Consider the following 113,826-nt stretch of genomic DNA (forward strand, 5'->3'; position numbering starts at 1 on the left):
CAGGCAGGCTTGCCGGTCGCAAAGCGCTGATAACCGGCGGCGATTCCGGAATCGGTCGTGCGGCGGCGATTGCATTCGCGCGCGAGGGTGCGGACGTTGCTTTCGGCTACCTCCCCGAAGAACAGGAAGACGCCGACGAACTGGTGGACCTAATAAAAGCGGCAGGTCAAAAGGCTTGCCGGCGATATCCGCAATTAGGCCTTTTGCAGAAAGCTGGTCGATGAAGCAGCAACGCCCCTCGGCGGTCTCGACATCCTGGTCAGCAACGCTGCTCGCCTCACTCGAGTCAACGGTCCTCAAAAAGGGCCGCCAGGCCCACCGCTCCTTAGGCGTGGTGGGCTTTCAGACTGTCTACAGGAGGAACCAATGGCTGGCGATGAAATAGAAAGAAGGCGACTGCAGATGTTGATCGAACAATATCTGGAGACCCGTAAGCGACGGCACGATTTCGTGTCGATCGCGAATGCCGAACTCGCGATCAAGGCAATCATGCCGCATTGCCCGGTGTCAAGCGCAGCGTTGGCAGAGATGATAGCCGCTGGCGCCGTCACTTACGGCCTTGGCGTCCTATTCGACGCGAGGCAAACCGAGGGCGAACTGCCCGTCGTTTGATAGGCTCATCGCCTGACGAATCGTCGCGCCGTGGCGAAGTTTCGCCCAGCGCTGGAGTACGCCAGACCGGGAGCATGCCAATCGTGCCGGCCGGATCGCAGGCACTTGCCGGCGACGCCGTCTCGGGCCTGGACCCGAATGTCGTCGCATATCTGATGAAAAACCAGTGTCTTTGTGCAGTTACCGGGCTTCTCGTTGGGTTGGCACCGTTCCGCTGTCCTGGTGTCTTGCCAAAGCTGTCGGTTGAACACCGAGCATATTTCGCACGGCCTCGACCAGCGCGGCAGCCCACACGGGTTTTGACAGCATCTTGTGATGACGCAAATCCTGCGGAATGTCGGATGTTGTGTACCCACTGACGAAAACAAACGGAATTCCGCGTTGCGCTAGAAGAGGGACAAGGGCAGCGCTGGTCTCGCCGCCGAGACCAATGTCCAGGACCGCGGCAGATATGACTTCACTCTCGATCAGCTTTTTCGCGCGAGCAACGGACGGCACTGGCCCGGCGATGGCGAAGCCGGCCTCTTCCAGAATTGCGCGGTGCTCCTCCGCGACCAGCCATTCATCTTCGACGATAAGGATACGAGATGCAGTCACGTTTCGCTCTCCCGATGATCAAACGGAAACTCAATCCGCAAGCTCAAACCATCGGAACCGAAAGATGTTTCAAAATTTCCGCCAAGCCGATACTCAATTTCGCCTTTCACCAGCGAAAGACCAAATCCCGTCTTCTCAGGCGGAATGACAGCGGGACCGCCGCTTTCTAACCATTCGAGCTGAAAACCGTGATCCGACGCCGACCAAGTCACGGACACCACGCCGTTTGGCACGGACAAGGCGCCATATTTTCCAGCATTCGTGGCAAGTTCATGGATCACCATGCCAAGCGACAGGCCCTGCTGAGGCTTGAGCCGAATGTCCTCGCCTGTGGTGTTGATGCGTTCCAGCCCGAACGGCTCGACTTCCTGCCGCACGATTTCCTCTACCGAGACCTCTTTCCAGCTTTCACGCGAGAGCACTCCGTAGGCCCGCGCCATGGCGCGCAGGCGACCGATGAGCGCTTCGGCGAAAGCCTCCGAAGAGGGAGCATTTTTCAGGGTCTGACTGGCAATGCTGACCGTAACAGCCAGCATGTTCTTGACCCGATGGTTGAGTTCCGAGATCAATACCCGCTGGTGGGCTTCGGCTTCAGCCATGGTCGTCACATCGACAAAGGTCACCACCACGCCCTGGATTTTCCGCGCGCTGTCGCGGTAGGGGATCAGCCGCACGAGATAGTGGATGCCGTTGCTATCGCGCGGCAGCTGGTGCTCGATCATCTCGCCGGCCCTGAAAACCTGGGCAATATGGTCGCGCAGGTGCGGATAATCGAGCCGGCTGGCAAGATCGGTCAGCGGTCTTCCGATGTCGGTCGGCAGCAGGTTGAAGAACGAAGACGCCGCCGGCGTGAAGCTGCGGATAACCAGCTTGGTATCGAGAAAAACAGTCGCGATCTGTGTGCTCTCGAACAGGTTCTTCAGATCGCTGTTGGCACGATCGAGATCCTCGATCTTGGAAACCAGTTCGGCATTGATGGTGTTCAATTCCTCATTGAGGGACTGCATTTCTTCCTTGGAGGCCTCGAGCTCCTCATTGGAGGACTGGGCTTCTTCGTTGACCGAGACGAGTTCCTCATTGGAAGATTTCAACTCCTCCAACGCGGTCTCATATTCTTCGATCGTCGATTGCAGGCGCTCGCGCGTATCGCGGAGCTCGCGTTCGAAATCAGCAATCCCAGATGCCACCGGCTGTCGAACCTTTAGAGCCTCCAGCCGCGGCTGCGGCTGGCCCACCGGCTCGAACAGGACGAGAAACAGCGGCTCGCCGCTGCCGCGATCAGTCAAGGGCTCGATCGTCAATGTGACGAATTGGACACGATCTTCATCTTCTTCAATGGCTATCGCTTCGCGCACAACCGTGCGCCGGCCCTCGGCGGCTTCCCGCAAAGCGCCGCGCAATTCCAGACGCAGGCCGCTGCGTGCCATTGTGAGCAATTGTCTGCTCGGCACCCCTTGCGGCGGCTCGAGATATTTGCCGGTTCGGACCGAGTAATAGACGACATCTCCATCACCATTGACGACGACGTGAGCCGGAGCGAAGCGTTCGAGAACCTGCGCTTCAACGGTTTGCCTTAGGGAATAAGACAAGCCGCGGCGGGCATGTGTGTCATTGGCGCTGGAAAAGTTGGTTGCAGGCGCAGCATTCAACAAGATCGGCAGCCGCGGCGGCGCCGAATGTTCTCGTGCCTTGAAGATCCGTTGTTTCTTGTCGACCGGTGCAAACAGGTCGGCATGCTGGCTTATGCTTTCGGAGGTGCCAAGGAACAGATAGCCACCGGGCTTCAGCGAATAGTGGAAGGTCGGAATAACCTGCTTTTGCACATCGGGGCCGAAATAGATCAGGAGGTTCCGGCACGACACCATGTCCATGCGCGAGAAGGGTGGATCGCGGATGACGCTGTGCGCCGAGAAGATGCAGAGATCACGTACGCTCTTGCTCAAGATGAAACTTGTGCCGTCATTGCTGAAGAAGCGTTCGCGACGTCCAGGCGAAACGCCCGCAAGCAATGACTCCGGATAGCGCGCCGAACGTGCGATGCCCAGCGCCGCGTCATCGATGTCCGTGGCGAAAATCTGGATGCGCGGCACAGCCGAAAGTGTATCCATATGCTCGCGCATCAGCATTCCGATCGAGAAGACTTCCTCGCCGGTTGCGCAGCCGGGCACCCAGACGCGGATCGTATCGTTGGCGTCCTTGCCTTCGAAAAGTTTGGGGATGACGGTTTCTTCCAGGGTCTTGAAAGCGTCCGTGTCGCGGAAGAAATTTGTCACGTTGATCAGCAGGTCGCGAAACAGCGACCGCACTTCCTCCGCATTTGAACGAAGCAACTCTATATAGGCATCGATCGCGGTGTTCTGTGTTATTTGCATGCGTCGCCTGACGCGACGCAAGAACGTCTTGGCCTTGTAGCCCGAGAAATCATGTCCCGAATGGCTGCGCAGGATCGCGTAGATTTCCTCCTGGCCCTTGCGGAGTTTCAAAGCACTGGCCTTGCCATCGTCAGCTTCAAGCTCGTCGAGCAGTTCAAAGCTGTGGGCAAATTCCATGAGTTTCGCACCCATCTCATCGGCTGGGATGGCGATATCGATCAGACCGGAACTGATCGCGCTGCGCGGCATGTCGGGATTGCTCGGACCCGACTCGTCGGAGAGTTGCGCCAGCGTCAGGCCGCCATGCTCCTTGATTGCCTTGATGCCCAACGTACCGTCGGAATCGCCGCCCGACAGGACGACGCCGACGGCGTATTCGCCCTGATCCTCGGCCAGCGCGCTGAAAAAGATATCGATGGGCTTGCGCTCCCTGGACACCGAATTCGGTTGGCGCAGCTTTAGGCTGGAATTTTCAATGGTGAGGATCGCGTTGTGCGGCATCACGTAGACGGTGTCAGGATGGATATCCATTGCATCTTCAGCGACACGAACCGGAATTCCGGTGTAAAGCGCAATCACTTCGTGCAGCAGACTTTCCCGTTCCGGGCTGAGATGCGTGACGATCACGAACGCCATCCCGCTCGAAGACGGCATCCCGCGAAAAAATCCCTCCATGGCGGCAATGCCGCCCGCAGAGGCGCCGATACCGACTATGGGGAACCTCGGCAGCTTTTGCATCAATTGTCCTGCTTCAGTGAAATGCAACGCGGCAGCGCTGATTTCGATCCCAATGTGTAAACCGTTCCTGGTCGAATTCCCATCCCGCACCGCCGATAGCCACGGAACCGATGGACGCGATCGCCGTTTAAGGCCCGGAGGGCTGCTATGTTATTAGGCATGCGAATTCTGCTCGTCGAGGACGAATTCTTGCTGGCAAGCGAACTTGCCTCCTATTTCAGCGATTGTGGGGCGACCGTTTTGGGGCCGGTGTCGTCAGTCAGCCGGGCTCGACGATATATCGATTCAGCGGATGGGGCGGTGCTGGACATCGACCTCAACGGTGAGACTGTTTTTCCCCTCGCCGATGAGCTGACGGACAGAGGCATCCCGTTCGTATTCTTCTCCGGAAACGATCAGATCACCCTGCCGGAGCGGTTCCGGTACACCCAAAACCTCTCCAAGCCGGCCGGGTTCAGGACGGTTGCCGGGATCCTCGCCGCGCAATCAACAGCGCTTGGCGAAGACAACGTTTTCCGCGCTCTTCCAAAACTGAGGCTGTCCGCGCGGCTGCTGCTGGGCGACCCACAGGCGGCCGATCGCCTCGTCGAACGGACATTGAAGGCGGCGCTGGAGGAGCGGTTGTCGACGCGGCATGACCTTCCCTTGAGCGAATGGCTCAATACGCTCATGGAGGAGGTGCTCCGCAACGACAGGTCTGGAATCATGAATTAAGATTGTCCGATGGTTTGCCGCAGGCCGTCTGTCGACCGCCCCCGCCACGGTACCCCTCCCCCAAGAGCGCTTCGCTTCGTCTTGCAAATACGGCCGCATTCCTGCTAGAAATCGTCGTGGCCAAACCTCCGCAAACCAAACCTGACTCATTCCGCGATCCTGTTGAGGGCGACGCACTCGCAGCGCTGCTCGACGAAATCGCGGAAGAGGAAACACCTGAACGGCTGTTGAAGCTCGCCCTTGAGCTGCAGCAGCAACTGCTGTTGTCAAAGCAGCTGAAAAACCCCAACTGAACGGCCTGCAGCTAGGCATCTTGATTTGCCTCGAGTTCCACGATGGCGTCATCGCCTCGTTCGCCAGACCCCTGGTGCGGTAATCTTTCAGCGCTCGATGTGGGCGAAAGCCCAGTCTCAATAGCTCAGCCGTTCTGCGCCCAGAAAGCCCTGATCCCATCATGGCGCCGATGAGACGACCTGGAAAATCAGGGCCGACTTGGGTCGCAGCCCGAGGTCGATCATTGCTGCCCTGGCATCTCGGTATTTTCTTGCGGGCTCTTTTTGACGCCGGCCGCGGGTGATGTCTCGGCGGGGGCATTGCCGCCTTGGTTCTGTTCCGGGGTGCGCTTTACCGGCGATGTCTGCCACGATCCGCCTGAAAGGGGTATGAACACAAAGAAGGCTAGCAGGGCGACGAAGATAACAGCCGCAATGACGACGCCCCACCCGAGTACATTTCGGGTGCCACGCTGTTCTTCCTTCCGGGACACATGCTCCGTCATCACTGGACTCCTTTGTGTCATTCGATGAGATACAAATTTATCGTGCAGATCGACCGCACGGTCTGCTCTTCCCCGACGCGTTCCGCCGGCACAGCCGAAGAAGCTGAAGCTAATCTTCTCCAGCTTTTCGGCTGCCTGGTTTGGCGGCCCGCTTTGGCGCTTTCGGCACTGTCGGTTGCCGCTCGGGTGCAGGCGGATTGATCGCCTCGTGCGCCAAACGGGCTTTGCGCAATCGCGCCGTTTTCTCTTCCCGCGCTTTGCGCTCGGCTTCCATTACTCCTTGTGCGTAGAGGGTGGCTCGTGCGTCTCTGTCGTTTGCGGATCCACTGGCCGCCATAGTCAGCCCTCCGCCTTGTAATTTCTTGCTTCCTTCTTGGCGCCGGCTTTGCCGTGCTCGGCTGCAAGCTCTTTGGCCTGCCCGGGTGACACGTCGGTGGCTTCGGCCAACTTGATTGCCTCTTGTTCAGAGAGATCTCTGTCCTTTCGCGTGGGGTTCCTTGTCATCGCAGATCTCCTATCAGAGCCCAAACGACCGGACCGGCGGTGTGTTCCCTGGGACCTTCGATAGTCCACCGATTGAGGCGGGCTATCGCGCTTCCGTCAAACGAGCGAAAAGGTTCTGATGCGGACGGACAAGATACACGATCAGCTTCAAGGCCTTTCGAACTGCTAGGCAAGCCGGGTTATGGCCGGGCTATGACCGTGTGGGAACGCGTGACACACGGACGGGTTCAGGCATCGATGCCAGGCGCTAGTTCTCACCCGCGAGCGTGGCGAGAAATGACCGCCGCCATTCTGCTGCGTCATTGCGCGTGATGCGCTTGAGCAGTGCACTATGCCTTGCAATTCTTTCCTCAAGCGGCATCGCGAGCGCTTTTGCGATCGCATCGGCAACCTCGTCGACCGCATACGGGTTCACGATCAAGGATTCGGCAAGTTCTTCGGCCGCACCTGCAAAGCGCGACAACACCAGCACTCCGGGATCGGCTTCGTCCTGCGCGGCTATGTATTCCTTGGCGACGAGGTTCATTCCGTCACGCAGGGGCGTGACCAATCCGACCTGGCTAGCGCGCAACAGGCCAGCAAGCCGAGAGCGTGATACGGCACGGTGGATGTAGCGGATCGGGGTCCAAGCCAAATCCGCGTATCTTCCGTTGATCGCGCCGGCGGTTGCCTCAAGCTGGGCCCGGATGTCGGCATAGGCGCTGACCTCCTCGCGCGTCGGCGACGCAATCTGCAAATAGGTTGCCGCTCGCTCGTGTTCCGGATGCCTTTCCAAAAGACGAGCGAAAGCCTGCATGCGGCCGGGGAGACCCTTGGAGTAGTCCAGCCGATCGACGCCGATGATTTGCTTGAGGCCCAGAATCTGGCGGCGCATGGAATCGATCTGCACATCCTCCGCCGCCTCATTGGCCATGCGTGCGATTGAATCGACGTCGATGCCTATCGGAAAACACCTCGATAACACCGTGCGGCCGTTCATCTCAGCCGAACCATTGATATCAAAAGTAGTGGAGTTGGCCGCCTGCACTGAGCGCCGGAAATTCCCCACGTCCGTTTCGGTCTGGAACCCCACGACGTCATATTGAAGCAGATCATCGATGAGTTCTTCATGGTCGGGCGTGGCTACAAACAGGTCGGGCGGCGGGAACGGTATGTGAAGAAAAAACCCGATCCGATTCCGGACTCCCAGCCGCCGCAACTGGGCGGCCAAGGGGATAAGGTGGTAGTCGTGAACCCACACCAGGTCGTCGTTGCCCGACAGCAGTCCTGCGAGCGCCTTCGCGAACCGCGCATTGATCTGCCGGTAGGCGTGTAGAAACTCTGCCCGGTGGTTCACCAGGTCGAGTCGGTAATGAAAAAGCGGCCACAGCGTGCTGTTGGCATAGCCATTGTAATAGAGCGAATACTCCTCATAGGGCAGGGTAAGCGCAGCCGTCTCGATCTTTCCCACCCGTTCCAAGCGGATCAGCGGTTCGTCGCTCGCGGCGTAGTCCTGATACTCGGCGTTTGCTCCTAGCCACAGGCCTCCACGCTCGGCCAACGCATCCCCGATGCCTACAGCAAGTCCGCCGGCTTGCGACAGATCGCGAATGTTCCCCAGCCTGTTCGAGACGACAACCAGACGACGCGCGATGGCGCGATCGCCAGTTAGCTCCCCACCTCCGGCGTCGCGTTCAAGAGGATCACCAACCGTTTGCGAAGCCTCGTTGAGAATTTCATCCGGTCGCTGCAACAAGAGCAAATCCTGAGCGTGAAGATCGCTTGGGGAACGGTCCGCGCGTGCGATTGTTCCCGACGTAAGTGTCCAGCCGGATTCGCTGGTTCTCGGCCCGCTCGGGCGCCTTTTCAGCGGCTCTCGCAGGATCGTCGTCGGACGCACCGGTGATGAGGCCCTGATCCAGCACGCCGAGCAGCCGTGGCTTTGGCGACGGCCGGACTTACCGCTTTGGTATTCATGCTGCCGGATCCCCTGCCCTGTCATATCAACTCCCCACCTTGGCAAAAGCCCCAACTGACCAAACCGTCAGTCCACCTCGATTACCTTGCGCGTCGGCTTTCGTTGGCGGGGCGGCTGCATTGCGGCTACGGGCGCGGGCGGGGTCTGCGCTATCGATGCCTCCAACAACTGTCGCTGTTCTCTAAGCCGCGCCGTCTTGGCTTCCCTGGCATGCCGCTCCGCTTCCAACAGCAACTTGGCTTCTCGATCCGCCCTCTCGATCTTTTCCCTGTCGATGCGTCGTGTTTTCAAGGTCGCCTCCTTTGGTCAGACGCCGAACAAAGTGCGGACCTGAAAAAATGTTCCCAACAAATTAAGGCCTGATCTGCCTCAAATGATATTGACGAGCAGCCCGCCGGTTGCGCGCATCTGCGGCTCTGTGACGTCCAAAGGAACTGCTTGCCGTCTGCGGCGTTACGCCACCACGCTGGCGGGAAGATTACCATGGACGACAAACCCCGAACGACGATCAGAAAACCGGCCCGGATTGATCGAGGGCATTGCTTTTGCGGAGCCATCACAGCTGAATTCAGTGGCGATCCCTTTTGGATTTGTTTCGACCACGACGATGACTGCCGACGAGCGATCGGCAGCCCACTGACGATCTGGATTGGCTATCGTCCAGATCAGGTCCATTGGCTCGGCCCAAAACCAAAAACATTCTCGAAAACCAGGGGCGTCGTGCGCTCCTTCTGTTCGGAATGTGGCACCTCGATTGGGTACACCGATGAAGGCTTGCCAAACGAGTTCTACATCTCGATCGGATTCATGGACGCGCCCGAGAAGTTCCATCCCCAAGCCCAGGCCTATTGGGAAATGCGACTGCCGTTTATCAGGATGGATGACGGTTTGCCTCGCGTCGAGGGCTACACCCGAGCGCGCGACCCGCCCTGGGCAATCCCAGAGACCGGTGAGGCAGGAGGCTGGATCTCGGGCGTCGTACCTGCAAGCCAGCGCCAGGGCTGGCGGAACGGCGGCCGAACCATTGGAATGAGAGAGATCTCCAAACGGACAAATGCCCGAAACCAATTTCACCGGCGTGGGTTGAAGATGGACTTGTTTTCACAGTCTGACGACAAAGAAGCGGATGTTTGAAGGATTCAAGCTAGAGACTGTGGATCTGCCCGAGTCCTCACTGCGAGTCAGGTATGGAGGTTCAGGCCCGCCGCTTCTTTTGCTGCATGGCCATCCTCGGACGCACGTTACCTGGCACCGGGTAGCCCCACTTCTCGCCGCCGACCACACAGTTGTCTGCCCCGATCTGAGGGGCTTTGGCCAGTCCTCGGTACCGGCGGACGCCGTGGACCATGCTGGATCCTCCAAGCGTGCCAAGGCCAGGGACTGCATTGCTCTCATGGGACATCTCGGCTTTCGCCGGTTTGCCATCGCAGGCCATGACCGCGGCAGCTACACAGCGTTCCGAACAGCCATGGATCACCCGCCGGCGATCAGCCATCTGATCGTCATGGACAGCGTCCCTATCCTGGAAGCCCTCGAACGCTGCGACGCCCGCTTTGCGAAGCTCTGGTGGCATTGGTTCTTTTTCGCGCAGCCGGACAAGCCCGAACGCGCAATCATGGCCGATCCTGACGCATGGTATGGCGGCTCAGCCGAGTCCATGGGGGCTGAGGCCTATGTCGACTACAAGGACGCAATCCACGATCCGAATGTTGTTCACGGCATGCTTGAAGACTATCGGGCAGGTCTGGCCATCGACCAATTGCACGATGCCGACGACAGGAAAGCTGGTCGCCGGGTCGCGTGCCCGACCTTGGCGCTTTGGTCCGCCCGCGATGACCTTGAGGCACTCTACGGCAACGTGCTCGATGTTTGGCGACCCTGGACCACCGAACTGAAGGGCCAACCGATCGAAAGCGGACATCATATGGCCGAAGAAGCAGCCGACGCGGTAGCCGCAGCTGTCATGGCGTTCTTGCGCGAACCGACGTCGTCATGCGGCGAGCTTTGCTGAACCAATCCGTTTGATGGCACTGCTGATCGACCGTTCGCCATCGTCGTAGTCAGCCCAGGCGACGGTCTTTTTCAGGTGGCCCGTGACCGTGCGAACGGTGTATTTTTTCGGATCGAGATCCGCCTTCACCTGACTCCAAGTCAGCGGCATGGATACAGTCGCGCCTTCCCTGGCGCGAGGGGAGAGAGGGGCGACGGCTGTCGCCATGCGATCATTCCTGAGATAGTCGAGAAAAATCCGGGATGTCCGCAGCTTCTTGGCCATGTTGACGAGGTAGAGATCCGGGCTATCTGCCGCCATCTGGATGCAGACGGCCTTTGCGAAGGCCTTGGCCTCGGCCCATGTCGTCTTGCTGCGTTCGGCCGCCAATGGCGTCACGACATGCAAGCCTTTGCCGCCCGTGGTTTTGCAGAAGCTCACCAAGCCCAGATCTTCGAGACGATCGCGCATTTCCTTGGCTGCCGCGACCACCTTCGCAAAAGGGACTTCCGGACCGGGGTCAAGGTCGAAGACAAGTCGGCCAGGTATTTCGGGATGACCCGGCTGGCAGTTCCAGGGGTGAAGCTCAAGGCCGCCTATCTGGGCGATCGCGGCCAGACCCTCGACGCGGTCGATTTGCAGATACGGTTTGTGGTCGCCGAAGACTTTCACCAGTTCCAGCAGATTGGATGTGCCTGGCATTGCGTGGCGCTGGAAAAACTGCTCGCCGGCGTAGCCATCCGGCGCGCGCACGAGTGAACAGGGACGACCTTTGATATGTCTGATCATCCAGGGGCCAACGGTCTCGAAATATTCTGCAAGATCGAGCTTGTCGACGGGCTGACCGTCGCCGGCATTCGGCCAAAGCGGCTTGTCCGGCTTGGAAATGATGACGCCCATGACAACCGGGCTTTTTCCTGTCTTGCCAGTCACCTTGGCAGGGTCGGCAATCGGCGTCTCTTGAGGATCGGCTGGACGCTCGGCCTCGACGTCTTTTGCGGGCTTGTCTTCACGCAGGCCTTTGAAGGCGGCCTGCCTGATATTGCCACCCCCGGTCCAGCCGGCGAACTCGATTTCCGCGACCAATTCCGGCTTCGTCCAGAAGACGGTTGAATTCCTTTTCGGTGCGCCATCGCCGGTAAACGGCGACGTCGCGGCTTTCATCTCCTGCAGCCTCGGCATCAGCTGCTTGACCTTTGCCTCGCTGAATCCGGTCCCCACACGGCCGATATAGGCGAAATGTTCACCGCGATTGATGCCGACGAGCAATGACCGGAATTTGCCGTTGGTCGTCGACCAGCCGCCGATGACCACCTCATGCCCGGCGCGGCATTTCGATTTTGCCCAGGTGCCGGTCCTCCCCGAAACATAGGTTGCATCGGCCTTTTTGGAGACAATCCCCTCAAGCGACAGGCGACAGGCAGAACGCAGCACCGCGTCGCCGCCATTGCTGAAGTGCTCGACATAGCGGATGAGATTTTGCTCGCCGCGATCGACTTCGCCGAGCATCTCGCTCAGACGTTCCTTCCGTTGTGAGAGAGGCATCTTTCGCAGATCGACGCCATTTGCGAAGAGCAGGTCAAAAGCAAAGTAGATCAGGTCCTTCGTCCGGCGCTCCGACAGTGCTGCCTGCAGTGCGGCAAAATCGGGCGCCCCGTTCTCGCCAAGCGCTACGATCTCGCCGTCGATGATGACGTTGGGGAGGCTGGCGGCCTCCTTTGCGATGGCGCCAAATTTCTCCGTCCAGTCAAGACCCTTGCGGGTCTTAAGGGCGATGTCCTTGTCTTCCACGCGCAACTGGACACGATAGCCGTCAAACTTGATTTCGTGAACCCAGTTCGTCCCGGCCGGCGGCCGGGAAAGCGTTGCGCAAAGCTGTGGTGGGATGAAGTCGGGCATCTTCGCCGCTGAGGCACCAGCGGCTCGCTTCGGCCGCGGAGCAGGCTTTGCCGACCTGGCGGCGCGCTTGTCGGCATGGCCGCGCTTGCTGTCCCAAACGGCATCCGCATCGGCCAACGATGAACCTTTCATCATGAACGGCTTCGGACCTGCCCCCTTCCCCGCTGCAATCCTCTCCATGCTCCGACCCGAGGCGACGGATCGATCCTGAGCCAGCACCGCATCGCCATTGCCCTCTGTCGCGTATTTGTCGCGGTGTTTTATCAGCAGCCAGTTGGTCCGCTTCCCGCCATTGCGGTCATGCTTCATGCGCACGAGGACGAAGCTTCCATGCAGGCGCTTGCCCTGCAGCGTGAATTTCAGGTCGCCTTTTTCCAACGACTTTTCGGGAGACATGGCGCCTTCCGGTTCCCAATATCCGCGATCCCACAACTGCACCGTGCCGCCACCATATTGTCCTTTGGGAATCGTGCCTTCGAAGTCGCCGTACTCCAGCGGGTGATCCTCAACCTCCACGGCAAGTCGTTTGTCGTGAGGATCCAGTGATGGACCTTTGGTCACAGCCCATGATTTGAAGACCCCGCCAAGCTCGAGGCGAAGATCATAGTGCAGCCGCGTGGCCGCGTGTTTTTGGATGACGAACCGGAGTCGGTTCGAACCCGCAATCGAGCTTTCGCCGCTGGGCTCTTTCGTCTTCGCGAAATCCCTTTTGGCCCGGTAGGTTGAAAGCTCGCCCGTTTTCATGGAAGTGCCCCGACTAATGACGCAACGCCGGGACTCAACGCAGTGGGTGAGATTTGGTTCGGTTCATAGCCGAGACGACGCCGATGCTGCTTTTCCGCTTCAGAGTGGCATCGGCGTCAAATGAGGCCTTCACGGAGACTACAGGTGTCGTCACCGCTGACGTTAAGGTTCCTTGGTTTGCCCAACTATTTTTGCAAGCTCTGAAAATGGTGGGATGTCCAGTTCGCCTTGCGCGTTGTTTGCGATCTGCAGAAGCCGGATCGGGAAGCAGATCGCGTCACGGTTGGCCGGTGACATGTCTTCGTAGGTCCGCTCGTCACCTGTCATGGACGCCTCTGCCTTTCGCAGGGCGGTATCGATCTCGTCAATTGACAGCAGACCTTTGTGAACGAGCAGGTTGTTGATTGACGCGACCGCCATCATCAACCCTTCAAGCTGAAGATTGGCAACGTTCATGGCTTGACCGTGTTTCCGCCGCCCGGCCTCGCCGGGGCGTTCTGGCCATCGGATTGGTGCGTCTTGTCATCCACCTCATTGACTGGCCGCGTCAGACCGACCCCACTCTTGGGTTTCTTGTTGCCGGCCGCATCCTGAGAGAACGCATCCGAAGGATCAGGACCTGTTCTAGCCGGGTACTTCGTTGCGCCGGTCTCGCGACGGTTTTCATTATCAGGCATTTTTGATCACTCCAATCGGATGACCGATAACCATTACGAGCCCGGCGAGTTCCGGCGCCGCATGGAACATTTCTGGCCGTTCGTGCAGAGACAAGCGGGCGTGTCTCGGCAATCGCGCCTCGCGCACTGGCGGCAGGTCTCGCTTTCGTTGCCGACAGCACTAGGTTGCTCGTTGAGGCAAAAGGAATTCCCCATGCGGGTGGCACGCGAAGCCTGGGTTCTTGGCAAGGAGAGCATCCTCGGATTCATCAACGACAATGCCCTCAGCCACGGTGCGGCGATGGCGTTCTATGCCGTTACGTCCCTGGCCCCGATCTTGTTGATCGTTGTTGCCATTGCTGGACTTGTCTTTGGGCATGAAGCAGCTCAACTCGCTCTGTCGGCCGAAATCGCAGGCGTGATGGGATCGCAAACCGGCGACCTTCTGCGCAGCACCATCGAAAGCGCTTCTCACAGAACCGCCGGCACTGTTGCCACCTTGGTGGGCATCGTCACCCTCTTCGTGACAGCCTCCGGGGTGTTTGGCGAAATGCAGCTTTCGCTCAACACAATCTGGAAGATTGACCCACCACCCATGTCTGTGTCGCGATTGGTGCGGGCGCGGGCGGCCAGCCTGGGTCTGGTTGCAGCGTTGGGATTTCTACTGCTTGTGTCGTTGGCGGCGAGTGCCGCCATTTCCGCGCTTGGCGCTGTCATCAACGCCCATCTGCCGTTCGGCACGATCATTCTCGCGTCGATAAACGGCATTGTATCGTTCGTGCTGATTTCCGCTCTGTTTGCCGCGATCTTCAAGATCCTGCCGGACCGGTCGCTCGCTTGGCGCGATGTCGCAATTGGCGCGGCAGTGACCGCTTTGCTCTTCACCATCGGCAAGTCGCTGATTGGCTGGTATATCGGAACCAGCGCGATTGCATCCTCCTATGGCGCGGCGGGTGCACTGCTGGTCGTGCTGCTTTGGGTTTACTATTCGTCTGAGATATTCCTGCTCGGCGCCGAGTTCACGCGGGCCTATTCCGTCCGTCTCGGCAGTCGGTCCGACCTTCAACCGATAGTGGAGGCAGAGAGCCCGTCGCGACAGACATCGAACCTTGGACCAACCATCCAACGCGAGGTGCAGGCCTGGATTGTGATCACGGGTTTGCTGACCTTCGTGGCGACACGGGTCTGGCCATCGCGGCGATCTTAGCTGCTTCCCACCAATTCTGTTTCTTTGGAACGCAACCCGGACACCGGAATTGCATAGGAACAGGAGGTTGCCCATGCCAAAATTCCGCTTTGAGACGACAGTATCCGGCCAGACTACCGCTCTCGAGGAAGAGCTAGCGAGTGCGGAGATGGCCAGTCCGAGAGCAATAGAGATGGCGCGCGTAGCGGTGGCGGCGGATCCTGGGTCAGGAACCAAGCAATCGGGATCGACTATCAAGGTCTACGATGAAGCCGGATACCTGGTCGCCACAGTCAATTTTTCCGACGTGTTGCCGAGTGATCCGGACGCCGGACAGCATGGGATTGGCGACGCGGTTGTCGAAGAACCGGGTGTGATGCGGTCTGGCTGACCCGTGGTAGATCAGGGTTTCACGTTTCGCTCACGCGATCCCCGGCAGGGCAATTCGCTGAGATCGCGAGGTCCTCGCCCATCGTCAGATGCTAGAGCTGAGATTCGATCGGGAGGTGACGGACGAAGACCGCCAGGATACGGCGAAAAAATCCGGCTTCTGGTTCATGCGTATAGTCCTGAATCTTGCCTTCGCCGCATCCATGCCAATGCAGAACATTGTGCTTCAGTTCGAGCCGATAGCTTGTTTCCGGAGATATTTCCGATTGGAATCGATGCCGCAGCTCGGCGACCAATTTCGGATCCTCAAACAGCACGCCCATTTCCGAGTTCAAGGACACTGACCGTGGATCGAAATTGAAGGAACCGACGAAGCCGATATTGTCGTCGACGGTGAAAGCTTTCGTATGCAGACTGGCGCCCTTGGAGCCAAACACCGAGATTGCGGAGCGCCGGTTGAACGGCTGAAGCTCGAAAATATTGACGCCATTCCTCAGCAGCCGCTTGCGATAGTTTGCGTAAGCGCCATGGACTGCGGCGACGTCCGTGGCGGCCAAGGAATTGGTCAGAACCGAAACGTCAACACCGGCGCCGACAAGGTCCAGCAAGATCGCTGTGCCCCTTTTGCCGGGGATGAAATAGGGCGACACAATTTCCAGACACCCGCGCGTAGATTGGATGATCGGACGCAGCTCTTTCATAAGCCAGCTGCGACGTCTCCAACCACGAACCTTCTCCGGCGGATCGGAAATGACCCGCACGCCATCCACCCAATGAACGTCGTTGCTGGCCGCAATAAACTCTGTGATCGAGCCCCGGTTGCCGATGCCGTTCAGGAATTTGGGATCGGGGCCGGTATCGCTTCCTTCAAGCCATTTGGCATGCTCATGCTCAGCCACTGATCCCAGGGTTTTGATTGGCTTGGCTTCATTGCAAGCCCAGAAGGCATCGAATATCGCCGCGGTTTGCCGTACCGCAGGCCCCAGGAGCAGCAGATCGAGGTCCCGGAAATTGGTTTCTGCCGCATCGAAATAGGCATCGCCAACATTCCGACCGCCGACAATGGCAAATTTGTCGTCGACGATCCAAGCCTTGTTGTGCATCCGTCGCGTCAATGCAAAGAGCCGCAACAGCACTTCCACACCACGCATGATCCGGCCGCGCCTGATACCGCTCGGATTGAACAACTTCAATTCGATGTTTGGATGGTTGTTCAGCGCCAGATATGCCGCATCATTTTTACGCGGATTGACGTCGTCAAGGAGCATGCGCACCCGAACACCGCGCTCAGCAGCTCGAAAAACCTCGCGAAGCAGCAAGCGGCCGGTGTGATCATCATGCCAAAGGTAGTACATCAGGTCGAGGCTGCGCTCAGCGCTCCTTGCCGCCAGCACGCGCACGGCGAAAGCGTCATAATTGTCCGAGACAAGCAGCAAGCCGCTCTTGCCGGCCTTGATGTTGTGGTCTGCGGTTCGCGAAAGCGATACGTCCATGAAAATTGCCACCTTTGGACGGCGCTCGCGCCATCCCGCTTAAATCATAGCTAGAACCATTCTGAGGTATTCTGGTTGCATACGCAGCGTCCAATCACCCAATTCCTGGATGCAAGCGGGGCCCAGCAATCAAGCGGCTGCAGAGCGGTAAGGAGGCTTGAGAGGCGTTGCCCCGACTGCTCTGCTGCCGCCGCGGAACTTGCTTCTCCTGTAGTGCCAGCCCCTCACACCGTGAACTGTTGGCGAGAGCCCGATGGCGTGCGCCCCGCCGCGGCTCTTCGACGAGAATGACGTGGTCGTTGTTCTCACTGAAGCGCACGACCCCTTAAATTTAGATATCTCCATTATGCCGGAACCGGGTTCGGGTTTCCGAGTTAAGAAAATGCTCGCGACGGGCAATTTTCAACAGAGGAGACGGCACAATGCCCACTGCCAAGAAAGCCAATGGCAACAACAAGGACCTGGAGGACCTTTTCCTCGATGGCCTCAAAGACATCTACTATGCCGAGAAGAAAATTCTGAAAGCCTTGCCGAAGATGGCCAAAGGCGCATCCGAAGAGCAAGTTTCGGCAGCATTCGAGAAGCACCTCGCTGAAACCGAGGGGCAGGTCGAACGTCTGGAGGAGGTCTTCGAGATTCTCGGCGCTGCCGCGCGCGGCAAAACCTGCCCGGCGATCGACGGCATCCTGGAGGAAGGATCTGAAATCCTTCAGGAGTACAAGGGTTCGACTTCGCTCGATGCAGGGCTCGTCGGTGCCGCGCAAGCAGTGGAGCACTACGAGATCGCCAGGTATGGAACCCTGATCGCCTGGGCTACGACGCTCGGCAAGGACGACGTGGTTGCGCTCCTCAATGCGACACTTGAAGAGGAGAAGGCCACCGACGAGGCGTTGACTGCCCTCGGTGAAGCCGGCGTCAACGAACGAGCGGCAGAACGGAAAGCGGCTTGATTGATCGCCTACCCAACCGCCTCGGCGACCCATGTGCCGAGGCGGTCCCGGGAGATGAAGGACATGATCACGCATATCTACAAAGGACTGGAATGTTTCCTGCTTGAGTGTTCGGCCGCGCTGGTCAGGCGCCGCGCGCTTGGCGGTTCGCGCAGCGATCCTCGGCAGCTGCGAGAAGAGCGCAGAGATGAGTTCAGGGCCCGCAAAGCCGCCGAATGAGCGCCAAGATGGAGAGTCGGATGGGCTTCTTTGGAAAATATTTCTCAGGACTGTTGAGCAAGAAATCGACTGACGGCAAGGGGAGCGGCGATATGCGGAAAGCTACCGGCGCGGGTCCGGCAATTGCCGCGCATTCCAAAGATGCAAAGACATCCGCTGCTTCCGGTCAAAGGACCAATGCTTCGAGCAAAAATGCAGATGGACGATGACAAAAGGCAAGATTTGGCTACCGACTCTATGTCGCATCGAAGCGGCGCAAAGACGTTAAATCGTCGAGATGACCCGCATCGCAACCTTCAACGTCAATGGCGTCAACGGCCGACTGCCAGTGCTTCTCAAGTGGCTTGGCGAAACCGGCTATGACATCGTCTGCCTTCAAGAACTGAAGACCTCTGACGAAAATTTCCCGTCGATGCGATTAGAAACGCCGGCTATGGCGCAATCTGGCACGGACAGAAGTCCTACAATGGCGTGGCAATCCTCGCTCGCGGGATTGAGCCGCTGGAACGTCGTCGAGGTCTGCCGGGCGATCCCGGCGATTCGCACAGCCGCTACATCGAGGCAGATGTGAATGGGCTTGTTGTCGGCTGCCTGTATTTGCCCAATGGCAATCCAGCGCCGGGGCCGAAGTTCGACTACAAACTTCGCTGGTTCCGACGTTTGATCACCTATGGCCAGGTGCTGCTCGGCGATAGCTCACCGACCATCCTGTGCGGCGACTATAACGTCGTTCCAGGCCCGATCGACGCGGCGGTGCCGGGGCGCTGGGTTGGCGATGCCGTTTACTTCCCCGAGAGCCGGAGCGCGTACGCCGAAATGCTTGCTCAGGGCTGGATCGATGCCGTCCGTCGCATTCATCCAGAAAAGGGAATTTACACCTATTGGAACTTCTCCTACCGCGGCGGGTACGATCGGAGTTCCGGGCTTCGGATGGACCATCTCTTGCTGAGTTCATCCCTATTGGATCGCCTGAAGAATGCCGGAGTAGATGCCGAAACGCGTGCGTGGGACAAGCCGAGCGATCATGCGCCAGCCTGGATAGAACTTGATTGAGCTTCCTCGGCAAGGAGCCTGAAGACCTGGTGGCGCTCCTTCGTGATTACATTTGGCCGCGCATGTCTATCGTCAACAATGAGGACTGCCGGCGCCAAGCGATTCAAAGGACGCAATGATGACAAACACTCAAAAGGAAGCTGAACTGATTGCGCGCCTTGCACGCCAGCATGGCGTCACTGATGGCGCTGTCATGGCTGTCCTTGAGGCGTTGCGGCGTGGTGGTGGAACCATGGCCCAGTTCAGCCACGTCGACTTCGGAGGAATGTCACAATGGTCCTCCGGCATGACGATGGTCGGCGACATGTTCGATGACAGCCTCAAGGCGAAGCTCAACACTATCGCGGCGGAGCTCTCGGCCTACCTGCGCGATCATCCCGCCAAGCCACAACGCGACGACACGAGCTATCGTTCTGCAGCTATGGCCCACGCCGGCTCATGGTGGCCTGAGGAGTTTGGGAGCCCGTCTGCCGCTGGTTCTCAAAACAATATGCGCTACGCAGCGTTTCCTGAGCAAAGCCGCCTGGTCATCGACGATCATGGAAAGATGGAGATTTATGACACAGGCGACCATCGCATATCCGGTGTTTCGCAGAGCCAGAGCACGGACCCCACCCTGACCTTTGTCAGCCAGCACGGCGTGGTCCGCGTATCTGATCTCAAGCGCGTATCTGCGACGTAGGTCAGGGCCGCTTCCATGCAGACAGTCACGCTCATCGGCTATCTCGCGACCGTCTGCTCGATGAGCAGTTTCACCCCGCAAGCCTGGAAAATCATCAGGACACGAGAGACAAGCGGCATCTCCGCACCGATGTATGCCATCACTGTGTTGGGCTTCGCCTTGTGGCTGGCCTTCGGCATCATGAAGGCAGAGTGGCCGATCATAATCACGAATGGCGTCTGTCTCCTGCTGTCAGCCTTCATTCTCACAATGACAGTCCTGCCGCAGGCTGAGAAAGACGCGGTTGCCAAGGCTTTCGACCCCGACGACTAAAGCGCGTCGCGTTTGAACGGACTCAGAAAACGCGCGCTTTGGGTCTTTGTTTTATGCATCTCTTCGTCTCAAAACCGGAGCCACTTTTGAGCGACATGCATTAGCGCTTCCAACTTTTCAGAAGCGGACCTTGGCTACCATATGCAGGATCCTTGCGCGGACGCCCCACCTTGGGGATGGTTGCGAGCGCATCGCTATGCTGATCCTTGCTCCTACATTCGTCATAAGTCCCAAATGGAGGATACGCGCCGACAACCAAAAAATCATCGGATGCCGAGAGGCATTGGTGCCCGGTGCCTGCCGGGAGGACCGCGACGTCGCCAGCCTTCAGCGACAGCGTTCGTCCTTTCTTGCCCCCAAACCGGACTTCAGCATTTCCGCGGGCAATGCCCAGAACCTCGTGTATTTGCGAATGATAGTGAACGTAATCATAGATGCCGTTTCGCCAGCTATCGCCCCATCCGTTTGCATCGAAAAGCACCTCCATGACGGCTGCTGGATCAAGTCCTTCGGGCAATTCGACGGCGCCTCGATAAACGACGAGCGGCCATGCTGGATGATTGGGTACAAGTCCATCATCCTTGAACCAGAACTCATTCGACTTTCGCTGCCTCACAAATCCGGCGACAGCTTGCTTGCGCGGTCTTGCGAAACCGGTGACGTTCTCGATCACTTTCTTGCTGGTTTCCAAAATGCTCATCGACGCTGCCTCTAAAGCAGAGGTTAGTTTAGCCGCTCGCTCAGAGCTCGACCTTTGCGTTGTCGCCCACATTCGGCTTGGCGCCGGTAACGGCCGCAAACACCATCGTTGCGGTAGCCATCATTAGCCCCGGGCTGTCCCACAATTCGCCTTCGTCGGGTTTGACCGTTATCAGACGAATCTCGGGATCATCGGCATTATCCCACCAGGCTGAGTCAGTTTTCTCCCAGAGCTCGGCGATCTTTTCCCTGTCATTTGTCACTGTGGCCGGGCCTGACATCGTGACGTATTTGTAGTGGCTGTTGTCACTCCAGGCCAATGTGACCTTTGGATAGGTCGACAGCTGCTTGCTCTTGGCGCTGTCGTCATTGACGAGGAAGTATATGGCGTTTTCCTCACGGACCACACGCGCAGACAGCGGACGGGCTCGATTGTACTCGCCGTCCCAGGTCACGAACATGCAGACGTCGATGTCCTCGGCGAGTTCCCAGATGCGGTCTGTCGCCTCGGCGGGCGTGAGGTCCGTCTGCTGCTCTCGGCGGTTAGCCATAAGCGTCCTCCTGCGGGTGAATATCCTCGCTTACAACTCACGTCCCGCCACGACGTTCCAACTCACTGGGTCCTTCGGCCTTGCTAAAGCGGTGGAACTTTCGAAATTGCCGGGAGTTTGGATGGCAGACCGCGAGGCCATGATGGCGTACAAGACGCTTCGAACATCAAAACGTACACCCGAGCAAGACGCAAAGGGTCAGTCGGAAAAGGACCACAAGGGCGGCGGAAACGATGGCGTCGCCAGCGCCGATCCGCGGGTGATCTCCGGCAAAAAAGACGGCGACGCGACATTCCCTGTCAAGGGACCGAAGAAATAGCTATGAGCCCATGGCAGGGCATCTGGCGGTGTCATCAATGCCACTGAGAAAATTGACGAACGGCTCAAGTCATTTCGCTAAAAGCGACAGAGTTAAGGCTGGCCTTCCCGACTTGCCGCCCGCCAAGTGCGATTGCGGAAATCCGTCGATCCGCATTGGCGATGTCGTGTCTCCTAGTGCGTCGCGATGACACTTGCTTACCGTCACCGATCACCTTCAACCCTCCGGAGTTCCATGGCCGCATGACGCGCATCCGCCTCAAGGCGCTAATGGCAGCCTCAAGGCGCTAATGGCAGCCTGGAAATCACGCGACCTTTGAAAAGAGAGCGACGTCGCATCTGGCCAAACCATAGCGCCATCGGTGATCGGTTGTGGCAACCCGGCTCTGGTAGAACAGTGAAAGCTGACTGCCATCGATCATCACTGTCGAGTGGCCGTTCTCGCCCGGTTGACCTGGCTCCAACACCGGGCCGATCGAAACGTAAGGCCCGCTGACCTCGTCGGCGATGGCAAAAAACACCCGTTGCCGGTTTCCCCGAAGGCCATTCGGAAGAAAGCAAGTGGCGTTGAGAAGCACCCGGCCGTCCGGCAGCTCGATCAGTTGCGCGCCCTCAATGCCCCATTCGTAGTCGGGATCATCTCTGGTGTTATGGTGGGGAACATCGTTGTGGTCGAGGATTTTGCCGATCCGCTTCCACGGACCGAACCACGAGTCGGACTGGCTACGTGCCAGATAGATGTCGGGCTGAGGCACCCTGGTGAATTTTGGCATAGCCGAATAAACCAGGTAGCGCCCACCGCCAATGACTGCTGGATGCGGATCGTAAATGCCGTCCTCTTCCGTGTCCGGGATGGCCAGAATGGCCGGACTGAGGACTACCCAATGGAACCCGTCGTTGGAAACCGCATGCTCGCAACGGCCACCCGACTTCATGAATTCCGTCTGGATGAACATGTGGAAGACGCCGCACTCGTGGGTCACACCGGGAGCCGCAACACCAGTACCGTTGATTGGAAGTTCGATCGGCTCATGCTCGGCCCACGGCCCATAAAGATCGGGCGCCGTGGCATGCAAGATTCTCCACGTCTCAGTGGTGACCGTGCCGCTTGACCCGAAGACGTGCCAGACACGGCCATCGAAGACAGGACACGGGTCCTTGAGATCATCCACGCTTTGCGGATGAAACAGTGGAAAAACGTTGGTTTCAAAGTTGATGTTCATGTCAGCCCCGGAATTCGCCTCGGCAGTCGGAGACGCGCAGAGATTCAGGCGAATCATTGATGTTAGGCACATTCTATAGCCAACGAGTTCAACGCAAATACGGCAATGCCGCTGTCCACCAGCATTCCTCGTTCAACCACGCTTTCAGTGGCGGCCGGGTTCCGACAGCCGCCCTCGCCTCCGCAACCAGATCCCGCTTCGTGCGTGGACCAAGCGGGCGACCGGGCCTTCTTCATTTCAGTTGGAACAACTCACCTGATCGAAAGTTAGGAGCTGGAACTAAGTAGTTCTCTCCATTCCCGATTAACAAATGTTAATCGTAACATAAATAGTGTCACAGAGGGAGTATGTCAATGGAAGCGGCCTTTGGCGGGGTAACCGGCAGTCAATATGTTCGTCGCGAAAATATACTGGTTTGCTTCTCCCACTTACGATGGAATTTTGTTCACCAGCGTCCGCAGCATCTCCTCACTCTCGCATCCGCTCAGCAGAGAGTGGTCTACTTTGAAGAACCCGTTTTCGAAGAATTGCCGCAGCCGCTGATGCGGACGAGCGTGGCATCGGAAAACATTCTGATTGTCACACCAGTGCTGCCGCTTGGCACGTCGGCCGCGAAAGCAGATGCCGTCCAGCGGAGATTTGTGCAGCAGACCATCGCTTCTATGCCGCATAGCCGGCTGATCGCCTGGTACTACACCCCAATGGCTCTTCGCTTTACGGAATTCCTCGACCCAGACATATGCGTCTATGACTGCATGGACGAACTCTCTGCATTCAAGAATGCGCCCCCCGAGCTGGGCCAGATGGAAAAGGCGCTTCTGCGCCGCGCGGATCTCGTTTTCACCGGTGGTCTAAGCTTGTTCGAGACCAAGCGTCACCTGCATCCTGCCATCTTTCCATTTCCGAGCAGCATCGATGTGAGGCACTTTCACACCGCAAGACGGCCAGGAAGGGACCCAGCCGACCAGGCCGGCATTCCTTCCCCGAGGGTTGGATATTTCGGCGTCATCGACGAGCGGCTTGACGTCGATCTCGTGGCGCTAGCGGCAAAGACAATGCCGGACGTGCATTTCGTCATGCTCGGTCCGGTCGTCAAGATCGACCCTGCAAGCCTGCCGCAAGCCGAAAACCTGCATTGGCTGGGCCCGAAAGCCTACTGCGATCTGCCTGATTATCTGCGCCATTGGGACGCCGGATGGATGCCGTTTGCCCTCAACGAGGCGACGCGTTTCATCAGCCCGACCAAGACGCCGGAATTTCTCGCGGCGGGTCTGCCGGTGATCTCGACGGCAATCGTCGACGTGGTTCGCAGTTACGGTGCTGCCGGGCTGGTGGAAATCGCCGACTGTGACGATCTGGAAATCAAGCTGCGCTCCGTCCTTTCGCGACCGCGTCAGATGCTCCTGCAGCAAGTCGATGCCTATCTTGCGGACATGTCCTGGGAACGGACATGGAATGCCATGGCAGCTCACATTGAGCGCGCCTATCAACGCAAGAAGGTCGTGCCCCTTCGCAGGAGTGCATAGCCATGTTCGATTGGCTGATCGTCGGCGCGGGTTTCGCCGGCAGCGTGCTTGCCGAAAGGATAGCGTCGCAGCGTCAGGAAAGCGTTTTGCTGATCGATCGCCGCAGCCATGTCGGAGGCAACGCCTATGACTGCTACAATGAAGCCGGCATCCTCATCCATCGCTACGGCCCGCACATCTTCCACACCAACAGCCAAGCCATAGTGGATTACCTTTCGCAGTTCACGCAATGGCGGCCGTACGAGCACAGGGTGTTGGCGGCCGTAGACGGGCAACTCGTTCCCATCCCGATCAATCTCGACACCATCAACCGGCTTTACGGGCTGGACCTGACCTCGGCACAGCTGGAGGATTTCTTCGCGTCGCGACGCGAAACGGTGGAGGACGTCCGAACGGCTGAGGACGTCGTCGTCAGCACCGTGGGGCGCGAGCTCTATGAAAAATTCTTCCGCGGCTACACTAGAAAGCAATGGGGCGTCGATCCCAGTCAGCTGAGCAAATCCGTCACGGCACGAGTGCCGACCAGGACCAACCGTGACGACCGCTATTTCAGCGACAGCTTCCAGAAAATGCCGGCCGGCGGGTACACGCGGATGTTCGAACGCATGCTCGATCATCCAAACATCAAGATCATGCTGCAGACCGACTTCCGTGAAATTCGTGAGAAGATACCGTTCAGGCGCATGGTTTATACCGGCCCGATCGATGAATATTTCGGCTGGCAGCTCGGGCACCTTCCGTACCGTTCGCTTCGTTTCGAGCACGTTACACTGGATTGCGAGCAACTTCAGCCGGTTGCCGTGGTCAATTATCCCCAGACGGAAGATTACACGCGCATTACCGAGTACAAACATCTGACCGGCCAGCAGAGTTCGCGGACCAGCCTGACCTACGAATACCCCACGGACATCGGGGACCCGTACTATCCCGTGCCCCGGCCCGAAAACGAAGTGCTCTATAAGCGCTATGAAGCGCTCGCGGCAAGCTGCCCAGACGTGTGGTTTGTCGGTCGGCTTGCAACTTACCGCTATTACAACATGGACCAGGTAGTCGGACAGGCTCTGGCCACTTTCGCGCGCATCCAAAAAAGCCTCCCGGTCTGGGCACGCACGGAGGAGCCGTTGTTGGCCGAGCCGAGAAGATAGTTTCTTCCAAGACGGAAGATCGGGCGGGTATCAGAAGGAGAAACTCGATGGATACAAACTTCAACTCGGAAAGCCGTGAGATATTTATCGTCGGCTTGCGCAACGCGCACGCCATGGAAAATCAAGCGCTGTCGATCATGAAGCCTCAGGTCGAGCGTATAGAGAACTATCCGGAGGTGGCCGATCGCTTGCGCCGGCACATTCAGGAAACCGAAGGCCAGATCACGAGACTCGAGTCCGTCCTGGAGGGCCTTGGTGAGGAGCACTCCACCCTCAAGGACACTGCCTTGTCGATGGTTGGCAGCGTGGCCGCCATTGGACATTCGATGGCCGGCGACGAGATCATCAAGAACAGCCTGGCGAATTTCGCATTCGAGAACTACGAGATCGCTGCCTACAATTCGCTGCTGGTACTGGCCGACGCCGGGGGCTTCCAGGATGCTGAAAGGGCCCTCAAGCAGAACCTGAACGAAGAGGAAGCCATGGCCAACTGGCTCAAGGAAAATCTGAGCGACGTTACCATGCGATATGCCAGGCTGCGCGAGGCTGGGGCGACTGCAAAAAGCTGATGCACCGCACCGGCGCGGGCGGCGTTTCGAAACAGACGCTCGCCCGCCCCTCCCTCGTTTTTAGGCCTCTTCAAGGTGTCGTGTCCGCCACGAGAAGACCTTGCTGACGGGCCAGTTCATCTGCTGTGGGTTTGCGCAGGTGTCGCCTGCCGTCAGCCTGGATGACGGAAAACAAACCGACCTCGGCATGTCGCGAATTGTCCCAGCCCGGGTAGGCCGTTATCGGGTACAGGCAAATACCCTCGATCGGCGCTCCGAGACTGATTGCGGAACGCACCTCGTCGCAGACATAGTGGAGCCAAGCCGGCCCGCCGGATCCCTCGGAACCGGTCTCCGCAATGAACATCGGCTTACCGTAGCGATGAGCAACTTCTAGCAACATTTCCGACAGGGCGCGGTACTCGTGGTGTCCCATCGGAATCGTCGGCCCGTTTACGTACCATTGATTGTGCGGGTAAAAATTCAAGCCCACGACATCGACAACATCTTCGCTCCCACCCAACTCAGGTTCGACGCGGCCCAGCAACATGTCGTAAGCTTCGAACTGCCCCTGTCGGGCGTTTTCGGCCCGGCGCCGTTCGCTGCGGGTCCGGTCACGAGGGGCGATATGGATAAGCGGCTCGGCCCAGACAAATCTGCAGGCGGGATCGATCTCCCGCATTGCACGAACACCCGCGATGGCGGCCTTCACGAGGTGCCGCTTGAACCATCCACGTTTGTTCGGCCCCACACGCGGGAAATAGCCGACCTCAACAGCCCATGCGAAAAAGGAGATTTCGTTGATGGGACACAACAGAGGCGATGTTCCGGTGATCGAACGGTGTACCTTGACGGCTTCTGCCGCGAACGAGGCATAGGCGTCGATGAAATGCGGCGAGCCCTGATCGACATGGTCCGGAGATCCGTAGTGAAAGATGTCCCAGATTACCTGAACACCTGCCGATCGGGCTGCCTCGACCATTGGCGCCCAACTTGACCAGTCATAGGTTCCGGGAGCGGTTTCGATCAAATGCCAACGCAGGCCGTCGCGGATGGTGCGAAGGCCGAGTTCGGCGCAGCCGCGGTAGTCGCCCAGGGCATGCAAATTATGCGAGGTCGCACGAATAAGATCGAGGCGAACGCCGTCCTTGCGCCGGTGCGAGGAGCATTCAAAGCCTGCCATGAAAAAACTGGCGAAGCGCGAAGCTTCCGGAACCGAGGCCTCCGTCTGGCGTCCCACTTCGCTCATTTTTCGAAGTCTCCTTTGGGCAATCGGCTTCGAACTCGGCCGCCTTGTCCGGACCGGGAACCGCGTTGGCGAAATACCGAATTCAGTCGGGCGCGCCCCATGTTCGTTGCTCAGTCCAGCTCGTCCTTGCGTGGCCGGGTAGTGCCGAACCCATTGGTAGAGCCTTTGTTCCGGTGGTGAACTGTCCGGGAGCCGCGTGGCAAATGAGGAACAAGGAGGCCCGTCCCAAGTTCGGGGCGATGTACCGCCGCCATCATCCACTCGAGCGGCTGCTCGGCAACAACAGAGGCATGGGATCACATGACCGTTCAGATTCGACTTTCCGAGATCGACCACGCCAGGCGCGAGGATCGTGGCGACGGCGCTTGGAGCATCGCACCGGACCTGGGTTACTTGCGGCTAGCAATCGTGAATGTCGTGTTCTTCGGCGCACCGGGCAGCGGAGATCGGAACTGGGTGTTGATCGATACCGGGTTGCCGACGTCTCGCAGCAGCATTCTAGCGGTCGCGGAAAAGCGGTTCGGCGTCAACGCACGGCCGGCTGCAATCATCCTGACCCATGGCCATTTCGACCATGTGGGAACGGTTCTAGAACTCGCAAATGGCTGGGACGTGCCTGTCTTCGCCCATCCACTCGAGCACCCCTATTTGGACGGAACCACATCCTATCCGCCACCGGATCCCTGGGTTGGGGGTGGACTGATGGCGCTGCTTTCACCGCTTTTTCCACGCGGGCCAATCGATCTTGGCAGCCGTTTGGAATCCTTGCCCGCCGATGGATCGATCCCCGGAATGCCCGGATGGCAATGGCTGCACACACCCGGACATGCCCCTGGGCATATCTCGCTCTGGCGCGAGCAAGACCGCTCGCTCATCGTAGGAGACGCTTTCATCACCACCGGTCAGGAGTCGGTCTATGAAGTCGCCATTCAGGATCTCGAGATGCACGGTCCGCCGCGCTATTTCACGCCAGACTGGGATGCAGCGGAAAGGTCCGTGAAGCATCTGGCTGCCTTGGGCCCCCAGATGGTCATCAGTGGGCACGGCGCGGCTGCTGCGGGAGTGGGCATGCGTCAGGCTCTCGACAACCTGGCTGAGCGGTTCAGGGTATTCGCCGTCCCGCCGAAATTGAAATTCGTGCGCGAGCCAGCGTCGCCGATAGCTAGGCCAATCGAGCCGCCATCGTTCTGAAATTATGGTCGGATTGGCCAACGCGGGACCATCGGACAGAGTAACTCGGTCCAGCGGAACAAACCCGGCCGGCGACAGTTGGGGCACTCGCTCAGGGGGCGACACCCTGCGAAGTGCCGCGAGGTTCCGCGCCATGGGGAGGCTCAGATGGAAACCCGATGAACGCATGCTTCTAACGCGCGTTCCCGCAAAGAGAGATTGCAGAACCGGTGTTGTTGCCATCCAGCCCTAAGTTGACACGCCAACTGCTCTGGATCCTCGGAGGCGCATTCTTGCCCGGTTGCGCGGGGGGAGTGCTCGATCCCCAAGGACCAATTGGCGTCGGCAATCGCACGATCCTTTTGAACTCGCTGGCGGTGATGCTGGTGATCGTTGTTCCCACGCTTGTTGCACTTCTGGCATTCGCCTGGAAGTTCCGCGCCTCGAACAGCAACGCCCGCTATAACCCGGAGTTCACCTATTCGGGACGCGTGGAGTTGATCGTCTGGTCGATCCCGACGCTCACCATCCTGTTCATTGGCGGGCTGATCTACTACGGATCGTATCAGCTCGATCCACGCAAACCGATCCCTTCTAGCCAGCCGCCGCTCGACATTCAGGTGGTGGCGCTCGACTGGAAATGGCTGTTCCTCTATCCCGAGCAGGGCGTGGGCGCTGTCAATCAACTGGTTATCCCCGCCGGTGTTCCAGTGCGTTTCAAGTTGACCTCGGCCAGCGTGATGAACACGTTCTTCGTGCCCCAGCTTGGCAGCATGGTCTACGTCATGAACGGCATGCAGACCGAATTGCATCTGCAGGCCGACCGCGAGGGCAGCTTTTTCGGCCAGTCGGCGCACTTCAGCGGCGACGGCTTCTCGGATATGAATTTCAGTGTGAGCGCGGTTTCAGCCGATGCCTTCACCCGCTGGGCGTCATCGCTGCGTGGCGGGGGCGGCGTGCTGAATGCCAACGCCTATCGCGAACTCGCCCGGCAAAGCACAAATGTGGCGCCGGCTTCCTTCGGTCATGTCCAGCCTGGGCTGTTCGAAGCGGTCGTTCAGCAGACGCTCGCACCGGGTCCGGGGCCTGCTGAGAGCGCAGCCAGCGGCGAGCCACAGGTGAGCCCAAGGGCATTACCCGCGGCGGCGGCAACGATGACCCATCATCCACAAGGCGCAGAATGACGATGCTGGGCAAGCTCGACTGGTCGGCCGTTCCTTTCGATCAACCCATCCCCCTCGGCGCAGCCCTTGGCGTCTTTCTGGCAGCAGCCGCCGTGCTTGGCTGGATAACGGTGAAGGGCTACTGGCCATATCTGTGGAGCGAGTGGATAAGCTCGGTCGACCACAAGCGCATCGGCGTGATGTACATTGTGCTGGCGATGCTCATGCTTCTTCGTGGTTTTATCGATGCTATCATGATGCGCACACAACAGGTGCTGGCGATTCACGGGCCGGGCTACCTCCCGCCGGAGCATTACGACCAGATCTTTTCCGCGCACGGCACGATCATGATCTTCTTCGCCGCGATGCCGTTCATGATCGGCCTGATGAATTTCGTCGTGCCGCTGCAGCTTGGCGTACGCGATGTCGCTTTTCCGACGCTCAATTCCGTCAGCTTCTGGCTGACGGCTTCCGGAGCCCTGCTGGTCAACATCTCGCTTGTGGTCGGCGAGTTCGCGCGCACCGGCTGGCTGCCCTATGCCCCTTTGTCGGAAACCGCCTACTCGCCGGGCGTCGGTGTCGATTATTATCTGTGGGCGATCCAGATCTCCGGCGTCGGCACGCTGCTCACCGGTGTCAACCTGGTGACGACCATCCTCAAGATGCGAGCGCCGGGAATGGGCTATCTGCGAATGCCGATGTTCTGCTGGACCTCGCTCGCGTCCAACCTGCTCATTGTCGCAGCCTTCCCGATCCTTACCGCCACGCTCGCAATGCTGACGCTGGACCGGTATCTCGGCTTCCACTTCTTCACCAACGAAGCTGGTGGAAATCAGATGATGTTCGTCAACCTGATCTGGGCGTGGGGCCATCCCGAAGTATACATCCTGGTGCTTCCCGCCTTCGGAATCTTTTCCGAGATTTTCTCGACTTTTTCATCGAAGCCGCTGTTCGGATACCGTTCGATGGTCGCGGCCACGATGTTCATCTGCATCGTCTCGTTCATGGTCTGGCTGCATCACTTCTTCACCATGGGTGCCGGAGCGGACGTTAATGCCGCCTTCGGCATCGCCACGTCGGTCATTGCCGTGGGAACCGGTGTGAAAATCTACAACTGGCTCTTCACCATGTATGGCGGGCGCGTTCGTTTCGACACGCCGATGCTTTGGGCACTGGCTTTCGTGACCACCTTCACCGTCGGCGGCATGACTGGCGTCCTGCTTGCCGTCCCGCCGGCCGACTTCGTGCTACACAATTCCCTTTTCCTCGTCGCGCATTTCCATAACGTCATCATCTCGGGCGTGTTGTTTGGAGCATTCGCCGGCTTCACCTACTGGTTCCCCAAGGCGTTCGGTTTCCGTTTGCACGAAGGCTGGGGAAAAGCGGCATTTTGGGTCACCTTGGCCGGCTACATGCTGGTCTTCGTACCGCTCTATATCGTCGGTCTGCTCGGCATGACGCGGCGCCTGCAACATATCGATATGGACCTTTGGGCACCGTGGCTGGTGGTGGCCGCTTTCGGCGTGGTGGTGATGATCGCCGGCGCGGCGCTGCAGATCACACAGCTTTTCGTTTCGATCCGGCATCGCGACAAGTTTCGCGACGAAACCGGCGACCCGTGGGACGGGCGTTCGCTGGAGTGGTCGACATCTTCCCCTCCTCCTGTCTTCAATTATGCACGGCTGCCTCACGTGGAAGACGAAGAGCCCTACTGGAGCATCAAGCAACGAGGGATCGAACAGAGCTCGGACGAGGAAAAGGCATATGAGCCGATCGAGATGCCTCGCAACAGCCCGACTGGCTTCGTCACCGCCTTCTTCAGCACACTGATCGGCTTCGCGCTGATCTGGCATATATGGTGGCTGGCGATCGTCGGCTTCATCGGCGCCTACGCAACCTTCGTCGTATTCGCCTGGCGCGATCATGGAGACTACGAGATCCCTGTCGACGAGGTCGCCCGCATCGACCATGACCACAAGGCAGCCCAGTTTGCCCGGTTGCGCGGGTGGGAGCGCCCGGCATGAGCGATCACGCATTCTCCGGCGACATCAGCGCCGGCACCCAGGCACGGGACCCGTATCGGCTTAATCACACCGGTCGGCATGCGGTGCGCTCTGCGACGGGCCACGGAGAAGGCGGCCCGGCCTCAAAGTTCGTCACGGTGACCTACGGCTTCTGGATCTTTCTCCTGTCCGACATCATCATGTTCTCGGCATTTTTCGCCGCCTACGCCGTGCTCGCCAAGGCAACCGCCGGCGGACCGACAGGCAAGGATCTGTTCGAACCGACACGGGTTGCGGTCCAGACGGGCCTTCTGCTCACTTCGAGCTTCACCGGCGGCGTGGCAACACTCGCCACCCGTCGCAGATCAATGGCTGCCACGCAGTTCTGGCTTCTCGTCACGGGGTTGCTCGGGGCAGCGTTCCTGTTCCTGGAACTACAGGAGTTCGCGGCAATGATCGGCGAGCAGGCAGGCCCCTCGCGCAGCGCATTTCTTTCTGCCTTCTTTGCGCTCGTTGGCTGCCACGGTGCCCATGTCGGTCTCGGCCTGCTCTGGCTGGGAACGATGATGGCGCAGCTGTGGGTCAAGGGCTTTCGGCCCGACATTTTGCGGCGGCTCCACTGCTTCGGGCTCTTCTGGCACGCCCTCGACATCATCTGGGTTGCCATCTTCACCCTGGTCTATCTGCTGGGAGCATCGTCATGACCGAGATCGAGAGCAAGACCGGCGAGTTGCAGGACCGCCGCGATTCAGCGCCGGGCGAGGAACACATAAGCGAGCACGAAACCGCTGGGGGCCTCTCGGGCTATGTGCTCGGCTTCGGGCTGGCCATTCTGCTCACGATCGCGTCATTCCTGGCGGCGCGAACCGATCTGATTTACCAGCCCGCGGTCATCTCGGCCCTGGTGGTGCTCGCTGTTGCGCAGATGGGCGTTCATCTTGTCTTCTTTCTGCACCTGACCACCGGGCCGGACAACACCAACAACATCCTGGCCCTGGCCTTCGGCGTGCTGATCGTCGCGCTGGTGGTTCTGGGCTCTATCTGGATCATGGCCCATCTGAATGAAAACATGGCTGCCATGACACCCCATCAAGCCGGAACCATGCCTTGAACGCTCCCCGCGAACGCACGGCCGCCCGCAGCGCCATTCGCACCAATGGCCCCAGGAGACAAAAGGCTCGTCAGATCTCGTGCTTTGGCTGGGCTGCACGTAGGGCATCAAGCGCTAAGCGAACCGCATCGATGCCTGAGACGCTGGGCTGGGTCGGCCTGAAAATCAGGCGGCCGTTCCGGTAGTCCAGGCCCAACGCCTTGCTGTTCCGCCATCGGGACGCCGACGGCTTGTTCAGAGGGGTGATCGCGATGGCCTCGGGACCCACATCGACTTTGCCGACGCCCAATTCCGACGCTGCTATTCGCAACCTGGTAAATTCCAGCAAAAGGGCTACTTCGCCAGGCATGTCTCCAAAGCGGTCCTCGAGCTCTTCGCTGAATGTATCGAGGTCCGGCTCCGAACGGATTCGGGAGAGCCGCGCATAGAGGCCAACGCGCACCGTAGGCTCGTCGACATAGCTCTCGGGAAAAGCCCCCTTTCCCGAGCCATTGATCTCGGCAAGTTGCTTGCCGAAGTCGGCCCCTCCGCCAGCCGCCGAGACCGCGCGCTCCAGCAAGTGCTCGTACAAGCCCACTCCGATCAGCTTCATATGCCCGGCCTGGTCTTCTCCGAAAAGATCGCCGGCGCCACGCAGGTCGAGGTCCCTTTGACTGATTGCCAGGCCTGAGCCGAGCCGATCGAGCGCAAGCATCGTCGAAAGCCGGGCCCTGGTGCTGTCGGCCAGTTCAACGCCAGGCTGGGTCAGAAGAAACGCAACGGCCTGCACCGCCCCCCTTCCGACCCGGCCCCGCAGCTGGTGCAACTGGGCCAGACCGAACCGGTCGGGGCGCCAAACGATGATGGTGTTGGCCCGCGGCACATCGAGGCCGCTCTCGATGATGTCGGTGCTCAACAAAATGTCGCCATCACCGTCGGCGAATCCGACCATGACTTCGTCCAGCTGTCTCCCCTTCATTTCACCATGCGCCGTCTTGACCCCGAGTTCCGGCACCAGTCTGTTCAGTTGGTCACAGGCCTGGGCAATATCCTCGATCCGCGGGACCACGAAAAAGCTCTGTCCACCCCGGTGAAATTCACGCAGGAGGGCCGCGCGCACCGATGCTGGATCGAACGCTGCCAAGATCGTGCGAACGGGACGTCTTTTGGCGGGCGGAGAGTTTAGAACGCTGACGTCCTGGATGCCCGACAACGCCGATTGCAGCGTCCGGGGTATCGGTGTGGCGCTCATGCTCAGCGTATGGAGGCGAGGCGTCATGGTCCGCAGGGCCCGCTTCAACTTGACCCCGAACCGGTGCTCCTCGTCGATCACCAGCAGTCCAAGATTGGCGAAGGTGACGCTCTTGGACGCCAGGGCCTGAGTACCCACAACGACCGTAACCTGGCCGCTCCGCAGACCCTCTTTTGCCGCTCTCGCCTCCGCAGCCCCGACCATCCTAGAAAGGTGGGCGACCTGCAGGCCGGTTCCTGCGAAGCGGCGGCTGAACGTCTCATAGTGCTGTCGTGCCAACACTGTTGTCGGTGCTATGATAGCAACCTGTTTCCCGCAGAGAGCGGCGGCGGCGCAAGCACGCAGGGCGACCTCTGTCTTGCCGAAGCCGACATCGCCGCAGACGAGCCGGTTCATTGTTCTTCCCGACGAAAGATCATCGAGCACAGCGCGGATGGCGGCCGCTTGGTCGGGCGTCTCCGTATAGGGAAATCTCGCCGCAAAACGGGCCAAGTCCGTGCGGGAGGGCTTCATGATCTTGGCAGGCTGGCTGGACCTGATTTTGGCAAGACTCAAGAGGCGTTTGGCCAGCCTGTCGATCTCGCGCAACGCAGCTTCGCGTCGCTTCGGCCAGCCCTCGCCGTTGAGGCGATCAAGGGACACTGCCTCCGGTTCCGAGCCGTAGCGCCATATTCGTCCAAAGTCGTCGACCGGAACCAGCAAGGAAGCCCCGCCATGATATTCCAGTCTGACGACATCCTGTTGCTGGCCAGCCAACTCGACCTGTTCGACCGCGGCGAGCACGCCCAGGCCATGGTCTTCATGGACGACGACATCGCCAATGCGCAACTCGGGTTCGAGTATGCCCGTGGTCGCGCTCCCGTTCGCCTTCAACGCGGGACCAAACAGGTCGGATGCGGCCACCACGGCGATATTGGATTGCGCGTCGACAAACCCTTCGTCGAGGACGAATTCAGCCTTGAGAAGAGAGCCCCTTGCGGCCGAAAGGATTTGCGGCAAGTCGGCCGCTTCCTCTGCCCGCCGGCCTAGTCTCCTATCGAGCAGGCGATCTGCTCGCTGCAATTCAGAGGCATCGCCCGTGAACACTACTCTGACTCCGGCGCTCGTCTGCCTTGTGACGAATTCCGCGAAATCATGCCCGGGTCGGGCCTGGCGGAAGAATTTGGGAACTCCCACGGCAGAAACGGCAAGTCTCACGCAGCAGCGGTTAAGCAGAGCAGCGTCCCACTCTTCACGGGATAGGTAAAATCGTCCCGGCAAAGGTTTTTTCGTTCCGGCTGCCTCCTGCCTGGCACGACGTGCATCCTCGACCAGATCCAGAACTCTGCCGAGCGGCTGCCCGTCGGTCCCTTCAAGGAAGGAGAGCGAGGCGCTGGAAGCCGCATCGAAGACGGACGGCATAGCGCCATACGATGCGACCAGGCGCTCTTCCATCGACGTCGCGCGCATCGCTGTCAGCTCAGGATGCTCACCAGCTTTAAAGATCAGCTCGGATGCCGGTCCGACCGTGACCGAGTCTCGAACCTGATCGCTGAGCTGACTGAGCGGGTCGTAGGTCTTGAGCTGGCGGATGCAGGCATCGGGACCAACGATGACGCGAACGGGGCCATCCGCGCCAGCAGGGAAAATATCGATGAGATCGCCCCGAAAGGCTATCTCACCCGGTTCGTCGACCCTCTCGTCGACGACATAGCCAATGGCTTCGGACATGGTTCTGAAATCGTCACGGTCGAGCTTTTGTCCCACCTCCAGAATTGTGAAACCGCCAGCGATGACCGGAGCAGGCGGCACCCGCTGCAGAATGGCTTCGAGCGACATTACAGCGATGCGCGGGCGATCCGGCTTCGTTGCGATCTCACGCAACGCGCGAAGCCTTCGCCCCATATTGGCGCGTGTGGGCCATACCCTGTCGTAGGGCAGACAATCCCAGGACGGCAGCAAGATGATATCCGCGTCAGGCAGGAACTGACGCAAGGCGCCGGCGATCTCCTCGGCACTGCGTTCCGAGGGAGCTATATGGATGATGTGCTTGTCCCGACTGGTCTCCAGGCCACGGGCCAGCGCTACCGCGATTGCTGAGGATGGCGGTCCGCCGTGCCCTATCGCAAACCCGCTGTCATCCGTGTGATCGATTTGTTCGACATCCGTCCGCGAAATATGCCTGTTCACTGAAATCTCACCTTGCCACTGAGACAACGTCAGCGGAGCCACCCCGTTCCTGGCGGCGCATCAAAGAGTTCCAGGACGGGCTGCGGGTGCAGCCCTTGAAATGGGCGGAGCGACAGGGTCAAAGCTGCGCCGTGATCGGCGAACTCCTGGGGCTGGCTGCCCAGCGGGAAAATTTCTAACCGAGCCTATGTCATAGGTTAATGCATTGCTGCCTTGCTCACCTATGGCTGTCCTAAAAAACTGGTGCTTCGATCATTCCGGGATCTTCAACCACGCTCGACGCTGGCAAAACGCTCCAGGCATGGGACCATGCCGCACGGCGGCGCCTTCTGCCGCCGCGCATATGTCCCCATGCCAGTCGGAACTTTTGGCGCGGATAATAGTTCGATCACCAACATCAGCCAGGTAGTCAATTTGTTCCCCACCTCATCCTCGGATGTACTCATTCGCAAGCTTCAGACCATCTCGGATCTTCGAGAGGCCGACATCGGCGTTCTGAAAGGCATTCCGATCCAGGAGAAGGAATATTCGGCCAACCACGATCTGGTGCGTGAGGGCGACCGTCCTGTTTACTCGTTTATCGTTCTTGATGGCTTGGTCGGTTCCACCAAACATACGGGCGAAGGAAAGCGACAAATCACATCATTCTTCGTCGCTGGCGACATTCCTGATCTGCATGGGCTGCATCTGTCGGTCATGGATTGTAACTTCTCGACCCTTACGCCGGCCCGAGTAGGTTTCATGCGGCATGACACTCTGCGTGCCGTTTGCGACCAGCACCCTCGCATCGCCACCGCTTTTTGGCGGTCGACGTTGATAGATGCCGCGATTTATAGGGAGTGGGTCATCAATGTGGGAAGACGCGAGGCATACACCCGCATGGCTCACATCCTGTGCGAACTGATTTTTCGCTTGCGCTCTATGGGGCGCATTGAGGATCACGTGGCGGATATTCCCATTACACAGGCGGCCCTTGGCGATGCACTGGGTTTGTCCACGGTCCACGTCAACCGGATGCTCCAGGAACTACGACGCAGAGGCCTCATTGCCACCTCGGGATCAAAAGTTCACGCACTGGACTGGGCTGGCCTCACTCACGCAGGAGATTTCGACACGACCTACCTGCACCAAAGGAACCCCGCAGATTAGCAGTGACGGAAGCTCTCCGATGGCACGATTTTTCTTCGACAGCGGCGATGGCGATCTCATCTTCGAGGACGAAATAGGTGTCGAATGCGCGGGCCTCGAGGAGGTCCGCCGCGCGGGATTCGAGGGCCTTGTCGACCTCACGAGAGAGTCACTGAAGAGCGTCGACGGGCAGCAATTGTTTATCGAAGTGCGCGATGAAAATGGCGCCAAGATTTTGCGGCTGAGCCTCTCGCTTCGGGTAAAATCGAACGTATAAATTTGCACTCTACGCGCAGCGTTAGGCGAGCGGACTGGGACTGCAAACATCCACTGGCATGTCGTGTCTCAAAACCAGGGCCACTTTTGAGCGACATGCATTAACCCATAGATTGTGCCTCGATTTGTGTACAGGACGGGGAACCATCAAAGAGCCGCCGAGTTCGTCCAACGGACAAGCTCGGAATCTAACATGGAAGAAATCGGCAAGGCACAACAAAAGGTCATAGCCCGCCTCATACGGGAGTGGATTTCATCGGACGCCAATCGTCGCCAGCTTCGCCAGTTGCTGGATCTGCCGACAGATGCGGACATGCCCAGCGAGCATCGGTCATTGCTTGACGAACTCGACCGAAAGCTCAACCAATGAGCGCCCCTGCTTTCGGCAGGGCTTCCGAGTGGATGCGAGCCGGTGGCGAGGGAAAGGAGCTGAGGTCGACATCTGGTTGAGGCCGCCGGCATTTGACCCAAGCAGACGCGAACGCTTTACGCCGGACGGCGCCGATTGGCCGAAGAAAGAATGTTCGGTGGTTTCGTGGAGCCGCGGTCGGATTCCTATAGGTGAGTTTCTGCACCTTGCTGCGCGTTTAAAAGTTGAGAAACGGCAGTTATGATCTGCGGCAGAAAAAAGGGCTTGGTGATCATTATGCTGTTGGGCACGCCTTCCGCTCCCCAGTGTACCGCGCTGTCGCCACTGATATAGACAACCGGGATGGTCGAGTTGGACCTTCGCAAGTGCCGAGCGACCTCCCACCCCGACTGTCCTGCTCCCAGACGGATGTCCGTGAGCACGGCCTTGAACTTGGTCGGATCGGGGTCGAAAGCCGCCAGCGCCTCGGCGGCACTCCGAGTGCCGACGACCTGGAAGCCGGCCTCCTCCAAAGCTGACTCGAGGTCGAGCAGGATCATTGTCTCATCTTCGACGATCAGAACAGCACCTTCGCTCATCCGGAATCTCCCCAAGCCGCCACCGCTAATACGAGTTCGGCGTCAACTTGGTTCCATCTGACGCGCAGCAGCCTGTTGGTTATCGAAGCTCTACGCTGCCTCGATTGCGCGGCGGACTTGTGACGTCGGGGAGCCACCCTGGAAAAGGCCGACACCGGCTTAGCTGCTTCGACAGCCTTGGACAATGAGGCTGAATTACAGGTTGTAGCCGACGCTTAACCGTTGCCGACGAGGTCGCTTTGATCAAGCGTTCTCCTGATCTCCAGAAGCTTGCTGGATCTGCGTCATCACCTTTTGGGGATCCACATTCTCGGCGAGTTCCGGCAGCTCTTTGTCGGCCGGGGTCGAGATATTCAGACGCGCCGTCAAGGCAGCCACCATCTCGATCAGCCGCGTGGTTTCATGTTCGTTTAGAAGGCTGATCTGCAAATCCAGTTCGGCTCGGCGCTCGCTGTGGGCGGCCATTCTGTTCTGATTGATCAGCACGAAAGTAGACAGGAAGATTGCCTCAACCGAGGCGACCATGGCCAGGATCACGAAAGTCGGGTCCCAGGCTGGGACGGCTGGTATCGCGCCAAGGTTCGCGAGGACCCAGACGACAAGAATTGCAAGGTGCAGATAGACGAAAGTCATGCTTCCCGCGAAGCGCGAAACAGCGCCGGCGACCCACGCTTGAACGCCTTGGTGCTCCTCTTGCTGCCGCCTGTGCTCGACCAGGGCCTGTATGTTCTGGTGGAGCACCGACTGCATGTCGGCTGGACGTTGGTCGCTCATTTGAAAGCCCCGTTTGGAGATCATTCCGTGCAAGCGGCGTCGCTTATCGCCGGTGGCTCCCGCGAGGCCGGATCTGCCTTGAACTCGTCGGCACACGACTTGGGTCGCTGCCGACGGCCCGCTTGGAACAAGGCGTGCCGTCCTGCAATAGTGTGCACCATGCCGACCACTGCCTGCGGGGCGCTCTGATGAACCATATGGCCGGCGCCCGGAACCACCTCAAGGAGAGACCCACCGACTTCCGCGTGCAAGCGTCGTGCATCGCGTTGCGCGTCGAACAACCGGTCCCCGGATCCCGCCATGATGCCGGTGGGCACGGCAATGTCCCTATAGTTGGCTTTTCCCAAGAGGGACGCGGCCAGCATCGATGCTGTCTCCAGAGAAACCGCCCGCAGTTGGGAAGGGCGGCTGGCGACATCTTTGGCAAGTGCGGCGAACTCGCCGGCGACGACGGCGGGTTTAAAGATCTTCTCCATTGCCCAATGCCAAGCAAGCCTTACAAGCGGCGGCAGCAAGGTGTGACGAAACGCGGTGCCGATCACAGGCAGTGCAGGGAGTGCGGCCAGTGCAAGATCCAGCCGCGGTGGCGGATAGTAGTAACCCGAGACCAGCACGATGCCGGCGACCGATGGAGAATGCCTGCGCGCCAATTCGAGGGCGATCCAAGCTCCCCAGGAATGTCCAAGCACGAGGTATTTCTCTATACCCAGCCCGCAGGCGGCGGCATGTATAAGGTCGGCTTGGTCGCGAGCGGACCAACGCCGGCCGCGCGGCCGTGAGCTTCGCCCAAAACCGGGACGATCAAATGCAAGCACCCGATAGGTCTTTGCCGCCTCATCGAAGATGCCGCTCGACTTGAAATCCTCCGCCATGGATCCGTTGCCATGCAAGAGAAGGAGCGGCATGCCGGTTCCGGCTTCGATAAAATGCAGCCGCACACCATCGATCTCCATCACACGTCCGCACGCCCGGCCGGCAATCGCACGTTTGGCGCGGATGGCGTTGTATGCCGCCAGCGCCGCCAACGAGGCCGCGAGCAACCCGGTCGCGAGTTTCGGTCCATCTCTGTCGAACGCCATGCCCGTGCCTGTTGGAAACCATCTGCCGACCCCAACTCTCGGGGCGAAAGCTTGTTCCGCCAGACAAGACAACGCTGTACAACCGGCTCAAGCGGCTAAAGTAGGCCTTCTCCATGGAGTTGGGACCGTTAAGCCTGGGCAGCGCTGCTGCGTCCCATTTTCCAATCACCCTGCCAACGTGCGCGCACGGCAATCATCAGCATGGCCGCTTCCGTCATCCCGGTCTGGAAAAGTCTGACCAGCTCTCGCGCGATGGATTCTGCCGCGGTAGTGTCCGACGAAATCTCAAATTCCTGACACAGCGCGTCGAAAACCGACCGAAGCGTTTTCAGGTCGTCTGGATAGAGAGCGTCCGTATTCGTAAGAATGGGTCGGTCAAGCATCAAACGTCTCCAAACGAGTGAAGTGCGGTTCGGGCACCCAGCCAGCGGGAGCTCGTCAAGTGCCCGCTGGTTTCCCCTTATCCGCCACAGCGCGCCAAGCTGTCATTAACCTATGACCGCGGTGCGGCGTGTTCGGCTGACCGGCCCGCCAAAGAAACTGCCGTCCTGCGGGGAACTCTTGGCCGCAGACTGCATTTAAGTCCGGGCAAAACGGGGGCGAAATGGGGGCCACTTCAAGCAATCCGCGATCTGAACTGCAGCGCTTCGAGCTTTTGGCAGCGCTGGGCGACCGTATTCGCGAGATTACGGATCCCGCAGAACTGGCCTACGCAGCCGCGGAACTGCTGGGGAACCATTTTGGCATCAGCCGAGCCGGATACGGCACGATCGATCTAGAGAAAGAAACGATCACCATTGACAGGGACTGGAACGCGCCAGGCATCAAAAGCCTGGCTGGGACGCTGAATTTCAGGAACTACGGCTCGTATATCGAGGATTTGAAGCGAGGCGAAACCGTTGTCTTTGAAAACGCCGAGACAGATCCGCGAACCAGCAGCCATGCGGAGGCACTCAAAGCCATCAGCGCCCAATCCGTCATCAACATGCCCGTTACCGAGCATGGCGGGCTGGTGGCGCTGTTATACCTGAACCACTCCGCGCCCAGACGCTGGGCGACGGAGGAAGTAGCCCTCATTTCGGCAGTCGCGGACCGGACGCGTACGGCGATAGAACGCCTTCGCGCCGAACTGGCCCTGCGTGAGAACGCCGAACGCCTTGCTTTTCTCGACCGCCTCGGCAGGGAGATAGCCCTCGCGGCCGACGCCGATGCTGTCATGCAGATCACCACTCGGCTCCTCGGCGAACATCTTGGCGTCTCGATTTGCGCCTATGCCGACATGGAGCAGGACCAAGACCATTTCACCATCCGCGGCGATTGGAGCGCACCTGGCTCGCCCAGCATCAGGGGATATTACAGTCTTGCCGATTTCGGTCGCCTAGCTGTCACCAACCTCAGCGCCAACAAGCCGCTTATCATCAACAACAACCTTGAGGAAATTGCTCCCGAGGAAGCGAAGACCTTTCAGGATATCGGGATAACGGCAACCATCTGTATGCCTTTGGTCAAACAAGGCCGACTGACTGCCCTGATGGCCATCCACGACAAGCAGCGCCGCGTCTGGTCGCAACGCGAACTGTCCTTGCTGACCGAGGTGACGGAGCGGTCCTGGGCTCACATCGAGCGCGTTCGCTCGGAACAGGCGGCACGGGCCAGCGAGGAGAGGCTGAGGCTTGCCACCGACGCGGCCGCTATTGGCACCTGGGATTACGATCCCATCAGCGGAGTGCTGCGTTGGGACGACCGGTGCAAAGCCCTTTTTGGTTTGCCGCCGGACGCGGAGGTGACATATGAAAGCGCCTTCCTGGCGGGCCTCCACCCGGAAGATCGCGCACGGGCCGACGAGGCCGTACGCCAGTCGCTCGCGCCGGGCACCCCCTCCCGCTACGACATCGAATACCGGACGATCGGCCTTCGGGATGGCAAGGAGCGCTGGATTGCCGCAACGGGGGAAGCGCTTTTCCAGTCCGGCCGTGCGATCCGCTTCATCGGCACCGTGGTCGACGTCACCGCGCGAAAGCGGGTGGAGCATCAGCTTCAGTTGATGAACGCCACTGCGGCAGCCGTGGCGGCCGAGCTTGACGTGGAGCGAATTGTCCAGACGGTAACCGATGCCGGCGTGGTGCTGTCGGGCGCACAATTCGGAGCTTTCTTCTACAATGTGATCGACGACAAGGGCGACAGCTATGTGCTCTACGCCCTGTCGGGGGCACCTCGTTCTGCTTTCGAAAACTTTCCGATGCCGCGCAACACCGCGGTGTTCGAGCCCACTTTCCGCGGAACAAGCGTGGTGCGTTCCGATGATATCCTCACGGATCCCCGTTACGGAAAGAACTGGCCCCGCAAGGGAATGCCGGAGGGCCATCTGCCGGTGCGTTCCTATCTCGCCGTGCCGGTCGTCTCGCGTTCGGGCGAGGTCCTGGGCGGCCTCTTCCTTGGTCATTCAGAGACCGGCGTGTTCGCCGAACAGCAAGAAGCGGCCTTGCTGGGGCTTGCCGGCCATGCCGCGACGGCCATCGACAACTCCCGGCTGTTCAAGGCGCTGCAGACACTCAACGGCACGCTCGAACAACGTGTCAAAGATGAAGTTGCGGAACGCGCCAGAGCAGAAGAGCACCTGCGCCAAGCCCAGAAGATGGAAGCTGTCGGACAGCTCACCGGTGGCATCGCGCACGACTTCAACAATATGCTGGCCGTCATCATCGGCGGCCTGAACCTTGTGCAGCGCAAGCTCAGAAACGGCGATACCAACGTCCACCAATTCGTAACCGGCGCGATCGATGGAGCACAACGTGCCGCAGAACTTACCAGGCGACTGCTCGCCTTTTCCCGCCAGCAACCACTGGCGCCGAAGCGGCTGAATCCAAATCGCCTCGTCTCCGGTATGAGCGAATTGCTGAACCGGACGCTTGGCGAGACCATCCAGATCGAGACCGTGCTCGCTGCGGGCCTATGGCATGTCGAGGCCGACGCAGGGCAATTGGAAAGCGCGCTGCTCAACCTTTGCGTCAACGCAAGGGATGCCATGCCTGCTGGCGGCAAGCTGACGATCGAGACATCAAACGCCCACGTCGACGATCGCTATGCCAGGGAGAACGCGATCCCCTCCGGCCAGTATGTGATGATAGCGGTCACCGATACAGGAACGGGCATGACTGCTGATGTTGTCGCAAGAGCCTTCGATCCGTTCTTCACCACCAAGGGGGTCGGCAAAGGCACCGGGCTGGGACTCAGCCAAGTCTATGGGTTTGTTCGCCAGTCCGGCGGCAGTGTGAAGATCTATTCCGAGCAGGGCATCGGAACCACCTTGAAAATATATTTGCCGCGCTCGCACCATGGCGTGCTCGACAGCCAAATCGACGTCGTGGCAGGCGAGCACCCCGGCTGTGCAGACGAGATCATCATGGTTGTCGAGGATGAAGATCGCGTCCGGCTGATGGCCGCGGAAGCGCTGCGGGAACTGGGCTACTCCGTGCTGGAAATGCAAGGTCCACGCGAAGCGCTGGTGGCCGTCGAAAGCGGGCAAGTGCCGTCGCTTCTGTTCACCGACGTGGTGATGCCGGAGATGTCGGGCCGGGAGCTGGTGGATCAGGTCAAGACAATGCACCCGTCGCTAAAAGTGCTCTACACCACCGGCTACACACGAAATGCGATTGTCCACAACGGCACGCTCGATTTCGGAACCGAACTTTTGACCAAGCCCTACACGATCGACGAATTGGCAGAGAAAGTCCGGAAGGTGCTGGATCGAAAGTGAACGGGCAACAGCCCGCGACGCTCGCCGTGTGACCGAACCCGGCGTTTGCCGCTAGGTGTGCAGCGAAACGGGCCGAAGGTGTCGACACCGACATCGTATTAATATGGCCCGGCTTCACTTTTCCGAGCCAGTATCCCTCCAGATTTTGTCTACCTCTTGCCCATCCGCGGCCTTGCTCATTGCCGTGATGGCGCAGCACGATCGAAATCTCGTTGCCGCCGGTCACCGGTCGGAGAAATAAATGCCGCCTCTGGCTCCCTGAGATGCTCAACACTGAAGCTGCCGTAAAAATGCTCGCTGGCCGATGGCCGGATGGAACAATCAACTTGCCGGGATGTTCGGATGATCTAACCGGAGAGATGTCCATGTTCATGCACAACAAGCGCCTGCAATACACCGTTCGCGTCTCGGAGCCGAATCCTCGCCTGGCCTGCATGATCATGGAACAGTTCGGCGGCGCCGATGGCGAGCTTGCAGCGGCCATGCGCTATTTCACGCAAGGGCTTGGCGAGGACGATCTTGGCCGTCGCGACATGTTGCTCGATATTGCGACCGAAGAACTCAGCCATCTCGAAGTGGTGGGATCAATCGTCACCATGCTCAACAAGGGGCTCAAGGCACAGCTGGCCGAGGGCCAAATGAAGGAAGCCGACCTTTACCTGATGATCGGCGCCAGCGGCACAACAGCCAAGGAATCAATTCTGTTCGGCGGCGCTCCCGCGCTGTGCGACTCAGCCGGCGTTCCCTGGACCGCGGCCTATGTCGACTCGCGCGGTGAACCTACGGTGGATTTGCGGTCGAATATCGCCGCCGAAGCCCGCGCCAAGATCGTTTACGAACGCCTCATCAACATCACCGACGACCCGGGAATCAAGGACGCGCTCGGCTTCCTGATGACCCGCGAGATCGCGCACCAGAAGTCGTTTGAGAAAGCACTCTACGCGATCGAAAACAATTTCCCTTCCGGCAAGCTCCCAGGCGTAGAGAAGTACGCCAGCATGTATGTCAACACCTCTCAAGGCGACGGCGATGTCGCTGGCCCATGGAATTCCGGCGAAGAGTGGGATCGGATCGATGACCTTGAAGAGGTGATGCCCGTCGACGGCGGAGACGGCCTGGCAACTGTCAAGCTGGGGGCCAAAGACATGAAGGTGGTGGCCAGGATGGCCGACCGTACGCTTTCCGATCCGGCTTCCGATCCGACAACAGGCGCTGATCTAGGAGCAGGCCCGGGAGCTGGCCGTACCAAGAACGCCGATTTCGGCGGCGCGGCAAGCATTCAGGAGGCCCCGGCCGTGGCAGAGGCTGCCGTCAAACGCGCACGTAGGCGTTAGCACAGAGCCGACGCGGGCATCTATGTTCCGCGATGCGGCCGGAAGCTAACACCGACGAAGGCAGGGCATCCGACCAGCAACGGACTGGCCGGAGCGCTCGCATCGACATCTGTGCTGAATGTGGGTGAAGCAACCATGGCCACCGCCGCACCACGACCAGATTCGGAGCGTGCGGACCAGCCGGATAAGGTCCGTCCCGACGGTTGCGAGAACCGGTGCATCGTGACAATCGGAGCATCGGCCGGCGGCGTCGACGCGCTGAAGAGACTTGTCCGCGATCTTTCGCCGGACATCCCGGCGGCTCTCCTCGTCGTACAGCACGTTGGTCCCACGAGTTACCTCGGCGACATTCTCGGTCGCGCTGCCAACATGCCCGTTGCAAATGCCTCCAACGGCATGAAGGTTAAAAACGGGCACATCTTCGTTGCACCGCCGGGAGCTCACCTTCTGTTACACCACGATCATATGCTGCTGCGGCGCGGGCCGCGCGAGAACCTGGCGCGCCCCGCCATCGACCCCCTGTTTCGATCGGCGGCCTGCAGCTTTGGCGGCAGCGTGATCGGCGTCGTGCTCACAGGCAGCCTCTCCGACGGCACCGCCGGCCTGCACGCAATCAAGATGTGCGGAGGCGTCAGCGTAGTCCAGGACCCCGGCGACGCTGCAGTACCCGACATGCCGCTGAGCGCCTTGCAGAATGTGGAAATCGACCATTGCGTCCCTCTGTCCGAAATGGCTGGCCTGTTGCACAGGCTTGCTTCCGAAATCGCAGGACCGACACCAGAAATCCCGTCCGGCATCCGCCTTGAGGCAGCGATTGCAGCTCAGGAGCACAGCACAATGGAATTGACCGAAGGCCAGCTTGGCGCCCCCTCGACATTTGTCTGCCCCGAATGTCATGGCCCCCTATGGGAGATCGAAGACGGGCCGATTACCCGTTACCGCTGCCACACCGGACATGCGTTCGGGGCAGACGTTTTGATGCAGGCCCAGGCTGACGATGCGGAACAGGCTCTTTGGAGCCTTCTAAGAGCGCACCAGCAGCGGGCTGAGTTGGCGAAACGTACGGCAAAACGCGAAGCCGCGCGGGAAAGACACAGCCTGGCCAGTCAAATGGCTGCGCGCGCCGCGGAATACGAAGCCGACGCTAAACTTATTGAAGAGATCATCCATCGTCGAACGCCGTGACATGCAACAGCGTTTGTCAGGGCGGGTACGTCTGCGCTGTCCCGATCGCATTTTCCTGGATCAGCCGCGTTGCCTCACCGCTTGGCCTGTGGCCACGGGTATCCAGGTCCCATGCTTTGATTGAACACCTGCACCCAAATCCAACTGCACGAATTTTATGCAAAGCAGGAACATAGAAGCATTACGCGAGTTAGGCACTGACCCATTGGACGTATCCTCGCATTCTGCGGTCTGCCTGGGTGGTCCTTGTTTTGTAAACGAATGCCAGGACAATGTATCGCTCGCAGCTTTTCGTACCTCTTTTTGGCCTGCTGTTGCTGATGGGTGGCCTGTTCCACGGGCACGAGGCCATGGCGCAGGAACCCTGTCCGGCCGATCACGATAAGCTGCTTGCAGCCCTCAAAGCCAACGTGAAGGCAAGCGGCGGACCAGCCAATGGCGGCTTTGAAACCAACGAATGGGCAGCCATCGTTGCCCGTGACGGCACTGTCTGCGCGATTGCGTTCAGCGGCCCCACCCCCGACTCGCAATGGCCGGGAAGTCGGCTCATAGCAGCGGAGAAAGCCAACACGGCCAACGGTCTCAGCCTGGCTCAGATGGCCCTCTCGACGGCCAATCTCTATGCGGGGGTGCAGCCCGGCGGACCGCTATTTGGCCTGCAGGAGACCAATCCCGTCAACCAGGCCGCGGCCTATACGGGCGATCCCAAAACGTTCGGAAGCGCCGGCGACCCGCTCGTCGGCAAGCCGATCGGAGGCGTCGTGGTGTTTGGCGGCGGGCTTGCCCTCTACGACGGCAAGAGCATTGTCGGCGGCCTCGGCGTTTCAGGCGACTCCTCATGCGCCGATCACAATGTCGCCTGGCGTATCCGCGCGGCGCTCGGCTTCGACAAGGTCCCGGCAGGCGTCAATCCAAATCGCAAGGATGCCATTGTCTACGATCTGGACCCCGGCGGCAAAAGCGCTTCGGGCTGGGGCCATCCGCTTTGTGCCGGAACGGAGGCCGACATCGCGGCCGAACTCGGCGCCGGCGTGGGAGGCTCGATCAATAAATGAAAGCTATGCCGCAGTTGGCATTAACGCGCGTTGACGTAGAACGATGTACCCGCAAATTGGCAGCCGGGAATTCCTTTGGCGCTATCCTTCTGGTGACGCTGCTCGCCTGCCTGCTGCTTCTGGGCGCTGCGTCCGAGCCTCCTAAAACACCAGCGATCGTACCGCCAGCCGCAGCTTCGCCACCCGATGACGGCCAATGGACGATGCCGGCCAAGAACTACGCGTCGACGCGCTTCAGCGAACTCTCCGAGATCAATGAAGGCAACGTCAAGAACCTGCAGGTCGCGTTCACGTTCTCGACAGGCGTGAACAAGGGCCAGGAAGCAGCGCCGCTGGTCGTCGGCAACACCATGTATATCGTGACGCCCTTTCCCAATTTCGTCTATGCGCTCGATCTCTCCAAGCCCGGCGCCCCGATGAAGTGGAAGTACGAACCCAATCCCGAGCCGGCGGCACAGGGAGTGGCCTGCTGCGACGTCGTCAACCGCGGGGTGGCATTCGCCGACGGGCGCATCTTTTTCAATACGCTGGACGGCCACACGATTGCCCTTGATGCGAACACGGGCAAGCCGATCTGGAACACTCATATCGGCAACATCAACATCGGCGAGACCATCACCATGGCGCCGCTTGTGGTGAAGGGCAAAGTGCTGGTCGGCAATTCCGGCGGCGAGATGGGCGTTCGCGGCTGGGTAAAGGCGCTCGACGCCGGCGACGGTCATGTCGTCTGGATCGCCTATAGCACCGGGCCGGACAAGGACGTGCTGATCGGACCGGACTTCAAGCCGCACTACGACATGGACAAAGGCAAGGATCTTGGCGTCACGACGTGGCCGCCGGAAGCCTGGAAGATCGGCGGCGGCAACATGTGGGGCTGGATTTCCTATGATCCCGATCTGAACCTGATCTTCCACGGCACCGGCAATCCCGGACCATGGAATCCGGATTTGCGGCCGGGCGACAACAAGTGGACGTCTGGCATTTTCGCGCGCGATCCCGACACCGGCGCGGCGAAATGGTTCTATCAGTGGAGCCCGCACGACCTCCACGACTATGACGGAATCAACGAGCAGATCCTGCTCGACATGACCTGGCAGGGCAAGCCGCGCAAGGTGCTGATCCGGCCGGAGCGCAACGGCTATCTCTACATCCTCGACCGGACAACCGGCGAGGTGCTGTCGGCAAAACCCTTTGGTCCCGTAAACTCCAGCAAAGGTGTGGACCTGAAAACCGGTCGACTGATCGTAAATCCGGACAAGAAGACCGGCACCGGCAAGGTCGTTCGCGATATCTGTCCGACGGCGTCTGGCCTCAAGGACTGGCAGCCTTCCGCGTTCTCGCCGAAGACCGGCCTGCTCTACATCCCGCACAACAATCTGTGCATGGATGAAGAAGGCGTCGAGGTGAACTACATCGCCGGCACGCCCTATGTGGGCATGAACGTCCGCATGATACCAGGGCCTGGCGGCAATCGCGGCGCCTTCACCGCCTGGGACATCGCCGCGGAGAAACCGGCCTGGAGCCTCAAGGAGAATTTCCCGGTGTGGAGCGGCGCGGTAGTGACCGCCGGCGACGTTGTCTTCTATGGCACGATGGAAGGCTGGTTCAAGGCGGTCAGCGCCAAGACCGGAGACCTGCTTTGGCAGTTCAAGACCTCGTCCGGGATCATCGGCCAGCCCATCACCTATCGCGGTCCCGACGGGCACCAGTATGTCGCCATCCTCTCAGGCGTCGGCGGCTGGGCCGGCGCCATTGTATCGGGCGATCTTGATCCGCGTGACGCCACCGCCGCGCTCGGTTTCGTCAATGCCATGAAGGATCTGAAGAACGCGACAACCTCGGGAGGCACGCTTTATGTGTTCCGGCTGCCTTGATGGATTGTACTTGACCGTAGGTCCGGCGCGAAAGGCGTGTCAACGGCTGGTGATCGGCATGGCCGCCATCGCCTTCGTGTTCTTGACGGCCACAGCCGACGCACGTGAGCTGAGGGTCTGCGCCGATCCGAACAACATGCCGTTCTCCAACGCGGCCGGTCAGGGCTTCGAGAACAGGATCGCCGAAATCGTTGCGTCCGATCTCGGCGCGAAGCTGACCTATACCTGGTGGGCGCAGCGCCGCGGCTTCATCCGAAACACGCTGAAGGCCGGTCTATGCGATCTCGTGCCGGGCACGCCGAGCAACCTCGAAATGCTGCGCACCACCACGCCCTACTACCGATCGTCTTATGTCTTCGTCACCCGCAGGGACGGCCCCGACGTAGCATCGTTCAATGATCCGCGGCTGCGCGACATGCGGATCGGTGTTCAGCTCATCGGCGACGATGGCGCCAATTCGCCTCCGGTCCAGGCGCTTGGCCGCCGCGGTATCGTCGGGCACCTCGTTGGCTATCCGGTCTATGGCGATTATTCCGCCCCCAACCCGCCGGCGCGCATCGTCGAAGCGGTGGCGAGTGGCGAGATCGACCTTGCCGTGGTCTGGGGCCCCCTCGCCGGCTACTTCGCCGCCAGGCAGAAGGTGCCGCTCCGCATCACGCCGGTTGCGCCCCGCATCGACGGACCGCAACTGCCGATGATCTACGACATCTCGATGGGCGTCCGCCGCGAAGACGATGCGCTGCGCGGCGATGTCAATGGCGCCCTGTCCAGGCACAAGGTCGAGATAGATGCCTTGCTGTCACAGTATGGCGTGCCGCGCCTCGATGCCCCGGGGAGCCCGGTGCGATGAGAGCCGTTGTGGCCATGCTCCTGTTTCCAGTCCTGGCGCTCGCTGCCTGCCAGCGCGAGGAACGTGACACGCGCCCGCAATCGGCGCTCGGATCGGGCGAGCAGCCGACGCCTGTGACCACGCTGGAGCCCGGCGGACAGCGGCCCCCCGCCAGCGACAACAAGGCGGCGAGCTTCGAGGCCAACGCCTTCCACATGAGCGAAGGGAAACGGCTTTTCGGCTGGTTCAACTGTTCGGGATGCCACGCCAATGGCGGCGGCGGCATGGGGCCGGCCCTGATGGACCAGAAGTGGCTCTATGGCAGCTCGATCGAAAGCATCCATGCCACGATCCGCGACGGTCGGCCAAACGGCATGCCGAGCTTCCGCGACAAAATTCCCGACGACCAGATCTGGGAGCTTGCGGCTTTCGTGCGCTCGCTGAGCGGCAACGCGCCGTCTTCCGCCGCGCCGCAACGCAATGACGACATGATGGCGCATCCTTCGGAAAACCGCATGCCCGACGCGGCCACGCTGGGGAAGTCGCCGTGAAACGTCTCGTCTCGATGGCGTTCGCCACCGCCGGGGCTCTGTTGCTCCAGGGATGCGCGGGCTGGCAATCCGCCCTCGACCCGAAAGGTCCCGCGGCGAGCGAACTGGCATGGCTGATCTGGTTCTTCACCGCGCTCTGCGCCGTGGTGTGGGTGCTGGTGATGATCGCCCTCGTCGTGCCCTTGATGATGCGGTCGCGCGCGCAGGCGGAGCCGCTCGCGATCAAGGCCGGCGCCGACGACCGGAAGCTGCGCGCGGTGATGACCGCCGTCGGGTTGACCGCCATTGTCCTGATCGGACTGACCTTGCTGAGCTTCTTCGCCAACAGGACGCTCGCCGCGATCGGCTCGGATGCCGCACTGACCATTCGGGTCACCGGCCATCAATGGTGGTGGGAGGTGCGCTATGAGGATGCCACGCCAAGCCGCATCCTGACCACGGCGAACGAGATCCATATCCCCGCCGGGGAGCCGGTGCGGCTTCTTCTGACCTCGACCGATGTGATCCATTCCTTCTGGATCCCGAGCCTTTCGGGCAAGCTCGACCTCATTCCCGGCCACATGAACGTGCTCGACCTCAAGGCAGACAAGCCTGGTGTTTACCGAGGTCAATGCGCCGAGTTCTGCGGGGCGCAGCACGCAAACATGGGCACCTTCATCATCGCCGAGCCGCGTGCGAAGTTCGACGCCTGGTGGAACGACCAGTTGCAGCCGGCCGCTACTCCGACGGGGGACGAGGCCAAGGCCGGCCAGGATCTGTTTCTGAAGCGCCCTTGCGTGATGTGTCACAGAATAGGCGGCACGCCTGCCGGAGGTACGGTCGCCCCCGACCTCACCCATATAGCCAGCCGGCAGACGCTTGCCGCCGGGACATTGACGATGAGCCGCGGCAATCTCGCCGCCTGGATAGCCGACCCGCAGGGCATCAAGCCCGGATCCCACATGCCGGTGGTGGAGCTCAGCGGCGACGAACTCAACGCCATGGTCGCCTATCTCGAGGCGCTTAAATGAGCAGCGCGGACCTCACAAGCGAACGCGACCTGCCGCCGGCGCGTGAAACCTCTACCGAGGGCGACGTCGCACCCGAGCATGACGGACCGCGCGACACCGGCATGGACGATGCCAGCCTGGATCGCTGGCTGGCGCGGACATGGCGCACGCCCCCCGGCATCATCGGCGCGCTGTCGAGCGTCGACCACAAGGTCGTCGCACGGCGCTATCTGATCACCGCCTTCGTGTTTCTGTGCCTGGGCGGGCTCAACGCTGTCGCCATGCGCATCCAGCTCTCAGGGCCGCAGCGCGGTCTGATCGGCCCGGACCTCTACAACCAGCTGTTCACGATGCATGGTGTGACCATGATGTTCCTGTTCGCCGTGCCCATCGTGCAGGCGACAGGCATCTATCTCGTCCCGCTGATGGTCGGCAGCCGCAACATCGCCTTTCCCCGCCTGAACGCGTTCAGCTACTGGATCTATGTTTCGGGCGGCATATTCGCCTGGGTGTCTTTCGCGCTCAACATGGCGCCCGACGTCGGCTGGTTTGCTTATGTGCCGCTGTCAGGCCCCGAATTCGCGCCGGGCAAGCGGGCCGACGTCTGGGCCCAGATGATCACTTATACAGAAGTATCCTCACTGGCCGTCGCGGTGGCAACCATCGTCACCGTGTTCAAGCAGCGAGCCCCCGGCATGTCGCTGGACAGGATTCCGCTCTACGTCTGGGCAATGCTGGTTACCTCCTTCGTCGTCGTCTTCGCCATGCCCGCGGTGATGATCACCTCGACCTTCCTGATCCTCGACCGGCTGGTCGGCACACATATCTTCAACCCGGCCGAGGGCGGCGACGCACTGCTCTTCCAGCATCTGTTCTGGTTCTTTGGCCATCCCGAAGTCTACATCATCTTCCTGCCGGCGACGGGCATGGTCTCGGCGATCATCCCGGTCTTCGCCCGGCGTCCCGTGTTCGGGCATCTCGGGCTGGTCCTGTCGCTGATCGCCGTCGGCTTCCTTTCGTTCGGCCTCTGGGTCCATCACATGTTCGCGACGGGACTACCCAAGCTCGGCGCCAGCTTCTTCACCGCGTCGAGCATGCTGATCGCCATCCCCAATGGCGTTCAGATCTTCTGCTGGCTGGCGACCTTGTGGGACGGCAGGCCGGTGATCCGCACGCCGCTGCTGTTCGTGTTCGGCTTCTTTTTCATCTTCGTCATCGGCGGCCTCACCGGCGTCATGCTCGCTTCGGTGCCGCTGGACCTCCAGGTGCACGACACCTATTTCGTCGTCGCCCATTTCCATTACGTGCTGATCGGCGGTTCGGTCTTCCCGCTGCTGGGCGCGGCCTATTTCTGGTTCCCCAAGATCAGCGGCCGCATGATGAGCGAGCGTCTCGGGCGCTGGCATTTCTGGCTGGCTTTCATCGGCTTCAACGCGGCTTTTTTCCCAATGCATCTCGTCGGGCTCTGGGGCATGCCACGCAGGGTCTACACCTATCCGGCCGAGCTTGGCTGGGGCAACATCAACCTGTTCATCAGCGCCGGCGCGGTGCTCTTTTTCCTCAGCTTCGTACTGTTCACTTTCAATCTTGTACACGGCGCGTTGAAGGGCGCGCTGGCCGGAAACAATCCCTGGGATGCCGGTACGCTCGAATGGGCGACGTCTTCGCCGCCGCCAAGCTATAATTTCGCGCGGATACCGATTGTCACACATGTCGAACCGCTCTGGGCCGAACGCGAGGCGCTGCCTGTGGCGACCGGACTCCGCGTCGATGTCCGTGAGCTGTTGATCTCAACCGTGGCGGAAGCCCATCCCGACATTCGCGAGAAATCGGCGACACCGTCGATCTGGCCGCTGCTGGCGGCAATCGCCGTCGGCGGTACGTTTGTCTATTCGATCTTCACGCCCTGGGCGATCGTCTGGGGCGCTGCGCCGATTGCCATCACCTTGATCGGCTGGTTCTGGCCCAAGGACGACCCGGAGGATGAGGGATGAGTGAGCGTCCCAACTTGGATCTTTCCGCCCTCCCGACCTTTGGACATGGCCCCCGCAGTCCGACCTGGTGGGGAACGCTCGGCTTCATGGCACTGGAGGGGATGGGCTTCGCGCTGGCCGCGGGCGCTTATCTCTATCTCGCGACCTTGTGGCCCAACTGGCGTCTAAGCGCCCCGCACCCCAACCATTGGCCCGGAACGATCGTCACCATCCTGTTCATTATCAGCGTGGTGCCGAATCACATCCTCCACGGCCATGCCAAGCAATGCGCGATCGTGCCGGTGCGGATCGGGCTGGTGGTGATGTCGCTGCTCGGTCTGGCCCCGCTTGTCGTGCGCTGGTTCGAATTCCCGGCGCTGAACATCTACTGGGACACGAACGCCTATGGTTCGATGCTCTGGGTGCTGCTCGGGCTGCACACCACACACCTGATCACCGATGTCGGCGACACCATCGTTTTGACGGTGCTGATGTTCACACGCCATGGCTATAGCGGCCGGCGCTTCGGCGATGTCGGCGACAATGTCTTCTATTGGGATTTCGTGGTGCTGACCTGGATCCCGATCTATCTGCTCATCTACTGGATGCCGAGGCTAGGCTGATGCGTGCGTTGAAAATGGGAACGTCCTGGGGTGGTCTTCTGTCGGGGCCGATGGCTTGGGCAATCTCGACGCAGCTGAACTACGCACTCGTACCATGGCAGTGCAACCGCCAGGTGCCGGTGGTGCTTCCCGTGGCACTGGTGCTCGCCGTGCTTTCGCTGCTCGGCGGTGCCTTGTCATGGCGGGCGAAGCGGCAGGGCGGCGCCGCCTTCAAGCCTGAGCGCACGCGCAGCACCGAGCAGTTCGTCGCCGATCTCGGCATGCTTGCGGCATTGCTGTTTGCCCTCGTCATCATCATGCAAGGCAGCGCGGCTCTCATTCTCGACGAGTGCCTGCGATGAGCTTCGACGCGTTCTTCTCGACCTCGATCTGCTACGGCGCCGGCGCGCCCGAGGCCGGATGGACGCTCGCATTTCCCATCACGTTTCCGCTGGCCGCGATTGCCTTCCTTTATGCCATCGGAGCGACTCGGTTGTGGCGCCGCAGCAGCCGAGGCCGTCCCGAGCGGATGCGGCAGGCGTTGTTGTTCGTCGCCGGTTGGGGCGTGCTGACGGCAGCACTGGTCAGCCCCATCCATGCGCTCGGCGAGCGGGTGTTTGCCGCCCATATGATCGAGCATGAACTGCTGATGGCGGTCGCGGCGCCCCTCCTTGTCGCCGCTTGCCCAGGGGCGGTCCTGCTCTGGTCCTTGCCGGCCTCACTTCGCCGCGAAACGGGCAAGCTCACGCGCGCAAAGACGCTGCAATCGGTTTGGGCCCTGGTGATCCGCCCCCTCAACGCGACGATCATTCACGGCGTCGCCATCTGGATCTGGCACATTCCGGCGTTGTTCCAGGCAGCGCTCCAGCAGGGCTTTCTTCATTATGCCCAGCATGCGAGCTTCCTCGGCACAGCCTTGCTGTTCTGGTGGGCGCTCCTACCGCGCCCCGGTCGACAGCAGACCTATGGCAACTCCGTCATGCATCTTTTCTTCACCTCGCTTCATACCGGCCTGCTCGGTGTCCTGCTGCTGATGTCGCCCAAACTCTGGTATCCGGAGAATGGCGCCGGCGCCGCATTGTGGGGAATGACCGCGATCGAGGACCAGCAGCTCGCCGGATTGGTAATGTGGGTTCCGGCCGGCTTGATCTATGGCGGCGCCGCCCTGCTGCTCGCCGGCCTCTGGATAAGCAGCAGCGCAACCAGGGAGGCAACACATGCGCTCCGACCTGGGTAGGCTGATCGGGGGCGCCCTTGCCGCAATCCTGCTGCTGACCGCGGCTGTCGCAGCGGCGACCTGGTGGTCCGACCGGCGCGACCGTGTCCGGCACGAGTCGGATGCGGCGACCGGGGGCGTAGGCGCTCGCGCCATTCCAATCATGACGGCGAATGGCTGCTCCGGCTGCCATACGATACCCGGCGTGCCGGGTGCGCAAGGCCAGGTCGGACCCCGCCTGGACGGTGGCCTTGCCGACAGGGTCTTTATCGGTGGCCTGCTGGCAAACAATCCGGAGAACATGATCCGCTGGATACGCTCTGCGAGGGAAGTCAATCGGCACACGGCCATGCCGTCGACGAGGATCACCGAGCAACAGGCGCGGGACATCGCCGCTTATCTCTACGCGTTGAAGTAATTCATCCCTCGCCGCCGCGCCGGGACCACAAGCCGCGGCCGGGGTCATAGCCGATGACCGCCGCGAGGAAGAAGGCGATGAGGCAGCCAAGGACCACAACCGCCGCGACAGGATCGAACCGCAGATAGAGCGCGAAGCGTATCAGCTCGACCGCCGAGCTGAACGGGTTCCAGGCGGCGATTGTTGCCAGCACCGGTCCCGCCTCGGCAAGCCGCCACAGCGGATAGAGCGCCGTCGAGGCAAAGAACACCGGAAAGATGACGAAATTCATGACACCGGCAAAGTTCTCCATCTGTGTCGAAACCGAGGAGACAAGCAGTCCGAACGCGCCAAGCATGAGGCCCGCCAGCACGAGCGCCGGAAATACCGCGACGTAGCCGAGAACGGGCGGCCGCACATCCCAGAAACGCGCGATCAACAGAAACAAATAGACCAGCGGCACGCCAACGATCACGCTGGCCAGCAGGCGCGCCGCAAGCAGGTACCAGCGCGGCAATGGTGCGGTCAGCAACAGGCGCATGCTGCCCATCTCGCGATCGTAGACCATGGCCAGCGAACTCGCCATGGCATGGAAGAGCAGCATCATGGCCGCTAGCCCAGGCACCACATACACGTCATAGAGAACATAGGTCTGGTAGGGTGGCGTGATCGACAGACCGAGAACGGAGCGGAAGCCAGCGGCAAAGATTGCCAGCCAGACCAGCGGCCGTACCATCGCCGAGAGCAGCCGGCCGCGTTGCCGCAACGTCCGCAGCATCTCCCTGCGCAGGATGCCGTTGAGCGCGCGCACGGCGTGAGACGTTTTCATTCGGACTCCGTCAGCGACGCGAAGGCCTCGCCCGTGCTCGCTACACCGAGATCGGCAGCCAGGCGATCGGCGCGGCCGGCCCACCGCATTGTGCCTCGATGCAGCACCACCACATCGTCATCCGCCGTTAGTTCTTCCAGAAAATGTGTTGCCCACAGGACGGCAATGCCGCGCTCACGGCAAAGCTCCCGCACGTGCCGCTCGAGCGCGCGGCGGCCCGTCACGTCGAGCCCGGTGGTCGGCTCATCCAGCAGCAAAAGGCGTGGGCTATGCATCAGAGCGCGTGCTATCTCGACACGGCGACGCTGCCCCCCGGAAAGCGCTCGGGCAGGATCGTCGATCCTGTCCAGCACGTCCAGCCGGCCGAGTTCGTGGATGGAGCGCTCCTTGCTCAAGGCCTGGCTAAGCCCATGCAAGGCCGCGTGGTAACGCAGGTTCTCGCCGGCCGTCAGATCGAGGTCGAGGGTCGGCAACTGGAAGACGACCCCCATCTGCGCCAACGCGGCGGACGGGTTGACATCCATCGCCTGGTCGAAGACATGCACCGAGCCGGAGCGGGCGTGATAAAGACCGGTGATCAGCGAGAACAACGTCGTCTTGCCGGCGCCATTGCGGCCTAGCAAGATGCACATCCTGCCTTGGGCCACAGAGAAAGAGACGCCGTCGAGAACCCGCCGGTTTCCGAAACTATGGCCCAGATTCTCGACCGACAAGGCGTTCATGGCCCGATCACGACGCCCCACGGTCCCCGCCCCACCGGCAGCGATTTCACCACCTCCTGGTTTTCCAGATCGATAAACGAAATATCGCCGGAATTCCCGTTTGCGCTGACCAGGCGCTTCTGGTCGCCGGAGAGCGCAACGTGCCAAGGTCGTTGGCCAACAAGGTAGAGCCGACGGACCGTCAGCGTTTTCACATCGACTTCCGCAATCCTGTTGGCGGGGCCGAGCGCCACATAGACGGTCGTGCCATCGCGGGACGTCGCCATGCCGACCACCTGCACACCCTCGCGTCGTATACCCGGCACCTCGAACTCGACTTTGCCGGTCTGCACGCGCGTTGCCGTGTCGAAGACGGTGACGGTGCCCCGGATCTCCGAGGACACCCAGAATTGCTTACCGTCCGGCGAGAATAAAGCCGCGCGCGGCCGGGTATCGACCAGCAGATTGTCGACGAGTTCAAGCGTGCCTGCGTCGATCAGATGCACCATGCTGGTGGTCTCCGAAGTGCAGGCGACATAGCGGCCGTCGGCGCTGGCCGCCATTCCTTCCGGTTCGACGCCGACATCCACGGTGCCGATGACCTTGGCCGCGGCGATGTCCACCACCGACACCAGATTGTCATTCTCGTTGGCGACGAACAGCCGCTTGCCATCGGGATGGACTGCGAAGAATTCCGGATCGGCTCCCGAAGGCAATTCCCCGACAACCCGCCGCTTCGCGACGTCGACCACGTCGATGCGGTTGTCGTCGCCTTCCGCGACGAACAGCATCTTGTTGTCGATCGACAGTGCCAGCCCGCGCGGACGGCGGCCGACATCGATCGTCGCCAGCAAAGTCATTATCACGCCGTCGACGACCGCGACGGTATTATCCTGCTCATTGGAAACGTAGATGGTCTCGGCGGCGGCGGGAGCAGCAAGAGCGAACGCCGCCAACAACAGCGTCATCAGAACTTGCATGTGCTCTCCTCCAGGTCGATGCCCAGCGTGTCGAGCGGCGTGCGCTGATGCAGGAAGCCCGGTTGCGGTGAGCTGGAAATCAAGAGGCGAGGCCCGGCGATCAAAATGGGCTGGCGCATCTGTCCGTCCCAGGGACGGAAACTAAGCCCCTGCCCCTTGAAGCCAGCGAGAAGAAACGCGTCGCCTCGTATATATCTGCCGATTGCCGCGGGATCGAGACTGTGCAGGCGCGTCGCCGCTTCGCCGATACTGCGCACAGCGAGCCAGGCCGCGTAGTCGCTGGGCAACATCCAGCGCCCTGCCTGCCTGTGGAAACGGTCCTGCAGTTGCGTGGCGCCCCATTCCTCGCTGACAGCGCTCCAGCCTGTGGCGACAAGCCCTTGCGTGCCGGCGACGATTCTCGGCAGCGCGGTGCGGCCCTCCAGATAGGCGCCGAATTCATCCGCCTCGTCGGCGACCACGAGCACATCATAGTCGCTGACCTGCGTGACCGCCGGTATTTCGGTCTGCAGCGTGACATGCCCTGTATCGGCACGTCCGTTGGCGGGCCTGAATGTCCACGGCTGGTCGATCGTGATCTCGGCTCCGAAGCGAGCCGCCGCCCGTCGAAAGGCCGCAGCCATCGCCTGATCCTGCGAATGCGGCCCCACAAGCAGGAACCAACGCTGCCAGCGCTTCCAGGCGAGATATTGCGCCAGCCCGTCGGCGAGCATGGCGCGGCTCGGGATCGTGTGCAGCACGTTCCGACGGCAGCCCTGTTGGCGAAGCACGTCGTCCGGCGCCCGGCTGTTGAGCAACGTCATCTGCTCGGCACCGGGCGCGGCACTGGCCTGTAGAAGCTGACTGGCGTCGAGATCGGCGACGACAAAGGCGATGCCGGCATCGGCGAATTGTCTTACCGCGTCGTCCGGCGTTTCGGTTGGTTTCAATATCCTTTCCTCCAGCCGAAATTTCTGCCCAAGAAACCGGCCGGTGCTTTCGTCGTCGGCAATGCCGAGCCGTGCGCCTTGCAGGCCGTCGTCGGTGACGGTTTCATCAAGGGGTCCAAGGGGCAGAGCCGGTTTGCGCTCCTGGCCGATATACCCGATCACCATCGTCTGTTGCTCGGTGGCGCCAGGGCCGGTGATCAGCAAAAGAAAGAGAAGGCCCAGCAACAGTCTCATTGTGTCGCCCCCAGCCCAAAGCGCGACGATCCCGCTTCATCGCCACGAGAGATTGCGACATCGCGCACGATGCGGGCCGGCGATCCCTCCAGAACAATAACCCGATCACCCAGCGACGAGGCATATGCGAGATCATGCGTAACCAGCAGCGTGGTAGTCCGCCGACTGGCGAAACAATCCTGCAGCAGGCGGCGCATGGCTTGCGCGGTCGCCTCGTCGAGTGAAGCGAATGGCTCGTCGAGGAGCAGGAGCGCAGGCTCCACGGCGAGCGCCCGGGCAAGCGCTACGCGCCGCGCCATGCCGCCCGAGAGTCGCTGCGGATAGCTCTTCTCATTGCCTTTCAGGCCGACAGCGGCAAGCCACCGGGCCGCATCGGGCGCGCGATCCGGGATGGCCATCTCTACATTGCGCAAGGCGGTGAGCCAGGGCAGCAGCCTCGGTGTCTGGAACAGCATGCCTATCGGAAGCGGTCGTCCGCTCACGCTGCCGCGAAATTCGCGGTCGACGCCCGAAACGATCGACAGCAGCGTCGACTTGCCGACACCGGAAGGGCCGGTCAGGACGCAGACCTGTCCGTCGGCTATATCAAGCGACAGCGCGCGAAAGATCGTCCGGCGCTGTCCGTCGTCACCGGGGAAAGTCTTGTCCTCGATCCTGATCCTCAGCATCAGCGTCGCCAGGCGAACAGACGACGTTCCAACGGCACAAGCAGTCCATACTCTATGGCAAGCATCACAACGCCGAAGCTGATCGCATAGGCAAGGATGTGGGTGACGTCGAAGTTCTGAAAATAGACCTGTAGCTGGAACCCGACGCCGTTGGAGCGGCCGAGCAGTTCGGCGAGCAACACGATCTTCCACGTTAGTGCCAGCCCGCTGCGCAGGGTGACGAGAAAGAACGGCGCCAATTGCGGCAGCACGACATGCTGCAGCTTTGCAGCACGCCCGAAGCGATAGAGCTCAGCCATTTCGGCAAAGTCCTTGTCCAGCCGGCTGGCGCCTTCACGAATAGTCACCACGACATTGGGGATCTTGTTGAGCGCGACCGCAAGGACAAGCGCGGTCTCGGCAAGACCAAGCCAGATATAAATTAGAATGACCGTGATCAGCGCCGGCATGTTGAGGAGTAACACGATCCAAGGCCTCATCCATATCTCGGCTCTGTGCGAGCGGCCTGCCGCGTAGCCAAGGGCCGCGCCGATGACTATTGCCGACCCGAGGCTTGCCACGACGCGCGCAAGCGAGATGCCCAAATGGTATGGCAGCTCGCCCCGAACCGCTTCGTGCAGGAGAACCGAAACAACCTGGACCGGACCAGGAAACAGCCGATCGGCGGCGATCGATGATGCAATCTGCCAGACGAGCACCATGGTCAGCAATGCCGCAGCCGATTGCCAACGCTGCATTGTGATGGGGAACGCTGGGACATCGGTCATTGGCGCGAGCTCAAGCCGGTATGGCCCGGAAGACACCAGGATCGAGGCTCGTCGCCTTGCCGACCAGATCCTCGCCGCCCAATTTGGCCAGGATTGCAAACAACCGGGCCGCGCCATCACGTTCGTCTTTGCCGAAACGACGAGGGATTCCGGCTCGATAGGCGGCGCGTAACGCCGCCTGTAGGTGAGGATCGTCCGTGCCCAATTGAGGCGCGAGCACCCGCCACTCGTCGTCCGAAGACTCGAGCAGCGACTTCGCTGCCGCGGTCGCGCTCGTGAATCGCGCGAGGGCTATCGGGTTGGCCCGCGCCCAGCTTTCATGGAAGACGTAGCCGAGCATCGGCAAGTCCACGGATACGCCAAGCCCCTGCAGGATTTGCGCGACACTGAGCAGAGGCCTTGCCCCCTCTGACTCGAGACGGGCGGCGAAATTCCAGAACGTCAGCAGTGCATCCAGTCGCCCCGCCAGAAATTCCTGCTCCAACAAAGGCGGCGCGCCGAACACTGGCTCCACCTCTTCAGCAAGATCGCGCTTCACCTGACGGAGGCCGAGAGCGCGCAACAGGATCCAGCTTTTGTCCAGCGGACCACCTGCGATCCCCAGCCTTTTGCCCTTGAGGTCCGCAAGAGTTCGAATGGACGAGCCTTGCGGCAGTTCCAGCGCGCCGACGGCACGAGAATAGGGATAGAACACCAGATCAGCGCCTTCGCTACGCTGGCGCATGACCCACACCCAGTCCGAAACGATGACGTCGACGCTGCCCGCCAGCAATGCGGTCTTACCGACTTCGGTCCCGGCAAGCCGCTGAGCCTCGATTGATACGCCGTGCACAGTGTCCAACGCATGTCGCCGCATGACGGCAACTTCCCAGGCGGCGGTGCCAAATCCCAGCACGCCAAATCGCACGAGCGGCGATGGCTGTGGCGCGGCTTCAGCGGAAGCACCCAATAGCCAGCAACAAATACCCGCAAGAGCGGCCCGCCGCGAGATGTGACCCTGATCATGCCGGGTCAGCCATTCGCCTGGAAGGGTAGCAGTCAGCACGGGCGCACCGGGTGTGAAGGAACTTTCCTAACGCGGTGGCGGCAGGAATGTTCCTCGATGGTGCATGGAACTAACGGGAAAGCACCTAAGGTCCGTTTTTCGGCTCGTACGGCAGTCCGGGGGCTTGTTCAGGCGAACAGAAGAAGGTGTCAGGGGCTACGGTCCGCTCTTGGCATCATCGACCTCCAACGCGTCCATTACAGGTGCCGGATCGCTCTTTTCGGAGCTCGGGCTCTGCACCCCGGACCCGGCGTTCTCGATCGCTTGCACGATAGCATCTTCGATGTTTCCGAGTTCGTCCTCCCTTACTTCACGCCCATAACCAGCCACCTCGGCATCTTGCTCGAATTGCTGAGCGAGCACCGCGACGCTGACTTCCTCTCGACCAGGAAGTGTGCCGACATTCTCCTGTAGCCAGTTTTGAAAAAACTCTCTGGTCGCGCTCATCTCAGACCACCCTTTCGCCAAACTAAGCGCGACGGTGAGCCGAAGTTCCATGATGCGTTCACTTTCCCAGTGGTGCTGTACTCACAGCGTTGGGAGCCACGAGGTTTTTGCAGGCTTGATGAGGCAGTGGCCTTTCTCTTCACGACTCGATTGGAGTTCACTCTTATTGTGCAGTGTGCATCCTGATTGCGTCCATTTCGACCCTGTGGAACAAGCTCGTTGAGTTGAAGTTAGGCCCGATGCCAAGCTTTTCGGGCGAACCAAGCTTTTCGGGCGCACAAGTTTTTGACGTTGCCATCGTCGGCGGCGGCCCCGCGGGGCTCGCTGCAGCCATGTATTTAGCCAGGTTTCTGCGTTCGGTGATCTCGCTCGACGCGGGGCATGCGCGTGCCAAGCTCATCCCAAAATCCCGCAACTGTCCCGGCTTCCCCGACGGCATCAGCGGGGAAGAACTGCTCGGCCGCCTACGAGCCCAGGCACAGCTATACGGCGCGAGCCTTGTCCATGGTTGCGTAGGCCACGCCGAAAAACGCGAGGGGTTTTTTGTTCTGACGACCACCTGCGGGATTGTCCAAGCAAGGCGCGTGATTCTGGCAACGGGCATTGTGGACAAGGCACCTCCCATTGAAAGACTGGAGGAGGCGATCGCAACCGGCATTGTCAGACTGTGCCCGGTTTGCGATGCATATGAGGCCCGGGGTAGCCGCATCGGCGTTGTTGGTCCGGAGCATCTCGCCGTCAGGGAGGCTCTGTTCCTGAAGGGATATGGCAGTCAGGTCGCCTTGCTCGCCAATAACCAGGATGATGTTTCCGAAGCTGCCCGCGGCGCCGCCTTGGCAGGCGGAGTTGAAATCTGGGACGCGGTCGATGACCTGATCCCTCGACGAACCGGGTTCGATGTCGTCATGGCCGAGGGCGCCCCGATGCGCAACATCGATGTGGTGTACCCTTCGATGGGCAGCGACGTACGCTCCGAACTCGCGGTTGCTCTGGGGGCTAACTGTGACGCAGAAGGCTATGTCCTGGTCAACCGACACCTTGAGACTTCAACGCCAGGACTCTATGCCATTGGCGACGTGGCCGAGGGGCTCAATCAAATTGCTGTTGCGTTCGGAGACGCCGCCAAGGCTGCAACTCACATTCATAACGACCTCCGCGATTGCGCCGAGCCGGCGACGAACTTCCGGCGAAGTTGACCTGCAGATGCGAGCGCACCGTACCGGCTCACCTTTGGCTGCGTTGATGCCCGGAACCTGTTCCACCCGGCGTGAGACTACCGGCTTCGGCTTTGCTAGAGTTCTCCCAGGCGCAGCCGCTGGGTTGATGGACGGGCACGCGCTGGCGAACGGCTGGAGGAAGGAATGAAAATTCTCGTCACCGGCGCGTCAGGTCTGATTGGAGCCGCGCTTTGCGCGCGTTTGGCCGGCGAGAGTCATGAAGTGGTTCGCGTGCTTCACCACGCAGACACTGGCGTCCACCCGGAGATCCAAACCGTTTCCGTGGATATGGCGCGGGGCTTGCGACCTCAGGACTGGACCCCCTACCTCGCCGGTGTGGACGCCGTCGTAAACTGTGCCGGCGTCCTGCAGGATAGTGCCCGGGAAAACACCCGGCATGTCCATTCTACCGGCGCCTCGGCTCTCTTCACCGCGTGTGAGCACGCAGGTGTGAATAAGGTGATCCACTTTTCTGCCATCGGGGTCGATCGCCAGCAGCCGTCCGCCTTTTCCGCCAGCAAGCTCGCCGGCGATGAGGCACTGATGGCACGTAGCCTTGACTGGGTCATCCTGCGCCCCTCCGTAGTGCTGGGAAGGCCGGCCTTCGGCGCAAGTGCACTTTTTCGCGGCCTCGCGGCGTTGCCGCTCTTGCCGTTGATGCCCGACACGGGCCGTCTCCAAGTCGTCCAACTCGATGACGTGATCTCCACCGTCCTGTTCTTCCTCAAACCCGGCAGCCCATCGCACCTCAAGCTGGACCTGGCTGGGCCCGAGGCACTTTCGATGAGCGAGGTCGTGGGTCGCTATCGCCGCTGGTTCGGATGGAGCAGTGCTCGGGAGTTCATCTTGCCCAATTGGGCCGCAGCTATCTTGTACAGGTTCGGGGATGCCGCGGCTCAGCTGGGCTGGCGCCCGCCGATGCGCAGCAATGCAGCAAAAGAGATTGCCCGTGGCGCTGTCGGCGATCCCCAACCCTGGATGACGGCGACCGGCATTCAACCATCAAGTCTTACATCTGCACTGCGTTTAAATCCTGCGACGGTGCAGGAGCGATGGTTCGCCGGTCTTTACTTCGTCAAGCCGGCGCTCTTTGTCGTCTTGCCGCTCTTCTGGATCATGACGGGCATCATTTCCCTCACTGCCGGCTGGCGCAGCGGAGTTGACTTGCTGATTGGCACTGCTGCCGGCCCCTTGGCCGAACCGGCGGTAGTCGCCGGCGCGCTGGCTGACATCGCCGTCGGGGCGCTTATCGCCTGTCGCCCAACCAGCCGGCTTGGTCTTTTCGGCGCAATCGCGGTATCGCTTTTCTATGCGATCGCTGGGAGCATTCTGCGGCCGGATCTTTGGCTTGAGCCACTCGGGCCGTTGATCAAAATCCTCCCGATCCTCGTTCTGCATTTTGCAGCGCTGGCCATTCTGGAGGAACGCTGATGACGTACTTCGTGCTTAAATACCTGCACGTGATCGGCGCTGCTGTGCTGCTCGGAACTGGTGCCGGCATTGCTTTTTTCATGCTTTTGGCACACCGGACCGGGAATGCCGCGACGATCGCAGCTGTCGCCCGAATTGTCGTGCTGGCTGATTTCCTGTTCACGGCTACGGCCGTTGTCGCACAACCTCTGACCGGACTGGGCCTCGCTAGGGTTGCGGGGTATTCGCTGTCCGAAGGATGGATCGTTCTCTCGATCCTGCTCTACATCTTAACGGGCCTGTTCTGGCTGCCTGTCGTGTGGATGCAGATCGAGATGCGAAATCTAGCCACACAGGCCGCACTCTCCAACCAACCTCCTCCCGAGCGCTACCATCAGCTGTTCAGACGCTGGTTTGTCTTCGGCTTCCCAGCTTTCGGCGCCGTGCTCGCCATTTTCTGGCTGATGATTGCGCGCCCGGCAATCGAGTGGTCATCGTTGTAGCTGCGATCGGCAAGCACTGCGCCGTGAATTCATTCGTCGCGCCTAGCTGGCTCGTGCCGGCGCGATGCACTGCGGTCGGGAACCACGGTCACTGCCGCGAGTTCTTTCGCATGGCCAATCATCCCGTCACCGGCGTGCTTACTTCAATCGGCACATTAACCTCCCGCCCCGCGGCATTCCTGATCCTGTTGGTCTACGCAATCCTTTGGATGATCTTCGAGCGACAAACCCTGGACTGGCATGGAGCGGCTACCTTGTTTACGTGGGCCATGACGCTGTTCATCCAGCGTGCCGAGCACCGCGACACTCAGGCCATTCACGCCAAACTGGATGAGATCCTGCGATCAGACCACAATGCCTCGAACATCACGCGGATCGACGATGAAGAGCCCGAGGAAATCGAAAAACACCGCCACCGCAGGCAGCAGGACGACTGATGAGCGGCGTTTTGGTTTCACGGCAGGACGAGTAGCGGGTTTCCAGCTTTTGACGCCTATCCAGCCCCGCCGCCTCCTGCGCTCAGGCCCAGGCCTTCGATCCTTGCTGCGGCTGTGGTTCAGCGACCGAAGGATCGGAGCCCCCTATTGTTCCACCGCATCCAGAAAAATTTGCCCGAGAACCAGGTCGGGCAAATCGGCCGGCTCGAAATGCGTCATTCGCCCTTCTGGTTGCGCTCGACGAACTTGTTGAAACGGCTGGTTTGTCCGTCACCAGTCTTGGACTGGTAAAGAAAGGCCAGATCGTTCTCGTCGAATATGCGGAAGAACTCGTCCCATTCGACCGGCTCGAATGCTTCCTCGGGTTTGCCGAAGTCGATCCGCAGGATGCCGCCCGCGCCTTTGGTGCGAACCACTGCCGGGCGTCCATCCCGCTCCTCGGCCCATTTGCGGATTTCGTCGTGATTGGTGGTCGTTTGCGACTGGGACATTGAAATCTCCTTTGATCATCGGCGTTGCCAACATCGGGCATCGTCGGGGCTGCCGGCGTCCTAACAGCACAAGGGCGGCAATGTTCCGGCACGGCGCGGCGAGCGCGATGTGGCTGCTTCCGAACGAAGCCGGCCAAAGGAACTTTGTTGAAGCCAAGGGAACAAACCTTTTGCCGAAAAGTTCGGGTCGCCAAGATTACCTGTCTGAGGAGTGGTCGTGAAACGGATATTGGTTACAGGGGGCTGCGGCTTCATTGGCCGGCATGTCGCCCAGGAACTCATCGAGCAGGATTATTCGGTTCGCATTTTGGATGTGCTGCTGGAGCAGGTGCACGCAGGCGAAACAGTCGCCCTTCCCGCCGGGGCCGAGCTGATCAAGGGCGACATTCGGGACCGGGAGGCGGTCGCCAAGGCGCTGGAAGGCGTTGACGCGGTCATTCATCTGGCCGCGGAAGTCGGCGTCGGACAGTCGATGTACGAGATCGCGCGCTATGTCGGCACCAACGATCTCGGCACCGCGACGCTGCTCGAGGCGCTGATCAAACACCCGGTCGAGCGCATTGTCGTCGCCTCATCGATGAGTGTCTATGGCGAGGGCCTCTATGCTACATCGGACGGCCGGCGCATCGACAATGCCCGGCGCAAGGCGAGCGACATCAAAAACGGGCAATGGAATCCGCTGTCGCCGGAAGGCGAGCCCCTCTCCCCCCTGCCGACGGACGAGGAAAAGCCGGTCGATCTCGCCTCTATTTATGCACTGACGAAATACGCCCAGGAACGCGCCGTGCTGATCTTCGGCGAAGCCTATGGCATCGATGCGGTCGCGCTGCGCCTGTTCAACGTCTTCGGCGCCGGCCAGGCGTTATCGAACCCCTATACCGGCGTGTTGGCCAATTTTGCTTCGCGTCTCGCCAACGGCCAACGTCCAATGATCTTCGAGGATGGCGAACAGAAACGCGATTTCGTCCATGTGGATGACGTCGCCCGCGCCTTTCGTCTTGCGCTGCAGCAACGCCAGGCAAGGGGTCACGTCATCAACATCGGCAGCGGCCGAGCCTATGCTATCAGCGACGTCGCGCGGGTACTTGCCGAGGCCATGGGAACGCCGGACCGCTCGCCAGAGTTGCTCGGCAAGGCGCGCTCCGGGGATATCCGCAACTGCTTCGCCGATATTTCCAAGGCCCGTGAGCTGCTCGGTTTCGAGCCGAGGCAACAACTGGAGAATTCCCTCGCCGATTTCGTTTCCTGGGTGCGCAACTCGTCCGCCATCGACCGCGGCGCCGACATGAAACGCGAGCTTGAAGAACGTGGGCTGGTGTCATGAATACGCGCAATCGACGCGACGCGCCCGTCGCCATTGTCGGCGGCAGCGGCTTCATAGGATCGAACCTGGCCGACAGCCTGTTGTCGGATGGCGAGCCGGTGCTGGTGATCGACAATCTCAGCCGCCCCGGCGTCGAACAGAACCTTGAATGGCTGGTGCAGAAACACGGAAGCCGCCTCATGGTCGAAACGATTGACGTGCGCGACGCCAACGCGCTTGCGCCCGTTCTGAAGAGTTCCAAGGCGATCTTCCACCTGGCCGCGCAAACCGCCGTCACAACGAGCCTGGTCCAACCGGACGAGGATTTCGACATCAACCTTCGAGGAACGTTCAATGTCCTCGAGGCGGCGCGGCTGAGCAGTGAGTTTGTTCCGGTGGTCTTCGCCAGCACCAACAAGGTCTATGGCAGCCTGCCCGACGTCGCGGTGCGCGAGGACGGCGATCGTTACCTGCCTTGCGACGGCATCATCCAAGCGAATGGCATCGACGAGACCCACGGCCTGGATTTCTGCACGCCCTATGGCTGCTCCAAAGGCGCGGCGGACCAATATGTGCTCGACTATGCCAAATCCTACGGCATGCCCACGGCGGTGCTGCGGATGAGCTGCATCTACGGGCCGCGCCAGTTCGGAACCGAGGATCAAGGCTGGGTCGCGCACTTCCTGCTGAGTGCGCTGACGGGACGTCCAATCACCATTTACGGCGACGGCAGACAAGTGCGCGATATACTGCATGTCTCCGATGCGGTCGCCGCCTACAGGGCCACGCTCGATCGTATCGAGACGACCAAAGGCCAGGCATTCAATCTTGGCGGCGGCCCCGATAATGCGATCAGCCTGCGCATGCTGTTGAGCGAGATCCGTAGCTTGACCGGCCGTGAGCTTTCGATCCGCCATGATGACGAACGCACCGGCGATCAGCCCTTCTTCGTCGCCGACACCCGCAAGATCAAAGCGATGCTTGGCTGGAAAGCTCGTGTTTCATGGCGCGAAGGCATTCGCGATCTCGCAGACTGGCTGCAACAACACCGGCTCCAGCCTCGCCCCGAAGTCGTGAGGTACGTCGCATGAAAATCGCCCTGGTAAACCCGTTCTGGACCTATGACGACAGCATCTATTTCGGCTGCCGCCAACCACATCTCCCGCTGGAACTCGGCTATTCGAAATCCCTCCTCGAAACAGCCGGCCATGAGGTGTTGATGCTGGATGGGCAATTGCAGAAGCTCGACAACTCGGACCTCTCCGAGCGTGTGGCTGATTTCGCGCCTGCAATGACGGTCGTCACTACCGCCCCGACTTATCTGTTCTGGCGCTGCGCACCACCCGAGTTGCGCGTGCCGGCCGATTTCCTCAACCGTCTCGCCGGGCGCGGTGGACGCACAGTCGCGGTCGGGCCGCATGGCTCGGCTACGCCCGCGCCAACCTTGCGCAAGCTTGGCGTCGACATTGTTGTGCGCGGCGAATGCGAGGAAATCGTCGCGGAACTTGCCCGGCGCGACGACTGGAGCGCGGTCCCCTCGACCGCTTACCTGCGCGACGCCAAGGTGGTTTTGAACGGCGGCGTCCACGCCAGCTCGTTTGTCGATCATCCGCCACTCCAATGGCCATCAGACTGGATCGCAGCCCATTCGCATCACCATCACAGGTTCGATGACAAGCAGGTTGGGTTCGGCGCGGAGGTCGAAGCATCGCGCGGCTGCCCCTACAATTGCAGCTTCTGCGCCAAGATCGATTTCCGCGATGCCTATCGCCGCCGCAACCACGAGGCGGTCATAGCGGAAATCGATCGGCTGATTGCCCAGGGCGTCGGCTACATTTATTTCATCGATGAAATCTTCCTGCCGCAAAAAGCGCTGTTGGAAGCGTTGATCCATCGCGACGTGAAGTTCGGTGTGCAGACCCGCATCGACCTTTGGAAGCCCGAGCTGCTGGAATTGCTTGGTGCGGCCGGCTGCGTCTCCATCGAGGCCGGTCTCGAAAGCCTGACCGTGGAAGGTCGTGCGATGCTGGCGAAGCGCTGCCGGCTGGGTACCGAGGAACTCGCCGCGCTGCTCGTCAATGCCAGGCGTCACGTTCCATTCGTACAGGCCAATCTGATCGGCGTCGTCGAGGATGACCCTGCCCTCGTCGATTACTGGCGAACGCACCTCATCGACAACGGCGTATGGGCCAATGAACCCGTACCGCTTTATCCATATCCGAGTTCGCCAAGCTATCGCGAGCTTTGGGGCGAACCCGACGACCTCGCCTGGGAGCGCGCCCATGATCACTATCTCGCATCATTCCAGAAGTTCAGCGATATCCAGGAAAGGCGCCCGCGTCCGCTGGCGGAACTGGAGGCGACATGTTGCGGACACTGACGCCGCGCTCGCGGCGCATCCTGATGACGGTCGATGCCGTGGGCGGCGTGTGGCGCTATGCGCTCGACCTGGCCAGGGAACTTGTCAACGGCGGCGATAGCGTAGTGCTTGCCGGTCTCGGTCCGCCACCGTCCAGGCACCAGGCCGACGAGGCGGAGGCTTTCGCGAAGCTGATCTGGCTGAACACGCCGCCGGATTGGATGACCCGCAACGGCGGTGATCTCGACGCGCTGCCGCGGGAGTTGCATGCGCCCATGCGCGACCACGCCATCGACCTTGTCCATTTCAACGCGCCTTCGCAGGCGGCGGGATTCGACGCGCCATGCCCGGTCGTGGTGGTCTCCCATTCCTGCGTGACGACCTGGTTCCATGCGGTCAGAGGACAGGCGGCGGATGGGGCATGGGCCTGGCAGAAGGAGCGCAACAGACGCGGCATGGATCGGGCCGACGCGGTCATCGCGCCGAGCCGCAGCCATGCCGACATGCTAGAGACCTGCTACGGCCCGATCGCGCGCTTGAGTGTGGTCACAAATGGTGCCCGTCCTCTGCCGAAGGCCGAAAAGCATCAACCGCTCGTGTTCGCTGCTGCCCGCTGGTGGGACGAGGGCAAAAATGCCGCGGTGGTCGACCAGGCGGCGTCCCTGACGCGATGGCCTCTGTTTGCCGCCGGGTCGACGAACGGCCCAAACGGCGAGCATGTCAGCTTCAGCCATGCTGTTCCTCTGGGAGCAGTGCCATCCGACGAGGCGCGTTCGTTGATGGCTCGCGCGGGTATTTTCGTATCGCCATCGCTCTACGAGCCATTCGGCCTGGCCGCGCTGGAAGCCGCCATGTCGGCTACGCCCCTGGTGCTTTCCGATATCGCCACCTATCGCGAACTATGGGACGGGGCCGCGATATTCTTTGACGCGCGCGATCCGCACGATCTCGCTGCCTGCCTCAACCGTCTCTCCAGCGATGCCGAGCTCCGGCGAGAGCTTGGCCAGGCAGCCATCCGACGCAGCCGCAGGTTTAGGCTGACAAAGCAGACAGCGGCTATGCGCGGCGTCTACGACAAAGCGGCCTTAGCGATGGCGGAGCGCTGATCATGCGCTTTGTGTTTTACACCCACTCGGTCGTTTCCGACTGGAACCATGGCAATGCCCATTTCCTGCGCGGCGTCATGCGAGAGCTGGTCCAGCGCCGGCATCAGACTATTGCGCTGGAGCCGGCGAATGGCTGGAGCCGGTCGAATCTGCTGGCTGAGAAGGGGTCGTTCGCCATCGAACGCTTCCGCAAGGATTTTCCCGAACTGATGCCGGTGACCTACGACGCCGGATTTGATCACGAAGCCTGGATTGCCGAGGCCGACGTTGTGATCGTTCATGAGTGGACGGATCCGGAGCTTGTCGCACGTATTGGCCGTGCCCGGGCCGCCGGCGGCAACTTCATCCTTCTTTTTCACGACACCCACCACCGGGCCGTGTCTGCGACCGAGGCACTCTCGGCGCTCCGGCTGGAGCACTATGACGGCGTTCTCGCCTTTGGCGAAACCTTGCGCGAGAGCTATCTGCGCGCCGGCTGGGGCAAGCGCGTCTTCACTTGGCATGAAGCGGCGGACGATCGCCTGTTCAAGCCGCACCCGGAGATCCACCCCACCTCCGATCTGGTCTGGATCGGCAACTGGGGCGATGATGAGCGGACCGCCGAACTCAAGGAGTTTCTGATCGAGCCGGTGCACGATCTCGGCCTTGATGCCGCTGTTCACGGCGTACGCTACCCCAAGACCGCACTTGCGGATCTGGCCACCGCAGGACTGCGCTATGAGGGGTGGATCGCCAATGCCGACGTGCCGAAGGCCTTCGCCGCGCATCGTGTCACCGTTCACGTTCCACGGCGCCCCTATCGCGAGAGGTTGCCCGGAATCCCGACGATCCGCATGTTCGAGGCACTCGCCTGCGGCATTCCGCTGATTTCAGCGCCATGGTCCGATGTCGAGCAGCTTTTCAGGCCCGGTGTCGACTTCCTGTTTGCCGAGAATGGCTCGCAAATGCGGCAACAGCTTCGGACGGTGTTGTCCGACGAGGACTTTGCGGCCTCCCTGGTGACCTCGGGTCTCGAGACCATCCGCTCGCGGCACACCTGCCGCCACCGCGTCGACGAGTTGCTCGGCGTGCTCACGCAATGCGCGAACCGACACACCGCCGTCCCGACAGCCGCAAAGGAAGCCGTCGCATGAAGATCGCATTCTATGGATCGAGCCTTTTGTCGTCCTACTGGAACGGTGCCGCGACGTACTATCGCGGTTTGCTCAAGGCACTTTCGCAATTGGGTTACGAGATCACGTTCTACGAACCCGATGTCTACGACCGGCAGAAGAACCGCGACATCGAAGCTCCCGACTGGTGCACTGTCGTCGTTTATGAGGCGACCCAGCATGCGCTGATGCAGGTCGCGGCACGTGCCGCCGGCGCCGACATCGTCGTCAAGGCGAGTGGCGTCGGTTTCGAAGACGAGGCGCTGCTTCGCGCCGTTCTCGACCACGCCCGCAGCGACGCGCTTGTCGTATTCTGGGACGTGGATGCGCCAGCCACGCTTGCCCAGTTGCGCGACGAGCCGGACCACCCGCTCCATCGTGCACTGCAGGAGATCGACCTCGTGCTGACCTATGGTGGCGGCGATCCCGTTGTCTGGGCCTATCGTGCCATGGGCGCCAAGGAGTGCGTGCCCATCTACAATGCGCTCGATCCCGAAACGCACCATCCGGTCGCCAGCAAAGCGCGTTTTGCCTGCGACCTGGCGTTCCTCGGAAACCGGCTGCCGGACCGTGAAGCGCGTGTCGAATCGTTTTTCCTCGATCCCGCCAGCCAGCTGCCGAAACAGCGTTTCCTGCTCGGCGGCTCGGGTTGGGGCGACAAGCCGCTCCCAACCAATGTCGGCTGGCTCGGCCATGTTGGCACCCGCGATCACAACGCCTTCAATGTCACGCCAAAAGCCGTGTTGAACATTAGCCGCGACAGCATGGCAGCCAACGGTTTTTCACCGGCCACGCGAGTGTTCGAGGCGGCTGGCGCCGGCGCCTGTCTCATCACGGATGCATGGCTGGGCGTGGAACTGTTCCTGAAACCAGGCGAGGAGATCCTGGTCGCGCGTGACGGCGGCGATGTCGCGGAGATAATGCGCTCGCTGACCCCCGGTCGGGCCAAGGCAATCGGCCAAGCCGCACTTCACCGCGTGCTGGCGGACCATACCTACGCGCTTCGGGCGGATGTGGCGGATGCCGTCTTCAAACGTCATTTCGAGCACGGGGCCGTGGAGGCAGCGGAATGACCAAGAAACTGGACATCGTCTTTCTCGGCCTGTCGCTGTCCTCATCCTGGGGAAACGGCCACGCCACGACTTTCCGGGGTCTTTTGAAAGGCTTGCACGGACTCGGTCACCGGGTGACTTTTCTGGAGCGCAACGTGCCGTGGTACGCCAATCACCGCGATCTGCGCGATCCGGAGTTCTGCGCCTTGCGCTACTACGAAACCACTGCGGAGCTGCAACGCGACTACGCACAGTGCCTGGAGCAGGCCGACATCATCGTCATCGGATCCTTTGTTCCAGAAGGACGCCAGGTCATCGACATCGTCGCCTCGCTTTGCAAGGGGCAGCTCTGCTTTTACGACATCGACACCCCGGTGACCCTGGCCAAGCTTTCAGCCGACGATTGCGATTATCTGAGTTCGCGGCAAATTCCGTATTTCGATGTCTATTTCTCCTTCACTGGCGGCCCAACGCTCAACCATCTGGCGCAAGACTTCGGCGCGCGCCATGCCGAACCTCTCTATTGTTCGGTCGATCCGGAACGGCATCACCCGACAGGAGATCCGATCCGCTGGGATCTCGGCTATCTCGGCACCTACAGCATGGACCGGCAGACAATGCTGAACGCTCTGCTGCTCGAGCCCGCACGGCATATGCCGAACCTCCGTTTCGTCGTGGCCGGCTCCCAATATCCATCCGACATCATCTGGCCGGACAATGTCGAACGCATCGAACATTTGCCGCCAGCCGATCACGCCGCGTTCTATAGCCGTCAGCGCTACACGCTGAATGTCACACGCAGTTCCATGATCACCGCAGGATGGTCGCCCAGCGTGCGCCTGTTCGAAGCGGCGGCTTGCGGCACGCCCATCGTCAGCGACCGCTGGCCAGGGCTCGACAGCTTCTTTCCCGCGTCGGCGATCCACACCGCCGCGGAGACGGACGATGTCATCGATATCCTCGTTGGCGAGTCCGAGCGCGCACGCCTGGCCATGGCCGGCCGGGCTCGCAAACTCGTCCTCGCTTCCCACACCGGCGCGGCCAGGGCTCGCGAATTCGTGGCGGCGCTGACCCAACCAAGGGCGACGGCCCTCGATCTCGACATTGGAAGTGCAGCATGAACGGCAGACAGGAGAAAACAGCGATGCGACAGACAAGAAAGGCGCACAGGGCAAAGACGGTGCTTGTTGCCGGCGGCGCGGGTTTCCTCGGTTCGCATCTTTGCGAAGTATTGCTCCGCAACGGCTGGCGCGTGATCTGCGTCGACAATTTTCTGACCGGGCGCATGGAAAACATCATCTCGATCATGGACCGGCCGGGTTTCCGGTTGATCGAGCAGGACATCTGCCGGCCACTGGATCTCGGCGAGCCCGTGGATCACATCTTCAACCTGGCCTGCGCCGCCTCACCGCCGCGTTATCAGGCGGACCCGATACACACCACGCGTACCTGCGTGATCGGAACCCTCAACCTGCTCGAACTCGCTGTCCGCAATGACGCGCGACTGCTGCAGGCCTCGACGAGCGAAGTGTATGGCGATCCGGAACAACACCCGCAAAGGGAGGATTACGTAGGTCATGTGAACTGCACCGGCCCACGCGCCTGCTACGACGAGGGAAAGCGCACCGCCGAAACGCTTTGCTTCGACTATCTAAGGGCCGCCAAGGCCGACGTCCGCGTCGCGCGCATCTTCAACACCTACGGTCCGAGAATGGATCCGGCCGACGGTCGCATCGTCTCGAATTTGATCATGCAGGCGCTCGAGAAGCGTCCGCTGACGATATTCGGCGACGGCCAGCAAACGCGATCCTTCTGCTATGTCTCCGACTTGATTGATGGATTGATGCGCCTGATGAACATCGACCCCAATCCGGGCAAGCCGGTCAATCTGGGCAATCCCGGAGAATTCACCATCGTGCGACTGGCGGCATTGGTGAAGGCGATGACCGGCACCAAGTCGGATCTGAAATTTCTGCCCCTGCCGCAAGACGATCCTCGGCGCAGGCAGCCTGATATTTCGCGTGCGAAAACGCTGCTCGGCTGGTCGCCGAGAGTGCCGCTCAACGAAGGGCTCAAGCTGACGATCGATTATTTCGCGGCGCTCGAAGGCACCGGCATCGGCGATCAGATGACAGGCCTTGCCAAAAGGAGACCCGCAGGCGGGCTGCAGAACCTTCCTGCATGACGTGGGCCGCGGCCGGACCTGCCCGGAGATCGTGCGGAACATCCATCCAACCTTGTAGTTTGGCGGGAGGGACCCGATACGGAGGATCATCCTCATGCAACCCAAGCGACCCGCGAAGGATGTCGACAAGATTGCCGAACGCGAGGCGGCTGCCTATCTCCGGCGCTCCTCGATCACCTATCTCGAGTGCTGCGTCAGCCTGATGATGACGCATCTGCAGCGCGAGGAAGTGGCCGCTATTCTCGAGCAGGAAGCAGACATGCTACGAAGGCTGGATTGATCGAAACGCTACACCTGACAGTCGTCCAGGAACCGTATCAGCCCCGCCCTGTATCGGTCTCCGGTCGCGGCCAGCCTTGCTTTTTCCTGGCCATTTTCGGATTGCGCAGCCGTGCTCCAGAGCCCGATTTGGAACGCCAAATAGCAGGGTTCGAAAAAATCGATGTGGCCATTGTCAATATCGAGCCCCATCCCCTCGACCAATGTCGTCACATCGCTGTCGGATAGTCCATATTCGACACGGGCGCCGGCAATGTCCCACTCTATCGGCTGGCAGCCAATCAAATCGTGTGCCCGGCAATGGTCGACGGCATCTGTCTTGAGCACCGTGCCGTCGGCACAAACGAGAAACTCCCACGCGTGAAGCTTTCCGTCGATTTCCACCCGCTGCAGAACATACGCAGGGGTTTTTTTCGAGAGCCAACGGCGCAACGTCGCCGCTCGGTTCTCGCCCAGGGCTTCAGATGTATTGGAAACAGCCATTTCCGCGAGTGCGAGCAATGATGCACCCGGTTCGCAGGTTCGGAGATTGAGCGCCCGCCAGGTTAGATAGCGCGCCAACTCCGCGACCAGCCTTCCTCTTGGCAGCGGCGCCTGGTCCATCGTGGTGCCGTCAATCCACCGTTCGACCAGAAAGCCGTGGCAAAGCCCGACCACTTGCGATCCGAACCCGGCTTTCCCCAACATTTCCGCGGCTCGTCTCTTACGCCGTCCGGTTTCGCCGAGGCCGGCGAATTTGACGAGCCAGCGACCACACCCCGCGGACGCCAGGAATTTACGCCGCTCGATGCCGCGCGGGCTCGGCGGCCAATGCTTTTCGTCGACGTAGTGGACGCTCCTCCATTCGCCACCAGACAGTTCGGTCAGGCGTAATTCGGGGCTGCCGACCGCCTCGGCCACCCATTCGCTAAGCGTGGGAATGTTCGAGCTTTCGGGGAAGGTGCATTCGAGCGCCGTCGCCACATGTTTCGGACAGCGCGACCATGTCTCCCTGGCCTCCCGTGACGCTTCGATGCCCGGGTTGCCAGGATGGCTGGGAAACAGGTGAATGCGGTCCATACCAATACCCAGTTCCCGCAGCCACGCGACGACGGCGTGCATCGAACTGCCGGACAGACCGGGACCTTCGTCTACAACGGCGAAGCGTGCCGATGGATTGTTCTTCCAGGAAGCGATCGAGCGCGGATCGGCATTGATGTGCCTGCGGAAAGGATGGCCGACCGGACGAACGCTGAACGGCGCCGGCGCGCCAATCGCGGCAGCCACTATGGCGGCAAGCCCCAGGCCGATGCTGCGGATGCCGATCACGCATGTGTTCGCATCGAGACCTGACTCCTGCGCCGCTCCCAAATAGCTTTCGGGATAAAGCGCGTAATGCGCGTAACCCTCGGCAGAACCGGTCAGAACCTCAGCCTCGCAATCCAACCCGTCCAGCAGTTGGAGAAGTCCTGGGTCGATGCCACCGCCCACGGCGAAACCGCTTCGCCACGACTTCGCCACCTCGGCCGCAAGACCAACCAGCAATCTCGCGCCTTGCTGTTGCCGCGGCGAAAAGATGTCGATGCCGCTGTTCTCGAAATCGACATCGGCAAGCGCGCGAACCAGTTCCGATACGCTGATGAATAGGCCGACCAACGCGGCATGGCGTCGGACGCCATGAGCCATGCGGTCCAGACTTTGAGCAATTTCGCTCGCAGCATCGCGAAGCCGTTCTGCGCTCTGCCTCCGCTTCTGGTCGCCGTAAACGATCATCGATCGGTTTTCCAATGCTTTGCCTTGCGGCAACGCAGCGAGCGCTGCTTCGATCCATGCTGTCTTGCGCAATTTTTCGGCAGGCCAAGGAACATTCCGGCACGCTGGTGGTTCGGCGGCAGGAACTTACCTTTGAACAGCATAGGGCGGCAGTTTCGTGGGATCGAAAAAGGTTCGTGTCGGTATCGTCGGGGTCGGCAATTGCGCATCCTCCCTGGTGCAGGGCCTCTCCTATTATCGTCACGCAAAAAGCAACGAACCAATCCCAGGGCTGATGCATGCCGACCTCGGCGGTTACCATGTCGACGACATCGAGATTGTCTGCGCATTCGACGTCGCCAGGAGCAAGGTTGGCCTCGACGTCGCTGAAGCAATCTACGCCGCCCCGAACAACACGTTCCGCTTTGCCGATGCGGCGGCAAACGGCGTTCGCGTCGAGCGCGGACCGACACTTGACGGCATCGGAAAATACTTGCGCGACGAAATCGAGGAGGCGCCGGAGCCGGTTGCCGACGTCAGCGAAATCCTGCGCAACAGCGGCGCCGACGTGCTGGTCTCTTACCTGCCGGTGGGCTCCGAGGAGGCGACGCGCTTCTACGCCGAATGCGCGCTTGAGGCCGGCTGCGCCTTCGTCAACTGCATACCCGTTTTCATCGCCTCACGTCCGGAATGGCGCCGGCGCTTCGAGCAGCGAGGGCTGCCGCTGGTCGGCGATGATATCAAGAGCCAGGTCGGGGCGACCATCGTTCACCGCCTGCTGGCCAATCTCTTCCGCGAGCGCGGCGTGCGCATCGATCGCACTTATCAGCTGAATTTCGGCGGCAACACCGACTTCCTCAACATGCTGGAACGCGAGCGGCTGGAATCAAAGAAAATTTCCAAGACCCAGTCCGTGGCCAGCCAGTTCGATGTTCCCCTGGAGCCGGGCAATATTCATGTCGGACCCAGCGACCACGTACCGTGGCTGACTGATCGCAAATGGGCCTATATCCGAGTGGAAGGGACGACCTTCGGCGGCGTGCCGCTCAACGCCGAGCTCAAGCTGGAAGTCTGGGATTCTCCAAATTCAGCCGGCGTGGTGATCGATGCGATACGCTGCGCCAAGCTTGCGCTCGATCGCGGCATAGCGGGAGCACTGACCGGTCCCTGCAGCTATTTCATGAAGTCGCCTCCCGAACAGTTCACCGACGCCGAAGCGCGGCAGCGCACGCTCGCTTTCATCGCCGGCAAGGACGAGCCTTTGCTGGATGCCGCGGAATGACGACAACGTTCTTTTTGATCCGTCATGCAGCGCACGACAATGTCGGCTCCTATCTTGCAGGACGGATGGATGGCGTTTGCCTTGGCGAGGCTGGGAAGGCGCAGGCCGCGCATCTTGGTGGCCGCATGGCCCGGGAGCCGATTGAAGCCATCTTGTGCAGCCCGCGTGAGCGTACGCAAGAGACGGCCGTGCCGATCGCGCTTGCCTGCGGCGTCGGTGAAATCGCGATCTGCGCCGAACTCGACGAGATCGATTTCGGCGATTGGTCGGGAAAGACCTTCGACGAGTTGAATGGCGATGCCGGTTGGCGGGCGTGGAACGACCAGCGGCAGGAGGCCAGGACACCGAGCGGCGAGACCATGCTGGATGTCCAGGAGCGGATCGTCGCACTGATGAACGCAGTGCGCGAGCGGCATCCGAATCAGTGTGTCGCCCTGGTCAGCCACGCCGACGTGATCAAAGCCGCCGTCTGCAAGGTGCTTGGCTTGCCGGTCGGCGACTGCTTCCGCTTCGACATCGATCCAGCCTCGATTACGACGATCGTGTCGGGTGACTGGGGCTCCAAGCTCCTGCGAATGAACGAAGCTGCCTGACGAGGACTTTCCGGATGCAGATGGTCATTTTCGGTCTCACCGTTACATCATCATGGGGCAACGGCCATGCCACGCTCTGGCGGGGACTGATCCGCGCCCTGGGTCGGCTGGGATGGTCCATCACCTTCTTCGAACGCGATACCCCCTACTATGCCGGGACGCGTGATCTCGATCGGCTCGATGGCGGCAACGTCGTCATTTATCCGGACTGGGAGGACATCCGTCGCGTTGCGGAGCGGGCAATGAAGCAAGCGGATGTCGTCGTCGTCACCTCCTACTGTGCCGACGCCGTGGAGGCCTCGCGGCTGGCGCAGCAGACAGGTCGCGGATTGCGTGTCTTCTACGATCTCGACACTCCGGTCACGCTTGCCCGCATCGAGCAAGGCGAGCGTCCGCCCTATTTCGGACCTGAGGGTCTCGCCGATTTCGACCTCGTTTTGAGTTACACCGGCGGCTCTGCGATCGAGGCGCTTAAGTCGGTTTTGGGCGCGCGTCACGTGGTGCCGCTCTATGGGCATGTCGATCCCGACCAACACCGGCCGGCAGAGAAGCGGGCGGAATTCGCCGGTGATCTGTCCTATCTCGGAACCTACGCGGCGGATCGCCAGGCCGGCGTCGAAAAGCTGCTGGTCCGCCCGGCCGCGCGCCTGCCTGACCACCGCTTCATCATTGGCGGCGCGCAATATCCGCAGGAATTCCCATGGAGCGACAATATCTTCTTTGTCAGGCATCTTCCGCCCGCCGATCATCCGGCTTTCTTCTCATCATCTCGCCTTACATTGAACGTCACCCGGGAGGCGATGGCGCAAAAGGGCTGGTGCCCGTCGGGACGGCTCTTCGAAGCGGCCGCGTGTGGGGCTGCCATCGTCACCGATGCATGGCCGGGCCTGGCCGAATTTTTCGAACCCGGCCGCGAAATCTTGTTGGCGCATGACACCGATGATGTGGTCGCCGCATTGCGATTGCCGGAGCGCGAGCTCGACGGCATTCGAAGGCGTGCCCGCGACCGGGTCTTGGGCGAACACACTTCCGCACGGCGCGCGGCGGAACTGGATCGCATCCTGAACGATGCCTTTCAAAGATCTCCCGGCGAACCGATGAGGGAAGCGGTCTGATGTTGGGCATCGTACCCGCTGCCGGGCGCGGCAGCCGCATTCAGCCGCTCGGCTTCTCGAAAGAGCTGCTGCCGGTCGGTAGCCGGATCGATGGACAGACCGAGCGTCCCTGCGCCGTGAGCGAGTATCTGGTACGGCGCATGGTGCAGGCCGGCGTCGACAAGATTTGCTTCATCATCGGATCGGGCAAATCCGACATCCTTGAATACTACGCCGCCGGCTACGGTGACGCGGCGGCTCTCTTCGTGGTGCAGCCGAACCCCGTCGGTCTGTGCGATGCGATCTTCCGGGCGGCGCCCCTCGTCGCGCCCGACGAGGTCGTCCTGGTCGGCCTTCCCGATACGATCTGGTTTCCCGAGGACGGTTTCCGCCATTTGCCCGACGATCAGCTCTCATTTCTGCTTTTCCCGGTGGATCAGCCGGAATTCTTCGACGCCGTCGTCACCGACGTCCACGAGCGCGTGATCGAAATCCAGGTCAAACGACAAGATGCCGCCACGAACTGGGTTTGGGGTGCGTTCAAGATGCCGGGCCATATCCTGCATCAGCTTGCGGCACTCTGGCGTGAGCGCGAGCGCAGTGACGAATATATCGGCACTTTGGTCAACGCCTATATTGCGGCCGGCGGTACAGCTTTTGGTGTCAGGGCTGGGTCGGACTATGTCGATGTCGGCACTTTCAACGGCTATCGAACAGCTCTGCGGTTGCTTGAAAACGACGCCCCATCCGCGCACCGCCGGCCCACCATGATCATGCCCGGCGCGCAGTCGCATGTACCCGTCGTTCCTGGCGAAGGAGCCTGAGCCATGCTGCATTCCCATGCCGAAATCCGCCGCCGCATCGATGCGCTCGGCCCATGGTTCCACAACATGGAACTTGCCGGCGTCGAAACCGCTCCCAACCATTTTCTGGGCAACTACCCGCTGATCAAATGGCGCAAATTTGCCAATGCCATTCCCGCTGATCTGACGGGCAAGGCGGTACTCGATATCGGCTGCAATGCAGGATTTTACTCCATCGAGATGAAACGGCGAGGTGCTGACCGTGTCCTCGGCATCGATTTCGATGACGCCTATCTGGCCCAAGCTCGCTTTGCGGCCGAGGTTGCCGATTGCGAGATCGAATTCCAGAAGCTTTCGGTCTACGACGTCGGTTCGCTGCGCGAGACGTTCGATGTCGTGCTGTTCATGGGGGTGCTTTACCATTTGCGCCACCCCTTGCTCGCGCTCGACCTGATCCGCGAACATGTCGCCCGTGACCTGATGATCTTCCAGTCCATGCAGCGCGGCAGCGCGGATCTGCCCGAGTTGGAAGAAAACTATCATTTCTGGACGCATGACCTGTTCGACCAGCCGCAGTTTCCCAAGCTGCATTTTATCGAGCACCGCTATGCCGACGATCCCACCAACTGGTGGATTCCAAACCGCGCCTGCACCGAAGCGATGCTGCGCAGCGCCGGTTTCGAGATCGTTCTGCACCCCGAGCAGGAGGTCTATTTCTGCCGCGCAGCCGGGGACCCGGCCGGCGGCGGCGCCATCTACCCCTCGAAAGGACAGCTCCATGATTGAAGCCGCCATGATCTGGAACGAGCCCAACAACAAATCGCATTGGGACCCAGAGCTCGATCCCGATTGGAGCCGCTTTGCCAGGATGGCGATCTTGTCGGCTGACGCAATCGCGTCGGAGAACCCGTCTTTGACGAAAGTACTCGGTGGCATCTCGCCGATAGATCCGGGCTTTATCACCCGCATGAAGGAATTCGGCGTGCTGGACCATGTCGATGCCGTCGCCGTGCACGGCTTTCCGCTCGACTGGAACCTGTGGCAGATCCACGAATGGCCACAGAAGATCGGCGAGATCGCGACCGTCACCAACCTTCCCATCTGGGTCAGCGAAGTCGGCGTATCAACCTTCGGCGCGGAAGAAATCCAGGTTTGGGGGCTCAAGCGCACCGCTGAGTTGCTGATTGGCAACGCACCACGCATCCAGTGGTACAGCCTCTACGATCTTCCGCGCGAATGGGAAGCAACGACGCGGCATCGCGAGGCGGAGGGCTCTTCTTACTATCGACATTTCCACATGGGGCTGCTGCGCCAGGACGGCACGCCAAAACCAGCGCTGGAGGAGTTCCTGCGCTACTCGCCCGCAATGGGGCTGGTGCAGTGGTTTCATTTCGAGGACCCCCGGCTGGACGATGCCGTCGCCTGGATGAAGCGGCTGGGCGTCACCAATATGCGCACGGGGCTTTCCTGGGCAGACAGCTTCCGGCCGAACGCGCTGGACTGGTTCGACCGGCAGATGGAGGCACTCGCCGATTTCGACGTGACGGTCACCTTTTGCTTTACACCGCAGCATCGGGGAATGATGCCCCACCACACCAGCCCGCCACTGGTGCCGGAGGAGTTCGCGGAATTCTGCGCAACCATGATCCGCCGCTATGCGCCCGGCATGACGTCCGCTTCGCTCCCGACGCGGCGGGCCTCGGCAGCGTGAAAGTGTCATGCTGCCATGCATCAGACGCCTGACACATTGGACGAATTAGCGGCATCATCGACAGGTGGTGCGGCATACGGGACCGAGGCGCAACCAGCCGCGGCGCTCACTATCCTCAATGTCGCCTACCCTCTCGCACCCGTCGGACCCGATGCTGTCGGCGGTGCCGAACAGGTTCTGTCGATTCTCGATCGGGGGCTGGTTCGCGCCGGCCACCGCTCTATCGTCATTGGCTGCCGCGGCTCCAGCGCGAGCGGTACCCTTGTGGAAATACCGGCTGAAAACGGCGTGCTCGACGAGGCGGCGAAGAGCCGCGCGCAGCAGGCTCATCGCAAAGCGATCGCCGCTGCCCGCGCCCGATGGCCGATCGATGTGGTTCATCTGCACGGCATCGATTTTCATGCCTATCTGCCCGACGATGGTCCGACCCTGGTGAGCCTCCACCTGCCCTTGGACTGGTATCCGGCCGAGGCTCTGCGACCGACGCGCGACGACCTGTGGCTCCATGCGGTCTCGCCCACCCAGCAGCAAACGGCGCCACCAGGGGCCAGACTGGTGGCGCCGATTCCCAACGGCGTTGACATCGAAGCACTGAGCCTGGTGCAGCCGAAGCGAGACTTTGCCCTGGTTCTCAGCCGAGTCTGCCCGGAAAAGGGCATTCACCTGGCCCTGGACGCGGCCAAACAGGCGGGCGTGCCCCTGATCATCGGCGGCAAGGTCTACCCCTACGAAACACATACGCGCTACTTTCGCGACGAGGTCCAATCCCGTCTTGATGCTCGCCGCCGCTTCCTGGGCCCGCTCGGTTTTAACGCCAAGAGGCGCTTTCTCAACGCAGCCCGCTGTCTGGTCATTCCGAGCCTCGCCGCCGAGACAAGCTCGCTTGTCGCCATGGAGGCCCTCGCCTGCGGTACCCCGGTGGTCGCATTCCCGAATGGCGCGCTTGCGGATGTCATCGAGCACGGCAGGACGGGCTTTCTCGTCAACACAGTCGACGAAATGGCCCAAGCCATTCTTGCGGCGCCCAGCCTGGACGCCGAGGCGTGCCGGGTGGAGGCGCGACGGCGGTTTTCGCTGGAACGGATGATCTCGTCGTATATGGCTGCCTATCAGGCGCTGGCACAACTTGGCACAGATTGCCGGCGCTTCGCTGCGGCACCGTGAGAAAAGCAGTGTTGCGCAGCGAAATCATCGATGACCCCGTAAAATTCGATGCCTTGACACCGCACTGGTGGAAACTGTGGGAGCAGAGTTCCTCTGCGACGCCGTTCCAATCCCCCGCCTGGCTGGTGCCATGGTGGCGCGCATTCGCACCCGGTGAACTGGCGACAGTCGCGGTCTGGCGTGGCGGCGATCTGGTCGGGCTGGCGCCACTCTATCTCGAGCATGGAACGGCCGGTTCGAAGCTGCTTCCGGTCGGCATTTCGCTCAGTGATTATCTGGACATCCTGGCTGTCCAGGATATCGAGGCGGCGGTTGTCGCCACCATTGCCGAAACGATCTGCTCGGTCGGGTGGTCACAATGGATCTTGTCTGATCTGCCGCAAAACAGTGCCGGTCTTACGATCGCGCATCCCGGTTTAACGGTCGAGAGGCCGGCAATTCATGCAGCCTGCCCCGTGCTTGCTGTTGCCGGCGACGAAACGTTGGCCGGCTGCGTTCCCGCTCGGCGCAGGCGCCAGTTGCGCCGGGCGCGTCAAGCGGCGTCCAGACGCGGCCGGCTCGCGTTGGCGTCAGCCCGGGGCGATCAGAACTTCCTGAACCAATTGATCCGCCTGCACCATGCACGCTGGGTTGGACATGGAGGTGGTGTATTGGCCGACCCCGCCGTGCAGCACTTCCATGGGCTTTCACTTCCCTTGCTCGATGCTCACGGTCTGGTCCGATGCTGGTTGCTCGCGATCGATGGCACGACTGTCGCCGCCTATTACGGATTTCACCACCGCGGCCGCGCCTATGCCTATCTCGGCGGCCTCGATCCTGCTTATGCCGAGGAGAGCCCAGGTGCGATCCTGATCGGCCACGCGATCGCGGAGTCGATCCGCGAGGATGCGCGCGAGTTCGACTTCCTGCGCGGCCAGGAAGCCTACAAATATGGCTGGGGCGCCGTCGACAGGTGGACGATGCGGAGGATCTGGACGCGGAGTTGATGTCATGAGTGTGCACGCGCAGCGCCGGACATCGGTCAGACGGGCGGTCGAAGGTTGTGTGGCCGATGGTGCCTGCGCCGAAGCTGTTCTCGTCAGGCTGGCGCTTCACCTGCCGCCCACAATTGAAGCGGCGGAATTGGCGGAGGTCGTGCTGAAAGTCCGTCCGGCGAATACCGGCGATGCTGAAAGACTGCGAAAGGTCGCTGGACTGCTGCGCCACAAACCGGGCGTCCTTGCCACTTTGCGAGCGACAGGCGGCGCCGTTCGGCATGAGCGCGGTAACGGCGAGACGGATATCGCCGTCGTCACGCGGCTGGCCTCGAGTTTTGATGCCGCGGCAGCAATTTCGACAGCCGCAAGTGTCCAGTTAGGATCCCTTGGCGATGACGAGCGGCTGACAACCATGACCGATGAAATCGTTGAATGGCTCGAGGCGCGAGAATTCACCGGAATTGAACGAGACATTCTCGACATCGGTTGCGGCATCGGACGTTTCGAGCGCGCGCTGTCCAATTCCTTCAAGCGGATGGTCGGCATCGACATATCATCGCGGATGATCTCTATCGCCTCCGAGCAATGCGCAGCGCTCGGCAATGTCGAACTGCGCCAAACCTCCGGTCTCGATCTGGCCGACTTCGACGACGACAGTTTCGATTGCGTGTTGGCGGTCGACAGCTTTCCCTACCTGGTCCTGGCCGGCATGGCTGAGCGGCTTTTCGATGAAATTGCGCGCGTTCTCAAACGGCCGGGCCGGCTCGCATTGCTGAACTATTCTTATCGCGGATCGCTTTCTTTGGACCGGGCCGACATCGGCCGTCTTGCGCAAGCTCACCAATTGCGGGTCGTCATCGACGGCGAGAAGCCGTTTCGGTCATGGGATGGCGACGCCTTCCTGCTTGCTGGGTGAGACGGAACATTACAGCGCGATGCCGGTTCGGGCGTCGGCACCGATCAGTGTCCTGGATTCGAAGGAGGAGATCATGGCATCCGGCGGCAAAAAGCATTTCGGCCAAGGCAGCCAAGGCAAAGGTGCCGGCGCCGGCGCAATGACCACCTTGGACAAGGACAAGATCGAGGAAAACGCGGTTTTGTCCAACCGCGACAGGAAGCAGCATGGCCGAGAGCGCGGGCTGGACGGCAATCGAATCAAGTCCGATCAATTTCAGGATCACGCCGCAAACCGGTTGCTGAAGGACTGACGCCACCGCGCCGCGTCTTGCCGCGGCACGGAGGAAAATCTGTGCAAGGGCCGCCGGTGAGCCTCCCGGCGGTCGACAACGCCTTGTAGTGCCGAGCGCTCATCACCAGACTTGGATCTAGGGATGCTATCAAGAGAACGTGATGTCTCATTCGAGCGACGATACCACGGATCTGCTTGTCGAGATGGCAGTGGATCGGGAGATTACTTCCCTCCTGGCCGCCATAGAGCAGGAAAAGATACCAGACCGCCTATCCAAGCTGGCGATCCAATTGCAAAACGCTCTCGTCGAGAAGCGTCGGCGAGACGTGAAGAGCTGATTATCTGCGGCTGTCGACCTCTATATCGAGCTGACCATCCGACAGCTGATTTCGTCTCTCTATCAATGTCTGCAGAGAGCTCTCCCCGAGTAGCTCAAGGATGTTGGCGCGGGCACGGTTCAGCCGGCTCTTGACCGTCCCTACCGCACACCCGCATATTTCGGCCGTTTCCTCGTAGCCCACTCCCAAAACGCCGATCAGCATCAGCACCTCGCGCTGGTGTTCGGGCAGCTTTTGGATGGCGCCGTGAACTTCCTTGCTCTGAACGGTCCATTCCTGGGTAGCTTCCGAAATCGGTCTCGAAGACGCGCAGTCGAGAAGGCCTGGCGCTTCCCGTGCAGCGATCTTGATCCGGGTGTAGTAGGTGTTGCGCATGATGGTGAAGAGCCACGACTTCATGCGTGTACCAGGTTCGAACTTGTCGATGTTGGCGAGCCCTTTGGTCAACGTTTCCTGCACCAGATCGTCGGCATCGTCTGGAACGCGGCAGAAGGTGCGCGCGAAAGCCCGCAGGGCAGGTATCAGATCAACGATGGAAACGTCATTGGTTTGTTGGTCGGCCAAGAGATAGCCTCCGGATGACAATGGTCCAGCTCCCAGAAGAAAGAGTGAATGAACGAAGCCAGAGCTAAATGCATGGAAGTTTGGTTCGTTCCCGCCGTTGGAAACAACTCTTCGAAAATTCCATCGGGCGCGAACGCGCCGACTACGGTCTTCCCCCAAACACGCCCACTTCAAGGGAACGAAACACCATGCCGAGCTTCATTCCCGGGAAGCCTCGCCGGTGCGTTTGGCTGTGCAGGGCATGGACCGAGTCGTGCGGCTGGCAACGCGCAAACCACTGCCTAGCGAACCACGTGGCGAACTCGGCTACCATTGATACATAGCGTCCAGCAATCGGTCGTAGTTGCCGGGAGGCCGGCCAACGAACGTGCTCGTCCAGCACTTGCTCTATTCTGCCCTCCGATCGGGCTAAGCATTCACCCTTGACGACGTCGCCGAACGGCGTGCTTTCGCGTACAATCTGCAGCTGCTCTCCGAAGCTGGCTGTTGCGGTGCTGTGCAACTCGCTTTGGCGAAGATCACGGATGACGATCAGCGCTTGAGTGAGCGCCCAAACCGGTCCTCGATCCGCGACTGCAGGAACTCGAGCCCCATCGAGAGCAGCCAATAGATCATCGAGGCGGTGATGAGCATCTCGATGTGGCGGAACTCGGTCTGGCCCTGCGTGCGTGCGAGATACATGATCTCCCAGACCCCGACCACCGAGACCAGCGAAGAATCCTTCAGCATCGCAATGAACTGGTTGCCGGTTGGCGGCACGATGACCCGCATCGCCTGCGGCAGGATCACCAGGAACATCGTCTGGTTAGCGCTAAGGCCGAGTGCCGTAGCACCCTCGGTCTGGCCGCGCGAGATGCTTTCGATGCCGGCGCGGAAGATCTCGGTCATGTACGCGCCGTAGCAGAGCGACAGCGCCATGATGCCGGCCGGCACGGCGCCGATCACGTAGCCAATCTGCGGCAGGCCGAGATAGATGATGTAGATCTGCATCAACAACGGCAAGCCACGAAACAGAGAGGTATAGAAGGTCGCCAAGCCATAGACCACGCCGTTGCGGGAAAGTTTGGCGATGGCGCCAACGAAGGCGATGAGGGTGGCGATGGCGATCGAAATGGCCGAAATGTAGAGGGTCGTCACCACACCCTTCGAGACAAGGAAGCCGATCTTCTTGGCGATGAACGCGAAGGACAGGTCGAAGGAATAGAAAAACAACATTAGCAACACGAACAGCTCTATCCAAACTGCCACAATCTGCTGTTTGCGGCTGAGATACCGCAGCGCGTTCCAGTTCGCCACCAAGATCAATGCGATCAGCACCGCCGAGACCGCCCGCCCGACGTCCGGGTTGGCGGCGAGCCACTCGACCGACCCCGGAACGAGCTTGCCGAGCCAACTGGCTTTGATGCCGAGCCCATACAGGCCGGCGGCGATGGCGGCGAGCACGAAGAACACGCCAACGCGGCGCGCCGCGTCCGGGTGGTTGAGCAATAGTCGGCCGATCACGTCTTCGATCTCCCTGCGGTCAGCGGGCCCGCTCGCGCCACCAATCCTGCGCCTGCAGCTTCCAGTAGGTGAGTTGCGCAACCGCAAGTCCAGCCGGGCCGCCCGCCCAGGCAAGGCCGAAGGGTGTGAACAGCCGGTAGCGGTCCGATTGTCCCAGTATGGCTTCGGCGATCAACTTGCCGGCGATCGCCGTGGTGTTGATGCCATGGCCACCAAAAGCCGTGAGGTACCAGACGCCCGGCTGCAACGGGCCTATTTGGGGCATCATGTGCCGGGCATAAGACATGAGCCCGGACCAGGCGAGTTCGGTCTTGAGGTGTTCGAGCTGCGGATAAGTGGTGACCATCTCACGGCGCAATTGCCTCCCCAACACGCCCGATGAGGCTGCCCGGGTGGTGATGCGCCCTCCCCAGAGCAGCCGCCTGCCGTCTTCGACAACACGGTAATAATCGCCTGCGCGACGGTTATCGCCGACGGCGTCGGTCGTCGTAATCGCCTTGGCGATGAGGTCAGGCGCCTCCTCGCTCACCATAACGTAGGTGGCGATCGGCAGGAATGCCCGCTGCAGCCGACTGACCAGTGGCCCCGTATATCCGCCGGTGGCAACTACGGCCTGGCGGGCGCGCACTTCGCCGCTGTCGGTACGCAAGATCTTTTCGGCGCCGTCAAGGTTGGCTTCAACGGCAGCCGTTCTCTCGTATATCCTGCCGCCCAGCCGCTCGATCTCGCCAGCAACGGCGCGCAGATAGTTAAGCGGATGCATGTGGAAGGCGCTGGGATCGCGCAGGCCTTGGTGGTAGCGATCCGAATGCAGCACCGCTCGCACCTGGTCGCGATCGAGATAGTCGAGCCGATAGTCGAAATCCCGCGCCAGTTGCTCGGCATATGCCTTGAGCGCGGCGCCACCATCGTGGCGAAGCACGCTCAATATACCGGAGCGCGGCTCTGCCGCCTTGATGTCGAGATCGCGGATCGTCTGCCGCACGAAGTCGACGCCTTCGATGGACAGGCGGTGCAGTTTTTGTGCCGCGTCGACGCCGGCCATCGCGGCGATGTTGTCGGTGCCGGTGGCGAAACCGGGATTGACGAAGCCGCCATTGCGACCGGAAGCGCCGAATCCTATCCGCTGCGCCTCAAGCACGACGACCTGCTGGCCGGCGCGAGCCAGTTGCAACGCCGTCGTCAGGCCGGCCAGTCCGCCGCCGACAACGACTGTCTCGCACTCGGAAACGCCGCTCAGCGGCGGCCTGATGGTGTTGTCGGCAAGCGTGCGTCGGTAATAGGTGTCAGGACATGTCATGATCAATACAATAAGGTGGCGGCACTAGAGCATTTTGCAGGCAGGCGGAGCCGCCCGGTGTCGTGGAAATGCGGCTGAAACAAAACAGATGGAGCGGGATGTTCAATTGAATGCACCCCGCTCAAGCTTTATCCACGATGCCTCTCAGTCAGAGCTGTAATCCTTGCCGTACCACTTGGTGGTCAGTTTCGCGAGGGTACCGTCCTTCTTCATCTCGTCGAGAATGCCGCCGATCTTGGCATTCCACTCGGCATCACCTTTTTCCGCGATCACCACCAGTGGCTCACGGAAGGCATAGCCGCCTTCCAGGACACGCAACGGGTAGCCGTTCTTTATCGCGTTCTGAGCCGTCTGTTCTGGTGCGATGACCGCGTTGAGGCGCACGCCGTCGCCGAGCCTCAAATCGTCGAACGGCAGCATTGAGTCAGCGAAAGTCCTGATCTCACCGGGCTCCAGCTTGTATTCGATGGGCGGCAGGCCGGGAGCATCGATCTCGAGTTGTCTACGGATGAAATCCTCCGACGTGGTGGCGGTCTCGACGCCGATGATCTTGCCGTTCAGGTCGGCGACCGATTTGGCCGGGCTGTCCTTGTGAACCACGTAGACGTAGGGGCTATAATAATAGATGCCTTCGAAATCGATCACCTTGGCCCGCGCTTTGGTCGGCGTCACCGAGCCGACACCCAGATCGTAACGTCCCTGCCAATGGCCGCCCGTCATCGTCGCCCAGTCCGGCGTATCGAAACTGACCTCGACACCGAGGCGCCTTGCGATCTCTTTCGAGACGTCTATGTCGAAGCCGACCAACTGATTGCTGTCGTCCAGGAAACTCTGCGGCGGCCAACCGCTGTTTGTGGCGACCACCATTGCCTTCTTCGAGGTAACCCGGTTGATGGTTTCACCCGCCGAGGCCGCAGACGCGAACGCGAGCGTGGTAGTGGCCAAGGCCAGCCACGCGATCAATTTCCTCACTTGAACCTCCCTCTTCATCGTCATTCAGACATATGCTTCCCAGAGCGCGCTCCCGTAGAGAAACAGCAATTGAGAGCGCGGCATGAGATCGATCTCATATCAGCACACATATCGACGAGGGGATCAAGTCCTTTTTCAAATAGCCAGTTGTCCTCCGGGGGCGCAAAGCATCGGCATCCGCACGGTGCGGCGGAACCCGCGTTTGATGTGACGCGCGTGACTTTCAAGACAGAGGAAACGAAGATCTACTTCAACCTATCACATCATTGCCAGATGGGCGGCACAGGATGCCTTGCTGTCTACGAGTTTCCGATGTTCCGGTTAAGCATGGGTGCGCGGCACACCGGCAGCAGCACCAGCAGGATAATGGCGGAATCGACCCAGAGGACCCTGTTCACGCCCATCGTGTCGACGATCTGACTGGTCGCTAGGGTACCCACGGAGATGGCAAGATTGAAAGTGAAGCAGTAGATGGCCGTCGCGGTCTCCGCGCTTTCTGATGCTGCACTCAGCACCCACGTCTGCAGCGTAATGGGCGCCGCGCCATACGCGAAGCCCCACACCAGCAGCAGGATGGTTCCTGTGAGCGGCGTGACCCCGAGCAACGGGAAAAGAGCCAGCGTGGCCCCGAGCCCAATGACGACGCAGGCCAATGTGCGACCGACGGATTTTGCGGCCCAGACGCCTGCGACGGCGTTGCCAATCATTCCGAGAATGCCATACCCCAACAGTAGCCAGCCTATGCTCCCTGCAGTGACGCCCGAGACCTCCAGCAACACCGGGCTCACGAAGGTGTAGGCACCGTAGTGGGCAGCCACCAGCAGTGCGGTCGCAACCACGCCCGCCAGAAGGGCGGGATTGCGCAATTGCGCACGCAGGGCTTTCACCTCCACAGGCTGCGCCGCCTCCAGCTTCGGAAGCACAAGCAGGGCGGCGAGCAGTGTGGCAAAGCTCAGGCCGGCGAGAGACCAGAACGCGCCGCGCCAGCCGACTAGATCACCGATGATCGTGCCGGCCGGCACGCCCAGCACCGCAGCGGCACTTACACCGCCGAAGACAATAGTCATGGCGCGCGGCACGGACGGTCCAGGAACAAGGCGTACTGCGATGCTCCCGGCTATCGCCCAAAAGCCACCGATGGTGATCCCGACGAGCAGCCTGGACGCGAGAAGAACGGGAAAGTTCGTTGCGAGCGCTGAAATCACGCTCGCTGCAGCCATTACCGCGAGCAGGCCCGCCATCAGAATACGCCGGTCGAGCCTCCCCACTGCCAACGGCAAACCGATAGAAGCGAACGCCGCAATTACGCCGGGTATCGTCACCGTGAGACCGCCACTCCCAATAGAGACATTCAACTCGGAAGAAATTGCCGGAATCAGCCCCACAGGGAGTTGCTCCGCAGTGATCATCGAAAAAATACCCAGCGATACAGTGAGCACGGAGAGCCACATGCGAAAAGTGGCTCCCTGTTTCTCCCGAAGGGCTGCTTTGGTCAGAGACATGATCACCTCCAGCCCGCGAGAAGGCACTCGACGCCAACGTTTCGGGCAAACGTTAGAGAGACGGATCGGGCAATTGATCCCGGCCTAGTTTCAGATAATCTGTCCACTGCGGATTGATAATCGAGGGAGATATGGATGGTGAATTCACGAAACGTGAATGAAAGAGGTGATTGCAGTTGGACCGGCTGACCAGCATGACCGTGTTTGCCAACGTCGTCGGTGAAGGCAGCTTCGCTGGAGCGGCCAAGCGGATGCGACTATCGCCAGCGGCCGTGAGCAAGCATGTCCAAATGCTGGAAGAGTGGCTTGGCGCACGCCTTCTCAACCGGACGACCCGGCGCATCAGCCTGACAGAGCTCGGCGCCTCCGTCTACGAGCGCAGTCTGCGCATAATCGAGGATGTCGAGGAAGTTCGTACGAGCGCGGCCGAGAGCAAGACACGTCCGACCGGCTCACTGCGTGTCAGCGCGCCGATCTCCTTCGGCGCGATGCACCTTGGGAGAGTCGTTGCAGAATATCTCGCGGTCTACCCGGAGGTGTCGGTTGAGTTGGTGTTGGACGACCGTGTGGTTGACATCGTGGAAGAGGGCCTGGATGTCGCGGTACGCATCGCTCCACTCACGGTTTCCAATCTGGTTGCTCGCCGAATCGCGCCGTCACGCGAGGTGGTCTGCGCTTCGCGCGATTATCTGGACAGACGCGGGCGTCCCACAAAGCCGTCGGATCTCCACGACCATGATTGTCTGGACTACGCGTTGCGCGCCAGCCGCGGAAAATGGCGGTTCGACGGACCAAAGGGGGAAGTGGCGGTAAAAATCACTGCACGGATGACGGCAACGAACGGGCAGCTCCTGCGCGATGCGGCGCTGGGTGGAGCAGGCATAGTACTTTGCCCCACTTTCCTTGTTGGAGAAGCCATTCGTTCGGGCCAACTGGAGACAGTGATGCCCCAGTTCAAGCCGGTAAGCCGGTCGATCTACGCGATGTACCCGTCAAGAAGGCATCTTTCCGCCAAAGTTCAAAGCTTCGTGACGCTTCTCGCCGCCCACTTTGGTGAGAACCCACCTTGGGACAACTTTGGACCATGACGACTGGAATGTTGAGCCCAGAGGCCGCGCGCACTTGCACGGCCTTACTGTGCATGGGACCAGCACCCAGGGCCAAGGGGCGGTGCATATCGAGCCGTCCAGCACCTTTTCGAGACTGAAGCATCCGCTATTTGCCGACGGTCAGTCGCTGAGGCTCAATCCACCGCCCATCCTAAGCGCCGCCAAAGCGCAAGTTGTAGCATCTGCGGTGTCTCTGGTTCTCTGCGGCCACCGGCGGAACGGGTTGTAAGCAGGCGCGTTCCTCCAGCGTCAAGCTTGGAGAACATACCATGGATGACGAGCTGCGCCTGAAGTTACAAGAGCTGAGCCAAAGCATGCAAACGCGAGCGGCCGAACTTTCGACGCTCGGCGGCAGCGCAGACATAAGTACGGTGATGTCGGGGATCGCCGTCGCTCTGGAGGCGCTACTGGTGATTGCCGAAGAGATGAAAACGCCACGTTCCGGCCCTTCGGTCCTGCCCGACGCTACATGAACATCTCCGATCGTTTGGGAGAGGCTCCAGAGCGAGAGCGCCTACCGCTCACCAGCAAATCGCTCGCCGAGGAACTGGCTTTAATCCACATTCTGGGTTGGAGAGTGGAGAGCGCAATCTACTCGGTGGAGTACTCCAGGTGGGGTGAGCGTCGGCAGAAATGGATTTTGCACTCGACGATGCCTTTTGGGTAATCGGGGACGGCCTTAGGACGGAGGACCATGATGGCTTGGATGGCCGCAATTTGCCCGATTACAGATGAGCAGGCGCTCGTTAATTCGGAGACAGTTGGTGACATCCGGGAGTTTCGCTGTCCGAGTTGCGGCGACTTCAAAATCACGAACTCGGCCACCGCGATGTTCAAAGGCCTATCGGCAGAACAGAAGTTGGAGCGCTTCGAATACGCTAGAGCAATCGCGGGCGACAACGCGATCACAGTGACGACGGAACATGGATCTATCGATACCGAAGATCAATAGAATACCCGCCCGATAAGCCGGTTCCCAGCGCATCTCCTCACTTGCTGCCCTGAGACCATTTGACTGCCGGTCCAGGTAGTGGGCAGTTTGAAGGTAGAAGCTCACGTCAACATGGCCAGACCATTTTTACACTGCCGATCTGCGCGGCCAGCAACGCCTCTCGTGAGGGGCAAGGCATGGGCATCAAACGTCTCGGACCGGTCGGCAGCGTAAGGCTGGTTGCCTATGATCCCCTACCGGCGAATGGAACCAGATCTGCCACAGCGCGTCATAGAAGCAGATCAGGTGCGATTTAACGTAAGGAGTGAAATCGATGATCAGGCTCCTTCTCCTCCTCGCCATTGCACTCGCCTTCGCATGCGGCGGGACGGAGGCGGCCAAGCTGGACCTAGCCGCGGTAAATCAGGCGCAATTCTCCGCCGGCGATCCGAAAGGGCTCGATCCTGCCGTGCTGAAGGCGCAAATTTTTTTGGATCGTGCGCGCTTCTCACCGGGGCTCATCGACGGCCGCCTTGGAGAGAACTTCGCCAAGGCGGTCAAGGCCTTCCAGGCGTCGAACGGACTGGCGCCAGATGGCAAGCTCACCCAGGCGACTTGGGACAAGCTGATGGCAACCTCCACCAGCCCAGCTCTGATCACCTATGAACTGACCCGCAAAGATGTACGCGGCCCCTTCACCAAACGCATTCCGGGGCGCATGGAGAGGATGGCTCGCCTGAGAAGGCTTGGCTATCACGACTCGATCGAGAAGCTGGCGGAGCGCTTCCATGTGAGCGAACCATTGCTCAGGAGGCTAAACCCAGGCACCGGATTCAGGAAAGCTGGAACCACGCTGCTGGTACCAGATGTTGGCCGGGGTGAACCTCCCGCCACCATTGCCGGCGTCGAAGTCGACAAAGGCGCTCATCAGGTGCGCGTGCTCGACCCCTCCAATAAAGCGCTTGCCGTCTACCCTGCCTCGATCGGGAGCGACGAGAAGCCGGCACCAAGTGGGCAGGCAGAGATCCAAAGGGTGGTGCACAACCCGACCTATCACTACGATCCCGATTTTGCATTCAAGGGAGTCAAAACCAAGCGGCCCTTCACCATTGCTGCCGGCCCTAACAATCCCGTGGGATCAATCTGGATCGACCTCTCCATCGAAAGCTACGGCATTCACGGCACGCCCGAACCCGGCAAGATCGGGAAGACCTTCTCTCACGGCTGCATTAGGCTAACGAACTGGGATGCCGAGGACCTCGCCTCAATGGTGCACAAACATATGAAGGTGACTTTCAAGGACGAGTGACGCAAGCCGTCGCATCCCTCGATGGTCGCCGAAACGAGATGTCCGTCTGTGCCCGTGACAATCGCATCTTGCGATCCGCTGGATCCGATCAGCGGATGCTCCGGGTTCGGGGTGTCAGGTCAAGCGGCGCCATTTGCACGGATGGCGGCGAACCAACCACCATGACGGGGGCGCCAGATTGCTCACCACGTTGGCTCTCTACTTCGCGGCTCATACCTTGTTGAGCAGCTTGCATCTCCGGAACGGTGAAAACCGGCACCTCGCCCTTGAAACCCTGGAGCTCAAAGGCGCCCGCCTGGACGACCGGCATCGATGCTCCCGCCGCAAAGCCGGGTCCAAGCACCAGGGGGATGCCCAACTTCTTGGTCGTCGATTCGAGCCGTGCCGCGCGATTCACGGGGGAGCCGATCGCGGTGTAATCGAAGCGCCGTTCGGAGCCGAAATTGCCTACCGAGCAGATGCCGGTCTCGATGGCGACGCCGATTTCGATGGAGCGATGGCCATCCGCGGTGAAGGCGGCGTCTTCGCGCCTCACCCGCTCGATAAGGGCCAGGCCCGCGTCGAGCGCACGCTCACGATGATCGGGTTGATCTAGCGGTGCGTTCCAGAAGGCCAGCACCGCATCGCCCATGAACTTGTCGATGGTGCCGTCGCGCTTGAGGATCTCATCGGTCGCAATGCCGAGGAAATGGTTGACCACCTTGGCGATCTCTTGGGTGTCGAGCTGTTCGCTCATGGTCGTGAAGCCACGTATGTCGCTGATCAAAATGGTGATCTCGCGCTTCTCGCCGGACAGGATTGCCTCGGTGTCCGAGCTTGCGAGGCGCTGCACCACGGAGGGCGACAGATATTGGGAGAACTGTCGCGTCAGGGTGGACCGGCGCTGCTCGCTGCGCCTGTAGAGGACATAGCCTTCGAAGCCCGCAACCATGATGGTTGCAAGCGCCGGCTGCAGCGGGTCATAGAGTGCACCCTGCAGGCTGTACTCGAGAGCGCCGAACACGAACGGCGTGACGGCCAGCAGCGCCAGGGAGAGGGCGCCAAGCACGACACGCCCGGCGAGCACTCCGGAAACCCCGATGAAAACGACGGCACTGAGGAGAAACCAGAGCCGCTCGAGCGTACGCGCGTGCGCTGGCTCTGCCAGGAAGCGCCCGGCAAGCATCTGGCCGATCGCATCGGCGTGGATCTCCGCTCCTGGTCGCGCTGGACTCGTCGGCGTGGGCAGGTACTGCGTCAGGCCCACAGCCGACAGGTCGACAATGGCGATGGCGTCCCGCAGCCGCGGATCGCCATGGCCCGAAAGGATAGTGCTGGCAGACAGGCGAGGCGTGTCGGTGGCGGTTTCCCAGAGGCGGATGCTCCCCTCCGGCTCGAGCGGCACAATGGCGCCTGCCATCCTGAGTGCGTCGAACCCGGCTGCATTCATCCGGGCTGTGTAACCGTCCTGTCCAGCGTAAAGGCGCAGGAGCTCGAGTGCGAAAGACGGCCACAGCTGCGCGCGTTGAGGGGTGTTGCGAAGCCAGAGCAGCGGCACATGGCGCAGTACGCCGTCGGGATCGGGCAAGGTGCGAATCACGCCTAGGCCTGCGGCGGCGTTCGAGAATTCGGCAAGCGACCCGGTAAGACCGGTGAAGCCGGGAAGTGTATCGGGTACTTGCCCGACGATCGACCAGCCGGCTTTGGGTTCTGCTTCTGAAACCGTCGCTTCATTGCCCAGGCTGACGGCAAGCGCCGTTCGATTTTTGGACAGCGCCGCTGCCAGGCGCTTGTCTCCGGCCATGCCCTCAGGCGAGGTGTCAGCCTCGGGGAGTACCAGCGCAACCCCGACCACCGCCGCGCCGGATTGCGTGATGCCATCGACCAGATCGGCCAAGAGGCCACGGTTCCAGGGCCATCGCCCATGTGCCTTGAGGCTGTCGTCGTCTATCGAGACGATCACGACAGGATTGCTCGTCGCCTGGCGTGGGGCGAGAAACTGATAAAAGTCGTACGTCCGCTCACGCAGGCGCGACAACGGCCCGTCAAAAGCCAAATGGCAAGCGAGCAGCAGGAGCACGACCAAAAGGCCGGATATTTTGCGCCTGCCGGCTTGCCGCCAATCAGCCCAGCGCCTACCGACCGAGTGGCTCATCTCGTGCAGCCAGGCCTAATCGCAGTTGTAGTAGTAGCAGCAACCCTCACCCTCACACTCGCCCCGCCGGCCCCCGCTGCCCGCAGGTGGCGTTGGGCTGTCAGGGAATTCCATGACCACTCCTGGCAGTGCGCCGTCCCTGGACCCGCAGACTTTGAGCGAGGAGCCTAGAGCCGACGCACAAATTGCGCTTACGTCCAACCCAGGACCCGGTGCGCCCGGCAGGCCGGTTCCCGCTATCCGGTCGATACTGTCCAAGATCGGGAAGGCGTCGATGCCGCCGTAGCCGGCCAGAAGCTTGCCATCGTCCGACGTGCAGGCGTAGCCCGGGTTCGTGATGACCAGCCGTTTGCCATTGATCGTGCAGGTCATGCGGCCGGCGCGCAATATGCCGACGGTCTGGCCGGCTGCCACCAGCACTTCGATGATGCCGCCTCTCGCTCCGAGCACCATGTGCGGCGTCGCAACCTGCATGACGCCCCCTTTCGAAACCTGGCCGCCATAAAAACGGGCCAGGCCGCTGTTCATCCCGATGTCGATCTTTCCCGACCCGGAGCCCGGATTGTAGACGAACTCATCGATCGTCAGGCTGGTGTTTGGACCAATTTTGGCGCTCGATTCATCCCGGAACACCAGCATTCCGAGACCGGTGGGATTGCTGCGCAACTGGTCGCCGAGTTCGACGCCGGCGCCAACGTTCATCGTCCCGCCGTTATTGCGGACGATGATGGTCTGATAGGCCGTCATCGACCCGACCGTCTCAGCAGCGGATGGTGCCGCGAAGGCGAGGCAGGCGACAAAAATGACGATCTGAAGATACCTCATCGCGGCCTCTTTCAATTGAGCGTCAACGTATAGCTCATGAGCATTTCGAACGATTTTCGGTCGCGGTTGGCGAGGGCGAAGTTGGTTTTGCGATAGGCGAGATCGACGCTGATCTTCTGCGCTTCCGTCAGCTGAAAATCGCTTTCCGAGGCAATGCGCCAGAAGTCGCTCTTGATATTTGTGCCGATGCCGACGGACAGATCGGGAGTGTCGCTGTGGCCGGCCGATAAGGCGATCTGGTGCGACCATGCGAAAAGATCCGGTACGTTCATCAACAGTCCGCCATAGCGGACCTCGCCCGTATAGCTGCGGCTGATTTCGCCCGATCCGGAAGCGAAGTCATTCGAGCCGACAAAGCGCAAGCCGAGCGCCTGGCCATTGCGGAAGCGGTAGCTGCCGCCTGCCTCATAGAAGACCCTGCTATCCGCGAAAATGCCTTGCGAGGCGCTTAGATCGATGTAGCCGCCACCGGCGAAGAGCGTCGTCTCGACCGTCGGGCGAACGACGAAACGTCCACTGAGGCCGATACCGGTTTCGTAAATGTCGCTGTCGAAACGATCCGTAACGGTGAACGCGGAAAGCAGCAGGCGCAGCGAATCGATCCCGCTGTTGGGCAGTCCCTTGTCCCAGGTAATCGCTGCGTTGCCGTGGATAAAAGTCTTCTCGCCACCCGGAACCGACAGGTCTTCCGTGAAAAGACGCTCAGTCGCGGTCAACGACCCCGAAAGAACGAGCGCGTCGGCACTTGGCGTGCCGAGGTCCCACCGCACAAAACCTTCCGCCTGCCCGTAAGGCGAGACGAAGCTGTCGTCGTCCTGCGCCCCGCCTGGCTCAAAATCGGTGAATGCGCTGAATACGCCGCCGGTCAGGGCGAGTTCCCAGGTGACGCCACGCAACGCGCGCTCGATGCGGGCGAGCAGGCGAACAGCTTCCTGTTGCTCACTTGCGGTCAGACCTCCGACTTCGATGCCGTACTGCACCTGCCGCCGGGCCAATTCATAGGACCCGACATGATAATACAACCGGCTGGCCGCAAGCCGGGCGCGCGCATCGCGCGGGTATTGGATCAGATACTGCTCGATCGAGGAGATCGCCTGATCGTATTGCCCAGCATTGACCGCAACCGTGACGAATTGGGCGAGCGTTCCATTGTCGGCCGGACTGGCGATGCGGGCCGCAAACGCATCGTCATAGGCCCCAAAAAGACCTTGTGCGCCGGCCGGCAACACGCCGGCACAAAGCAGCGCTGCGGCGACGCCGAAGATCGTTCGAAACGAAGATTGCATGCCGAGAACCCACCCCAAACCCGACTAGTGCGAGGGATTTAGCACGACTGCAAGAAAAAGGCGACTGAACGGTCGCCGGACTTATGCGAGTCCTCAGCAGCTGTTGCCGCTGCGCAACAAGATCTCGGGTTTATTCCTATTCCGGCTGCGCTGATTGTCAAAAACTCTTCTCAACATTGCTGCACGTGATTGAAGTATTTGGCCCAAGGCTTAACAAACTCAAATCTCATCAGTAGTGGATCGCCCAGCCGAGAAGATTAATATTGGGTGGGCGATTCTGCGTATCTGGTCACCAGGCTTCAAGGTGACCCACGGCTTCTCCAAAGGCCTTACGTCGCGTTTCGCAAGGGGCCGGAGAGCTGCCGAAAGGTGTTCTCACGACGCGTGTGCGATTCGGCCTGGGTCTTGCAATTTCTTTAAACGCGACGAGGTCAGCTTGTTGCCTCCGACTCCAGGGGACGGGTCAGCGGACGCAGCTTGCTAGAGCACGAGCATGGTTGCCAGCCCCAGCATCAGGCCCATGCCTACAATATCGGTCACGGTGGTGAGGAAGATCGCCGAGGCGACCGCCGGATCGGCGCCTACCCGGCGCAGGCTCAACGGGATCAGCACGCCGGAGATGCCGGACATGAGGCACGATCCGGACATGGCAAGCAGGATCACAAGTGCCAGCATCGGCGCCTGCGCCGCCGACGCCGGTTGCCTCGAGGCATAGAACCACATCGCCGCAGCCGCAACAACGCCGACGAGCGCGCCGTTGGCGGCCGCGAGCGCGCCCTCTCTCATCACCAAGTGCAGCTTCGGTCGTTTGTCCACATCCCCCAGGGCAAGGCCACGCAGCGTCATAGCCAGTGCCTGGCAGCCGGTGTTTCCGCTCTGCCCGGCCAAGACTGGGAGAAACGCCGCCAGAGCGACGATCTTCTCGATCGTGCCTGTGAACGAACTGACCACGAATGCGGCCATGAAGGCCGTCAGGAGATTCAACTGCAGCCACGGATGACGCTTCAGGAAGGCTGAAAACAGCGGCGTAAAAGAGCGCTCCTCCTTCTGGAGGCCTACCATCTGTCCAGACTGGGCGGAAATCTCGATGATTTGCTGCTCGAACAATCGCCAGCCGCGAACCTGCCCGAGCAGCCGGTTCTCCGCATCCACCACCGGATAGACAGGATAGTGACGCCGTACCGCCGCCTTGCATGCGTTACTCAAAGAGAGACCGACATCAAGAGCGAACGGCTTGGGCAGCATGATGTGATCGACAATCGCGTCGGGTTCGCTCAGCATCAGATCGCGCAGGACCGCCAGGCCAACCAGTTTATTGCCCTTGTCCGTGACGTAGAGATAAGTGAGCTCGGTCGGCACCTGGGCGCCTCTGACAGCTTCCACCGCGGCAGCAACCGTCGTCCCGACAGGAACGCTGGCGGGGATCGGGTCCATCACCTCGACGAGCGACTCGGGGATCGCGAAACCCATGTCACCATCATGAGAGCTGATGGGCCGCATATGCAGTGGCAAATGCTCGGCCACCTTACGGGCGTGCCCGTCAGGCAACAGCTTTAGTGTGTCGCGGATGAACTCGGGAGACTCTCTAGCGAGCAATTCAGCTGCGTCATCAGGTGCTCGAGCACGCAGCGTGCGCACCAACTTCTGAACGCCGGTCTCTTCGTTCATATGATATGGCCCCCAATTGAAAGTGAAAAAGTTGTGAAGTATCGGATCGCACCGGGGCGGAAATACGACAGCTTCTTCCGGCCCCAGCAGTCCGCCTTGTGGTTCTCGCAACCGCCGCCTGCACGCTCCTAGCTTGAGAAGACAAAGCAGACGTCTACATTTTGGGCGTGCCCTCGTCAGGTCAGCATGCGAGTGTCCGCGCTATTTCCCTCGCTTTTCAACCTTTAGATTTGGGAGGTCGGGTCGCTTGGATACCACACCGGCCTCCTTCAAGGCGGTGTATCCAACCTTTTTGAGGAGCTTCTCTGTTTTGGCGCGCTCCTTGTCCAGAGCGGTATCACCTTTGACCTTGGGCATCCGTCCTCCATTTGGTCGTTGTCGTTCGCCGGTAAATGAGATTGCCGGAAATGTCCCGCAGTGTCGTGCTTTGACCCCCGGCCGAGGACTGAATTGAGGCGCTTTGCCGCCCGGCAGCCTTTGGCGGGAAGCGGACGGGCGGGCTATTCCTGCTGGAATTGACAGGGCCAATTTTCTGGCCTCGTCATGCCAGAAGGCAACTCGGTCCGGGCGTCCCCGCAAGCCATGTTGAGCTGCCACTGGGACAGACCCGCCGAATTGGATAGATCGAGGCCTTCGATACGGGTCAGAAAGAAAAAAGCGCCCTCAAAGTCTATCGGTGCGGTGAACTTCGCTCCTCGGAAGTCCGCCCGCGCGAGATTGGCAAACGAAAAGTGGCTGCCGCTGATATCGGCGTCATGGAACTGTGCACGCCCCAATTCCGCCTTTGTGAAGTCAACATTGACCAGATTGGCGTCCTGGAAATTCGAGCGCTGCACTTCCGCGCCCGTAAACACGGCGCCCTGCGCGTCCATATGGCTGAAGTCGGTCCTGTACGCCTCGATTTTGTCGAACCGGGCGCCTTTGGCGGTCGAGCCGGCCAGGGAAGCGCGCACAAGCGTTGCCTTCTCAAAATTTGCCGCAAGGAGATTGCTGTTCCTGAGGTCGGTCGAAGTGAAATCAACACCGAACAGGTTTGCCCCGCTCAGGTCCTGTCCTTCCAGGATGAGAAGCTTTTTGTCACACTCCTGCCAATTGACGCCAGGCGTCGCGGCTGCGTAGCAATCTTGAGCGGCGGTGGCGTTTTGCCAAGCCAATACAGTGCAAACCGCCAGAACCAAGCCGGATCCGCCGTAAGCTCTGGTTCGTCTCAAAGTCATTGTTGCTGGACCCCTCTGCTACTCGTCGACAATCAGCCTTACCACATCTGCTGACACTCGAGCCACGGTAACGACCGCCGTCACAGTTGCGCATCAACGATCCGCCGATAGCCAGCAGCAGCTTGCGGAACTCATCGAGAGGTGGGGAAAGGCTTTGACGGCAGAGCGCTTTTTCGCGGATGCGATCACAAAAAAAAGAGTTCGGCGTAAGCCGTGAGTTATTGGTGGGCCCGGAGGGCGAACGGAAATTGTTGATTTTGCTGAATTTGGTTGGCCAAAATCTGAAACGTTCCCGTGTCATTCCGTATGCTCCCGCGACCCCAAACTGCCGACCATAGCTGACCTCGTTTTGCAAACGTTGGGAGATAGGGTCCAGAACCGCGGAAATGGGGGCGGTTGCAGATCGGCAGCTGTGGCAACAGCGCGCGACCAGCTGACGGTCTAGCGCCTCGATATGGCCGATGAGACTCGGGAAGTAACAAACAAGCGGCAGCTTGCAGGCAGTTGTGATCGGTGGAATGGATTTACGTCGAGGCGCCGGACCAGGACGGGCTCACTTGCCTCGAAGTTCAGCCTGTTGGAATGGCGCGGAGGAACGAGTAGTGGTATCTAACGAGCCGGCGGCCTCGATGTTTGACCGCTCGTCCTGCAACTCTCGTATGTCGTCCCGCAAAGTGGTGGCGCAACTGACCACTTCGTTCCGCATTGTTTAAACAGCGTATGACTCAATTACAGTAAATTTTTTTCTGAGCTGCGAAAAGGCCGACACTAACCGTCAAAAAAATTGCGCTTTTGATTTTAACGGAAAATCGCCGCAAGAAATATTTGGGGTTTCACTAGCTATCGGGATCAATCGAGCGATTTTTGGACCTTGCAGCATTCGATGGCCTACCGAACCGCCTCAAAAAGTACCGTCACCTCTTCGGTTGACCCAGTCGTTGATCGGCCGTCATACGAGCCCTATGCTGGCACGCTGGCCAGTGAAGCAGTCGTCGGCGTTTATTCGCCGGCTCAGGGATTTATGCCCACGCTTCAGGTCGAAGAAAGGCAGGGGTGTCCGTTCCAGGCTCTTGGCAAGCGGGCTAAGATTATCCTGCCGATTGTAGCTGCCAACCAAGATGTTGTCGGTCACCTCGCTGAAAAAGTACACCCAGAAATAGTCAAGCCATCAGGAGCAAATAGGTCATAAGGTGGCCTTGCAGTCCTCCTTCCCGGAGCGGTTTCGCTTGCCTGTTCAAACTCGGACGGCTGTTACTCCAAAACCGCAGTGGGTATTTTATGTGCCATTTTTGCGACATTCTATAGAATTTTGCTTGAATTCAGCGTTTTAGCGGTCACTAAATCAATAAGTGCTCCCATGTTTTGCAAATTTGTGAACAATCACGGTTGAGTTGTAACGCCTGGCAATAATGGCGCAGGGGAACGTTGGGGTGGGGTGAAATGAATACGACATCTATGTCGGCGATAGGCAAGCGCCTCGGCCTGCTGACGACGGTCGCCATATTGAGTTGTGGGAATGCTCACGCGCTCACTCTCCAGGAGGCGATGGCGGTTGCGGTGGAGTCCAACCCCGAAATTGGCCAAGCGATCGAAAACCGCGAAGCAATCGAATTCGAGCTACGCCAAGCGAAGGGACTTTATCTTCCCAGCGTCGATGTCGAGGCGTCGGCGGGGGTTCGTCGTCTCGACAATTCCTCCCGGCGTTCGCTGTCCATAGAGGATGACGCGCTCTATCCGGCGGAAGCCGACGTCGTTGTCACGCAGACGCTTTATGACAGCGGCGCAAGGCGGGCGGAACTGAACCGTCAGGCGTCGCGGGTCGACGGCGCATCGTTCCGGGTGCTGGAACGGTCTGAATTCATTGGACTGTCTGTCGTCCAGGACTATCTCGAATACATGCTGCAGGCTTCGATCGTTTCGGAAGCGAAGAAGAATCTGGGCTTTCACCAGGCAATCCTCGGCGACATCCGGCAAGGTATTGCAGGCGGCGCGTTGAACGAGGCTGATCGCCAGCAGGCCGAGGAGCGGCTGTTCGCTGCCAAGGCACGTATGCAGGAGGCGACCGAAGAACTGGAGGCTTCCAAGATACGGTTCTTCAAGACGGTCGGTAAGCCGCTGACCAACGCGTCAAGGCCAGGCGATGTCTCGAGCGCGCTGCCAAGGTCGCTCGACGACGCGCTAGGGCTGGCGCGACAGAACAATCCGCGCGTCCACATGGCCAACAGCGATATCGACGCCGCCGCCTCCCTGGTGGATGCGGCGCGGGCGAAATTCGGGCCCTCCGTCATCGCCGAAGGCCGCGCCCGCGGCGGCTATGACATCGACGGCGACGATGGCGACGCCAGCGACCTGCAGGCGCGGCTGGTGCTGCGCTGGAACCTCTATCGCGGCGGCATCGACAAAGCCAACGAGCAAGAGCAGGTCCGCCGCACCAGCGAGCAGCGCCTTGTGCTGCACCAGGTTCTGCGCGAGATCGAGGAAGCCGTCCGTACGTCATGGGATCGCCGCTTCCGGCAGGCCGATCTGGCAAAGACATTGAAGCTTCAGGCTGCCGCCAACGAAAGGCTGGTGGCGTCCTATCGCGAGCAGTTCAAGGTCGGACAGCGCTCGCTGCTCGATGTGCTCGACGCGCAGAACACGCGGTTCAACACAGCTACGCTTGCCGACACCGCATCCTACGCGTCGCTTTTCGCGCAGTACCGGCTGCTGGCGGCAACCGGGCAGTTGCTGAAGACCATGAATCTTCAGCCGGCAAAACAGGCCACCGCCTATGCCAAGGCCGAGTTCAATGCGCCTGAAACGGCCGACACCGAAACGTATGCGCGCACGCCGTCGGAGCAGACGAACGATCTGCCTTTCGACATCCTCGCACCGGTAAGAAAGAAGTAGGAAGGTCAAGGACGAACGATAGTCCTGCGGGCCGATCGTGAACCCACAACCCAAAATCCTCTCCCCAAAAGAGGCGTTCAAGGCCTGCTTCTCCGCTGTTGCCGGGTACCTCGGCAGGCCGAGTTCCGAGACCGTGCTGTTTGCCGGCGTGCCGCTGTCAGACACCCGCATCGATATCGACGCCATCCGGCATCTTGCCGAACGCATCGGTCTTGAAATCACGGAATTCAGCCATCGCGACTTTCTTCGCGGACGCATCGACCTTCCCGCCATTCTGTTTCGCGTCAGCCAGTTGCCGGTTGCGCTGCTTGCCCAGACCGAGGACGGTGGATTTACGACCGCTCCCCAGGAAGACGGGCGCACGACAATCAGCAAATCCGAGTTTTCCGGAAGTTATATTAGTGGCGGCGTTTCGTTCTCGATAACCTATGCCAACGCAGTAGAGGCGATGAGCGTCGGTTCGGCGGCCAAGATCGAGCGGCGACATTGGCTGACCGGCACGATGGGGCCGTTCTGGCGCACCTATTCGAAGGTCATCCTGTCGGCGGTATTCATCAATCTGCTGGCTCTTGCCTCACCGATCTTCACCATGAACGTCTACGACAGGATCTTGCCGAACAAGGCGATATCGACGCTCTGGGTGCTGTCGATCGGGATCGGCGCGGTCATTCTGTTCGACCTGCTCTTGAAGACCGCCAGAGCGTCACTGATCGACTATGCCGGGCGCAAGGCCGATCTTCGCATCTCCTATATGCTGTTCGAGAAGGTGCTGAATTCGTCCTTGTCGGCAAGGCCCGGCTCAACCGGCGAATATGCAAATCGGGTGACCCAGTACGAGTTCGTGCGCGAGTTTTTCACGTCGAACACCATCAGCGTCTTCATCGACACAGCCTTCGTCTTCGTCTTTCTTCTTGTCATCTATGCGATAGGCGGTTGGCTGGTCGTCATACCGGCCATTGCCTTTGTCGCCTCGGTGATCGTCGGGCTGATCACGCAACGGCGCATCGGCAAACGCGTTGCCGCTTCTATGAACGAGGCTTCGCAGCGCCAGGCCCTGCTGGTGGAATCCATCTCCACGCTGGAAACGATCAAATCGCTGCGCGCAGAGGCTTACCTTCTGCGAAAATGGGCGGAGCATTCCAAGAACGCATCCAACACGTCCGAGAAGATCAAACAGCTTTCGGCTGCCGCCGGCAACATAACCCAAGCCATCCAGCAGATGGTCACCGTCGCTTTGATCGTGGCCGGCGCCTATGCCTTTTCGGAAGGGCATGTCTCGACCGGCGCCATCATCGGCACCGTCATGCTGGCAGGCCGGGCGGTGGCCCCGCTTGGGCAGATTGCGATCACCTTGTCCAGACTTCGCCAGGCGATGCTGTCCCTGCGAATGGTGAATTCGATCATGGCGCAGCCTGAGGATCGGCCGGACACGGTTGGTTTCGTCAACCGCCCCATTCGCAACGGTGCAATGGCATTCAGGAATGTTGGCTTTGTCTACCCGGGTTCCGAAAACGAAGTGCTGACCGGCCTGAATTTCTCGGTGAAGCCCGGTGAGCGGATTGGCATCATCGGCCGCATAGGCTCGGGAAAGACGACCATGGGGAGGCTGATCGGCAGGCTTTTCCTGCCGACCTCCGGCGAGCTGCTGCTGGACGGGATCGACATCCGCCAATACCACCCATCGGAGGTTCGCGCCGCGGTCGGGATCGTCGCGCAAGCCAACGATCTATTTTCCGGCACCATCAAGGAAAATCTCCTGATGGCGTGCCCGGAGGCGACCGATGAGCAGATCGTCGAGGCGGCCAAGGCTGCCGGCGTCGACGACTTCGTCTCCCGCCATCCGCGAGGCTACGACATGAATGTCGGCGAGCGCGGCACCAATCTCTCGGGCGGTCAGAGGCAGACAATGGCAATTGCCCGCCTGTTGCTGACCAAACCGAAAATCGTGTTCCTGGACGAGCCGTCCGGCTCGATGGATCTGGCTTCCGAGCGCCAGCTGATCAAGCAGCTCAAAGTGGCTTTCGATCGCAACACGACCCTGATCGTATCGACGCACCGCTTCAGCATGCTCGAGCTGGCCGACCGCCTGATCGTCATCGAGCAGGGCAAGATCGTTGCCGATGGACCGAAAGACCAAGTGATACAAGCGCTGCAGAAAACAAGCGCCTGACGAACAGAATTATGCGTGAACACAGCACGTTGGGACGTGGTAAATGCTAGCCAGGGAAGACCGTCCGCCGCTTTTTGCGTCGGCTTCGATATTCATTATCGGAGCGCTTTTTGCGAGTTCGGTGGCCTGGGCATCCTTCGCCGAGGTCGATGAAATCGCACGCGGCGACGGCAAGATCATACCGGCGTCGAAGACCCAGATCATCCAGGCCAGCGAGCCGGGCGTGGTTCAGGAAATCGCCGTGACGATCGGTCAGGTCGTCAAGAAGAATGACCTCATCATTCGTCTCGACAACACCTTCAACACTTCCAGCCTTGGCGAGCAGCAGGCCAAGGCGCGGGCGCTGCAGACGCGCATTGCACGGCTCCAATTCGAACAGACCGGCAGCCTCGAGGGCGCGTTTCCCTGTCCGCCCGAGATCCAGAAGGTGGCGCCGGAAATCTGCGACAACGAGCAGAAGCTGCTAATCGCGCGGCGCGACAACTTCGAAGTCAAACTGTCGGTTCTAAAGTCGCGGCTCGATCAGCGTGAGAAGGAACTCGACGAAGCCAACGCCAATGCCGATCGCCTCACCAAGAACCTGGCCGTCAGCGACCAGGAGGCGAAGCTGGTCGAAGCGATGGTCAAGAAAGGCCTGATGGCGCGAACCGAGCAGCTCCGCGTCGAGCGCGAGCAGACCGAGCTCAATGGTCAGCTGACGCTTGCCGGAGAGACCATCAAGAAAGCCAGGTCTGCCATCACGGAAGCCAAGCTTCAGGTCGACGAACTTGGCCTGCAGCTGCAACAGGAAGCGCTCAGCGATCTGACGCAGGCGCTGGCCGATCTCTCGGTGGTGGACGAGACGATACGCGGTGCCACCGACAAGGTGGCGCGTACCGATATCCGTTCGCCTGTCGATGGTATCGTCAACACGCTTGACATCAATACGGTCGGCGCCTTCGTCCAGCCCGGCGCGGTCGTCGCGGGTATCGTGCCGACGTCCGAGACCCTGCTGGTCGAAGCCCGGGTCTCACCGCGGGACGTCGCCTTCATCCGGCCGGGCCAGGATGCCCTGATCAAGGTGACCGCCTATGACTTCTCGATCTTCGGCGGCATCGAAGGCAAGGTGTCGAACATCACTGCCGACAGCCTTGTCGACCAGAAGACCGGCGAACCGTACTATCAGGTGCGTGTCGCCACCGACAAATCGACCCTGACACGCGACGGCAAGACCTATTCGATCATCCCCGGCATGATCTGTTCGGTCGACATCAAGACCGGACGCAAAACGATTCTCACCTACCTTATGAAGCCGATCAACAAGGCGCGAGAGGAGGCAATGAGTGAGCGATAGCGCGGTCTCCCTTCCTGCCGATCGCGACCGGCTGCTGCCACCGCTGGCGGCAGAGGATTTCGGACTGGAGTTCCGGGTTGTGGCGCGTGGCGGCATGCGCCGCGGCATTCGTCTGGAACGGGCGTTCTGGACATCGCTGAAGCAGATGGCGGAAAGCCGCAAATGCACGATCGGCACACTGATCGAGGAAATTGCAGAGAGCCACGCCAACGCCGGAAACCTGACATCGGCAATTCGCGTAGCCTGCATGCGTGGATTGGCCGACCAAAACCTCACCTTGCAGAGGCTCGCGTCGATCAAGACCATCAGCGCCATTCTCGTCGCCTGTCCCTCGCCGGCCTTTGCCCTGGCATCGTCGAAGAAGATCCTGACCTTCAATGCGCCGTTCCAGCAACTGGTGCGGCGGCAATTGCCGGTGGCGCCGAACGAGGACGCGCGCCAGGATCTCAAGCTGGCGCTGGACCTCAATGTCGCCGACATATTCGCCAGGCTCGACGCCAATGGCGAGACGCCGGTCGCGACCGGTTTCGTCATAGGCGCCGGCGACCGCCGCTACCGCGGTCAACTGAGCGCGGTGCGGGCGCCGGTGGTCGAGCCGGAACTGCTGATGGCGTTCGTCTTCGGCGGCTAGAGCAATTCCGGGAAAAGTGTGAGCGGTTTCCGTGGAAAATTGCGTCAAACAAGAGATAGAGCGCTCAAGACTCTCTGATGGGAGCTTACGGCTGCACACCTTCACCAGGCGCGACCGTCGAAAGGCCGCCCTTGATATCGGCTATTTGAGCAGAACCGGTCTTCGCGCCATGGATCCACGCGCGATCCGTGCTGAACGAATAGAGCGGTACGTAGGTCGGCAGGTCTGTGTCGCGCGAAACGACGTTGCTCAGGCTGTCGAGAATGAAGACGCCGCTGCCGGTGCTGACCGATAGCACGGCATGAAAGAAACCGCGCTTGCGATCCTGCAAGACGACCAGCGACATGCTCTGCGCCGGGATGCCTGCATGCAGCAGCGCGGCCATCTTGAGGATGGCGAAATCCTCGCAGTCCCCTGCCCGCCGCTCAAGGATTTCCGCGGGCTTGGCCCAGTAGTCGAGCCTGCCGTAAACCGCGCTATCCTTCTTGTAGGCGATGGCGCGATTTATACTTGAGTTGACGAAGGACAACTTATCGATGAAGCGCTTGTTCCCGGCTGCCTTGACGATCTCGGCAAAGGCGCTGTTCTTGCGTTCGCACGCGCTGCTCGCGGTACAGTCGACAATTGCCTTGTAGACCGGCGCCCAGCGCGCCGAAACCGGGAAATTGCGCATCGACAGGGCAACAGAACCGAACACGCCGGGAATGATCGCCGCCGTCTGGATCGGGTCGATCCCGGCGGCGGGCGGCGCGATCGAAGAACCACGCTTTTCATCAACGGCAACAGGACCATAGCTGCTGAAAATCATGCCGATCCAGTAGGCTGAAACCGGCTGCCATGGCGGCCGAGCCAGCGAAACGCCGCCGAGACTGGAAGGGGTTTCGACCGCCGCCAGAACTCCAGCGGCAGCGCCGGCATTCACGGTAATTGCTTTCGCGGATGATGGCTGCGGCAGGCTTGTGATCGCCATTGCCAGCAGGATGAGCCTGAGCCCGGTTATTCCCAGGGCAGATTTTTCTTTTTTCATAACGCCCACCTCTTGACTGTGGACGGTATCAATCTTGTCTCAAATTACTGGAAAGGAAGGTGGATAAGCTTCCTTCAATCGGGAACACCCATTTTGTGTAAAGTTTTATTCAAATTTATACTTCTGTTTACCAATCCAGCTCAGCCGGCGGATATCAAACGAAGCGCGGCGCGGCCAATGTATATCAGATTATATCTTCCGGGTTTACCACACGTAAAAAATGCCGAGACTTGCATATCGGGATATATGAAATTGATTGCGGGACAGTTGCAAAGCAGAAGTCGTCACTGTCTCTATCCGGGAAATGCCGGAGGGGTTTGGCGATGACGACGAGTAACGATTTGGATACCGTCTCGAATTCTTGGGACGAGCACTCTTCACATGAACATGGCGGCTCGCCATCGCAGGCAGGCATCCAGGTAGCGCAGGCCGCTCAGGCGGCGCCTGCCGAGCCGGTGCCGGTCGATGTCGGCAGTGGCGCACCCGTTCAGCCGGCAGCACCCGCGGAGGCGAAAGCGCCGGCGGCAGCCGCGCCGCATGAATACGTGGCCGACGCCAGCAACATCGTGAAACTTCCGGCGGACGTCTCCATCGACAACATCAAGGTCGACGGCCACAATCTGTTGCTGGAACAGGCCGACGGTTCAGTCATCCTCATCAAGGATGGCGCGCTCAACGTGCCGACCTTCATCATCGGTGATGTCGAAGTTCCGCGCGTGGCCTTGCTGGCCGCTCTTGAAGCGAGCCACGTCGATGTCGCCTTCGGTGCCGATGGTTCGATCTCGGCCGGCCCCGGAGGCTCGAACCCAAGCGCAGGCGCAGACTTCTCGGTTCCCCCAGGCGGCATCGGCGACGGCTTCGATCTTTCCGCATTGTTGCCGCCGACAGACCTGGCGTTCGGCCAGCCGGATCATCGCGAGCTGTTCCCAAGCCTGCGGCCGGATTCCACACCGTCGATCATCGACCTGACGCCTTCCGTCGAGGGCGGCGACACCATCGTCAATGAAAAGGGCCTGCCGGAAAGCCCTGGGCCGGAAGGTTCGGGCGAAGCGTCGGCGCCAGGCGTTGACGGCGACATCTCCGAACACAACACCGGCACCTTCACCATCGCCTCTCCCGACGGTGTCGGCTCGCTGACCATCGCCGGCCAGGTGATTTCGGGCGCGGCTCTTGCCAACAGCGCATCGACGCCGATCGACATCATCACGCCGCTCGGCAACACGCTGACCGTCAACGGCTACGACGCCAGCACAGGCCAGGTGAGCTACAGCTACACGCTCGTCCATAGCGCGACTCACCCCGACGCGGGGACAGATTCCATCTTCGACGACATGACGGTGACGGTTACCGACACCGACGGAGACGTGTCCCTTCCGGGCACGCTGTCCGTTCAGATCGTCGACGACGTGCCGACGGCGCATGATGAGGCCTCGCAGTCGATTGCGGAAGGTGCCCCGGCGCTGACGGGCACGCTGGACTTCGTCGCCGGCGCCGACGGCGCGACGGTGACGCATATCAACGGCACGGCGCTGATCTTCGATGCCGGCACGGGTTATTCGCAGTTGATCGACATCGGCGCGGGCACCATCCAGGTGAAGGCGGACGGGTCCTACTCGTTCACGCCGGACGCTTCGGTGGATAACAGTTCCGGTCCGGTAGCTGTTAACGCGACCTACACTGTGACGGACGGCGATCTCGACACGTCGACGGCCAACATCGCCTTCACAATCACGGACGGCGCGGCCCCGGTTGCCGGCGCTCCGATCACGCTGGCGCTTGACGACCAGAACCTGAGTGACGGCTCGACGCCGGCCGGCGCTGACTTCGCCTCGAACTCGATCACCTTCACGCCGGGCTCGGATGCGATGGCCTCGATCGCCTTTGGCACCGACCTGAGCGGGTTGAACACCGCCAACTTGACCTGGACCCGGGTGTCGGACACCCAGGTCGTCGGCAATGACGGCGCCGTGACTGTGGTGACGCTGGATCTGGCGGTTGCCAACAATGTGGCAACGGTGACGGCGACGCTGAACAACAATTACGATGCCCATCCTAGCATTAACGCCGACGACCTAGTCGATCTGGGCCATCTCGGCGTGGTTGCCACCGACACCGACGGCACCCAGGCGACAGGCACGGTCAACGTGACGGTGTCCGATGACGTGCCGACCGCGGTTGCCGACATCGACAGCATCGGGGCCGGCCTGTTCGGCCCGGCCACCGGCAATGTGCTGGTTGGCGGAACCGATGCCCTCGACGGCAACACGACCGACGGGGTTGCCGATACCAAGGGCGCCGACGGCGCTGCCGTGGTCGGCGTCGTCGCCGGCGACACCAATGCCGCCCTCGACAATACCGCAACACTCGGCGTGCAGATCCAGGGTCTCTACGGCAAGCTGACGCTGGCCGCCGACGGCACCTACACCTATACCCGCGATGCCGGCTCCGCCGGTGGCCATGACGACGTCTTCACCTACACCATCAAGGACGGCGACGGCGACACCTCGCACACCACGCTGACCATCTCGATCGGCAACTCGCCGCCGGTGATCACCGACCTGA

111 protein-coding genes and 2 pseudogenes (1 of these 113 running past the window's edge) are annotated in these 113,826 nt (G+C 60.6%); 73 read left to right on the forward strand and 40 right to left on the reverse strand.

Annotated elements, in window-relative coordinates:
• Together NKH22_RS08640 and NKH22_RS08645 are read left to right on the forward strand one after the other, a co-directional pair.
• A pseudogene (locus NKH22_RS08640) lies at window positions 1-276 on the forward strand (SDR family NAD(P)-dependent oxidoreductase); its annotated part reaches 127 nt to the left of the window's first position; the annotation flags it as partial.
• Window positions 277-366: 90 nt separating this feature from the next.
• Entirely contained in the window at window positions 367-612 is a 246-nt protein-coding gene (locus NKH22_RS08645) for a hypothetical protein (RefSeq protein WP_023668062.1), read from the forward strand.
• Window positions 613-792: 180 nt separating this feature from the next.
• On the opposite strand, the gene NKH22_RS08650 is transcribed toward NKH22_RS08645, so the two are convergent.
• Window positions 793-1,209, reverse strand: coding sequence for a response regulator (locus NKH22_RS08650; RefSeq protein ID WP_023668061.1), 417 nt, complete (start codon window positions 1,207-1,209; stop codon window positions 793-795).
• Window positions 1,206-4,319 carry a CheR family methyltransferase gene (locus NKH22_RS08655; RefSeq protein WP_352710966.1) on the reverse strand — a complete coding sequence of 1,038 codons (3,114 nt, stop codon included), beginning with the start codon at window positions 4,317-4,319 and terminating at the stop codon, window positions 1,206-1,208. The genes NKH22_RS08650 and NKH22_RS08655 overlap by 4 nt, the downstream gene beginning before the upstream one ends.
• Before the next feature lie 147 nt (window positions 4,320-4,466).
• Between NKH22_RS08655 and NKH22_RS08660 the strand changes: the two genes are divergently transcribed.
• Together NKH22_RS08660 and NKH22_RS08665 are read left to right on the forward strand one after the other, a co-directional pair.
• On the forward strand, window positions 4,467-5,033 hold the full coding sequence (locus NKH22_RS08660) for a response regulator (RefSeq protein WP_023668059.1): 567 nt from the start codon (window positions 4,467-4,469) through the stop codon (window positions 5,031-5,033).
• 116 nt (window positions 5,034-5,149) lie between these two features.
• Window positions 5,150-5,326 (forward strand): hypothetical protein, encoded by a 177-nt coding sequence (locus NKH22_RS08665; RefSeq protein WP_023681160.1) that lies wholly within the window; start codon window positions 5,150-5,152, stop codon window positions 5,324-5,326.
• Between the two features lie 221 nt (window positions 5,327-5,547).
• On the opposite strand, the gene NKH22_RS08670 is transcribed toward NKH22_RS08665, so the two are convergent.
• The 3 genes from NKH22_RS08670 to NKH22_RS08680 all read right to left on the reverse strand — a co-directional run bounded on the left by NKH22_RS08670 (window position 5,548) and on the right by NKH22_RS08680 (window position 8,563).
• A complete protein-coding gene (locus NKH22_RS08670) occupies window positions 5,548-5,811 on the reverse strand; it encodes a hypothetical protein (protein WP_023736053.1) in 264 nt (87 codons plus the stop codon).
• A gap of 751 nt (window positions 5,812-6,562) precedes the next feature.
• Window positions 6,563-8,050, reverse strand: coding sequence for an alpha,alpha-trehalose-phosphate synthase (UDP-forming) (locus NKH22_RS08675; protein ID WP_352909379.1), 1,488 nt, complete (start codon window positions 8,048-8,050; stop codon window positions 6,563-6,565).
• Between the two features lie 288 nt (window positions 8,051-8,338).
• Complete coding sequence (locus NKH22_RS08680) at window positions 8,339-8,563, reverse strand: hypothetical protein (RefSeq protein WP_027048653.1); 225 nt, start codon at window positions 8,561-8,563, stop codon at window positions 8,339-8,341.
• A 192-nt stretch (window positions 8,564-8,755) separates the two neighbouring features.
• On the opposite strand from NKH22_RS08680, the gene NKH22_RS08685 reads away from it, so the two are divergent.
• Together NKH22_RS08685 and NKH22_RS08690 are read left to right on the forward strand one after the other, a co-directional pair.
• The gene (locus NKH22_RS08685; RefSeq protein ID WP_156033628.1) at window positions 8,756-9,406 is read left to right on the forward strand and encodes a GFA family protein; all 651 of its coding nucleotides are present in this window, start codon (window positions 8,756-8,758) and stop codon (window positions 9,404-9,406) included.
• Window positions 9,399-10,283 carry an alpha/beta fold hydrolase gene (locus NKH22_RS08690; protein WP_023733190.1) on the forward strand — a complete coding sequence of 295 codons (885 nt, stop codon included), beginning with the start codon at window positions 9,399-9,401 and terminating at the stop codon, window positions 10,281-10,283. Before NKH22_RS08685 ends, NKH22_RS08690 begins: the two co-directional genes overlap by 8 nt.
• Here the strand turns inward: NKH22_RS08690 and ligD are convergent.
• The 3 genes from ligD to NKH22_RS08705 form a co-directional block, all read right to left on the reverse strand.
• A complete protein-coding gene (gene ligD / locus NKH22_RS08695; RefSeq protein ID WP_352909381.1) occupies window positions 10,263-12,905 on the reverse strand; it encodes a DNA ligase D in 2,643 nt (880 codons plus the stop codon). The genes NKH22_RS08690 and ligD overlap by 21 nt on opposite strands.
• A 162-nt stretch (window positions 12,906-13,067) precedes the next feature.
• Complete coding sequence (locus NKH22_RS08700) at window positions 13,068-13,361, reverse strand: hypothetical protein (protein ID WP_352909383.1); 294 nt, start codon at window positions 13,359-13,361, stop codon at window positions 13,068-13,070.
• On the reverse strand, window positions 13,358-13,582 hold the full coding sequence (locus NKH22_RS08705; protein WP_155921617.1) for a hypothetical protein: 225 nt from the start codon (window positions 13,580-13,582) through the stop codon (window positions 13,358-13,360). The genes NKH22_RS08700 and NKH22_RS08705 overlap by 4 nt, the downstream gene beginning before the upstream one ends.
• 19 nt (window positions 13,583-13,601) lie before the next feature.
• Here NKH22_RS08705 and NKH22_RS08710 point away from each other — a divergent pair, with 19 nt between their 5' ends.
• A complete protein-coding gene (locus NKH22_RS08710) occupies window positions 13,602-14,768 on the forward strand; it encodes a YihY/virulence factor BrkB family protein (protein WP_023668046.1) in 1,167 nt (388 codons plus the stop codon).
• A 73-nt stretch (window positions 14,769-14,841) separates the two neighbouring features.
• Complete coding sequence (locus NKH22_RS08715) at window positions 14,842-15,138, forward strand: hypothetical protein (protein ID WP_023668045.1); 297 nt, start codon at window positions 14,842-14,844, stop codon at window positions 15,136-15,138.
• Between the two features lie 91 nt (window positions 15,139-15,229).
• Here the strand turns inward: NKH22_RS08715 and NKH22_RS08720 are convergent, their stop codons facing one another.
• On the reverse strand, window positions 15,230-16,630 hold the full coding sequence (locus NKH22_RS08720) for a phospholipase D family protein (RefSeq protein WP_023821870.1): 1,401 nt from the start codon (window positions 16,628-16,630) through the stop codon (window positions 15,230-15,232).
• A 422-nt stretch (window positions 16,631-17,052) separates the two neighbouring features.
• Here NKH22_RS08720 and NKH22_RS08725 point away from each other — a divergent pair, with 422 nt between their 5' ends.
• The 6 genes and pseudogenes from NKH22_RS08725 to NKH22_RS08750 all read left to right on the forward strand — a co-directional run bounded on the left by NKH22_RS08725 (window position 17,053) and on the right by NKH22_RS08750 (window position 19,846).
• Window positions 17,053-17,580 carry a YciE/YciF ferroxidase family protein gene (locus tag NKH22_RS08725; RefSeq protein WP_023681150.1) on the forward strand — a complete coding sequence of 176 codons (528 nt, stop codon included), beginning with the start codon at window positions 17,053-17,055 and terminating at the stop codon, window positions 17,578-17,580.
• Window positions 17,581-17,643: 63 nt separating this feature from the next.
• A complete protein-coding gene (locus NKH22_RS08730) occupies window positions 17,644-17,799 on the forward strand; it encodes a hypothetical protein (RefSeq protein ID WP_155921618.1) in 156 nt (51 codons plus the stop codon).
• A complete protein-coding gene (locus NKH22_RS08735; RefSeq protein ID WP_245260612.1) occupies window positions 17,796-18,008 on the forward strand; it encodes a hypothetical protein in 213 nt (70 codons plus the stop codon). The genes NKH22_RS08730 and NKH22_RS08735 overlap by 4 nt, the downstream gene beginning before the upstream one ends.
• Before the next feature lie 68 nt (window positions 18,009-18,076).
• A pseudogene (xth, locus tag NKH22_RS08740) lies at window positions 18,077-18,852 on the forward strand (exodeoxyribonuclease III).
• Window positions 18,853-18,970: 118 nt separating this feature from the next.
• Window positions 18,971-19,534: a hypothetical protein gene (locus NKH22_RS08745; protein WP_032902380.1), complete on the forward strand. Its 564-nt coding sequence runs from the start codon at window positions 18,971-18,973 to the stop codon at window positions 19,532-19,534.
• Window positions 19,535-19,549: 15 nt separating this feature from the next.
• Window positions 19,550-19,846 (forward strand): SemiSWEET family sugar transporter, encoded by a 297-nt coding sequence (locus NKH22_RS08750; protein WP_023687830.1) that lies wholly within the window; start codon window positions 19,550-19,552, stop codon window positions 19,844-19,846.
• A gap of 100 nt (window positions 19,847-19,946) precedes the next feature.
• On the opposite strand, the gene NKH22_RS08755 is transcribed toward NKH22_RS08750, so the two are convergent.
• Window positions 19,947-20,546 carry a cupin gene (locus NKH22_RS08755; protein ID WP_023668038.1) on the reverse strand — a complete coding sequence of 200 codons (600 nt, stop codon included), beginning with the start codon at window positions 20,544-20,546 and terminating at the stop codon, window positions 19,947-19,949.
• A gap of 40 nt (window positions 20,547-20,586) precedes the next feature.
• Window positions 20,587-21,096: a pyridoxamine 5'-phosphate oxidase family protein gene (locus tag NKH22_RS08760; protein WP_023712198.1), complete on the reverse strand. Its 510-nt coding sequence runs from the start codon at window positions 21,094-21,096 to the stop codon at window positions 20,587-20,589.
• A gap of 121 nt (window positions 21,097-21,217) precedes the next feature.
• Here NKH22_RS08760 and NKH22_RS08765 point away from each other — a divergent pair, with 121 nt between their 5' ends.
• Complete coding sequence (locus NKH22_RS08765; RefSeq protein ID WP_023821873.1) at window positions 21,218-21,415, forward strand: hypothetical protein; 198 nt, start codon at window positions 21,218-21,220, stop codon at window positions 21,413-21,415.
• Between the two features lie 304 nt (window positions 21,416-21,719).
• Here the strand turns inward: NKH22_RS08765 and NKH22_RS08770 are convergent, their stop codons facing one another.
• Window positions 21,720-22,637, reverse strand: coding sequence for a glycoside hydrolase family protein (locus tag NKH22_RS08770; protein WP_023700021.1), 918 nt, complete (start codon window positions 22,635-22,637; stop codon window positions 21,720-21,722).
• 353 nt (window positions 22,638-22,990) lie between these two features.
• Between NKH22_RS08770 and NKH22_RS08775 the strand changes: the two genes are divergently transcribed.
• From NKH22_RS08775 to NKH22_RS08785, 3 genes are read left to right on the forward strand one after another with little or no spacing between them, the layout of a single operon-like run.
• On the forward strand, window positions 22,991-24,163 hold the full coding sequence (locus NKH22_RS08775) for a glycosyltransferase family protein (RefSeq protein ID WP_023821874.1): 1,173 nt from the start codon (window positions 22,991-22,993) through the stop codon (window positions 24,161-24,163).
• A gap of 2 nt (window positions 24,164-24,165) precedes the next feature.
• Window positions 24,166-25,308 (forward strand): UDP-galactopyranose mutase, encoded by a 1,143-nt coding sequence (gene glf, locus NKH22_RS08780; RefSeq protein ID WP_023712201.1) that lies wholly within the window; start codon window positions 24,166-24,168, stop codon window positions 25,306-25,308.
• A 47-nt stretch (window positions 25,309-25,355) separates the two neighbouring features.
• The gene (locus NKH22_RS08785; protein ID WP_023687824.1) at window positions 25,356-25,877 is read left to right on the forward strand and encodes a ferritin-like domain-containing protein; all 522 of its coding nucleotides are present in this window, start codon (window positions 25,356-25,358) and stop codon (window positions 25,875-25,877) included.
• A 70-nt stretch (window positions 25,878-25,947) separates the two neighbouring features.
• Here NKH22_RS08785 and NKH22_RS08790 read toward each other — a convergent pair whose 3' ends face one another.
• Window positions 25,948-27,105 (reverse strand): hypothetical protein, encoded by a 1,158-nt coding sequence (locus tag NKH22_RS08790; protein WP_023744490.1) that lies wholly within the window; start codon window positions 27,103-27,105, stop codon window positions 25,948-25,950.
• A 300-nt stretch (window positions 27,106-27,405) separates the two neighbouring features.
• Between NKH22_RS08790 and NKH22_RS08795 the strand changes: the two genes are divergently transcribed.
• The 5 genes from NKH22_RS08795 (at window position 27,406) to cyoD (ending at window position 32,552) form a co-directional block, all read left to right on the forward strand.
• On the forward strand, window positions 27,406-28,296 hold the full coding sequence (locus NKH22_RS08795; protein ID WP_023821875.1) for an MBL fold metallo-hydrolase: 891 nt from the start codon (window positions 27,406-27,408) through the stop codon (window positions 28,294-28,296).
• A 197-nt stretch (window positions 28,297-28,493) separates the two neighbouring features.
• Window positions 28,494-29,459, forward strand: a complete 966-nt coding sequence (gene cyoA, locus NKH22_RS08800; RefSeq protein WP_023729508.1) for a ubiquinol oxidase subunit II — start codon at window positions 28,494-28,496, stop codon at window positions 29,457-29,459.
• Between the two features lie 2 nt (window positions 29,460-29,461).
• The gene (gene cyoB / locus NKH22_RS08805; protein WP_023681135.1) at window positions 29,462-31,462 is read left to right on the forward strand and encodes a cytochrome o ubiquinol oxidase subunit I; all 2,001 of its coding nucleotides are present in this window, start codon (window positions 29,462-29,464) and stop codon (window positions 31,460-31,462) included.
• A complete protein-coding gene (locus NKH22_RS08810) occupies window positions 31,459-32,145 on the forward strand; it encodes a cytochrome (ubi)quinol oxidase subunit III (protein WP_023681134.1) in 687 nt (228 codons plus the stop codon). Before cyoB ends, NKH22_RS08810 begins: the two co-directional genes overlap by 4 nt.
• The gene (gene cyoD, locus NKH22_RS08815; protein ID WP_023712206.1) at window positions 32,142-32,552 is read left to right on the forward strand and encodes a cytochrome o ubiquinol oxidase subunit IV; all 411 of its coding nucleotides are present in this window, start codon (window positions 32,142-32,144) and stop codon (window positions 32,550-32,552) included. The genes NKH22_RS08810 and cyoD overlap by 4 nt, the downstream gene beginning before the upstream one ends.
• Before the next feature lie 70 nt (window positions 32,553-32,622).
• On the opposite strand, the gene NKH22_RS08820 is transcribed toward cyoD, so the two are convergent.
• Window positions 32,623-35,952, reverse strand: a complete 3,330-nt coding sequence (locus tag NKH22_RS08820; RefSeq protein ID WP_352909385.1) for a DEAD/DEAH box helicase — start codon at window positions 35,950-35,952, stop codon at window positions 32,623-32,625.
• Window positions 35,953-36,165: 213 nt separating this feature from the next.
• Between NKH22_RS08820 and NKH22_RS08825 the strand changes: the two genes are divergently transcribed.
• From NKH22_RS08825 to NKH22_RS08835, 3 genes are all read left to right on the forward strand, one after another.
• Window positions 36,166-37,101, forward strand: coding sequence for a Crp/Fnr family transcriptional regulator (locus tag NKH22_RS08825; protein ID WP_245260616.1), 936 nt, complete (start codon window positions 36,166-36,168; stop codon window positions 37,099-37,101).
• Between the two features lie 19 nt (window positions 37,102-37,120).
• Window positions 37,121-37,357 (forward strand): DUF6894 family protein, encoded by a 237-nt coding sequence (locus tag NKH22_RS08830; RefSeq protein ID WP_023668023.1) that lies wholly within the window; start codon window positions 37,121-37,123, stop codon window positions 37,355-37,357.
• A gap of 192 nt (window positions 37,358-37,549) precedes the next feature.
• On the forward strand, window positions 37,550-37,726 hold the full coding sequence (locus NKH22_RS08835; RefSeq protein ID WP_023687819.1) for a hypothetical protein: 177 nt from the start codon (window positions 37,550-37,552) through the stop codon (window positions 37,724-37,726).
• A gap of 185 nt (window positions 37,727-37,911) precedes the next feature.
• Here NKH22_RS08835 and NKH22_RS08840 read toward each other — a convergent pair whose 3' ends face one another.
• The 4 genes from NKH22_RS08840 to NKH22_RS08855 form a co-directional block, all read right to left on the reverse strand.
• Window positions 37,912-38,304, reverse strand: coding sequence for a response regulator (locus NKH22_RS08840; protein WP_023687818.1), 393 nt, complete (start codon window positions 38,302-38,304; stop codon window positions 37,912-37,914).
• 243 nt (window positions 38,305-38,547) lie between these two features.
• On the reverse strand, window positions 38,548-39,078 hold the full coding sequence (locus NKH22_RS08845) for a DUF1003 domain-containing protein (protein ID WP_023681128.1): 531 nt from the start codon (window positions 39,076-39,078) through the stop codon (window positions 38,548-38,550).
• A gap of 20 nt (window positions 39,079-39,098) precedes the next feature.
• Window positions 39,099-40,157 (reverse strand): alpha/beta fold hydrolase, encoded by a 1,059-nt coding sequence (locus tag NKH22_RS08850; protein WP_023821877.1) that lies wholly within the window; start codon window positions 40,155-40,157, stop codon window positions 39,099-39,101.
• A 128-nt stretch (window positions 40,158-40,285) separates the two neighbouring features.
• Complete coding sequence (locus NKH22_RS08855) at window positions 40,286-40,540, reverse strand: hypothetical protein (RefSeq protein WP_023821878.1); 255 nt, start codon at window positions 40,538-40,540, stop codon at window positions 40,286-40,288.
• Between the two features lie 221 nt (window positions 40,541-40,761).
• Here NKH22_RS08855 and NKH22_RS08860 point away from each other — a divergent pair, with 221 nt between their 5' ends.
• The 13 genes from NKH22_RS08860 to NKH22_RS08920 all read left to right on the forward strand — a co-directional run bounded on the left by NKH22_RS08860 (window position 40,762) and on the right by NKH22_RS08920 (window position 55,940).
• The gene (locus tag NKH22_RS08860) at window positions 40,762-43,914 is read left to right on the forward strand and encodes a GAF domain-containing protein (RefSeq protein WP_023821879.1); all 3,153 of its coding nucleotides are present in this window, start codon (window positions 40,762-40,764) and stop codon (window positions 43,912-43,914) included.
• Window positions 43,915-44,279: 365 nt separating this feature from the next.
• The gene (locus NKH22_RS08865) at window positions 44,280-45,248 is read left to right on the forward strand and encodes a manganese catalase family protein (RefSeq protein ID WP_023681124.1); all 969 of its coding nucleotides are present in this window, start codon (window positions 44,280-44,282) and stop codon (window positions 45,246-45,248) included.
• Window positions 45,249-45,383: 135 nt separating this feature from the next.
• Window positions 45,384-46,433, forward strand: coding sequence for a chemotaxis protein CheB (locus NKH22_RS08870; protein WP_023687813.1), 1,050 nt, complete (start codon window positions 45,384-45,386; stop codon window positions 46,431-46,433).
• Window positions 46,434-46,705: 272 nt separating this feature from the next.
• Entirely contained in the window at window positions 46,706-47,488 is a 783-nt protein-coding gene (locus tag NKH22_RS08875; RefSeq protein WP_023712209.1) for a heme-binding protein, read from the forward strand.
• Window positions 47,485-49,362: a methanol/ethanol family PQQ-dependent dehydrogenase gene (locus NKH22_RS08880; protein ID WP_023821880.1), complete on the forward strand. Its 1,878-nt coding sequence runs from the start codon at window positions 47,485-47,487 to the stop codon at window positions 49,360-49,362. The genes NKH22_RS08875 and NKH22_RS08880 overlap by 4 nt, the downstream gene beginning before the upstream one ends.
• A gap of 58 nt (window positions 49,363-49,420) precedes the next feature.
• A complete protein-coding gene (locus NKH22_RS08885; protein WP_023668012.1) occupies window positions 49,421-50,212 on the forward strand; it encodes a substrate-binding domain-containing protein in 792 nt (263 codons plus the stop codon).
• The gene (locus NKH22_RS08890; protein WP_023668011.1) at window positions 50,209-50,742 is read left to right on the forward strand and encodes a c-type cytochrome; all 534 of its coding nucleotides are present in this window, start codon (window positions 50,209-50,211) and stop codon (window positions 50,740-50,742) included. The genes NKH22_RS08885 and NKH22_RS08890 overlap by 4 nt, the downstream gene beginning before the upstream one ends.
• On the forward strand, window positions 50,739-51,752 hold the full coding sequence (gene coxB, locus NKH22_RS08895; RefSeq protein WP_023668010.1) for a cytochrome c oxidase subunit II: 1,014 nt from the start codon (window positions 50,739-50,741) through the stop codon (window positions 51,750-51,752). Before NKH22_RS08890 ends, coxB begins: the two co-directional genes overlap by 4 nt.
• A complete protein-coding gene (ctaD, locus tag NKH22_RS08900; RefSeq protein WP_023804832.1) occupies window positions 51,749-53,725 on the forward strand; it encodes a cytochrome c oxidase subunit I in 1,977 nt (658 codons plus the stop codon). The genes coxB and ctaD overlap by 4 nt, the downstream gene beginning before the upstream one ends.
• The gene (locus NKH22_RS08905; protein ID WP_023687808.1) at window positions 53,722-54,327 is read left to right on the forward strand and encodes a cytochrome c oxidase subunit 3; all 606 of its coding nucleotides are present in this window, start codon (window positions 53,722-53,724) and stop codon (window positions 54,325-54,327) included. The genes ctaD and NKH22_RS08905 overlap by 4 nt, the downstream gene beginning before the upstream one ends.
• The gene (locus tag NKH22_RS08910; RefSeq protein WP_023681115.1) at window positions 54,327-54,668 is read left to right on the forward strand and encodes a hypothetical protein; all 342 of its coding nucleotides are present in this window, start codon (window positions 54,327-54,329) and stop codon (window positions 54,666-54,668) included. The genes NKH22_RS08905 and NKH22_RS08910 overlap by 1 nt, the downstream gene beginning before the upstream one ends.
• Window positions 54,665-55,543, forward strand: a complete 879-nt coding sequence (locus NKH22_RS08915; protein ID WP_023821882.1) for a cytochrome c oxidase assembly protein — start codon at window positions 54,665-54,667, stop codon at window positions 55,541-55,543. Before NKH22_RS08910 ends, NKH22_RS08915 begins: the two co-directional genes overlap by 4 nt.
• Window positions 55,524-55,940: a c-type cytochrome gene (locus tag NKH22_RS08920; protein ID WP_023821883.1), complete on the forward strand. Its 417-nt coding sequence runs from the start codon at window positions 55,524-55,526 to the stop codon at window positions 55,938-55,940. Before NKH22_RS08915 ends, NKH22_RS08920 begins: the two co-directional genes overlap by 20 nt.
• Before the next feature lies 1 nt (window position 55,941).
• On the opposite strand, the gene NKH22_RS08925 is transcribed toward NKH22_RS08920, so the two are convergent.
• The 8 genes from NKH22_RS08925 to NKH22_RS08960 form a co-directional block, all read right to left on the reverse strand.
• On the reverse strand, window positions 55,942-56,748 hold the full coding sequence (locus NKH22_RS08925; protein ID WP_023713344.1) for a lanthanide ABC transporter permease protein PedC: 807 nt from the start codon (window positions 56,746-56,748) through the stop codon (window positions 55,942-55,944).
• A complete protein-coding gene (locus tag NKH22_RS08930) occupies window positions 56,745-57,470 on the reverse strand; it encodes a lanthanide ABC transporter ATP-binding protein PedB/LutE (protein ID WP_352909388.1) in 726 nt (241 codons plus the stop codon). Before NKH22_RS08930 ends, NKH22_RS08925 begins: the two co-directional genes overlap by 4 nt.
• Window positions 57,467-58,429 (reverse strand): PQQ-dependent catabolism-associated beta-propeller protein, encoded by a 963-nt coding sequence (locus tag NKH22_RS08935; protein ID WP_352909390.1) that lies wholly within the window; start codon window positions 58,427-58,429, stop codon window positions 57,467-57,469. The genes NKH22_RS08930 and NKH22_RS08935 overlap by 4 nt, the downstream gene beginning before the upstream one ends.
• Complete coding sequence (locus tag NKH22_RS08940) at window positions 58,417-59,592, reverse strand: lanthanide ABC transporter ABC transporter substrate-binding protein PedA1 (protein ID WP_023821886.1); 1,176 nt, start codon at window positions 59,590-59,592, stop codon at window positions 58,417-58,419. The genes NKH22_RS08935 and NKH22_RS08940 overlap by 13 nt, the downstream gene beginning before the upstream one ends.
• Window positions 59,589-60,260: an ABC transporter ATP-binding protein gene (locus NKH22_RS08945; protein WP_023699999.1), complete on the reverse strand. Its 672-nt coding sequence runs from the start codon at window positions 60,258-60,260 to the stop codon at window positions 59,589-59,591. Before NKH22_RS08945 ends, NKH22_RS08940 begins: the two co-directional genes overlap by 4 nt.
• Window positions 60,260-60,961 (reverse strand): ABC transporter permease, encoded by a 702-nt coding sequence (locus tag NKH22_RS08950; protein WP_245260630.1) that lies wholly within the window; start codon window positions 60,959-60,961, stop codon window positions 60,260-60,262. Before NKH22_RS08950 ends, NKH22_RS08945 begins: the two co-directional genes overlap by 1 nt.
• A 76-nt stretch (window positions 60,962-61,037) precedes the next feature.
• The gene (locus tag NKH22_RS08955) at window positions 61,038-62,072 is read right to left on the reverse strand and encodes an ABC transporter substrate-binding protein (protein ID WP_031203154.1); all 1,035 of its coding nucleotides are present in this window, start codon (window positions 62,070-62,072) and stop codon (window positions 61,038-61,040) included.
• Between the two features lie 156 nt (window positions 62,073-62,228).
• Window positions 62,229-62,570, reverse strand: a complete 342-nt coding sequence (locus NKH22_RS08960; RefSeq protein WP_023696361.1) for a DUF768 domain-containing protein — start codon at window positions 62,568-62,570, stop codon at window positions 62,229-62,231.
• A 188-nt stretch (window positions 62,571-62,758) separates the two neighbouring features.
• Between NKH22_RS08960 and NKH22_RS08965 the strand changes: the two genes are divergently transcribed.
• From NKH22_RS08965 to NKH22_RS08980, 4 genes are all read left to right on the forward strand, one after another.
• The gene (locus NKH22_RS08965; RefSeq protein WP_031202187.1) at window positions 62,759-63,715 is read left to right on the forward strand and encodes an NAD(P)/FAD-dependent oxidoreductase; all 957 of its coding nucleotides are present in this window, start codon (window positions 62,759-62,761) and stop codon (window positions 63,713-63,715) included.
• A gap of 165 nt (window positions 63,716-63,880) precedes the next feature.
• Complete coding sequence (locus NKH22_RS08970) at window positions 63,881-65,167, forward strand: SDR family oxidoreductase (protein ID WP_023807295.1); 1,287 nt, start codon at window positions 63,881-63,883, stop codon at window positions 65,165-65,167.
• The gene (locus NKH22_RS08975) at window positions 65,167-65,649 is read left to right on the forward strand and encodes a DUF2269 family protein (RefSeq protein ID WP_023691442.1); all 483 of its coding nucleotides are present in this window, start codon (window positions 65,167-65,169) and stop codon (window positions 65,647-65,649) included. Before NKH22_RS08970 ends, NKH22_RS08975 begins: the two co-directional genes overlap by 1 nt.
• Before the next feature lie 110 nt (window positions 65,650-65,759).
• Complete coding sequence (locus NKH22_RS08980; RefSeq protein WP_023681103.1) at window positions 65,760-66,086, forward strand: low affinity iron permease family protein; 327 nt, start codon at window positions 65,760-65,762, stop codon at window positions 66,084-66,086.
• Window positions 66,087-66,301: 215 nt separating this feature from the next.
• On the opposite strand, the gene NKH22_RS08985 is transcribed toward NKH22_RS08980, so the two are convergent.
• Complete coding sequence (locus tag NKH22_RS08985; RefSeq protein ID WP_023667991.1) at window positions 66,302-66,577, reverse strand: hypothetical protein; 276 nt, start codon at window positions 66,575-66,577, stop codon at window positions 66,302-66,304.
• 217 nt (window positions 66,578-66,794) lie between these two features.
• On the opposite strand from NKH22_RS08985, the gene NKH22_RS08990 reads away from it, so the two are divergent.
• From NKH22_RS08990 to NKH22_RS09030, 9 genes are all read left to right on the forward strand, one after another.
• Window positions 66,795-67,901, forward strand: a complete 1,107-nt coding sequence (locus tag NKH22_RS08990; RefSeq protein ID WP_023681102.1) for an NAD-dependent epimerase/dehydratase family protein — start codon at window positions 66,795-66,797, stop codon at window positions 67,899-67,901.
• A complete protein-coding gene (locus NKH22_RS08995; RefSeq protein WP_023833996.1) occupies window positions 67,898-68,971 on the forward strand; it encodes a GDP-mannose 4,6-dehydratase in 1,074 nt (357 codons plus the stop codon). The genes NKH22_RS08990 and NKH22_RS08995 overlap by 4 nt, the downstream gene beginning before the upstream one ends.
• Window positions 68,968-70,260, forward strand: coding sequence for a TIGR04295 family B12-binding domain-containing radical SAM protein (locus NKH22_RS09000; RefSeq protein WP_023833997.1), 1,293 nt, complete (start codon window positions 68,968-68,970; stop codon window positions 70,258-70,260). Before NKH22_RS08995 ends, NKH22_RS09000 begins: the two co-directional genes overlap by 4 nt.
• Window positions 70,245-71,345 (forward strand): glycosyltransferase family 4 protein, encoded by a 1,101-nt coding sequence (locus NKH22_RS09005; RefSeq protein WP_352909392.1) that lies wholly within the window; start codon window positions 70,245-70,247, stop codon window positions 71,343-71,345. Before NKH22_RS09000 ends, NKH22_RS09005 begins: the two co-directional genes overlap by 16 nt.
• A gap of 2 nt (window positions 71,346-71,347) precedes the next feature.
• Window positions 71,348-72,478 (forward strand): CgeB family protein, encoded by a 1,131-nt coding sequence (locus NKH22_RS09010; RefSeq protein ID WP_023681098.1) that lies wholly within the window; start codon window positions 71,348-71,350, stop codon window positions 72,476-72,478.
• On the forward strand, window positions 72,475-73,569 hold the full coding sequence (locus NKH22_RS09015) for a CgeB family protein (RefSeq protein WP_023667985.1): 1,095 nt from the start codon (window positions 72,475-72,477) through the stop codon (window positions 73,567-73,569). The genes NKH22_RS09010 and NKH22_RS09015 overlap by 4 nt, the downstream gene beginning before the upstream one ends.
• Window positions 73,566-74,669 carry a CgeB family protein gene (locus tag NKH22_RS09020; protein ID WP_023696370.1) on the forward strand — a complete coding sequence of 368 codons (1,104 nt, stop codon included), beginning with the start codon at window positions 73,566-73,568 and terminating at the stop codon, window positions 74,667-74,669. The genes NKH22_RS09015 and NKH22_RS09020 overlap by 4 nt, the downstream gene beginning before the upstream one ends.
• 23 nt (window positions 74,670-74,692) lie before the next feature.
• Window positions 74,693-75,733, forward strand: a complete 1,041-nt coding sequence (locus tag NKH22_RS09025) for a UDP-glucuronic acid decarboxylase family protein (RefSeq protein WP_352909394.1) — start codon at window positions 74,693-74,695, stop codon at window positions 75,731-75,733.
• Between the two features lie 94 nt (window positions 75,734-75,827).
• Complete coding sequence (locus NKH22_RS09030; RefSeq protein WP_023667982.1) at window positions 75,828-76,013, forward strand: hypothetical protein; 186 nt, start codon at window positions 75,828-75,830, stop codon at window positions 76,011-76,013.
• Between the two features lie 8 nt (window positions 76,014-76,021).
• On the opposite strand, the gene NKH22_RS09035 is transcribed toward NKH22_RS09030, so the two are convergent.
• A complete protein-coding gene (locus NKH22_RS09035) occupies window positions 76,022-77,836 on the reverse strand; it encodes a hypothetical protein (RefSeq protein ID WP_352909396.1) in 1,815 nt (604 codons plus the stop codon).
• Between the two features lie 85 nt (window positions 77,837-77,921).
• On the opposite strand from NKH22_RS09035, the gene NKH22_RS09040 reads away from it, so the two are divergent.
• The 11 genes from NKH22_RS09040 to NKH22_RS09090 all read left to right on the forward strand — a co-directional run bounded on the left by NKH22_RS09040 (window position 77,922) and on the right by NKH22_RS09090 (window position 86,894).
• The gene (locus NKH22_RS09040; RefSeq protein ID WP_023681094.1) at window positions 77,922-79,025 is read left to right on the forward strand and encodes an inositol-3-phosphate synthase; all 1,104 of its coding nucleotides are present in this window, start codon (window positions 77,922-77,924) and stop codon (window positions 79,023-79,025) included.
• Entirely contained in the window at window positions 79,022-79,618 is a 597-nt protein-coding gene (locus NKH22_RS09045) for a histidine phosphatase family protein (RefSeq protein ID WP_023667978.1), read from the forward strand. The genes NKH22_RS09040 and NKH22_RS09045 overlap by 4 nt, the downstream gene beginning before the upstream one ends.
• Before the next feature lie 14 nt (window positions 79,619-79,632).
• Window positions 79,633-80,733, forward strand: coding sequence for a CgeB family protein (locus tag NKH22_RS09050; RefSeq protein ID WP_023714676.1), 1,101 nt, complete (start codon window positions 79,633-79,635; stop codon window positions 80,731-80,733).
• Window positions 80,733-81,536, forward strand: a complete 804-nt coding sequence (locus NKH22_RS09055) for a sugar phosphate nucleotidyltransferase (protein ID WP_023725532.1) — start codon at window positions 80,733-80,735, stop codon at window positions 81,534-81,536. The genes NKH22_RS09050 and NKH22_RS09055 overlap by 1 nt, the downstream gene beginning before the upstream one ends.
• Window positions 81,537-81,539: 3 nt before the next feature.
• Window positions 81,540-82,301, forward strand: coding sequence for a TIGR04290 family methyltransferase (locus NKH22_RS09060; protein ID WP_023687791.1), 762 nt, complete (start codon window positions 81,540-81,542; stop codon window positions 82,299-82,301).
• Window positions 82,294-83,226 (forward strand): glycoside hydrolase 5 family protein, encoded by a 933-nt coding sequence (locus tag NKH22_RS09065; protein WP_023681092.1) that lies wholly within the window; start codon window positions 82,294-82,296, stop codon window positions 83,224-83,226. Before NKH22_RS09060 ends, NKH22_RS09065 begins: the two co-directional genes overlap by 8 nt.
• A 36-nt stretch (window positions 83,227-83,262) precedes the next feature.
• Complete coding sequence (locus NKH22_RS09070) at window positions 83,263-84,390, forward strand: glycosyltransferase (RefSeq protein WP_373420135.1); 1,128 nt, start codon at window positions 83,263-83,265, stop codon at window positions 84,388-84,390.
• 8 nt (window positions 84,391-84,398) lie between these two features.
• The gene (locus NKH22_RS09075; protein ID WP_245260259.1) at window positions 84,399-85,376 is read left to right on the forward strand and encodes a GNAT family N-acetyltransferase; all 978 of its coding nucleotides are present in this window, start codon (window positions 84,399-84,401) and stop codon (window positions 85,374-85,376) included.
• A 4-nt stretch (window positions 85,377-85,380) separates the two neighbouring features.
• Window positions 85,381-86,283 (forward strand): class I SAM-dependent methyltransferase, encoded by a 903-nt coding sequence (locus NKH22_RS09080; protein ID WP_352909399.1) that lies wholly within the window; start codon window positions 85,381-85,383, stop codon window positions 86,281-86,283.
• Window positions 86,284-86,356: 73 nt separating this feature from the next.
• Complete coding sequence (locus tag NKH22_RS09085; RefSeq protein ID WP_023681089.1) at window positions 86,357-86,575, forward strand: hypothetical protein; 219 nt, start codon at window positions 86,357-86,359, stop codon at window positions 86,573-86,575.
• A gap of 142 nt (window positions 86,576-86,717) precedes the next feature.
• Entirely contained in the window at window positions 86,718-86,894 is a 177-nt protein-coding gene (locus tag NKH22_RS09090; protein ID WP_023821896.1) for a hypothetical protein, read from the forward strand.
• Here the strand turns inward: NKH22_RS09090 and NKH22_RS09095 are convergent, their stop codons facing one another.
• The 5 genes from NKH22_RS09095 to NKH22_RS09115 all read right to left on the reverse strand — a co-directional run bounded on the left by NKH22_RS09095 (window position 86,895) and on the right by NKH22_RS09115 (window position 92,735).
• Window positions 86,895-87,458, reverse strand: a complete 564-nt coding sequence (locus NKH22_RS09095; RefSeq protein ID WP_023667968.1) for a sigma-70 family RNA polymerase sigma factor — start codon at window positions 87,456-87,458, stop codon at window positions 86,895-86,897. It abuts the gene before it with no gap.
• A gap of 531 nt (window positions 87,459-87,989) precedes the next feature.
• The gene (locus tag NKH22_RS09100) at window positions 87,990-88,961 is read right to left on the reverse strand and encodes an amino acid ABC transporter permease (protein WP_023687785.1); all 972 of its coding nucleotides are present in this window, start codon (window positions 88,959-88,961) and stop codon (window positions 87,990-87,992) included.
• Between the two features lie 19 nt (window positions 88,962-88,980).
• Window positions 88,981-90,261, reverse strand: coding sequence for an NAD(P)/FAD-dependent oxidoreductase (locus NKH22_RS09105; RefSeq protein WP_023691452.1), 1,281 nt, complete (start codon window positions 90,259-90,261; stop codon window positions 88,981-88,983).
• A 144-nt stretch (window positions 90,262-90,405) separates the two neighbouring features.
• The gene (locus tag NKH22_RS09110) at window positions 90,406-91,233 is read right to left on the reverse strand and encodes a transporter substrate-binding domain-containing protein (protein ID WP_023691453.1); all 828 of its coding nucleotides are present in this window, start codon (window positions 91,231-91,233) and stop codon (window positions 90,406-90,408) included.
• Between the two features lie 299 nt (window positions 91,234-91,532).
• Window positions 91,533-92,735: an MFS transporter gene (locus tag NKH22_RS09115; RefSeq protein ID WP_023691454.1), complete on the reverse strand. Its 1,203-nt coding sequence runs from the start codon at window positions 92,733-92,735 to the stop codon at window positions 91,533-91,535.
• Window positions 92,736-92,911: 176 nt separating this feature from the next.
• Here NKH22_RS09115 and NKH22_RS09120 point away from each other — a divergent pair, with 176 nt between their 5' ends.
• The 4 genes from NKH22_RS09120 to NKH22_RS09135 all read left to right on the forward strand — a co-directional run bounded on the left by NKH22_RS09120 (window position 92,912) and on the right by NKH22_RS09135 (window position 96,084).
• Complete coding sequence (locus NKH22_RS09120) at window positions 92,912-93,823, forward strand: LysR family transcriptional regulator (protein WP_023691455.1); 912 nt, start codon at window positions 92,912-92,914, stop codon at window positions 93,821-93,823.
• Window positions 93,824-94,113: 290 nt separating this feature from the next.
• On the forward strand, window positions 94,114-94,317 hold the full coding sequence (locus NKH22_RS09125; RefSeq protein WP_023667962.1) for a hypothetical protein: 204 nt from the start codon (window positions 94,114-94,116) through the stop codon (window positions 94,315-94,317).
• Between the two features lie 221 nt (window positions 94,318-94,538).
• The gene (locus NKH22_RS09130; RefSeq protein WP_023691457.1) at window positions 94,539-94,796 is read left to right on the forward strand and encodes a hypothetical protein; all 258 of its coding nucleotides are present in this window, start codon (window positions 94,539-94,541) and stop codon (window positions 94,794-94,796) included.
• 313 nt (window positions 94,797-95,109) lie between these two features.
• Entirely contained in the window at window positions 95,110-96,084 is a 975-nt protein-coding gene (locus tag NKH22_RS09135; RefSeq protein WP_023691458.1) for a L,D-transpeptidase family protein, read from the forward strand.
• Window positions 96,085-96,172: 88 nt separating this feature from the next.
• Here the strand turns inward: NKH22_RS09135 and NKH22_RS09140 are convergent, their stop codons facing one another.
• The 6 genes from NKH22_RS09140 to NKH22_RS09165 form a co-directional block, all read right to left on the reverse strand.
• A complete protein-coding gene (locus NKH22_RS09140; protein WP_352909401.1) occupies window positions 96,173-98,143 on the reverse strand; it encodes a CHASE2 domain-containing protein in 1,971 nt (656 codons plus the stop codon).
• Window positions 98,144-98,233: 90 nt separating this feature from the next.
• Entirely contained in the window at window positions 98,234-99,043 is an 810-nt protein-coding gene (locus NKH22_RS09145; protein WP_023733225.1) for a FecR family protein, read from the reverse strand.
• 11 nt (window positions 99,044-99,054) lie between these two features.
• Window positions 99,055-100,272: a tetratricopeptide repeat protein gene (locus NKH22_RS09150; RefSeq protein ID WP_196814065.1), complete on the reverse strand. Its 1,218-nt coding sequence runs from the start codon at window positions 100,270-100,272 to the stop codon at window positions 99,055-99,057.
• 537 nt (window positions 100,273-100,809) lie between these two features.
• The gene (locus NKH22_RS09155; protein ID WP_352909404.1) at window positions 100,810-101,997 is read right to left on the reverse strand and encodes a magnesium transporter; all 1,188 of its coding nucleotides are present in this window, start codon (window positions 101,995-101,997) and stop codon (window positions 100,810-100,812) included.
• A gap of 201 nt (window positions 101,998-102,198) precedes the next feature.
• The gene (locus NKH22_RS09160) at window positions 102,199-102,354 is read right to left on the reverse strand and encodes a hypothetical protein (protein WP_023681074.1); all 156 of its coding nucleotides are present in this window, start codon (window positions 102,352-102,354) and stop codon (window positions 102,199-102,201) included.
• A gap of 143 nt (window positions 102,355-102,497) precedes the next feature.
• A complete protein-coding gene (locus NKH22_RS09165) occupies window positions 102,498-103,214 on the reverse strand; it encodes a pentapeptide repeat-containing protein (protein ID WP_023691463.1) in 717 nt (238 codons plus the stop codon).
• Between the two features lie 883 nt (window positions 103,215-104,097).
• Here NKH22_RS09165 and NKH22_RS09170 point away from each other — a divergent pair.
• The 5 genes from NKH22_RS09170 (at window position 104,098) to NKH22_RS09190 (ending at window position 110,237) form a co-directional block, all read left to right on the forward strand.
• Window positions 104,098-104,403: a hypothetical protein gene (locus tag NKH22_RS09170; RefSeq protein WP_155927121.1), complete on the forward strand. Its 306-nt coding sequence runs from the start codon at window positions 104,098-104,100 to the stop codon at window positions 104,401-104,403.
• Window positions 104,404-104,654: 251 nt separating this feature from the next.
• Window positions 104,655-106,103 carry a TolC family protein gene (locus NKH22_RS09175; protein ID WP_023681072.1) on the forward strand — a complete coding sequence of 483 codons (1,449 nt, stop codon included), beginning with the start codon at window positions 104,655-104,657 and terminating at the stop codon, window positions 106,101-106,103.
• Window positions 106,104-106,140: 37 nt separating this feature from the next.
• Complete coding sequence (locus NKH22_RS09180) at window positions 106,141-108,273, forward strand: type I secretion system permease/ATPase (protein ID WP_023691465.1); 2,133 nt, start codon at window positions 106,141-106,143, stop codon at window positions 108,271-108,273.
• Window positions 108,274-108,316: 43 nt separating this feature from the next.
• Entirely contained in the window at window positions 108,317-109,606 is a 1,290-nt protein-coding gene (locus NKH22_RS09185; RefSeq protein ID WP_023691466.1) for an HlyD family type I secretion periplasmic adaptor subunit, read from the forward strand.
• Complete coding sequence (locus NKH22_RS09190; protein WP_023681069.1) at window positions 109,596-110,237, forward strand: ribbon-helix-helix domain-containing protein; 642 nt, start codon at window positions 109,596-109,598, stop codon at window positions 110,235-110,237. Before NKH22_RS09185 ends, NKH22_RS09190 begins: the two co-directional genes overlap by 11 nt.
• A gap of 85 nt (window positions 110,238-110,322) precedes the next feature.
• Here NKH22_RS09190 and NKH22_RS09195 read toward each other — a convergent pair whose 3' ends face one another.
• Complete coding sequence (locus tag NKH22_RS09195; RefSeq protein WP_023691467.1) at window positions 110,323-111,264, reverse strand: transglutaminase-like cysteine peptidase; 942 nt, start codon at window positions 111,262-111,264, stop codon at window positions 110,323-110,325.
• 323 nt (window positions 111,265-111,587) lie between these two features.
• Between NKH22_RS09195 and NKH22_RS09200 the strand changes: the two genes are divergently transcribed.
• The coding region (locus NKH22_RS09200; RefSeq protein ID WP_352909406.1) for an Ig-like domain-containing protein at window positions 111,588-113,826 on the forward strand (2,239 nt) is incomplete at its 3' end.

Source organism: Mesorhizobium sp. M1252 (assembly GCF_040318265.1).
GTDB lineage: Bacteria > Pseudomonadota > Alphaproteobacteria > Rhizobiales > Rhizobiaceae > Mesorhizobium.

Excerpts from the sequence above, each read along its gene's own strand:
- NKH22_RS09025 (WP_352909394.1), top strand. The coding sequence starts at position 74,693 with ATGCGACAGACAAGAAAGGCGCACAGGGCAAAGACGGTGCTTGTTGCC.
- NKH22_RS08770 (WP_023700021.1), bottom strand. The coding sequence starts at position 22,637 with ATGAACATCAACTTTGAAACCAACGTTTTTCCACTGTTTCATCCGCAA.
- NKH22_RS08660 (WP_023668059.1), top strand. The coding sequence starts at position 4,467 with ATGTTATTAGGCATGCGAATTCTGCTCGTCGAGGACGAATTCTTGCTG.
- NKH22_RS09160 (WP_023681074.1), bottom strand. The coding sequence starts at position 102,354 with ATGCCCAAGGTCAAAGGTGATACCGCTCTGGACAAGGAGCGCGCCAAA.
- NKH22_RS08910 (WP_023681115.1), top strand. The coding sequence starts at position 54,327 with ATGCGTGCGTTGAAAATGGGAACGTCCTGGGGTGGTCTTCTGTCGGGG.
- NKH22_RS09195 (WP_023691467.1), bottom strand. The coding sequence starts at position 111,264 with ATGAAAAAAGAAAAATCTGCCCTGGGAATAACCGGGCTCAGGCTCATC.
- NKH22_RS08865 (WP_023681124.1), top strand. The coding sequence starts at position 44,280 with ATGTTCATGCACAACAAGCGCCTGCAATACACCGTTCGCGTCTCGGAG.
- NKH22_RS09125 (WP_023667962.1), top strand. The coding sequence starts at position 94,114 with ATGGATGACGAGCTGCGCCTGAAGTTACAAGAGCTGAGCCAAAGCATG.
- NKH22_RS09130 (WP_023691457.1), top strand. The coding sequence starts at position 94,539 with ATGATGGCTTGGATGGCCGCAATTTGCCCGATTACAGATGAGCAGGCG.
- NKH22_RS09080 (WP_352909399.1), top strand. The coding sequence starts at position 85,381 with ATGAGTGTGCACGCGCAGCGCCGGACATCGGTCAGACGGGCGGTCGAA.
- NKH22_RS08745 (WP_032902380.1), top strand. The coding sequence starts at position 18,971 with ATGACAAACACTCAAAAGGAAGCTGAACTGATTGCGCGCCTTGCACGC.
- NKH22_RS09105 (WP_023691452.1), bottom strand. The coding sequence starts at position 90,261 with ATGACATGTCCTGACACCTATTACCGACGCACGCTTGCCGACAACACC.
- NKH22_RS08960 (WP_023696361.1), bottom strand. The coding sequence starts at position 62,570 with ATGGAACTTCGGCTCACCGTCGCGCTTAGTTTGGCGAAAGGGTGGTCT.
- glf (WP_023712201.1), top strand. The coding sequence starts at position 24,166 with ATGTTCGATTGGCTGATCGTCGGCGCGGGTTTCGCCGGCAGCGTGCTT.
- NKH22_RS08705 (WP_155921617.1), bottom strand. The coding sequence starts at position 13,582 with ATGCCTGATAATGAAAACCGTCGCGAGACCGGCGCAACGAAGTACCCG.
- NKH22_RS08985 (WP_023667991.1), bottom strand. The coding sequence starts at position 66,577 with ATGTCCCAGTCGCAAACGACCACCAATCACGACGAAATCCGCAAATGG.
- NKH22_RS09175 (WP_023681072.1), top strand. The coding sequence starts at position 104,655 with ATGAATACGACATCTATGTCGGCGATAGGCAAGCGCCTCGGCCTGCTG.
- NKH22_RS08765 (WP_023821873.1), top strand. The coding sequence starts at position 21,218 with ATGGCAGACCGCGAGGCCATGATGGCGTACAAGACGCTTCGAACATCA.
- NKH22_RS08830 (WP_023668023.1), top strand. The coding sequence starts at position 37,121 with ATGGCACGATTTTTCTTCGACAGCGGCGATGGCGATCTCATCTTCGAG.
- NKH22_RS08850 (WP_023821877.1), bottom strand. The coding sequence starts at position 40,157 with ATGGCGTTCGACAGAGATGGACCGAAACTCGCGACCGGGTTGCTCGCG.
- NKH22_RS08905 (WP_023687808.1), top strand. The coding sequence starts at position 53,722 with ATGAGTGAGCGTCCCAACTTGGATCTTTCCGCCCTCCCGACCTTTGGA.
- NKH22_RS08970 (WP_023807295.1), top strand. The coding sequence starts at position 63,881 with ATGAAAATTCTCGTCACCGGCGCGTCAGGTCTGATTGGAGCCGCGCTT.
- NKH22_RS08935 (WP_352909390.1), bottom strand. The coding sequence starts at position 58,429 with ATGCAAGTTCTGATGACGCTGTTGTTGGCGGCGTTCGCTCTTGCTGCT.
- NKH22_RS09115 (WP_023691454.1), bottom strand. The coding sequence starts at position 92,735 with ATGTCTCTGACCAAAGCAGCCCTTCGGGAGAAACAGGGAGCCACTTTT.
- NKH22_RS09055 (WP_023725532.1), top strand. The coding sequence starts at position 80,733 with ATGTTGGGCATCGTACCCGCTGCCGGGCGCGGCAGCCGCATTCAGCCG.
- NKH22_RS08920 (WP_023821883.1), top strand. The coding sequence starts at position 55,524 with ATGCGCTCCGACCTGGGTAGGCTGATCGGGGGCGCCCTTGCCGCAATC.
- NKH22_RS08915 (WP_023821882.1), top strand. The coding sequence starts at position 54,665 with ATGAGCTTCGACGCGTTCTTCTCGACCTCGATCTGCTACGGCGCCGGC.
- NKH22_RS08755 (WP_023668038.1), bottom strand. The coding sequence starts at position 20,546 with ATGAGCATTTTGGAAACCAGCAAGAAAGTGATCGAGAACGTCACCGGT.
- NKH22_RS08730 (WP_155921618.1), top strand. The coding sequence starts at position 17,644 with ATGATCACGCATATCTACAAAGGACTGGAATGTTTCCTGCTTGAGTGT.
- NKH22_RS09020 (WP_023696370.1), top strand. The coding sequence starts at position 73,566 with ATGACCAAGAAACTGGACATCGTCTTTCTCGGCCTGTCGCTGTCCTCA.
- ctaD (WP_023804832.1), top strand. The coding sequence starts at position 51,749 with ATGAGCAGCGCGGACCTCACAAGCGAACGCGACCTGCCGCCGGCGCGT.
- NKH22_RS09165 (WP_023691463.1), bottom strand. The coding sequence starts at position 103,214 with ATGACTTTGAGACGAACCAGAGCTTACGGCGGATCCGGCTTGGTTCTG.
- NKH22_RS08995 (WP_023833996.1), top strand. The coding sequence starts at position 67,898 with ATGAATACGCGCAATCGACGCGACGCGCCCGTCGCCATTGTCGGCGGC.
- NKH22_RS08735 (WP_245260612.1), top strand. The coding sequence starts at position 17,796 with ATGAGCGCCAAGATGGAGAGTCGGATGGGCTTCTTTGGAAAATATTTC.
- NKH22_RS08725 (WP_023681150.1), top strand. The coding sequence starts at position 17,053 with ATGCCCACTGCCAAGAAAGCCAATGGCAACAACAAGGACCTGGAGGAC.
- NKH22_RS08690 (WP_023733190.1), top strand. The coding sequence starts at position 9,399 with ATGTTTGAAGGATTCAAGCTAGAGACTGTGGATCTGCCCGAGTCCTCA.
- NKH22_RS08840 (WP_023687818.1), bottom strand. The coding sequence starts at position 38,304 with ATGAGCGAAGGTGCTGTTCTGATCGTCGAAGATGAGACAATGATCCTG.
- NKH22_RS09090 (WP_023821896.1), top strand. The coding sequence starts at position 86,718 with ATGTCTCATTCGAGCGACGATACCACGGATCTGCTTGTCGAGATGGCA.
- NKH22_RS08875 (WP_023712209.1), top strand. The coding sequence starts at position 46,706 with ATGTATCGCTCGCAGCTTTTCGTACCTCTTTTTGGCCTGCTGTTGCTG.
- NKH22_RS08860 (WP_023821879.1), top strand. The coding sequence starts at position 40,762 with ATGGGGGCCACTTCAAGCAATCCGCGATCTGAACTGCAGCGCTTCGAG.
- NKH22_RS08720 (WP_023821870.1), bottom strand. The coding sequence starts at position 16,630 with ATGGACGTATCGCTTTCGCGAACCGCAGACCACAACATCAAGGCCGGC.
- NKH22_RS08715 (WP_023668045.1), top strand. The coding sequence starts at position 14,842 with ATGCCAAAATTCCGCTTTGAGACGACAGTATCCGGCCAGACTACCGCT.
- ligD (WP_352909381.1), bottom strand. The coding sequence starts at position 12,905 with ATGAAAACGGGCGAGCTTTCAACCTACCGGGCCAAAAGGGATTTCGCG.
- NKH22_RS08890 (WP_023668011.1), top strand. The coding sequence starts at position 50,209 with ATGAGAGCCGTTGTGGCCATGCTCCTGTTTCCAGTCCTGGCGCTCGCT.
- NKH22_RS08810 (WP_023681134.1), top strand. The coding sequence starts at position 31,459 with ATGAGCGATCACGCATTCTCCGGCGACATCAGCGCCGGCACCCAGGCA.
- NKH22_RS08785 (WP_023687824.1), top strand. The coding sequence starts at position 25,356 with ATGGATACAAACTTCAACTCGGAAAGCCGTGAGATATTTATCGTCGGC.
- NKH22_RS08855 (WP_023821878.1), bottom strand. The coding sequence starts at position 40,540 with ATGCTTGACCGACCCATTCTTACGAATACGGACGCTCTCTATCCAGAC.
- NKH22_RS09145 (WP_023733225.1), bottom strand. The coding sequence starts at position 99,043 with ATGAGGTATCTTCAGATCGTCATTTTTGTCGCCTGCCTCGCCTTCGCG.
- NKH22_RS08795 (WP_023821875.1), top strand. The coding sequence starts at position 27,406 with ATGACCGTTCAGATTCGACTTTCCGAGATCGACCACGCCAGGCGCGAG.
- NKH22_RS09185 (WP_023691466.1), top strand. The coding sequence starts at position 108,317 with ATGCTAGCCAGGGAAGACCGTCCGCCGCTTTTTGCGTCGGCTTCGATA.
- NKH22_RS08880 (WP_023821880.1), top strand. The coding sequence starts at position 47,485 with ATGAAAGCTATGCCGCAGTTGGCATTAACGCGCGTTGACGTAGAACGA.
- NKH22_RS09015 (WP_023667985.1), top strand. The coding sequence starts at position 72,475 with ATGAAGATCGCATTCTATGGATCGAGCCTTTTGTCGTCCTACTGGAAC.
- NKH22_RS08835 (WP_023687819.1), top strand. The coding sequence starts at position 37,550 with ATGGAAGAAATCGGCAAGGCACAACAAAAGGTCATAGCCCGCCTCATA.
- NKH22_RS09000 (WP_023833997.1), top strand. The coding sequence starts at position 68,968 with ATGAAAATCGCCCTGGTAAACCCGTTCTGGACCTATGACGACAGCATC.
- NKH22_RS08980 (WP_023681103.1), top strand. The coding sequence starts at position 65,760 with ATGGCCAATCATCCCGTCACCGGCGTGCTTACTTCAATCGGCACATTA.
- NKH22_RS09010 (WP_023681098.1), top strand. The coding sequence starts at position 71,348 with ATGCGCTTTGTGTTTTACACCCACTCGGTCGTTTCCGACTGGAACCAT.
- NKH22_RS08670 (WP_023736053.1), bottom strand. The coding sequence starts at position 5,811 with ATGACGGAGCATGTGTCCCGGAAGGAAGAACAGCGTGGCACCCGAAAT.
- NKH22_RS08945 (WP_023699999.1), bottom strand. The coding sequence starts at position 60,260 with ATGCTGAGGATCAGGATCGAGGACAAGACTTTCCCCGGTGACGACGGA.
- NKH22_RS08645 (WP_023668062.1), top strand. The coding sequence starts at position 367 with ATGGCTGGCGATGAAATAGAAAGAAGGCGACTGCAGATGTTGATCGAA.
- NKH22_RS08845 (WP_023681128.1), bottom strand. The coding sequence starts at position 39,078 with ATGAGCGACCAACGTCCAGCCGACATGCAGTCGGTGCTCCACCAGAAC.
- NKH22_RS08775 (WP_023821874.1), top strand. The coding sequence starts at position 22,991 with ATGGAAGCGGCCTTTGGCGGGGTAACCGGCAGTCAATATGTTCGTCGC.
- NKH22_RS09045 (WP_023667978.1), top strand. The coding sequence starts at position 79,022 with ATGACGACAACGTTCTTTTTGATCCGTCATGCAGCGCACGACAATGTC.
- NKH22_RS08870 (WP_023687813.1), top strand. The coding sequence starts at position 45,384 with ATGGCCACCGCCGCACCACGACCAGATTCGGAGCGTGCGGACCAGCCG.
- NKH22_RS08710 (WP_023668046.1), top strand. The coding sequence starts at position 13,602 with ATGACCGATAACCATTACGAGCCCGGCGAGTTCCGGCGCCGCATGGAA.
- NKH22_RS09030 (WP_023667982.1), top strand. The coding sequence starts at position 75,828 with ATGCAACCCAAGCGACCCGCGAAGGATGTCGACAAGATTGCCGAACGC.
- NKH22_RS08965 (WP_031202187.1), top strand. The coding sequence starts at position 62,759 with ATGCCAAGCTTTTCGGGCGAACCAAGCTTTTCGGGCGCACAAGTTTTT.
- NKH22_RS09050 (WP_023714676.1), top strand. The coding sequence starts at position 79,633 with ATGCAGATGGTCATTTTCGGTCTCACCGTTACATCATCATGGGGCAAC.
- NKH22_RS09135 (WP_023691458.1), top strand. The coding sequence starts at position 95,110 with ATGATCAGGCTCCTTCTCCTCCTCGCCATTGCACTCGCCTTCGCATGC.
- NKH22_RS09170 (WP_155927121.1), top strand. The coding sequence starts at position 104,098 with ATGGCCTACCGAACCGCCTCAAAAAGTACCGTCACCTCTTCGGTTGAC.
- NKH22_RS08790 (WP_023744490.1), bottom strand. The coding sequence starts at position 27,105 with ATGAGCGAAGTGGGACGCCAGACGGAGGCCTCGGTTCCGGAAGCTTCG.
- NKH22_RS09060 (WP_023687791.1), top strand. The coding sequence starts at position 81,540 with ATGCTGCATTCCCATGCCGAAATCCGCCGCCGCATCGATGCGCTCGGC.
- NKH22_RS08685 (WP_156033628.1), top strand. The coding sequence starts at position 8,756 with ATGGACGACAAACCCCGAACGACGATCAGAAAACCGGCCCGGATTGAT.
- NKH22_RS08700 (WP_352909383.1), bottom strand. The coding sequence starts at position 13,361 with ATGAACGTTGCCAATCTTCAGCTTGAAGGGTTGATGATGGCGGTCGCG.
- NKH22_RS08930 (WP_352909388.1), bottom strand. The coding sequence starts at position 57,470 with ATGAACGCCTTGTCGGTCGAGAATCTGGGCCATAGTTTCGGAAACCGG.
- NKH22_RS08760 (WP_023712198.1), bottom strand. The coding sequence starts at position 21,096 with ATGGCTAACCGCCGAGAGCAGCAGACGGACCTCACGCCCGCCGAGGCG.
- NKH22_RS09085 (WP_023681089.1), top strand. The coding sequence starts at position 86,357 with ATGGCATCCGGCGGCAAAAAGCATTTCGGCCAAGGCAGCCAAGGCAAA.
- NKH22_RS09155 (WP_352909404.1), bottom strand. The coding sequence starts at position 101,997 with ATGAACGAAGAGACCGGCGTTCAGAAGTTGGTGCGCACGCTGCGTGCT.
- NKH22_RS09065 (WP_023681092.1), top strand. The coding sequence starts at position 82,294 with ATGATTGAAGCCGCCATGATCTGGAACGAGCCCAACAACAAATCGCAT.
- NKH22_RS08925 (WP_023713344.1), bottom strand. The coding sequence starts at position 56,748 with ATGAAAACGTCTCACGCCGTGCGCGCGCTCAACGGCATCCTGCGCAGG.
- NKH22_RS08655 (WP_352710966.1), bottom strand. The coding sequence starts at position 4,319 with ATGCAAAAGCTGCCGAGGTTCCCCATAGTCGGTATCGGCGCCTCTGCG.
- NKH22_RS08940 (WP_023821886.1), bottom strand. The coding sequence starts at position 59,592 with ATGAGACTGTTGCTGGGCCTTCTCTTTCTTTTGCTGATCACCGGCCCT.
- NKH22_RS08975 (WP_023691442.1), top strand. The coding sequence starts at position 65,167 with ATGACGTACTTCGTGCTTAAATACCTGCACGTGATCGGCGCTGCTGTG.
- NKH22_RS09005 (WP_352909392.1), top strand. The coding sequence starts at position 70,245 with ATGTTGCGGACACTGACGCCGCGCTCGCGGCGCATCCTGATGACGGTC.
- cyoD (WP_023712206.1), top strand. The coding sequence starts at position 32,142 with ATGACCGAGATCGAGAGCAAGACCGGCGAGTTGCAGGACCGCCGCGAT.
- cyoB (WP_023681135.1), top strand. The coding sequence starts at position 29,462 with ATGCTGGGCAAGCTCGACTGGTCGGCCGTTCCTTTCGATCAACCCATC.
- NKH22_RS08750 (WP_023687830.1), top strand. The coding sequence starts at position 19,550 with ATGCAGACAGTCACGCTCATCGGCTATCTCGCGACCGTCTGCTCGATG.
- NKH22_RS08950 (WP_245260630.1), bottom strand. The coding sequence starts at position 60,961 with ATGGTGCTCGTCTGGCAGATTGCATCATCGATCGCCGCCGATCGGCTG.
- NKH22_RS08885 (WP_023668012.1), top strand. The coding sequence starts at position 49,421 with ATGGCCGCCATCGCCTTCGTGTTCTTGACGGCCACAGCCGACGCACGT.